Here is a 112836-nt window from a genome sequence, read left to right as displayed (position 1 = left end):
CCGGGAAGCGGAACTCCAGGACCTCCGGATCGGTGAGGCGCGAGTTGGTCATGTGCGTCTGGACGGCGTCGGCGCCGGGGAAGCCGTCTCCGGCGCCGGAGCCGCTGGCGATCGTCTCGTAGTACTGCACGTGGCTGTTGCCGAAGGTCAGGTTGTTCATCGTGCCCGAGCCCTCCGCCTGGACCCCCAGGGCACCGTAGAGCGCGCCGGTGACGGCCTGCGAGGTCTCCACGTTTCCCGCGACGGTGGCGGCGGGCGGGGACGGCGCGAGCATGCACCCGTCGGGGATGCGGATGTCCAGTGGTGTCAGGCAGCCGCTGTTCAGAGGGATGTCGTCGGCGATGAGTGTGCGGAAGACGTACAGCACTGCCGCCATCACGACGGAGCGGGGCGCGTTGGAGTTGTCACCGCGCTGCGGCGAGGTGCCGGTGAAGTCGACCACGGCGGAGCGGGTGCGGTGATCGACGGTCACGGCCACTCGGACGACCGCGCCGGCGTCGGTCTCGTAGCGGAACACGCCGTCGGGAAGGGTGGCGAGGATGCGGCGCACCGACTCCTCCGCGTTCGCCTGCACGTGCCGCATGTAGGCCTGCACCACCTCGAGGCCGAACTGATCGGTCATCGAGCGGAGTTCAGCGATGCCCTTCTCGTTCGCGGCGATCTGGGCACGGAGGTCGGCGAGGTTGGCCCGCGGGTTTCGGGAGGGATGGGGTGCGGAGGTGAGCAGGTCGAGGGTGTCCTCCTCCCGCAATCGGCCGTCCCGGACCAGGAGCCAGTTGTCGAAGAGCACGCCTTCCTCGTCCACCGTCCTGCTGAAGGCAGGCATGGAACCGGGCGTGATGCCCCCGATCTCCGCGTGGTGTCCCCGTGAGGCGACGAGGAAGAGCAGCCGGACGCCGGCGGTGTCGAACACGGGTGTGACGACGGTGACATCGGGGAGGTGGGTACCTCCGTGGTAGGGATCGTTGACGGCATAGACGTCGCCCGGCCGCATGGTGCTGCCCCGTCGTCGCACCACTTCCTTCAGCGACTCCCCCATCGACCCGAGGTGCACCGGGATGTGCGGCGCGTTGGCGACCAGTCCGCCGCCGCTGTCGAAGACGGCGCACGAGAAGTCGAGCCGCTCCTTGATGTTGACGGAGTGGGCGGTGTTCTCCAGCCGCAGACCCATCTGCTCGGCGATGGTCATGAAGAGGCTGTTGAACACCTCGAGTTTGACGGGATCCACCTCGGTCCCCACCGCCACCGGCCCCGGGCGCGGACGCGTCCGCGTCAGCAGCAGGTGTCCGCGGGGACCGACGGCCGCCTGCCATCCCGGGGCCACCACCGTCGTGGCGTCGGGTTCGACGACGAGGGCGGGACCGGGGACGGAGTCCGAGGGGCACAGATCCGCGCGCCGGTACAGCGGTGTCCGCCGCCGGCGCCCCTGCACATGCAGGGTGACCCGGTCGGCCGGCACGAGCGGACCGTCGCGCGGTTCGGCGCCGGGAAGGTGCGCGGCCTGGGCACCCGCGATGCCGGTTGCCTCCGCGGTGGCCGTCGCCACGACCAGGGGCTTGTCCATGAGAAAGCCGTAGCGCGCACGGTGGGCCCGCTCGAAGTCCGCCCGCAGCGTCTCGGCCGGAGCGAGCGGGACGGGCAGTGCGGCGTCCGTACCGGCGTAGCGCAGGTGCAGACGGAGCGCGGTGTGCACTGCGGCGTCGTCGATCCCGTCGGCATGGAGCTGCGCGCGGACGCGGTCGTCCAGGCGCGCGCACAGCTGTCGGGTGTCCTCCAGCACCTCGTCGGTGAGTTCGGCCTCCACGGACTGCTCGCGCAGCGCGGTGGCATCGGCGACGCCGATGCCGTAGGCGGACAGGACGCCGGCGAGCGGCGGCACCACCACGGTGGCGATGCCCAGGGCGTCGGCGACCGCGCAGGCGTGCTGTCCGCCCGCTCCGCCGAAGGCGGCGAGTGCGTAGCGGGTGACGTCGTGGCCGCGCTGCACCGAGATCTTCTTCACCGCGTTCGCCATGTTGAGCACCGCGATCTCCAGGAACCCCTCGGCGACCTCCTCGGGGGAGCGTGCATCGCCCGTGGCCTCCCGGATCTCCTCCGCCAGCCGCGCGAATCGCGCCGCGACCTCGGCGGCGTCGAGGGGCTGGTCACCGTTCGGGCCGAAGACGCGGGGAAAGTGGGCCGGTTGCACCCGTCCGAGCATCACGTTGGCGTCGGTGACGGTCAGCGGGCCGCCGCGGCGGTAGCACGCAGGACCGGGGTCGGCTCCCGCGGAGGCCGGACCGACACGGTAGCGGGAACCGTCGAAGCGGAGTACGGAGCCGCCTCCGGCGGCGACCGTGTGGATGTCCATCATCGGGGCGCGCATGCGGACGCCCGCGACCTGCGTGCCGAGGACGCGCTCCAGTTCTCCGGCGTAGTGGGAGACATCGGTGGAGGTGCCGCCCATGTCCAGGCCCACGACGCGCTCGTGGCCGGCCTCCGCGCAACTGCGCGCCATGCCCACGACGCCGCCGGCCGGTCCGGAGAGCACCGCGTCCTTGCCGCGGAAGTGGGAGGCCTCGCGCAGACCTCCGTTGGACTGCATGAACATCAGCCGGATGCCCGGGAGTTCCGCAGCGACCTGTTCGACGTAGCGGCGCAGCACGGGAGAGAGGTAGGCGTCGACGACCGTGGTGTCGCCGCGCGGCACCAGCTTGATCAGGGGGCTGACCTCGTGGGAGCAGCTGACCTGAACGAATCCTGCGCGACGCGCGAGCTCGGCGAGGCGCCGCTCGTGGGCCGGGTACCGGTAGGCGTGCAGGAGGACCACCGCGGCGCTCCGGTACCCCTGGGCGTGCGCGGCCTCCAGCGCCCGGGCGGCGGTGTCCTCGTCGAGCGGCAGCACCAACTCGCCTGCGGCGCCCATCCGCTCCGGCACCTCGATCACGTGGGCGTAGAGCGCTTCGGGCAGCACGATGCGACGGTCGAAGAGCCGGGGCCGGTTCTGGTAGGCGATGCGCAGGGCGTCGCGGAATCCGGCGGTGGTCACCAGCACGGTCGGTTCGCCGGTCCGTTCGAGCAGGGCGTTGGTCGCGACCGTGGTGCCCATCTTCACCACCGCGACGCTGTCGGCGGACACCGGCTCGCCCTCCGGGGTGCCCAGCAGCCGCCGGACCCCCGCGACGGCGGCGTCCCGGTAGCGCTCGGGAGCGTGGGAGAGCAGCTTCGCGGTGACGAGCGCGCCGTCCGGCCGACGGCCGACGACGTCCGTGAAGGTACCGCCCCGGTCGACCCAGAACTCCCAGCGACCGCTCATGCCGTCATCCTGCCAGCGCGGACGGCGCGGCGCTTCCGCTGCGGCCGTGGCGGGGATGCCGGTCAGGCCGTGCCGTCGGGCTCCAGCCTGACGCGTACGGCGTCCTGCACCCCGGCCTCCTCGGCCGGGTCGGCGGCCAGCCGCCGGAAGCGCTCGACCACCTGCGAGTCGCCGATGGCCGCGTACCGGGCGGCGAGTTCGCGGGTGGTCTCCTCGCAGTCCCAGAGGCACTCGACGGCGAAGCCTGCCGCGAAGGTGTCGTCGGTGGCCGCGAGGGCCCTGGCCGTGCGACCCCGCAGCCGCGAGGACGCCGTCTCGCGGTAGAGGTGGCGCAGCACGGGTGCGGCGCAGCGGATCGTGAGGCGTCCCGCTCCGTCGACGAGCGGCCACAGGTCGTCGCTGTCCGCGCCGTGGTCACGGACCGTGCGGCGCAGTGCCGTGAGGACGGTTCCGGCGTCCTGCGGGCCGCCGTCCCGGGCGAGCAGATGGGCGGCCGTCCGCCCGAGGGCGTCCTCGCGCCGGGCGGCCCAGCGGCGGGCGCGCCGGACGGCTTCGGAGCTGCGCATCCGGAAGAAGGAGGCCAGGGCGGATTCCAGGAGCGGCGGGGGGCTCGCCGATACGGCAGTCTCGTCGGCGACGTCCTGGAGGAGGTCGAGCACGGCCGGATCGGCGTGCTCGGCGAGGTGCCGCAGTGCCGCTCCCCGGGCCGCGTCCGGGCCGCCGCGGGCCACTGCGAGGAGTTCGGTGCGGTCGGCGGGGCCGGCCACCGCTGCCAGGCAGCGGGCGGCGGCGGCTTCCCGTCGCGGTGTCCACTCCTCCTGGGCCCAGGCGAGCACCTCGCGCACGCTCCACCCCGGACGGGGCGCGTTCGCGCGCAGCTGGCGCTGCCATCGGTCGAAGGAGACCGTTTCGCGAGCCTTTCGGAGCCGCTCTCCCTGCTCCGGGCGGGTGGCGTCCTCCTCCCACAGCCGCCAGGGGCGCGGCTCGAAGGCATCCTTCGCGGCGGCCGCCAGGCCGGCTTCGCCCTCGGCGCTCTGCGGGAAGCGGGCCAGCACCCGGGGGCCCAGCGGGACGAGCCCGGCGTCGTCGTCGCGGACGGCGAGTTCGTCGAGCGCCCACTGCCAGGCGGCGCCGGTGGTCGTGTAGCGGCGCAGCAGGTGGAGGGCGCGGGTGTCGCCGTAGGAGACGAGGTGTCCGAGAACCGAGAGTGCGAGACCTGTGCGTTCCTCGGGCACCTCGGCGAGGGTGTCCTCGGGGTGGAACAAGTGGGCCTCGACGGCGTCGAGGTCGGCACCGAGCTCGACGTGGAGGCGCGCGTAGTAGAGAGAGCGGTTCTCGATCCGCCAGTCGCGCCGGGGATCGCTGCACACGCACCGGGCGAGGGCCGCGAGCGCCTCGTTCCGCGGCGCGGCGAGGGCGTGCAGCGTCCCGTCACCACGGCCTCGCTGGAGGAGGCCGAGCAGCGTACCGCTGGGCGCTATGTCTGAATCGACGGGATCGACGTACATGGGAGTCAGCATCCGGTGCAGGGTCTTCGGCTGGCAACGGGATTTCCGCTGACCGGCAGTCTTGCCGGAACCGGCGGGTTCTACTCCCCCGCCGTGGCGGTCCCGTTCCCGGCGCCGCAGCCTACCGTCCGGCGATCGCGGCGGGCCGCTCGGGACGGCCGCCGCCGGAACCGAACCGGATCGCCGTCGACATATGCCGGAAGCACCACCGAAACGGGTAGGGCGAAACCTCTTACGCAGCGTCGCGGGTTGTGCGAAAGTCGTGACCGTTCCTCATTCGCATCGGAGTGCGCCATGCCGTCCTCTCATCCCGCGGAACCACCGGAAGCCGCCGAAGACGACTTCCTGGACGCGCTCATCACGCAGACCGACCGCCTACGGACCGGTATCGAGGCCGTGCGGCGCGAGGACCGTCCCGACGAGGCCGCCGTGACGCCGGAGGGCCGGTGGCAGCGGGCGCTGTGGGATCTGGCGGCGTTCCAGGCGGACGACCTGGGCGGCCGTCTGAGCCAGTTGCGCGAGCAGCTGACCGGGACCGGTGCGGGCGAACCGGCGACGGACACCGTGGAACTGCCAGGATCCCGGGCACCCGTGGCGTCGTCCGGTCCCTCGGCCACCGGCGCGTACGGGACGGCGGAGACCGTCGGCGCCGACAGGGCACGACGCGGATCGCTTCTGGGACGGGTGGGAAGCGCCGAGTGGAACCTCCTCACCGACGAGGTGACCTGGTCCCGTGAGCTGTACGGCATCTTCGGCCGCACGGCGGAGGACGGACCGTTGTCCCTCGACGAACTGCCGGCGTGGGTGTGGAGCGAGGACCAGACGGCGCTGACGACAGCGGTCACCGACTGCCTGGTGGACGGGTGTCCCGTCGACGGCGAGTTCCGGATCGTGCGGCCGGACGGCGCCGTGCGGACGCTCCATCTCATGGGCGAGCCGGTCCTGGACGTGGACGGCCGGACCGCGTCGATGTGGGCGGTGCTCCGGGACGTCAGCGAACTCCGGAGGACCGAGCAGGCCGTGCGGGAGAGTCGCGAGTCGGTGCAGCGGGAACGGCTGGCAGCCCGGACGGAGCGGCGGCTGGCGGTCGAGCTGCAGGAGTCCGCACTGCCGCCGTGGCGCGGCAGCCGCCGCCTTCCGCGGCGCGGCGACGGCCGCGCGGGCGCTCTGGAACTCGGCGCGCACTATCTGCCGTCCACCTCGGCCACCCTGATCGGTGGCGGCTGGCACGACGCTCTGGAGCTTCCGGGCGGAGACTGCCTCCTCACCGTCGGTGATCTCACCGGCCACGGGGCGCCGGCAACCTCCGGGATGGCGCTGCTGCTGGGTGCGGTCCGCGGCATGTCGGCCGCCGGGGTGGAGCCTGGCCCGCTGATGGGTCACCTCAACGGTCTGCTGGACGCGGCGGCGCAACCGGCGCTGGGCAGTGCGCTGTGCTGCCGCTTCGCCCCCGCCTCGCGCACCCTCACCTGGTCGCAGTCCGGCCACCCGTCGCCCGTGCTGTTCCGCGGGGGCGCGGGGACGGTCCTGACCGCTCCGACAGGGGTGCTGCTGGGGGCGACGTCCGGCGCGGAGTACGGGCAGCGGACCGAGCACCTGCGCCCCGGCGACACCCTGGTGCTCCACACCGGCGGCCCGGCGCCGCGGGGCTCCGGGGCGCCGGAGGAGCTGCCCGCGGCGGCCCGGCTGCTCGAACTGGCTCCCCGCCTCGCGCGGGCGCGGACGGCCCAGGAGTGCCTCCGGGCCGTGGTCGAGGCGTTCGACGGCGGAGAGCGGGAGGACGACGTCTGCGTGCTGGTGGCACGCGTGGAGTGACCCGCCCGGGTCACCGGTCACACGGCCCGGATGCCCTGGTCCCGGACCGCGCGAGGAGCCCGGGGCAGGGACTCGCGGACCTCGTCGCGGAGGTTCTGGATCGTCGCGTCGCCCGCGTACTGTCCGGTGAGCCGGTACATCTCCCGCAGCCGGTGCCAGGTGCGGTGCGAGGAAGTCTGGCCGATGGACAGGAGGGCGAGCCGGGCGTAGCGGTCCGCCTGGTCCGGGTCGTCCGCGATGAAGCAGGCAGAGGCCATCGTCAGATAGTCGAAGATCTTCGAGCGCTGACGGCCGTCGACACGCAGGGCGAGCGCCTTCTCCGCATAGTGCTGCGCCTGACCGACGACGGAGGGGTCGTGCTCCGCCAGCGTGCGGTAGGCCAGGGCCTGCATGCCGTAGAGGTCCTCCTCCTTGAAGGTCTGCATCCAGCTGGGTGGCGGCACGTCCTGGCGGTCGGAGGCGAAGAGGTCCTCGGCCTGTCCCAGGGTTCGGCGCATCTCCTGTCCGCGCCCCATGGACGCCTCGGCCCATGCCTCCACCGTGCACAGCATGGCCCGGGTGCGGGGAAGCGTCTCCTCGCCGGAACCGGACTTGGCGAGCTGCATGAGGTCCAGCGCATCGTCGGGCCGGCCGAGGTGCACCATCTGGCGGGCGGCGCGTGACAGAGCCTCACCGGCGCGGGGGCGGTCGCCTCCCTCTCTCGCGGCGTGGGCGGCGATGACGAAGTACTTCTGGGCAGTGGGTTCCAGACCGACGTCGTGCGACATCCAGCCGGCCAGGACGGCGAGGTTGGCCGCGACGCCCCACAGGCGCTGCTGCAGCTGCGGGGGGTGGCGGTACGCCAGCATGCCTCCCACTTCGTTGAGCTGGCCGACCACGGCCTTGCGTTGGAGTCCTCCCCCTCTCGCGGCGTCCCAGGCACGGAACACCTCGACGGAGTGTTCGAGTGCCTCGACCTCCTGCACGCCGGCAGGCGCGGCCTCGAAGCCGTCGAGAGCGATCGAGTCGGGGTCGAGAGGGTTGTGGAGCGGAGTGCCTGCAGCGGAAGCGGGATCCGTCCGGAGCCAGTTGTGGAGGGCACCGTTGAGTGCTGATCCTGCGGCGAGCGCGGCGCCCGCGCCCACCAAGCCGCGTCGGTTGAGCATGAGGTCCATTCCCGTGAATTCGGTGAGGACCGCGGCCATCCGCTCCGGTGCCCAGGGCAGGTCTTCCACGGACTGTCTGTTCGCTGCCTGTCCGGACTTGCGGAACCCGAGGTCCTCGATGGTCACGACACGGCCGAGTCGCTCGGTGAACAGGGCTGCCAGCACCTTCGGCACGGGATCGCGCGGGGTCTCCCCCAGGTCGATCCATCGCCTCACCCGCGAGGTGTCGGTCGCCAGCTGCGGATGGCCCATGACCGCCGCCTGCCGGTTGACCAGCCGCGCGAGTTCGCCCTTGGACCAGCCGGCCATGCCGAACAGGTCCGCGAGACGGGTGTTGGGTTCCTTGTGCACTTCAAGCCCCCAGGTTCTCGGCTGCGTCGACCCTAGCCCGGGGTCCGGTGCGGCTTCGAGCATTCGCCAGGGTCCGCCAGGGTCCGCCAGATGGTGTGCCACCCGCGCACGGGTGTCCTGTAGAACCGCGCCACCCGGTCCGGGTCCGGATGCGACGGGATCCGCATTCCCCAGGATGCTTCTCCCGCGGGTCCGACCGCGGGCCGGTGGCGCACATCCATCGTCGGCGCACGAAGGGAACGGCTCGTCCATGAATCCAGTAACGTCCCCCGTATCCGCGCCGCTCCGGCCACAACTCTCCCGGGCCGGCGCCGGCCGGCGCCGGCCGGTGTCCGACGGGGCCGCCGCCTTCGGCGGGAGGCTCGACCTCTCCGGCCCGCAGGGTGCTCAGCTGCGTACCGCCGTCGCTTCGGTGAACCGTTTCTGCCCGGACTTCCGCCCCATGCAACTGCTGCGCCGCAGCGGTCGCTCGGTGCTGCTCGCGGGTACCGTGGCGAACCGTCAGGTGGTGGCCAAGTGCCTGCTGGACCACTCCCCCGCCTGGGTGGAACGCTTCCAGCACGAGAGCAGCGTCTACCGCGCCTTCACCCGGCAACGGCCACCGGTACGGGTGCCACGGCTCGTCGCCGCGGACCCCGACGGAGGGGCCCTGGTCACCGAGCGGCTTCCGGGACGGCCGGCGGCCCTCCAGCGGCACCCGTTCGGGGCGCCGTCGGGGGGTGAGCTGCGGAACGTCCTCGGAGCCCTGTGCCGGCTCGGCCTCTGGCAGCCGCCGACCGGCGCGTTCGACCGTCCGCTGGACTACCCCGCGCGCCTGAACCGCTACCACGAACTCGGTCTGCTCACCGACCGTGACCTGGGCGATCTGCAGAAGCTGCTGCACGGCGCGACGCACCCGGGCGGACGGAGCCGGGTCACCTGGCAGTTCAACCACGGAGACGCACTGCTCTCGAACGTGCTGCTGTCTCCGAACGGTCCGGTACTGCTCGACTGGGAGCACGCGGGCTGGTACCTGCCCGGCTACGACCTGGCCACGCTGTGGTCGGTGCTCGGCGACGCCCCCCTGGCACGACGCCAGGTCAGCCAGCTGGCACAAGCGGCCGGTCCGGCGGCCCGGGACGCGTTCCTGGTGAACCTCATGCTCGTGCTGACCCGTGAGATCCGCACCTACGAGACCGCGGTGCAGCGCACCATGCGCGGGGCCGCCGCTCCCGAGGCCGGCCCCGACCGGTACGAAGGGAGCGGGGCGATGACCGTCGGGGAGAAGCAGCGTCTGCTGCTGCGCCGCCTGCACGACGACTGCGCCATGGCACGCCGCGCCGTACGCGCCGCCGTCGGCACCCGCTGAGTGCTCACTGCGGGGACGGCACCCGCTCAGCGGGCATTGCCCGGCCTCACTCCGGTCAATACCTCTCCGACGTGCGCCGTCGTCGCAGAGGAGCCCGAGGTGTCCCGTTCCGCCCTCCCGTACGCCCCCCGAGCGCGCCGCAACCGGCACGCGGCACGGGGCCTGCGACGGATCGCCGCGGTGTGCTGCGCCGTCGTCGTCGTGCCGCTCGGCCTCACCCAGGGCAGCGCAACCGCGGCCGGGTCAGCGGTGGACGGCGAGGACCCGCACACCCTCCAACGCGCCTTCACCCGTGCCGCCCAGCAGTACGACGTGCCGCAGAGCGTACTGCTCGGGGTGTCGTACCTGCAGTCGCGGTGGGACGGCCACACGGGCGCGGCCAGTGTGTCGGGCGGCTACGGGCCCATGCACCTGACCGACCTGCGCGCGGCACGTGCCGCGTCGGACCACGCCGGTGACGGACCGCCCGCTGCGCTGCGGGACGGAGGCGTGCACCGCCGCCCCGGGGGCACACCGGGGCGGCCGGAGGCAGCGGCTCCCGCGGGACGGCAGAAGGTTCCCGCGCGGCTGCGGACGCTGCGCCGCGCAGCGGCCCTCTCGGGCCTTCCCGCCGAGCGGCTGCGCAGCGATCCGGCGGCCAACATCGCCGGCGGAGCGGCCCTGCTGGCCCACGCCCAGCGCACCACGGGGAGGCCGCTGAGCGACGACCCGGCCGACTGGTACGGCGCCGTCGCCGCCTACCCGGCAGGTGCCCGCGGACGTGCCCCGGCCTTCGCGGACGAGGTGTTCCGCGTGCTGCGGACGGGAGAACGAAGGGTCACCGCGGAAGGGCAGCAGGTCGTGCTCCGGGCCGTGCCCGGGCTGCGCACACCGCACACCCGGGCCGGCGGCACGGGGTGGCGGGCAGCCCGCCGGCACCCGGACATCGAGTGCCCGCACACCGTGAGCTGCACCTGGCGCCCGGCGGCCCTGGACACCTGGCGCGCGGAGGACGGCTCTGCGGACCACGGCAACCACGACCGGGCGAACCGCCCGGTGGACGGCGACATCGACTACCTCGTGGTGCACGACGTGGAGGGCTACTGGGAGGGAGCGAACCACCTCGTCCGCGACCCGGAGTACGTGTCGTGGCACTACACGCTGCGGTCCTCGGACGGGCACGTGGCGCAGCACCTGCGGACGAAGGACGTGGGGTGGCACGCGGGGAACTGGTTCGTCAACGCCAAGTCGGTGGGGCTGGAGCACGAGGGCTTCCTGTCGGATCCGGACGCCTGGTACACCGAGGCGATGTACCGGTCCTCGGCGCGGCTGGTGCGGTACCTGGCGGGGAAGTACGACATTCCGCTGGACCGGCAGCACATTCTGGGCCACGACAACGTCCCCGGTGTGGTGCCGTCGTCGATTCCGGGTATGCACACCGATCCGGGGCCGTACTGGGACTGGGCGCACTACTTCCGCCTGCTGGGGGCGCCGTTCCACGCCGAGCCGTCGCGGGGCGGGCCGCACGCCGTCACGATTCTTCCCGAGTACGCCGAGCACCAGCCGCTCTACACGGGCTGCGACGACTCCGGCGACCCGTGCGCGCCGCACGGCTCCGGCGCGGTGCGGCTGCACACCGCGCCGGAGGCGGATGCCCCGCTGGTGCGTGACATCGGTCTGCGTCCGGACGGTGGGCCGTCCACCACGGACGTCAACGACACCGGTGCCCGGGCCTCCACCGGTCAGCGCTACGCCGTGGCCGGCCGGCAGGGCGAGTGGACCGCGATCTGGTACCTGGGGCAGAAGGCCTGGTTCCACAACCCGGCCGACCGGCCCACCGCCGTCCCGGCCCGCGGCCCGGTGGTCACGCCGAAGGAGGGCCGGGACTTCGTGCCCGTCTACGGCCGCGCCTACCCGGAGGCCTCGGCCTACCCCGAGGGCGTCCCCGTGCAGAAGTCCGTGCCGCTCGGCTACCGGCTGAAGGCGGGTCAGGAGTACGTGATGGGCACCACCGCTCGGGGCGAGTACCTCTGGGCGCAGGAGCCCGGCGAAGGCGGTGGGCCGCCCGTACTCGTACAGGGCGAAGAGCGGTACCACCAGATCCAGTTCGGACACCGGATCGCCTTCGTGAAGGCTGCCGACGTGCGGCTCATGCCTGCGTGAACATCTCCGGCGGGAGCGGCTTCAGCAGGGCGTACAGGTCGTCCGTGATCGGCCGGTCCCAGCTCGCGATGGTGACCAGCACGCCGTCGCTCCGGTCGAACTGCACGCAGGAGATGCGTTCCTCGGTGCACTTGACGCGGCGGACGATGAGGAGGTTGCCGTCGTGCATGACCGGATCCTCCTCGACGTCGGCCACCTCGACGTGCTCCTCGTTCTCCAACGCAGCAAGCAACTGGGCGACCTCCAGCGGCACCTGCCGGTCACCGAGGTCGCGAAACGGCGACCCCTCCGGCAGGTTGCCGATGATCATCGCAGGTCCGCGCCCCCCGAGCAGGTCGTAGCGCAGGAACACGCCCTGGCAGGTGCCGTCCGGGGCCGGCAGCAGACCCGCACCCAGATTGCCCGGCCAGTCGGACGGATCCATGGCGAGCACGTCGAAGTCGGGTCCTGCAGGGGCGGCGCTGCGGCGACGGAGGAAGGACATGGGGGCCATGGTACGTCGCCCCGTGAGCGGCCTCCTGCGCACGGCAGGGGGTGCTCGGTGCGATCCCTTGACGGCCCGCCCCACCGGCTGGTTGTTTGAGTCCACTGGCTACCGAATGATCGGTTGGGGCGATTCATGCAGGCCGAAAAGGCGATCGACGCGGCTCGCCGCATGACGGGTGACGAGTTGCGCGCACTGCAGCTGGAACGGCTGCGTGCCACCCTCCACCGGGCGTACGAGAACGTGGAGCACTACCGTCGCGCCTTCGACGAGGCCGGCGTGCGGCCCGAGGACTGCACGTCCCTGGAGGACCTGGCTCGGTTCCCGTTCACCGTCAAGGACGATCTGCGCGCGCAATACCCGTTCGGCATGTTCGCGGTCCCCCGGCGGGAGCTGCGCCGGGTGCACGCCTCCAGCGGGACCACCGGCCTGCCGACCGTGGTCGGGTACACGCAGGCCGACCTCGACGTCTGGTCGGATCTGGTGGCACGCAGCATTCACGCCGCGGGTGGCCGGGCCGGCGACATCGTGCACGTCGCGTACGGGTACGGACTGTTCACCGGTGGCCTCGGAGCGCACTACGGTGCGGAACGACTCGGCTGCACCGTGGTGCCGGCCTCCGGGGGGATGACCGCCCGCCAGGTGCGCCTGATCCAGGACTTCCGGCCGGAGATCATCATGGTCACGCCGTCCTACATGCTCACCCTGCTCGACGAGTTCGAGCGCCAGGGCATCGACCCCCGCACCAGCTCGCTGCGCGTCGGGATCTTCGGTGCCGAGCCGTGGACGGAACGGATGCGTCGCGAGATCGAGGAGCGCGCGGGTATCGACGCCGTCGACATCTACGGACTGTCGGAGGTCATGGGCCCCGGAGTGTCCCAGGAGTGCGTCGGCACCAAGGACGGACTGCACATCTGGGAGGACCACTTCCTGCCGGAGATCGTCGACCCTGTGACGGGAGAACCGGTCCCGGACGGCGGGACCGGTGAACTGGTCTTCACCTCCCTCACCAAGGAGGCGCTGCCGATGATCAGGTACCGCACACGGGACCTGACCCGGCTGCTTCCCGGTACCGCATGGCCCGCGTTCCGCCGGATGGAGAAGGTCACCGGCCGCTGCGACGACATGATCATTCTCCGGGGGGTGAACCTCTTCCCCTCGCAGATCGAGGAGATCGTGCTCCGAACCCCCGGAGTGGCGCCCCACTTCCAGCTGCACCTCGGCCGGGAGGGCCGGATGGATCGTCTGACGGTCCGCGCGGAGGCCCGTACGGAGGCGACATCCGAGCAGCGCACTGAGGCCGTCGCCTCGATCGTCCGCGCGGTCAAGGACGGCATCGGCGTCTCGGTCGCGGTGGAGATCGTCGAGCCGGAGACGCTGGAGCGCTCCGTCGGCAAGATCAAGCGCATCGTCGACGAACGGAACGGCTGACCTCGCACGGAGCTCCCCGGGGAGGGATCGAGCGGCTGCGCCCGCTCGGTCCCTCCCCGGGGGCGTCGGTGCCGGTGGGAGAGGCCTCAGCCGCGGGTGCCCGCCCGGGGGCCGGCGCGTTCGGCCTCGAGCACGGCCATGGCCGCGTTGTGCCCCGCCACACCGCTGACGCCGCCGCCACGGACGGCGCTCGCACCGCACAGCCAGACGTTGGGGTGCTGTGTCTCCACTCCCCACCGGCCGCCGTCGGGCTGCCGGTACGGGAAGGACAGGTCGCCGTGGAAGATGTGGCCGCCGGGCAGGCGCAGGTCCCCCTCCAGGTCGACCGGCGTCTTCGCCTCGATGCACGGCCTGCCGTCGGCGTCGACAGCGAGGCAGTCCGCGAGCGGCTCCTCGAGGTGTGCGTCGAGCTGTGCGATCGTCGCTTTCAGGGCCTCTTCCCGGCGCGCGTCGTTGTCACCGGTGAAGAGGTCCTCCGGCATCAGCAGGCCGAACAGCGTGAGCGTCTGGTAGCCCTCCCGGACGAGGTCGGGCCCGAGGATGGACGGATCGGTCAGCGAGTGGCAGTAGATCTCCGAGGGCGGCGCGGAGGGCATGCGGCCGCCCGATGCCTGCCGATACGCCTCGGCCAGCGCCCCGTACCCCTCGGCGATGTGGAAAGTCCCCGCGAACGCCTCGCGGGGGTCCACCGAGGTGTCCCGCAGCCGCGGCAGTCGCCGCAGCAGCATGTTCACCTTCAGCTGGGAACCCGACGCGCGCGGCGGCCCCACCTCGCCGAGCATCTCGGCGAGGGCCTGTGCGGACGCCCCCGACAGCACGTGCCGTGCCTCGACGGTGCCCTCGCCCTCGGCCGTGCGGTAGTGGACGGCGGCAGCGGCACCGTCCGTCTCGACGGTGTGCACGTGGCAGCCGGTGACCAGCTCCGCTCCGGCCGAACGGGCGGCGGAGGCGAGTGCGCCGCTGACGGCGCCCATCCCTCCGACCGGCACGTCCCAGTCCCCGGTGCCGCCACCGATGATGTGGTACAGGAAGCAGCGGTTCTGGAGCAGCGAGGGGTCGTGGGCCTCGGAGAAGGTGCCGATCAGCGCGTCCGTGAGCACCACTCCCCTGACGAGGTCGTCGGAGAACCGCGCCTCGACGGCCTCGCCGAGGGGCCGCTCGAACAGTTCCTCCCAGGCGGCGTCCTCGCCGACCGCCGTGCGCAGTTCGTCCCTGGTGGGAAGGGGGTCGGTCAGAGTGGGGAAGACGCGCTCGGCGACCCGCCCGGTCATCGCGTAGAACCGCTGCCATTCCTCGAACTCGCGGTCCGAGCCGGTGAGACGCCGGAAGGACTCCCGGGTGCTCGAGTCGTCGTCCGTGACCAGCAGGCCGCTCGGGGCCGCCGGGCCCGAGAACGGCGTGTAGGAGGAGACGGCGCGCTTGCGCAGCGGTATCGCGACCCCCAGGTCGGTGGCGATCCGCCGGGGCAGGAGACTGACGAGGTAGGAGTACGCGGACAGGCGGGCGTCCACACCGGTGAAGGGGGTGGTGGACACCGCCGCACCGCCGGTGTGGTCGTCGCGTTCGAGGAGGGCCACGGACAGGCCGGCCCGCGCGAGGTACGCGGCCGCGACCAGGCCGTTGTGGCCACCGCCGACGATGACGGCGTCGTATGAGGGCTGTTCGGGCATGATCCCTGTCTACACGGGTTGCGCATCGCGGACCAGCGTCGGGGCGTAACCGGGGCGTTCCGGGGGAACCCCGGTTGTCGCACCCTTCGGTGTACGCCGGCGGGTGGGCCGATTCGGTGACCGTGGTGGCCGGGAGGACGCGATGAGGCAATTGATCAATGTGCCGGAGACAGTGGTCGAGGATGCGCTGCGGGGCATGGCCGCGGCCCATCCGGAACTGACGGTGGACGTGGAGAACCGGGTCGTCCTGCGCGGCGACGCCCCGGTCGCCGACAAGGTGGCGCTGATCTCCGGGGGCGGCTCGGGGCACGAGCCCCTCCACGGGGGGTTCGTGGGCCCGGGGATGCTGGACGCAGCCTGCCCGGGAGAGGTCTTCACCTCGCCGGTTCCCGACCAGATGGTCCGGGCCGCCGCGGCGGTCGACGGCGGCAGCGGTGTGTTGTTCGTGGTGAAGAACTACACCGGGGACGTGCTGAACTTCCAGATGGCCGCGGAGATGGCGGAGGACGAGGGGATCCGGGCGGCCTCCGTGCTCGTGCACGACGATGTCGCGGTGGAGGACAGTGTCCACACGGCGGGCCGGCGAGGCACCGGAGGCACCCTGTTCGTCGAGAAGATCGCCGGTGCGGCGGCACAGGCAGGCCTGCCCCTGGAGAAGGTGGAGGCGCTCGCGAACCGGGTCGCCGAGGCCTCCCGCAGCTTCGGGGTGGCACTGAGCGCCTGCAGCACCCCGGCCCGCGGCGGACCCACGTTCGACCTGCCGGAGGGGGAGCTGGAGCTGGGCATCGGCATCCACGGCGAGCCGGGGCGCGAACGCCGGGCGATGATGACCTCGGGCGAGATCGCCGACGTGGCTCTCGACGCCGTCCTGGACGATCTGCGTCCGCAGGGCCCCGTCCTGGCACTGGTGAGCGGGCTGGGGGCGACTCCGCTGCTGGAGCTGTACGGCTTCGCGAACGAGGTCCACCGAGTCCTCGCGCAGCGCAGGGTGCCCGTGGCCCGCTCGCTCGTCGGCAACTACGTGACCTCGCTCGACATGTCGGGTGCGTCGGTGACCCTGTGCCGCGCCGACGAGGACATGGTGGAGTACTGGGACGCTCCGGTGCGCACGCCGGGGCTCCGGTGGGGTGCGTAGCGGGCATCCCGGCCGGAAGGCAACCGTTCGGATCCGACCCGTACCGGGAGGCTCACGTGCCCCGAACCGTGCTCGACACCGCGCGGGCCCTGCGCTGGATGGAAGCGGCGGCGGACGCCGTGGACCGCGAGGCGCAGCATCTGACCGACCTCGACTCCGCCATCGGCGACGCCGACCACGGCACCAACATGCGGCGGGGGTTCACCGCGGTACGGGAGGGGCTGGCAACCGATCCGCCCGGTACGCCCGGGGCCGTGCTTCTGCTGTCCGGGAGGCTGCTGGTGTCCAAGGTCGGCGGTGCCTCGGGGCCGCTGTACGGGACGATGCTGCGGCGGGTCGGGAAGGCTTTGGGCGACGAGGCCGAGGTCGACGGTGAACGCCTCGCCGCGGCACTGCGCACCGGCGTCGAGGCCGTGTCCCGGCTGGGAGGAGCCGCCGAGGGCGACAAGACCATGCTGGACGCCCTCTACCCCGCCGTGACCGCGATGGAGGACGCCGTGCGGGACGGGGACGATCCGGCTGCTGCCCTGGCCGCCGCACGGACAGCAGCGGGCGAGGGTTCCCGGGCGACGATCCCCCTGCAGGCGCGGAAGGGCCGCGCCAGCTACCTGGGAGAACGGAGCATCGGTCACGAGGATCCCGGAGCGGCCTCCTCCGCGCTGCTGGTGGCCGCCCTCGCCGAGGCGGTGGACAGCGGTGACTGAGGAGTCGGGGACGGTTGCGCAGGCTGCCGGCGCCCCGGTGGCGCAGCGGGGGCCGGAAGCCCCCGGCCCGCGGCGGGTGGGCCTGGTGCTCGTCTCGCACAGTGCGCAGGTCGCCTCCTCCGTGGCGCACCTGGCGACGGGTCTGGCCGGTGAGGGCGCGGCGCCGGTGGCGGCGGCGGGCGGCACCCCGGACGGCGGGTTCGGCACGGACGCCGATGCCATCCGGGAGGCGGCCCACGCGGTGGACGAGGGCGCCGGTGTGCTGTTGCTGGCGGACCTGGGGAGCGCGGTGCTCACCGTGCGCGCGCTCCTGGCGGAGGGGGACGAGCTTCCCGAGGGGAGCGAACTCCTGGATGCCCCGTTCGTGGAGGGAGCGATCGCCGCGGTCGTCAGCGCCGCGGCGGGGGCGGACCGTGCGAGCGTGGCGGCTGCGGCCGCGGAGGCGTACGAGTACCGGAAGAGCTGAAGGAGTTTCGGGCGCCTCCGGAGCGGAACTCGTCGCGGCGAAGCCTTTCGAAGAGAGGGAGACTCTCATGCCTGCGGGGTCGAACAGGAAGAGGGAACGGCAGTACCGGCACATCAAGGAGTCCCAGGAACAGCGTGGTGCCTCCGAACGGCGTGCACGGGAGATCGCCTCCCGGACCGTCAACAAGGAACGGGCGCAGGCCGGCGAGGCGAAAGAGGCCAGTCGCACATCCACACGTGACAAGCCCGCGCCGCAACGCGGCGGAGAGCGTTCGGGGAATCGGAAGGGACCGATCAGTCCCACCCGCGAACAGCTCTACGACGAGGCGAAGCGAAAGGGGATCGAGGGGCGTTCCCGAATGAACAAGGAGCAGCTGGCGAGGCGGCTCGGCCGGTGAGAACGCGGTCCCTCCCGAGCCGCCTGCGTCGGCACGGGGAGCGGCAGGCGGAAGGGAGCGCGCGGGGGCGGGACGTCAGCGGGCATGTTCCGGCGGGTACCGGAACCAGGCCGGCCCCTCTTCCGAAGCCATCCCGATCCGTTCGACGGCGAAGTCCTCCAGGGGTGGGAGTTCATGCCGACCGAACCAGGCGACGTCGAGGGACTCCTCGTCGTTGACACGCGCCTCGCCGCCCACCGCGCGGCAGCGGAAGCAGATGTCCATGAACTGGCACCGGTCGCCGTTCGGGTAGCGGATGGGCTCGAGGCCTTCCACCAGAATCACGCGCTCCGGGACGCACTCCACCGCGGTCTCCTCGCGGACCTCGCGGACGATGGTGTCCGCGGGCTGCTCCCCCGGTTCGGCGATTCCGCCGATGAGGGCCCATTTCCCGGTGTCGGCCCGCCGGGCGAGCAGGACCTGCTCCCGGTCGTCCAGCACGACGGCGCTCACTCCCGGCAGGAAGAGCAGTTGCTGACCCGCTGTGGCCCGGAGTGTACGGATGAAGTCGGGAGTGGCCATGGACCCGACTCTAGTGCCCGGGCACGAGGCGCCCGGACGGGTCGGTGGGGGCGGTGGTGAGGAGCCGGCCCTCGGCGAAGGTGCGGGCCGCGGCCGGCAGTGCGCTCGGCCTGCCCGCCGAGAGGACTCGCACGCTGCCGGTGGCGGCAGCCCCGGGCGCGGGCTCCGCACCGAGGCGTCGCAGTGTCTGGGCGGCGACCGCGGCAGCGGATCCGTGGAGTTCGGGAGCCGTGCCGCCGGAAGCGGCGGCGGCGCGGATGCGGACACCCACGAGTTCGTAGTGGGTGCACCCCAGGACGACCGCGCGCACTCCGGGGGGCGTGAGAGCCCCGGCGGCGGCGACGGCGGCGGTGATCGCCTCCTCGTCCCCGGTTTCGACGGCGTCGGCCAGGCCGTGGCAGGGGACCTCGGAGATGCGGGCCCCGTTGCCGAAGTCGCTGATGAGGCGGCGCTGGTAGGCGCTGCCGGTGGTCGCCGGGGTGGCCCAGACGGCGACCGGGCCGCCGCCGGCGGCGGCCGGCTTGACGGCCGGAACGGTGCCGATGACGGCCACAGCAGGTTCGAGTTCGGCGCGCAGTGCGTGCAGGGCGTGCACGGAGGCGGTGTTGCAGGCCACGATCAGGGCGTCGGGCTCGTACTCCGCGGCGGCGAGGGCGCACGCCAGGGCGCGGGCGGCGATGTCGTCGGGTTCACGCGGCCCCCACGGCATGCTGCCGGGGTCGCTGGACAGCACCAGGTCGGCGTCCGGCCTCAGGCGCCGTACCGCTGCGGCGGCGGGCAGCAGGCCGATACCGGAGTCCACGAGCGCGATCTTCACCGGGCACACTCTAGACGAGCGCGTCGGGGAGTTCTCCCGGGCCGGTACCGGAGAGGACCTGCCTCCTTCGGCCCCGGCCGTCGGCGTCACCCTTCCGGCCGATCCCTGCGGCTCGCTGCCCGGTCGGCCGGCCGGCCTGCGGCAGACTGCCGGAGTGAGCGTGGCGACCTGGACCTCCTTCCTCTCCCTGGCCGCGTGGCTGTGGCTGGCAGCGGCCCGCGGGCAGTACTGGCGCACCGACGTCCGCCTCCCTGCCGTGCGGGAGGTCCGCTCTCCCGGGCCCTGGCCCTCCGTCGCCGTCGTGGTGCCCGCGCGTGACGAAGCGGACGTCCTGCCCGGGACGCTGCCCACGCTGCTCGCCCAGCGCTATCCGGGCCGGGTCGAGGTCCTGGTCGTCGACGACGGCAGCGCGGACGGTACGGGCGATGTCGCACGCGCACTCGGCCGGGTGGCGCCGGGCCCGCACCGCTTGGCCGTGGTCACGGCCGGAGCGCCGCCGCGAGGGTGGACGGGCAAGTTGTGGGCGCTGAAGCGGGGCATCGGGGAGGCCCGCGCCCACGGTGCCCCGGAGTACCTGCTGCTGACGGATGCGGACATCGCGCACCGTCCCGATTCGCTGCGGAATCTGGTGGACGCGGCGCGCACCCACGGCCTGGACCTGCTGTCGCAGATGGCGAGGCTGCGGGTGACTACCGGGTGGGAACGTCTGCTGGTGCCGGCGTTCGTGTACTTCTTCTGCCAGCTCTATCCGTTCCGGTCGGTCAACCGGCCGGGAGCGCGCGCCGCTGCGGCTGCCGGCGGGTGCGTGCTGCTGAGCGCGCGTGCTGCCGAGCGGGCGGGAGTGCCCGACCGGATGCGCGGCGCGGTGATCGACGACGTGGCGCTGGGCCGGGCGGTGAAGGGCACGGGCGGGAAGGTGTGGCTGGGGCTGGCGGACGAGGTGGTGAGCGTGCGGCCGTACGAGGGGCTGGCGCCTCTGTGGGCGATGGTCGCGCGGAGCGCCTACGCGCAACTGCGACACAGTCCGTTGCTGCTGGCCGTCACGGTGCCGGGGCTGCTGCTGGTGTATCTGGTGCCGCCGGCGGCGGCACTGACGGGCTCGGCTGCCGGAGCAGCGGCGTGGGCGGTGATGACGGCGACCTACCTGCCGATGGTGCGCCACTACCGGCAACCGTGGTGGGTGGCACTCACGCTGCCCGTGACGGCGGCGCTGTACCTGGCGATGACGGTCGATTCGGCGGTGCGGCACCATGCCGGACGGGGCGCTGCGTGGAAGGGCCGCTTCTACGCGGGTTCGGAAAGTGGCTGAATGGTGCCCGTTGCACGAACACATCGTGCCCCTGCGACCGTTTTCTCCTCCGACGCTCCGATTGCGGGCGTGCGTTCACGCCAGTCGCGCAAAATGACCCGCTTATCGGACTCCCCAACCGGCACATCATGGGCTTAACTTATGGACCATGACCTCCCCCCGCAGCACCTATGGCGGCGGTTACTACGCTGCGCCCCCGTTCCCCGACACCCCGATCTACGACATGCTCGTCGCCGAGCGGGGAACGCCGCAGATCGCCCCCATCCGAGTGCCCGCAGAGTACGACGTGCCCAGCCAGCAGTCCGCGCTCCCCGCGCTGCCCGCACTGCCGTCCGGAGGGCAGGGCGCGTCGCAGGCGCCGCATCACGCCCCGCCTGCCCAGCAGCCCTCGCCGCTGCAGCAGACGCCGTCCCCGTACATCCCTCAGCAGGGCGCCCCCCGCGGCTACGCCGGACAGCCCGGGCAGGGCGGATACCCCGGGGCGGGCGGGCAGCAGCAGATGCGCCCCGTCGCTCCGAGGCCCGCTGCGCCCCGGCAGGCGCCCCAGGGGTACAACGACCCGTACGGGCGCCCCTACCAGGGCCGCGGCTACTGAGCACGTGATCGGGGCAGGGCTGCGACCCGCCGGCGGGAGGACGATGTGTCGGGAGGGGGAACCCCTGGTACCCCTCCTGCATGCAGAACCGCCCGGAGATCACCGCTGAGGAGACGGATCGGCTGGACGCCCACTGGCGTGCGCTGGTCTACCTCTCGGCCTGCCAGCTCTACCTGCGGGACAACCCGCTGCTGAGTCAGCCGCTGCGCCCGGCACACATCAAACCGCGGCTCCTGGGCCACTGGGGAACCTGTCCCGGACTGTGCCTGGTGTACACGCACCTGAACCGGATCATCCGGACGCGCCGCACCGAGGCCCTGTGCGTGTGGGGACCGGGACACGGCGCACCGGCGGTGCTGGCCGGGAGCTGGCTGGAGGGAACCTACGGGGAGTACACGCCGGACACGCCGCGGAACGCGGACGGCATGGGGAAGCTGTTCCGGTCCTTCTCGCAACCCGGCGGCCTGCCCAGCCACACCGGTCCCGAGGTACCGGGCTCCCTGCAGGAGGGGGGTGAACTCGGGTACGCGCTCGCGCACGCCTACGGAGCGGCCATGGACAATCCGGCGCTGCTGGTGTGCTGCGTCGTCGGGGACGGCGAGGCGGAGACCGGCGCGCTGGCCACCTCCTGGCACGCCGGCAAGTTCCTCGACCCGGTGCACGACGGTGCCGTGCTGCCCGTGCTCCACCTCAACGGGTACAAGATCGCCAATCCGACGGTCCTCGCCCGATTGTCGGAGGACGAACTGGACGCGCTGATGCGCGGGTACGGATACGAGCCGCTGCACGTCACCGCCGAGCCCGGGACGGACCGGGGACAGGTCCATCGCGCGATGGCAGCCGCTTTCGACACGGCGGTGGACCGCATCACGGCACTGCAGCGGGCGGCGCGGACCGAGACCGGCGCCCCCAGGCCGCGGTGGCCGATGCTCGTGCTGCGCACGCCCAAGGGGTGGAGCGGACCAGCCGTCGTGGACGGTGTGCCCGTGGAGGACACCTGGCGTGCGCACCAGATTCCGCTGAGCGGGGTGCGCGAGGACCCGGAACGCCTGCGGCAGTTGGAGGAGTGGCTGCGCTCGTACGGCCCCGAGGAGTTGTTCGACGACAGCGGGCAGCCGCTGCCCCACGTCCTCGACTGCGTACCGGAGGGGGACCTGCGGCTGGGGGCGGTGCCCCACGCGAACGGCGGCCGGCTGCTGCGGGAGCTGCCGCTGCCGGTCCTGGAACCCCATGCGGTGGAGGTCGAGCGGCCCGGAGCGACCCTGCACGAGCCCACCCGGGTGCTCGGAGGCTGGCTGGGCGAGCTGATGTCCGCGACCGGGGAGCAGCGCGACTTCCGGATGTTCGGGCCGGACGAGACGGCGTCCAACCGGCTCGACGACGTCTACGGCGCCACGTCCAAGGACTGGCAGGAGCCCCTCCGTTCCACCGACGAGCACCTCGGGCCGCACGGTCGTGTGCTGGAGGTGCTGTCGGAGCACCTGTGCCAGGGCTGGCTCGAAGGCTACGTGCTCACCGGCCGCCACGGCCTGTTCTCCACCTACGAGGCGTTCGCGCACATCGTGAGCAGTATGACGGGCCAGCACGTGAAGTGGGTGCACAGTGCCCGCCGGGTTCCCTGGCGCCGCCCGGTGTCGTCGCTCAACCACCTGCTCACCTCGCACGCCTGGCGGCAGGACCACAACGGCTTCTCGCACCAGGACCCCGGGTTCATCGACCACATCCTCAACAAGAGCCCGGAGGTGGTGCGGGTCTATCTGCCGCCGGACGCCAACACCCTGCTCTGCGTGACGGACCACGTGCTGCGCACGACGGACACGGTGAACGTGGTGGTGGCGGGGAAGCAGGAGTGCTTCGACTGGTTGTCCCTCGAGGAGGCACGGGTCCACTGCGCGCGCGGGCTGGGCATCTGGGAGTGGGCCGGGACGGAACGGCACGGCGAGGAGCCGGACGTGGTGCTCGCCTGCGCCGGTGACGTGCCGACGCAGGAGACGCTCGCGGCGGCGGCGCTGCTGCGGAACCACGTGCCCGGTCTCGCCGTGCGCGTGGTGAACGTGGTCGACCTGGCACGGCTGCTGCCGCACGACGAGCATCCGCACGGCATGCGGGACGCCGATTTCGACGCCCTCTTCACCCGGGACAGGCCGGTGGTGTTCGCCTACCACGGCTACCCGTGGCTCATCCACCGGCTCGCCTACCGCAGGACGGTCCACGCCGAGCTGCACGTCCGCGGGTACAAGGAGTCGGGGTCGACCACCACGCCCTTCGACATGGTCGTCCGCAACGACATGGACCGGTACCGCCTGGTGATGGACGTCCTGGACCGCGTCCCCGGGCTCTCGGCCCGGGCTGCCGGGGTGCGGCAGCGGATGGAGGACGTACGGCTCCGCCACCACGACTGGATCCGCGAACAGGGTGTCGACCTGCCGGAGGTGGCCGAGTGGCGGTGGACCCTCTGATCCGAGGGCCGGAACCCTCCCGGTGACCTGCCGACCGGTGACCGGGAACGGATCACGCACGCTACGGTGGACCCCCGCACCCGGCTCAACAGCGGCACCGTCAAGGCATCACGGCACGAAGTGAGGACGCAGCAGTCCATGCGACAGGCCTCGGTCCAGGTCACCCACACCGGCTCCTCCCGCTGGCGGCGCCGAACAGGCGAGTACGACTCGCTCGCCGCTGCTCTGCAAGCGGCCGCCGACGGGGACGTCCTGACGGTGGCTCCCGGTACCTACCGCGAGAACCTGGTGCTCGACCGGACGGTGACCCTCCGCGGTCCGGACCGGCCGGCCGACGGCTCGGTGCGGATCGCTCCTCCCGACGGCGTGGCCCTGACCGTGCGCTCCTCGGCGACCGTGCGGGACCTCCAGCTGGAGGGCCAGGACGCCTCGGTGCCCGCGCTGCTGGTGGAGGACTGCGCGCCGGAGATCACCGGCCTGCGGGTCATGACGCGGTCTGCCGCAGGCATCGAGGTGCGTGGCAACGCCCGCCCCACCGTGCGCCGTTGCACCGTGGACAACCCGGCCGGCCTGGGTATCGGCATCTCCGGGGCTGCGGGCGGCGTGTACGAGGAGTGCGAAGTGGTGGCCGCGGGCCAGGCCGGCATCTCGGTGACGGACGGCGCCCACCCCAGGCTGGAGAGGTGCCGGGTGCACCACGCCTCGGGGGCGGGCCTCTCCCTGCTGGGGGACGGGAGTGCCGCGGAGGCCGTGGGCTGCGAGGTGTACGAGATCAAGGGCACGGGCGTGCGCGCCACCGCGCGGGCCACCGGGCACCTGACGGACTGCCGGGTGCACCGGACCACGTCCGACGGGGTCACGCTCGACACCGAGGCGGTACTGACCCTCGCCGACTGCGAGATCCACGACATCCCGGAGAACGCGGTCGATCTCCGCTCCCGTTCGGTACTCACGCTCACCCGGTCGAAAGTGCGCCGGTTCGGCCGCAACGGGCTCTCGGTCTGGGACCCGGGGACCCGTGCCGACGCCAACGGCTGCGAGTTCCACGAGTCGACGGGCGACTACCCGGCCGTCTGGGTCAGCGACGGCGCGTCCGCGGTGCTGGACTCCTGCCGGGTGCACGGCGTTCCCGACGCGCTGTTCGTCCTGGACCGGGGATCCCGGGCGGACGTGCTGGACTGCGACGTCGCCCAGGTCCGGGGCACCGCGGTCTCGGTGAGCGACGGTGCCTCGGTGCGGATGGACGACTGCCGCATCCGGGAGGCGGGTACCGGCGCCTGGTTCCGTGACCACGGCAGCGGCGGCACGCTCGTCAACTGCGACGTCGACCGCGTCTCGACCGGGCTGATCGTCACCAAGGGGGCGGACCCGACGGCGGAGCGCTGCACGATCACCTCTCCGGAGGAGGCCGGGGTGTACGTCTCCGCGGGAGGTCTGGGCTCCTTCCACGGGTGCCGCGTGACGGGCTCGCGGGGCTACGGCTTCCACGTCATCGACGGATGCGGCGCCACGCTGCGCCGCTGCCGTACGGAGCGCTGCGCCCGCGGCGGGTACGAGTTCGCCGAGGAGGGCGCGGTCGTGGAGGACTGCACCAGCGACGAGAGCGCCGCTCCCTCCGCCGCGCCCGTTCCTCCGCCGGTTCCCGCCGTGGCCACGGCCTCGGTGACGGGCGCTGCCGGGCTGCTGACCTCCGCCAGGGCCGTGCCGTCCCCCCGTGACGCCGCACCGGCCCCCGACGAGTCCGAGAAGGACGGGGCCGAGGAGCGGCCCGCCGCGCGCCCGTCCGCCGAGGTCCTCGGCGAACTGGACGGGCTGGTGGGCCTGGAGAGCGTGAAGCGCGAGGTGCGCACCCTGACGAACATGATCGAGGTGGGGCGGCGTCGCGAGGAGGCGGGCCTCAAGGCCGCGTCGGCGCGGCGGCACCTGGTTTTCACCGGCTCTCCCGGCACCGGAAAGACCACCGTGGCCAGGTTGTACGGCGAGATCCTCCATGCCCTCGGCGTGCTCGGCTCGGGACACCTGGTCGAGGTGTCCCGCGTGGACCTGGTCGGGGAGCACATCGGTTCGACGGCGATACGGACGCAGGAGGCCTTCGACCGCGCCCGGGGCGGGGTGCTCTTCATCGACGAGGCCTACGCCCTCTCCCCGGAGGACTCCGGCCGGGACTTCGGGCGGGAGGCCATCGACACGCTCGTGAAGCTCATGGAGGACCACCGGGACGAAGTCGTCGTGATCGCCGCGGGCTACACGGCCGAGATGGAACGGTTCCTGGCCGTGAACCCGGGCGTCGCCTCCCGCTTCTCCCGGACCATCACCTTCGGCGACTATGCCCCCGAGGAACTGCTGCACATCGTCGAGCAGCAGGCGGCCGACCACGAGTACCACTTGGCCGACGGCACGGGGGAAGCACTGCTGCGGCACTTCGCGGCCCTGCCGAAGGGCCCCTCGTTCGGCAACGGGCGCACGGCTCGGCAGACCTTCGAGGCCATGGTGGAACGGCATGCCGGGCGCGTCGCCCAGCTCTCCAGCGCCAGCACCGAGGAGTTGACGCTCCTCCATCCGGAGGACCTGCCGGCACCGTCCTGACGAGCCGGGCCGGGCTGTCCGTCAGGGGACGGTCCCGGGCGGCTCGTTCCGGATCTGGGCCGGCATCGTCCCCGTCGTACCGGCGGCGGCTGTTCGCGCTTCCTGCGCGGACGCGCCGAGGCGCTCCAGCAGCCTTGCGCGCTCCTCGGCGAAGGCGGGGTCCGCCTGGTACTCGCTGTGCCCCAGCACGGGAGCGGGCAGCGGCGAGAGGGCGGAACGCCCGTAGAAGCGAGGGTCCGGCAGCGGCCCCCGATCGACCTCGGGCTCCTCTCCCGCCGGCAGGCGCACCGGACCTCCGATGGGATCGGTGGTGCGCCACAGGTTGCGCCAGCAGTCCAGTTCGGCGTGCAGGGCACGGAGCGGGCCGGGGCCGAAGTGGGCCGGGAACCAGCGTCCGTAGAGGCGGGCCAGGGGCGACCCGTAGGTGAGGAGCGCGACCTGGCGCCGTGTCGGAGGGTCGAGCTGCCACACGGCAGCCGCCGCGAGCACACTGCCCTGGGAGTGACCGGACAGCACCAGACGGCCTCCCCGGTGCGCTCGCGTCCAGGTGGCCATGCGCCAGACCAGATCGGGAACCGCGCGCTCGGCGTAGCACGGGGGTGCGAAGGGGTGTGCCGCACGGGGCCAGAAGGTGCCGACGTCCCAGAGAATTCCGAGGGTGCGCCGCGTCGCGGCATCCCGGTACGCGCGGCGGCCGAGGGCGAGGAGCAGGACGAAGCCCACCCCCATGAGCCAGGATCCGCCGGCCTGCAGACTGTCCGCCAGGCCGTCCAGGAGTGCGGGGGCGGTGTCGGCCGCCTCGGCGGGCGTCCTTCCGGTCAGCACACTGCCGCACAGCGCGGCCGCGCCGAGGAGGAGCGTGGCGAGGGCGACCGTACCGATCAGACGCGGGGCGGAGTCGGTGACACGGGCGGCCGCGATCGCCCGCCCGATGCGCCGCGAGCGGGCCGCGTCCGGCTCGGCCCCCGGGTAGTGGGCGGGGACGTCCCGCGCGATGTGCGCCCCGGCGCGGGCCACCCGCACCGCCTGGGCGCACAGCAGGGCCAGCAGGACGAGCAGCAGCAACGGCACCACCGATGCCTGCCAGGTCAGTACGGTCGGCGGCCCGGGAAGCGCAGGATGTCCGCCGACGGACGCGAGCGGTCCGTCGAGCCACGCCGCGACCCACTGCGCGACGCCGCCGGACATGACACCGCCGAGGGCGCAGGCGAGCATGGCGGTCGCTGCAGGGCCCAGGCCGGCCAGTGCAGTGCCCGGTACGCGGGTGGCCCGGTGGAGGCCGCGGCCGATGACCGCCAGGGCCGCCGCCAGCGCCCCCTGCGCGGCGGTGAGGACGCCGAAGGTCTCTTCCCCCAGCAGCCGTCCGGCGCTCTCCCATCCCGGCCGCCCCCATGCGGCGTGCACCACCGCGAGTGCCAGGACGCCCGCCGCGGCGGCGGGCAGGAAGCGGGCCGCCGTGCGCTCCCCGGGTGGTTCGGAGGCGTTCCCGCGCCAGTCGCACACGGCGGCCACGGACCACACTCCTCCGGCCGCCAGCAACAGTTGGATGCCCCATCCCGTCGCCTCCAGCACGCCACTGCCTCCGGACGTGCGGTCGTGCGGGGCGGCGGCAGCAGTGAGCACGCCGGCGACGGTGAGCAGGGCGGCCGCGGTGTGCGCCGCCCGCAGCCGCGCCACCAGCGGTCGGCCGTACCAGAAGTCGGGGGCGGCCAGTTCGGGCCGGTCGGGGGTACCGGGACCCGCCGCGGTGGTGGCGCGCCAGGGCGGCTGGGATTCGTACGCGCTCCAGGTGCGGTGCGACAGCCACCAGAGCAGGCCGGTGAGCGCGGTGGGGAGCAGTGCCGCGAGAGCCAGCCGACGGCCGGGGGCGGTCCACCAGCCGCCCTGTCCGTCTCCTCCCGGCGCGAGGAAGCCGAGCCAGGAGTGCGCCTCGGCGCACTGCGGGGAACCGGCGCACTGCCACGCCACTTGATCGAGGGCCACGTCGCAGGCGGCGGCGACGAGCAGTCCGGTAAGGCTCAGGGCCAGCAGTCTCACGACGGCTCCGTGGGCCCGTACGGCGAGCCGGTGCCCGCGGGAGGAGCGTGCGGTGGGGCGCATCCAGTGGGCCAGGTTGACGACCATGAACGGCAGCAGGAGCAGCCACAGGGCCCGGGCGCTGTTGCCGGAGGTCAGATGCGACCAGCAGTAGGCCTCCGGAACGACGCGCGGCCCGTCGGGGTGCGGGGGGCTGCCGGGATGGTTCTTGCGGGAGGAGGTACGGCCGGTCGGGCGGTCCTCGATGCCGAGGTCTCCGGCCCGCCGGTGCACTGCGGCGACGTGGTCGCCGGTGACCCGCTCGGTGCGGGCGTCGTCCAGCATCTCCTGGGGAGTGGCGCCTCCGACGCCGTGCACCAGTAGTTCCAGGGCGGGCCGGCTGCTGAGGGGAGCGGGGTGCTCCGGGGATCGGACGGGGCCGCTGGGCATGACTTCCCCCCGAGGACGGTTCTGCCTACCGGACCTCAGGATCGCGCAGCGGCGCGGGAGATGGGAGGGGAATGTCCGCGTGCGTCGGCCCGACCCGCGGAATCACGCCAGTCCGGCCACGATGTGGGCGTGCTGCGACGCCGCCGTGAAGGGCCGGCGGCCGGGGCGCGCGGGGAGACCCTCCTCCCGGGGTCCTCGCCCTTGGGCCGGAGGCGGCAGGGGTGGGGGGACGCGCGCAGGGGTAGTCGTGCGGTGAACGGACCGGAAGGCGGTGCGGCATGGCGCAACCGGACTACGTGGCAACGGGCGTACGCATCCGGCGCCGGTTTCGTTCCCTGACGCGCGCCGGTCAGGTACGGGTGTGCGCCGGGGAACTGGAGCTGCTGACGAGTTACGGTCGGGAGATCGACAGTGCGCCCCTGCACCGGGTGAGAGTCCGGGGCGGTCCGGGAGGGCAGCGCGTGCTGGCTGTCGTGGACGGAACCCGCTACCACCTGAGGACCGCGGGCGATCGGCGCGGGGAACTGCTGAACGGGGTGCGCACGGCGCAGGCGAAGGCAGCCGCGGAGCTCGGGATCCTGGAGGGCTGAGCCCACGGGCCGGCGCGGCCGTTCGGGTGATGCCCGATTTGCGGGCTGCGGTGCGGCGCCGCAGGCTGGCCGATGTGGCGCATGCCCCGTACGGGCTGCGGGCCGGCGGGAGGCGCGTCTCCGCTCCGTCGTCGCGGCCGCGTCCACCGCACTGGTTCTTCTCCGTTCGGGCGTTCCCCTCCTCCGTCAGGGAGCCGCAGTGGTGATGAGTCGAGACAGCAGGCCCGGCAGGCACTGTGCCGTCGAGTTCCAGGCGCTCCCGTCGCGGATCGGGCAGGTCCGCAGGATCGCCTCCGCGCAGTTGCGCTACTGGCACCTCGATCCGCTCATCGACCGCGTCGCGCTCGGGCTCTCCGAGCTGCTCGCGAACGTCCACCAGCACGCGGGGCCGGACAAGCACTGCACTGTCGAAATGGTGTTCCTCCGGGACCGTCTGACGGTCTCGGTGTGCGACCACGACCCGCACCTTCCCGACCTGCGGTGCCAGGATGCGCTGGCGACCCACGGGCGCGGCCTGGCCCTGGTCGCCGCCCTCAGCGACAGCTGGGGCATCCGCGAGCAGACCGACGGGTCGGGCAAGATCGTCTGGTTCACCCTGCCGGCCCCCTTCACCCATGCGCCGACTCCCGCGGCCGGTGGGGCCACCGAGCAGCGGCCGACCACCCGGCGGGAGACCGCTGTCCCCGGCACGGAGCCCGCCGTGCCGTCGGAGTCGGCACGGGCGGACCTGGGGTCGCGCGCCTGATCCCGCCCCGCCCGGAACAGTGTCCCGGGCGGGGCGGGACCAGGCGGTGACGACCGGACTACGCCGGACTCTCCCTGCTCTCGTTCAGCACGGCGAGCCGCAGCCAGTACTCGTCCTCGTCGATCTCGCCGGCGGCGAACCTGCGGGCCAGCAGGTCGGTGGCGCCCTCCTTCGCGCCGCCGGCTCCGGCGCGGCGGAGCCCGCCGGAGCGGAGTGTGCAGCCCCGCCGCACCGTGCGGCGGAGGAGGGCGACGCCGCCGATCACGACGAGCGCCCACAGCAGCGGGACGAGCAGGATCCAGGGCCCGGGGCCCGTACCGGCCCCATGCGCCAGAGCATGCATGGTCGATCAACTCCTCGGCAGTTCCGTTCGGCACTGTCGAGCCTCGTCGTCGAGCGGCACGGTCTCGTCGTCCACCGGGCGGCATGCGTGCTGCTCCCGGCGGAGCAGCACGCGCGGCTACGGCTGCGGGCCGTCCGCGGAGGGCTCCGGGCGGACCGCGATTCCCGTGTGCGGGCGCCTGCCGAGGCGGAGCACGGCACCGCCGGAATCCATCAGGCGGAACTTCCAGCCGTACTTGCGCGCCATCGCACGCCGCACACGTGTCAGTCCCGCGGAGTCCTCGAGGAGCCGAGCGGTGCCCGCGGCGGCGGGCGCGGCATCGGCGACGCGGCCGCGCACGTCGCACGGGGCGAGGGTGACCCGCGGGTCGTTGCGGAGACGCTTGACCTTCCCGCTGTCGCTGCGCGTCCATACGAGCAACTCGTCGCCGTCCCGGACGATCCACACGGGAGTGGGGACGGGGGCTCCGGTGCGACGGCGGGTCACCAGACTCACGTACTCGTGGTCGCCGAGAGACAGGAAGGACATGCTGCGAGCCTACTCCGGCGCGCCGTCAGGAGCGGTCAGCGGTCCAGGGGGCGGCGCATGCAGACCCGGGGCCAGCGGTCGAGTCCGGCCGCGGCCTCGCGGGCGCGGAGGGCCCGCAGTCCCGGTGTCGTCTCCGCCGCTCCCAACCGCCGGAAACCGCACCGCTCGTAGTAGGGGGCATTCCACGGCACCTCGGTGAAGGTGGTGAGCGTGAGCGCGGGCAGCCCACGGGCGGAGGCCCTGCGGGCGGCGTCGTCGAGGAGTGCACGGCCCACGCCGCGGCGGGCGTGGTCGGGGTGGACGGAGACCTGTTCGATGTGCAGGCAACCGTCGACCGGCTCCGTGAGGAGGTAGGCGATCGGACGGTCGCGGTCGTCCACGGCGACGTGGAGCCCGTCGCGATGGAGGTACGGCCGCAGTTCGCCGGGCGAGAACGGTTCGTCGTCCGCGACGGCATCCATGCCCAGTGCCCGGAACTGCTCGCCCGCGGCCCGTTCCAGATCCCCCAGGGCGACCAGGTCGTCCTCCCTCCCGGCACGGATGCGGCGGGTGTTCGACTCCGTCATGCCGCCCCCAGGGCGTTCAGCGGGTCGTCGAGCACGGGCTGCCAGGCAAGTTCGGCGGCACCGACGAGGCTGTTGTGGTCGAGCGAGCAGGCCAGCACCGGCACACCGCCGCTGCGCCCCCACAGGCTGCGGTCGGCGACGACGGACCGCAGCAGGTCACCGTCGGCCGCGACCAGTTCGCGGTGGAGGCCGGCGAGGACGATGCGGTCCGGGTTGAGGATGTTGACGAGCCCGGCCAGTCCGAGTCCGAGGCGTCCGATGAGGGTCTCCACGGCGGCACGGACCCGCGGATCGGTCGCGTACTCGTCGCGGATCAGGGCGCGTGCCTGGTCCAGCAGGGAGACTTCGGGGCCGGGTGTGCGGCCCGCGGCCTCGAGGAGGGCCAGAGGGTCGGTCTCCACGTCGAGACAGCCCCGGCTCCCGCAGTGGCAGGGGCGGCCGTCCGGATCGACCGTCAGGTGGCCGACCTCCAGGGCGAGTCCCGAACTGCCGGTGTGCAGGCGGCCGTCGAGCACCAGCGCGCCTCCGACACCACGGTGCCCCGTGCCGACCACCAGCAGGTGCTGCGCTCCGCGGCCGGCACCGTGGCGGTGCTCGGCGAGCGCGGCCAGGTTGACGTCGTTCGCCGCCCTACCGGCCGCGGCGGCGTCCGGGCGCGGGCCGGTGACGGCGGCCTCCGCGAGGCAGCGGGTGAAGATGTCGCGCACGGGAGCGCCCGCCTCCCACGAGACGTGCAGCGGGTTGAGGGCGGTCCCCTCCGGCTCGGCCACGGCAGAGGGCACGGCGAGGCCCGCACCCACGCAGCGGCGGCCGGTGTCGCGCAGCAGTCGTGCGCCCGCCCGCACCACCTCGCCCAGCACGTGGGCGGGGTCGGCGTCCACCGTCATGCAGCCCGGAGCCGTGGCGACGATCCGGCCCCCCAGGCCGACCAGAGCGGCGCGGAAGCCGTCGGCATGCACCTGGGCGGCGAGGACGACGGGGCCGTCGGGATTCACCGCCAGCCGGTGCGAGGGCCGGCCCTGGGCGCCCACCGCGGCACCCGGGCTGGAGTCGACGACGATCAGTCCGAGGGCCTCCAGCTCCGCGGCGACGGCCCCGGCCGTCGCACGGGTCACGCCGAGTTCCGCGGTGAGCACCGCTCGGGTGGGCGCCCGGCCGGTGTGCACGAGTCCGAGTGCCGGACCGAGGGCGTTGCGGCCCCTGTCCAGCCGTGTTGTACGCGTCTGGGTCACACCTCTATTCTCACTTTGTGCCGCTCATAAACAAATCGCGGTCCATCCCCGGACGGACGGGCGGAGACGCCGCCTCCTCCGCGCACGCCGGGTCGGGCCGCCTCCGCCTCGCCCTGACCGCCTTCTTCGCCCTCGACGGCTTCCTCTTCGCCGGATGGGTCGTCCGCATCCCGGCCGTCAAGAGCCTCACCCATGCCTCGAACGGTGAGCTCGGACTCGCTCTACTGGGCGTGTCGGCCGGCGCCGTGGCCACGATGATGCTCACGGGCCGGCTGTGCGGGCGCTTCGGGAACCACCCTGTCACCGTGGCGTCGGGAGCGCTGATCTCGGTCGGTGTCGCCCTGCCGCCGCTGACACGGTCGCCGCTCTCGCTGGGCCTGGTGCTTCTGGTGTTCGGCAGCGCCTACGGAGCGATCAACGTGGCGATGAACAGCGCCGCCGTCGATCTCGTCGCCGCGCTCCGCCGCCCCGTGATGCCCGGATTCCACGCCGCGTTCAGCCTGGGAGGCATGCTCGGAGCGGGGCTCGGCGGACTCGTGGCCGGAAGCCTGGGCGCCGCCGAGCACCTCGCCGCGCTGTCGGCGGTCGGCCTGCTGGTGACCGTCCTGGCGGGCCGCGCCCTGCTCTCCCACCCCGCTCCCCCATCGGCCCGCGATGCCGGACCGTCGGGTGCCGCAGCCGCCGGTCGGACCGCGCACCGGCGCGGCGTGGTTCTCGTGCTCGGAATGATCGCGTTGTGCACCGCCTACGGCGAAGGCGCGCTCGCCGACTGGAGCGCGCTGCACCTGACGGAGACCCTGAACGCTTCCCCGGGCGTCGCCGCCGCGGGGTACTCGGCGTTCGCCCTGGCCATGACCGCGGGCAGGCTCGGCGGGACAGCTCTGCTGGAACGATTCGGCCAGGCGCGCTCCCTCGTGGCCGGGGGCCTCGCGGCGGCGGCGGGAATGCTGCTGGGCTCGTTGGCACCCGACGCGGCGTGGGCACTGGCCGGATTCGCCCTGACCGGCCTCGGGCTCGCCAACATCTTCCCGGTGGCGATCGGACGGGCGGGCGCCCTGGCGGGCCCGCGCGGCGTGGCAGCCGCGTCCACGCTGGGCTACGGAGGCATGCTGGTCGGCCCCGTGGTCATCGGCTTCGTCGCCGAACGGACCTCCCTCCCGGGCGCCCTGAGCACGGTCGCCGCCCTCGCCGCTCTGGCCGCCGCCCTGGCAGGTGCGGCCCGGCGAACGCTGTGACGCTGCCACCGGTTCCCGCCGGAGGATGACACCGGGCGCGCCGACCGGCACACTCCGCACATGCACACCACCGGACACATCGAGGCGCTCACCCGCGAAGGTTCCGCACTGCTCACGGCGGCCGAGGAGGCCGGCTGGGACGCCGAGGTGCCGAGCTGCCCCGCCTGGCGGATCCGCGACCTGGTGCTGCACACCGGCTGTGTGCACCGCTGGGCGTCGGACTACGTGGCGGAGGGGCACGCCGAGGCGCGCCCGATCGGCTCCGCATCCATGCCGGACGGCGAGGTGGCCGGATGGTTCCGCTCCGGGTACCGGACCCTGGTCGAGCGCCTCGAGGCGGCCGACGACACCCTCGCCTGCTGGTCCTTCCTGGAAGGATCGCCGTCGCCCCGGGCCTTCTGGGCCCGTCGCCAGGCGCACGAAACGGCCGTCCACCGGGTCGACGCCGAACTCGCGGCGGGCCGGACTCCCGGGCCCGTCGCGCCGGAGTTCGCCACCGACGGGATCGACGAGCTGCTCACGGGCTTCCACACGCGCCCTTTCAGCCCGGTCCGCAGCGACACGCCACGCACGCTGCTGGTTTCCACCACCGACGCGCCCTCGGCCCACTGGACACTGCACCTCTCCTCCGCCGCGCCCCGGGTGGAGCGCCGGGAGACAGGAGCGTACGACTGCCGGATGCGGGGACCGGCAGCACACCTGTACCTGGCGCTGTGGAACAGGCTCCCGCTCGACGGCGTGGCCTCGGTCGACGGGGATACGTCCGTGGCCGCCCTCTGGCAGGAGGCGTCCGCGATCCGGCAGCGCACGAAGCGCCACGCACCTACCGGCTAGTAACTTCGTGGTATCGTCCCCGGCATGCGCTCGATCCTGTCCACTCCGCACGGCCTGCGCCGCGTCCTGGCCTGGTGGCCGCCGTACCGCGCGGCAGGCATCAAGGTGCTGCACATCGCCGACGACTGGAGCAGGGCCCGGGTCCGTCTGCGGCTGGGACGGCTCAACCGGAACTACTTCGGCACGCACTTCGGCGGCTCGCTGTACTCCATGAGCGACCCGTTCTACGCACTGCTGGCGGTGAACCGGCTGGGCCGCGACTACATCGTCTGGGACAAGGCCGGGGAGATCGAGTACGTCTCCCCGGGGCGGGGCGACGTCTTCGCCGAGTTCTCGCTTCCCGAGGAGCGGCTCGAGGAGATCCGGGCGGAGACAGCCGCCGGGGAGAAGGCTCTGCCCTGGTTCGCCACCGAGGTGCGGGCCGCCGACGGGACCGTCGTCGCGCGGGTGCGCAAACAGCTCTACGTGCGCCGCAAGCGGCCCCGTGCCGAGGCTCCGGGGCTCTGAGCCTCGGCACGGGATGAGGCACCGGTGGCACAATGCCCCCATGGACGCGCAGGAGGAGGCAGACGGCACCGGGCACACCCACGCCCACGGGCCGCGCACGCAGGCCGAGCGCGAGGCGGCGACAGTGGAGATCGCCTTCGCGCTGTTCAGCGCGGGAGTGCTGGCGGCCCTGGCCTTCCTCGCCGTCGCCTCCCCCACGCTCTTCGGCTCGGGTTCCGAGGCCTGGCTGCGCCACGCGCAATGGGTGGGCTCCTCGGTCTTCATCCTGCGGGTGGTCTGGGTCCTGCTGAAGTGGCGGCACCGCCGTCAGCCCAGCCAGCCCGGCCGGACGAGACCGGACTCGTAAGCCAGCACGACGAGTTGGGCCCGGTCCCGGGCTCCGAGCTTGACCATGGCCCTGCTGACGTGCGTCTTCGCCGTGAGCGGGGACACCACGAGCCGCCGGGCGATCTCCTCGTTGGACAGGCCCGTCCCGGCGAGGGCCATCACCTCGCGCTCCCGTTCGGTGAGTTCCGCGAGCGCGGCCTCGGCGGCTGGTTCCTTCGAGCGTGCCGCGAACTCCTCGATCAGCCGCCGGGTGACGCCCGGCGAGAGCAGTGCGTCCCCCGCCACCACCGCACGGACCGCGCGCACCAGCTCGTCCGGCTCGGTGTCCTTGACGAGGAAACCGGAGGCTCCGGAGCGGATCGCCTCGAAGACGTACTCGTCGAGTTCGAACGTCGTCAGCATGACCACCCTCACGGCCGGGTCGCGGCCAGGCCGTCGAGGACGGGCATCCGGATGTCCATCAGGACGAGGTCGGGTGCGAGCTCCCGCACCCGTTCCAGCGCCTCGCCGCCGTCGGCGGCCTGACCCACCACCTCCACGTCCGGCTGTGCGTCCAACAGCGCCCGGAAACCCGCCCTGACCAGTGACTGGTCGTCGGCCAGCAGCACTCGGATCACGCATCCTCCTCCTTCGCGGCCTGCGACTCCGCCTCGTACCCGACCGGCAGCACGGCCCGCACCCGGAACCCGCCGCCGGACCGCGGTCCCGCCTCGAGCGTTCCCCCGAGCACTGCTGCGCGCTCCCGCATTCCGGCGAGTCCGTTCCCGCTCCCTCCGGTGTCGCCTCCGGAGGCCGGACCGTCGTCCTCGACGAGGACCTCCAGGGTGTCCCCGCCCCGCTGGAGGGTCACCCGCGCCCGACGGGCCGCGGAGTGGCGCAGCACGTTCGTGAGTGCCTCCTGCACGATCCGGAAGGCCGCCAGGTCCGTTCCGGACGGCAGGGGCGCGGGGGTCCCGGTGGTGCGGGTGGTGACGCGCAGCCCCGCGCTCCCGGCGTGTTCCACGAGTTCGGGCAGCCGCTCCAGGCCGGGGGCCGGACTGCGCGACGCGGCGCCGTCCGGGGCGCGGAGGGTCTCCAGGACCTGACGCACCTCTCCCAGTGCCTGCCTTCCGGCGGTCCTGATCGTCGTGAGCGCGTCGCGGGCCTGTTCCGGGTCCGTGTCGAGCAGCGCCAGCCCCACCCCGGCCTGGACGTTGATCACGGAGATGCTGTGGGCGAGGACGTCGTGGAGTTCCCGGGCGATGCGGAGCCGCTCCCGCTCCGCACGGCGCTGCTCCTCCCGGGCGCGTTCCTCCCGGTCCCGGGCCCACTGCTCGTGCCGGACGCGGGCGAGTTCGGCGACCGGTACAACGACCACCAGCCAGGCTCCGACGACCAGTTCCTCCCACAGCGACACCCCGTCGTCCCCGACGGGAGGCAGCCAGTGGTACCACCACAGCCCCAGGAGCAGGTGGCCCGCCCCGAGCACGGCGAGCGCGCCCCAGGCGGCGAACCGGTGTCCCGCCACCACGGCGGAGAAGACCGCCACGACAACACTGAGGAAGACCGGGCCGTAGGGGTAGCCGGCGCCGAGGTAGAGCAGGCACACGACAGCAGTGGCGAACACCGTGGTACGCGGCAGCCGGTGCCGCAGCAGGAGCAGGGCCGGCCCGGCGAGCAGCAGGAATCGCCCGGCCACGTCCAGCGGCACCCGGTCACCGACCTGGTTCTGCGCCGCGACGTGCGATCCGGCCATCACCACCACCGCGATCAGCAGCGAGGAGCGCCAGGGCAGGCCGGTGCCCGCGGACGGCCCTGCCGGCAGGTGTCGCCACAGTGGGCCTCCGCCGGAGCGGCCGTGCCCGGGGAAGGCTCGGAACATGGCCGCCACGCTAGCTCCGCGCCCCTGGTGACGCCGTCAGCCGCACGGCGTGGCCCCGGTTGCTCCCACGGGAGTACGCCGTGCCGCCGGTTCGGGCCGTCGCGGACCCGGCCCCCGGTCAGTCGGCGAGGTCCGCTGCGGCCCGCTGCGGGGCGGGGCGGTCCACCGCGTCGAGGGCGCGCCTGGCCAGCGGGTGGGTACGGACGATCTCCGTGAGGGAAGTGCTGCCCCGCGTGATCCGGGCGAACGCGTTCCAGGCCGGACGGAATCCGGTGAGCGCGGCGTGCAGCAGGCCGGGACGCCGGCGGAAGACCTGGTACATGCGGTGGCCGATGCCCATCTCCACCCCGAGCCCCGCCTTGACGGCGAAGGTGTAGTTCAGCGCCTGCCGACGAGCCTCCACCGCGTCGTACGCCTCGGCGATGCGCACCGCCCACTCGCCCGCGAGGCGCCCGGAGCGCAGTGCGAAGGAGATACCCTCCCGGGTCCAGGGCTCGAGGAGTCCCGCTGCGTCGCCGCAGACCAGGACCCGGCCGCGGGAGAGCGGGGAGTCGTCGGCCCGGCAGCGGGTGAGGTGGCCGGAGGAGATACTGGGCTCGAAACCCGCGAGACCGAGCCGGGCGACGAAGTCGTCCAGGTACCGCCTGGTGGCGGCGCCCTCGCCCCGGCCGCAGATCACCCCGACGGTAAGGGTGTCGCCCTTGGGGAAGACCCAGCCGTAACTCCCGGGCATCGGGCCCCAGTCGATGAGGACCCGGCCCGCCCAGTCCTCCGCGACGCTCGCGGGGACCGGGATCTCCGCCTCGAGTCCGAGGTCGACCTGGTCCGTCTTCACGCCGACGTGCGTGCCTATCCGCCCCGCGCTGCCGTCCGCACCGACCACGGCCCGGGCGAGGACCGGCTCCTCCTCACCCGCGAGCACCACGGCGACGGTCCGGCGGTCGGGCACCGCGGGGCCGTGCTGCTCCACCCGCGCCACCGAGACACCGGTGCGCACATCGGCACCCGCGTCGACCGCGGCCTCCACCAGCGCGTGGTCGAACTCCGGGCGGTCGACGAGCCCGAACAGCATCCGGCGGGACCTGCGAGTCCGGGTCAGGCGCCCGTTCAGCGAGAACGTCACCGCGTGGACCCGGTCGCGGAGCGGGAGCGCGAACCCCGGAGGGAGGGCGTCCCGCGAGAGACCGATGATCCCGCCTCCGCAGGTCTTGTAGCGCGGAAGTTCGGCCTTCTCCAGGAGCAGCACGCGGCGTCCGGCGACGGCAGCGGCGTACGCGGCGGAGGCACCCGCAGGTCCGGCGCCGACGACCACCACGTCCCAGACTGTCCGCTCCGCCCCGTTCTCCCCGGCCGCGTTCTCGCTGCTCACGCTGCTCCAGCTCCCGATCGTCCGACGTCCGTGATGTAGCCGACCGCATCCTACGGCGCCCGGTGACGGCAGCCCGCTGTGGGAGGATCGCAGCCTGCCTTCCGGGCACCGTGCCCACCCTCGCACGGCCGTCCCGCCCTACCGCACCCACAAGGAGCGTTGTCATGCCGCAGAGTCCGCTCGCCGCCACCGTCGCCTCGTTGATGCCCCGCGCCAAGGAGGAACTGACGGAACTGGTGGCCTTCCGGTCCGTCGCCGACGAGACGCAGTTCCCGCGCAGCGAGTGCGAGGCAGCGGCGGGGTGGGTGGCCGAGGCGCTGCGCCGGGAGGGCTTCGAGGACGTGGCGCTGCTGGACACGCCGGACGGGACGCAGTCGGTGTACGGGCATCTGCCCGGCCCGGCCGGCGCGCCCACGGTGCTGCTGTACGCGCACTACGACGTGCAGCCGCCCCTCGACCCGGCAGGCTGGGACAGCCCTCCGTTCGAGCTGACGGAGCGGAACGGCCGCTGGTACGGGCGCGGCGCGGCCGACTGCAAGGGCGGCCTCCTCATGCACCTGCTGGCGCTGCGGGCGCTGAAGGCGGACGGCGGCGTCCCGGTCTCCGTGAAGATGATCGTGGAGGGCTCCGAGGAGCAGGGCACGGGCGGCCTGGAGCGGTACGCCGAAGCGCATCCGGAGCTGCTGGCCGCGGACACCATCGTGATCGGCGACGCCGGCAACTTCCGGGCGGGGCTGCCGACCGTGACCGCCTCCCTCCGGGGCATGGCCCTGGTCCGGGTCCAGGTGGACACCCTCGAAGGAAACCTGCACTCGGGGCAGTTCGGAGGCGCGGCACCGGACGCGCTGGCCGCGCTCGTCCGCCTGCTGGACTCGCTGCGCGACGAGGACGGTTCGACCACGGTCGACGGCCTGGTCCCCTCGGCCGGCTGGGACGGGCTCCAGTACCCGGAGGAGCAGTTCCGCCGGGACGCCCGCGTGCTGGACGGTGTCGACCTCATCGGCGAGGGGACGGTGGCCGAACGTATCTGGGCCCGTCCGGCGGTGACCGTGCTGGGCATCGACTGCCCACCCGTCGTCGGTGCGACGGCTTCGGTGCAGGCCGGGGCGCGGGCGCTGGTCAGCCTGCGTGTCCCGCCGGGTGCCGACGCCGCCGAGGCGGGGCGTCTGCTGGTGAAGCATCTCGAGGCCCACGCGCCGTGGGGGGCACGGGTGTCGGTCGAGCAGGTGGGGCAGGGCCAGCCGTTCCGCGCGGACACCGGCACCCCCGCGTACCGGGCGATGGCCGAGGCGATGCGTGAGGCCTACGACGGCGCCGAGATGGCGACCGCGGGCCAGGGCGGCTCGATCCCGCTGTGCAACACACTCGCGTCGCTGTACCCGGAGGCGGAGATCCTCCTCGTCGGCCTCAGCGAACCGGAGGCGCAGATCCACGCGGTGAACGAGAGCGTCTCCCCCGAGGAGCTGGAAAGGATGGCGGTGACCGAAGCCCTGTTCCTGGGCTTCCTGAGCAGGTACACGGCCGGGCAAGGAGCCTGACGGTGTGTCGGGGGCGGCCGCCGCGCGCGGCGGCTCAGCGGACATCGGTGAGCCGGGCGAAGACGACCACGTTGGCCTGGTAGCCCGTGTCCTCGGTGTAGCCGCCCCCGCAGGTCAGCATCCGCAGTTCGGCACGGGGGGTGTCGCGGTAGACGCGCTCGCCGGGGAAAGCGTCCTTCCGGTGCGACTCGACCGCGTAGACCGTGAACACCGCGCGGCGCCCGTCGGCCCGCACCACGGCGACCTCGGCACCGGGCCGCACGGCGCCGAGCCGGAAGAAGACGGCCGGTCCGCTCGCGTCGTCGACGTGGCCGACCAGGACGGCGGTACCGCGCTCGCCGGGCGTGACCGCGCCGCCGTACCACCCGGCCCGGTGGCTTCGGGCGGCCGGAGGTACGCCCAACTGCCCGTCGGGGCCGAGTCCGACGGTGACGAGCGCGGCGTCGATCCCGACGGAGGGCACACTGACGCGTCCGGGCCGCGACGGGGCCAGGGGCGGGTGCGCCCGGGGCAACGGGACCGCACCGGGCGAGGGGGGCGTTGGCCGCCCGGTCCGGTCCGTCCGGTCGGGGGCGGTGGCAGCGGCCGGGGCCGTCGCGGGCTGCGGTGGTCCCGACCGTCCCTCGGTGCCGGCCCGGATGAGCGCGAGCCCCAGGACGAGCGCGAACGCCGCCCCGCCCAGCAGGGCCCGGTTCCGCACACCGGGCTCCGGCATCCACCCGTGCGGCAGGGGCAGCCGGAAGGGGAACCGTCGGTCGTCGTCCATCGCCCGGGGCACCGTCCTCGCTCGCGGCGGCCGTCCCGATCACGCTAGGCCGGGCGGTGCCTCGGCGCGAGCGGCACGCGTCCCGACGGGTGGTGGTGCCGGTGAATGGGCCTGCCCTTCAGGCCCCGACGGGAACACCGCCCTCGAGGTTCAGCACCGTGCCGCGCTCCCGCGCACGCAGTGCCCAGCGGAGCCGCCGTTGACGGACCGGCGGCAGCAGCCCCGCGGCCTCCGACTCCGTGACGAACCGCCAGCCCCGCAGCTCGTCCGCGGGGAGCAGCAGCGCGGCGGCCCGGTCCGGCGGCAGCAGCCCGCCGTCGAAGAGCATTCTGAGCCCGCCGAATGCGGGCGGGTCCGGCTGCTCCCAGTCCACGACCAGCAGCCTGGGGACGGAGGCGAGGCCGATGCCGAGTTCCTCGGACACCTCCCGCATCCCCGCGCGGGCGGGGGCTTCGCCGCGTTCGACGACGCCGCCGGGGAACTCCCAGCCCGCCTTGTAGGTGGGGTCGACGAGCAGCACCCGGCCGTCCGCGTCGAACAGCAGCACGCCGGCGGCGACGGTCTCGGCGCTGGGCTCCGGGGTCTGGACGATGTCCAGGGCTCCCGCTCCGGCGTCGAGCACGGCCGCGACCCGTTCGGCGGCGCCGGAGGGGGTGAGCCCGGTGGTGTCCACGGTGTGCGCGTCCGCCGCCAGCCAGGAGAGGGCGTCCTCGTAGGCGGCGACGGGGCCCCCGGCTGCGGCGGACGCCGGGCTGCCGCCGCCCGTGCTGCGGTGGGCGATGCGGCGCCGCAGGTCCCCGGGCGCGGCGTGGAGGAGGATGTGGCAGACCGGTATGCGGCGGGCGGCGAGGGTCCCGAAGATCTCGTCCCGGTGGTCCTGCCGCAGAAGTGTCACGGGAGTGACGAGGGGGCCGGGGACCTCGCTGAGGAGCGCGGCGGCTCCGTCGGCGACCAGGCGTCGCCAGGCACGCAGCTCGCGGACGTCGGCGCCCGCGCGTGCACGGTCCGCCGGCAGCATCGCGCACAGACCGCCGGCCAACGCCTCCGGATCGTAGAGCGTGCTGCCGGGAAGCAGGTCGAGCAGTGCCTGTGCCGTGGTGGTCTTGCCCGCGCCGACGGCGCCGTTCAACCAGACGATCACGTGTCCCCCTCTACCTTCGACCTCCGTTCCGTGCCCACTCGGGTCGGCATCGGAAACGCGCGACGGCCCGGGCGCGCCGGCGACGGCGCACGTCCGGCCGTCCGGGAACCCGTGGAAGCGGCACCGCCCGGCCGTGCGGGTGGTCAGCGGGTGGAGTCCAGGAGTTCCCGGCAGGCCGCTGCCGCCCCCACCAGTCCGGCGTCACCGCCCCGGGCCGCGGCCACCACGGTGACCTCGCGCGTGAAGGAGAGCGTGGCGAACTCCGTCAGGCCGCGGCGCACCGGAGCGAACAGCACCTCGCCGGCACGGGCGACGCCGCCGCCGATCACGGCGGTCTCGATCTCGACCGTTGCCGCCGTGGCGGCGACGGCGGCGGCGATCGCACGCCCCGCCCGTTCGAAGGCCGCGGTGGCGATCGGGTGGCCGTCACGGGCGGCCGCGGCGACTCCGGCGGCGTCGCCGCTCGTCCCCGGGGCGGGGCGCCACCCCGCGGCGTGTGCGTGGCGGGCGATCGCGGGACCGGCGGCGAGCCGCTCCACACAGCCCCGACCGCCGCACGGGCAGGGTTCGCCGTCCAGGTCGACGCTCATGTGCCCGACGTGCCCGGCATTGCCCGTGGCGCCGGTGTGCAGTCTGCCGTCCAGGACCAGTCCGCCTCCGACTCCGGTCGAGACGACCATGCAGAGCGCGTTCCGCCGGCCGCGGGCCGCACCGAACAGGTGCTCGGCGGCCGTCATCGCCACGCCGTCGCCGACCAGGGTGACCGGCAGATCGCCGGTGGTGCGCCGCACCTCCTCGACCAGGGGGTAGTCGCGCCAGGCGGGGATGTTGACCGGACGGACCGTTCCGGTGGCGGCGTTCACGGGCCCGGCGCTCCCGATACCCACGGCGTCCGCCTGCTCCCACAACGGTGAGCGGGCCAGTTCCCGGAGCACCTCGGTGACCGCCGCCATGACCGTCCCCCCGTCGCCGTGCTGCGGGGTGGGGCGCAGCGCGCGCACCGCGACGCGGCCGGCGCCGTCCACGAGAGCTCCGGCGATCTTCGTCCCGCCGATGTCGAGTGCGGCCACGAGGTCCGGGGTGTGCATGAGGGTCGCTTCTCCTGCGGGTCGGGTATCGGTGGGCGCCGGCGGGACTTCCGGAGCAGTCGCACCACCCCTGACAACGTTGTCCGCCCACCGGTGGTAGCAGAGAGTATCCTGCTCGGGCCCGTGGAGCGCGGGCCGCAGCGGGGGACGCCCCGCGGAAGGACCGAGACGACGCGAACAGGACGACGTGACCGACATCGCCCGGCTCTCCGGCCGCTCCCGCTACGGCGGCCGCCCCACGATGAAGGATGTGGCCGCACGGGCGGGGGTCGGGCTCAAGACCGTCTCCCGCGTGGTCAACGGCGAGGACGGCGTGGCGGCGGACACGCAACTGCGTGTGCGACGGGCCATCGACGCCCTCGGCTTCCGCCGGAACGACAGCGCCCGGATCCTGCGCAAGGGCCGGACGGCCAGTGTCGGCCTGGTACTGGAGGACCTCGCCGACCCCTTCTACGCGCCGCTCAGCCGTGCGGTGGAGGAGGTGGCGCGGGACCACGACACTCTGCTGATCAGCGGTTCCAGTGCGGAGGACCCGACGAGGGAACGGGAACTGACGCTGGCTCTGTGCGCCCGCCGTGTGGACGGGCTGGTGATCGTACCGACCGGCGAGGACCACCGGTATCTGCAGCCGGAGCGGGACGCCGGCGTGCCAGCGGTGTTCGTGGACCGTTCTCCCGGGCTGCTCGACGCCGACGTGGTGCTGACGGACAACGCCGCGGGGGCCCGTGACGGCGTGCGGCACCTGATCGCGCACGGGCACCGGCGTATCGGGTTCCTGGGCGACCGGGGAGGCGTTCAGACGGCCGAGGAGCGGAGGATCGGCTACCTGGCGGCCATGTCCGGGGCGGGGCTGCACGTCGAACCGGGATGGGTCTCGCTCGGGCCGACGGCGTCGGCCCGTGTGCGGGCGGAGGCAGAGCGCATGCTGACGGGCCCCGCCCCGGTCACCGCGTTCTTCGCCGGCAACAACCGGGTCACCGTGACCCTGGTGCGGGTGATGGCGGACCGTCACCGGCCCGTCGCGCTGGTCGGCTTCGACGACTTCGAACTGGCCGACCTGCTCGCCCCGCCGGTGACCGTGGTGGCGCAGGACCCGGCGCTGCTGGGACGCACGGCGGCGGAACTGCTGTTCCGGCGTCTCGCGGGCGCCGACGATCCGCCGCAGCAGGTGCGACTGCCGACGCGGCTGGTGGCGCGGGGCTCGGGCGAGCTGCCGCCCGGCGACCGGCACGCCGATTGCGCCTCGTGACGCCGCCTCACCGCAACGCGCGCGTGAGCCATGCCACTTCGCCGCTCTCCTCCAGGGAGACGTGGTCCCGTTCGAACCCGAGCTTCTCCAGCACACGGAGCGACGCGGTGTTCCACGTCCCGACGGTCGCCCAGAGCCGTTTCCGTCCGGTCGCGGCGGCGGCGTCGAGCACCGCGCCGGCCGCCTCCGTGGCATAGCCATGCCCGTGCACACGCCGGAACAGCTCGTACGCGATTTCGGGCTCCTCCACGGTGGAGCGACCGATGGTCAACCCGCAGTAGCCGATGACGTCGCCCTCGTCGCGGCGCAGGACGGGCAGCAGGGCGATCCCCGTGGCCTCCGCCGAAGCGAGCTGCCGCGCGACGATCGCCCGAGTGTGCTCCACCGCGGGCGTTCCCTTGCCGCGTTCCCCGTGGAGGGCGCGCAGTTCCTCGGCGTCCGCCTCGGTCCACGGTCGCAGCAGCAACCGTTCGGTGCGGAGGTGGAACGACATGGTCTCGTAGCCGGGCATGCTGCTGCTTCTCCCTGAGCTTCATACCGAACCGGGTCGACGAAGCCGCCGCCCGGGGCCTGACATCACGGCCGTCAGGAGGTGCCCGTCGCCCCGGACTTCACCCGTCAACATCACAGCGGGTCGAGGCGTGCCCTGAGCAGGCAGAACTCGTTGCCTTCCGGATCGGCAAGGACGTGCCACGGCTCCTCCCCCGTCTGACCGATGTCGGCCGGGCGAGCACCGAGCTCGAGAAGGCGCTCCAGCTCCTCGCCCTGAGCGCGATCGGTGGCGTTGACATCGATGTGCAACCGGGGCTTGCCCTTCTCCGGCTCCTCCCTGCGGCTGAGGATGATCGTGGGCTGCGGACCGCCGAACCCTTCCCGCGGCCCGATCTCCAGGGTTCCGTCCTCCTCGCGGTCCAGCACCACGAAGTCCAGGACCTCGCACCAGAATCGCGCGAGCACTTCGGGATCACGGCATCCGAGGACGAGCTCACCGATACGACACGCCATGCACGCAACCCACTCCCGGTCGGAACTGCCGCGGACCGCGCACATCCCGTGGGCTCCCGCGGTGAAAAAGGTCCCCCGACCGTACCGGCCCGGGCGAGCAGTGGCGACAGGTTTTCGGTGCGCCCGGCCCGCCGGGCGGTGGGACACACCGCGCTGCCGCCGGGACCATCAGCAGGTGGGGAGACCGGGTACCGGGGCGTCGTTGCCACCGCCCTGGATGTAGACGACGCTCACCCAGACGCCGGTGTGTCCGGAGTCGTCGTCCGTCCTGGCCCACCAGGTGTTGGTCCACTGCCCGTAGGTCTCCCGGTGGGCGAGGTCCTGCTGGCAGTAGAAGTAGTTGGTGCCGCTGTACAGCTTTCCCACCGCCCTGTGCTGGGCGTCGTACGAATCCGCGGTGCGCCAGACCTGGCAGTTGTACGTGCCCCCGCCGATCGCCCGGCAGACGGGATCCGGTTCGGTGCTGCCGGAGCTGCCGCCGGACCCGCCGCCGGAGCCGTCTCCGGTTCCGCCGCCGGAGTCCCCGGAGCTGTCCCCGTCCGAGCCCGTCGCGCCTCCTGCGTCCTCTGCGGCCGCCCGCCCGGGGCCGGGGTCGTCGGGCGCCTTCTCCCCCGGGGCGACGGGAGCGTCGGACCGCTGCCCGGAGCCCGAGGAGGGGGAGGCGGGACCCTCCGGACGGGACCCGCCCTCACCGGCCTTCGCCCCTCCCTCCTCGCCGGCGGGCGCGTCCTGTCCACGCTGCTCCTGCACCTGCGAGGCGGCACTCGCCGGCACCGAGCCGCCCTCGCCGTCCATTCCCAGCGCACCGGATCCCCAGGCGATGCCCGCGCCGACGAGCAGCGCGGCGACGACGGCCGCCGCGACGGCCGGTCGCCGTCGGCCGCGCTCCTGCGGGCCTCCGGTGCTCACGGTGCCGCGGTCGGTGTCGTGCCCGGCGAGCCGGGCGCCCGGGCCCGGGCGGCTCGGGCGCGTCACCTGGTGGCCGGACTCGGCGGGGCGCGGGCCGACCAACCGGACGGTGTCCGGGGAACCGCCCGGAGCCGGGTCGGCCTCGGCGACCCGGCGGAGCAGGTCGGCTGCTGCCGCGGCGTCGGGGCGCCGGGCGGGGTCCTTCTCCAGCAGGGTCCGCAGTGCCGGCTCGAGAGCCCCGGCGTTGCGGGGGTCGGCGGGCTGCTCGGTCACGATGGCGTTGAGGGTGGACCAGGTGGATGTCCTCCGGAACGGCGAACTTCCCTCGACAGCCGCGTACAGCGTCGCGCCGAGCGACCAGACGTCCGAGGCGGGGCCCGGCTCCTCCCCCCGTGCGCGTTCCGGAGCGAGGTAGTCCAGGGAGCCGACGAGTTCCCCGCTGCGTGTCAGGTGCGTGGCAGCCCCGTCGCCCGGATCCTCGACGGCGGCGATCCCGAAGTCGGTCAGGACCGCGCGTCCGTCGTGTGCCAGCAGGATGTTGCCGGGCTTCACGTCCCGGTGGAGGACTCCGGCCCGGTGGGCGGCGGCGAGGGCGTCGAGCACTTTCGCCCCGACGGCCGCCGCCTCCGTGGGCCCGAGGGTGCCCCGTCGGCGGAGGACGTCGTCCATTGACGGGCCGTCGACGAGTTCCATCACGATGACGGGGCGGCCCTCGTGCTCGGTGATGTCGTGGACGGCCACGACGCCGGCGTGCCGGATGCGGGCGGCGGCGCGCGCCTCGCGCTGCATCCGCAGGCGGAAGTCGGCGAGGTCGCCGGGAGCGGCGTCGGGAAAGGTCCGCAGTTCCTTGACGGCGACGTCCCGTCCGAGGACTTCGTCGTGCGCGCGGCACACCACGCCCATGCCGCCACGACCGAGTCGCTGCGTCACCCGGTAGCGCCCGCACAGCAGCCGACCTGCGCCGTCCGGATGTTCCTCTTCCGGCGTGTGCACGTTCCGTCCCCCTCGCGCCCGTGGCCTCCGCGCGGACGTGCCGCGCGTGTCGAGGTGTCAGCCTACGGATCCGCCGGGCGCCGCCCTCTCCGGGGCGGGCCCCGGCCGACGGCCGGGTACGGGTCCGTCAGGCGTCGCGGACCTCATTCCGTCCGGCCGGTCGGCGGCCCGCGAGGTGTTCGAGGTCGGCGCGAGTGGTGCCGGCGCGTCGGGCGACTTCTCCGGCCTCCAGCGCCCCGCAGTCCAGGCCGCGCAACAGGTAGGCGCTGAGCGCGCGGGCGGTGGCGGGCTCGTCCAGCACGTCCCCGCCGGAACGGGCGACGTAGGCCGCGAGCCGCGAGGCTGCGCGGTCCATGCCTTCCCGGTAGAAGGAGTAGACGGCCGCATAGCGGGTCGGCAGGTGTCCCGGGTGCATGTCCCAGCCCTGGTGGTAGGCGCGGGCGAGTGAGCGGCGCACCAGTCGGTGGTGGAGCCGCCAGGCCTCGTGCACGCGCGGGGTGGAGCCGACCGGGAGGACGTTGGTGGAACCGTCGCTCAGCCGCACACCGGTGCCCGCAGCCGCCACCTGCATGACGGCCTTGGCGTGGTCGGCGGCCGGGTGGTCCAGCGCCTGGTGGGCCGCACTGACACCGCAGGCCGCGCTGTAGTCGAACGTGCCGTAGTGCAGGGAGGTGCAGCGGCCTTCGGCGGCGTCGATGAGACGTGCGACGGTGGCGCGTCCGTCGGGGCCGAGGATGGCCTGCGTGGTCTCGATCTGGATCTCGAACCCGATGCGTCCTGCGGGCAGGTCCCGGGCACGTTCGAACTCCTCGCACAGCCGCACCATCGCACGGACCTGTTCGGGGAAGGTCACCTTGGGAAGGGTCAGGGCCAGCCTGTCGGGCAGGGTTCCCGCAGTCTCCATGAGTCCGGTGAGGAAGAGGTCCAGCGTCCGGATTCCGCGCTCCCGGACCGCCGCTTCCATGCACTTCATCCGGATGCCCAGGTGCACCGGCGCAGTGCCGGCCCCGTCGGCGGAGCAGAGACCGGCGACCAGCCGGGCCGCGTGCACCGCCGCGGCGTCCTCCTCCGTGTCGGGACGGAGGCCGTACCCGTCCTCGAAATCGATGCGCAGGTCCTCGATCGGCTGGTGGGCCAGTTTGGCGCGCATCCGGCCGTAAACCGGCTCGGCCAGGTCCTCGGGGAGGCCGAGCACCGAGGCGAACGCCCCGGGGTCCGGGGCGTGTGCGTCGAGGAGCGCGAGCGCTTCGTCGCCCCAGGCGCGCACGGTGCCGGCGGTGACGACGTCGCCGGGGACGTAGACGGTGTGCACCGGCTGCCGGGTGCCCGGTTCTCCCGGGTAGCGGCGGGCCAGCTCGGCGTCGACACCGGCGAGGGAGGCGGCCGCTTCGTCGAACGCCGACCGGGGCAGAGTGGTCGCCGCTGCGTCCTGCGTCATCCGTGCCGCCCTTCTCCCGACCCTTCGAACTCAACAAAACGTTGAACTCTCGCGGGGACGCTAATCGGGCGCACTCCGGGGGTCAAGCACGCCGTCCCGCACACCCGGCGGGAGACGGGCGTGCGGGACGGAGAGATGCCGGACCTGCGGCGGCGTGGCCGCTGCGTTCAGCCCTTGCGCTCCTTGACCTGCTCGGTGAGCTGCGGGAGAACCTCGAAGAGGTCACCGACGACGCCGTAGTCGACGAGGTCGAAGATCGGAGCCTCGGCGTCCTTGTTGATCGCCACGATGGTCTTCGAGGTCTGCATGCCGGCCCGGTGCTGGATGGCGCCGGAGATACCGGCGGCCACGTACAGCTGCGGCGACACGGACTTGCCGGTCTGACCCACCTGGTTGGAGTGCGGGTACCAGCCGGCGTCGACCGCGGCCCGGGACGCACCGACGGCCGCGCCGAGGGAGTCGGCGAGCTCCTCGATCACGTGGAAGTTCTCGGCGCCGTTGACGCCGCGACCACCGGAGACGACGATCGCGGCCTCGGTCAGCTCCGGACGGCCGCTGGACTCGCGGGCCGCGCGCTGGACGACCTTGGCGGCCCGGGCCGGCTCACCGAACGACACGCTCAGCTCCTCGACGGCACCGGCGGCCTGCGCGGCCTCCGGAGCGGTGGAGTTGGGCTTGACGGTGATGACCGGCGTGCCGCGGGTGATGCGGGACTTGGTGGTGTAGGCGGCGGCGAACACCGACTGCGTCGCGACCGGCCCGTCGTCGCCGGCCTCCAGGTCGACGGCGTCGGTGATGATGCCGGAGCCGATGCGGACGGCCAGACGGGCGGCGACCTCCTTGCCGTCCGCGGACGAGGGCACCAGAACGGCGGCCGGGCTCACGGACTCGTAGGCGGCCTGCAGCGCGTCGACCTGCGGCACCACGAGGTAGTCGGCGAACTCGGGGGCGTCGGCGGCCAGAACCTTGGTCGCGCCGTACTCGCCGAGGGTCTTCGCGGCTTCCTCCGCGCCGGGGCCGAGGTGCACGGCAACGGGGTCGCCGATGCGGCGGGCGAGGGTCAGCAGCTCCAGCGTCGGCTTGCGGACGGCGCCGTCCACGTGGTCGACGTAGACAAGGACTTCAGCCATGGGTTTCGTCTCTCCTGCGGGAAGTTGTGCGGGGCGTAGCGGCGTCGGGGCGAATCAGACGAACTTCTGCTCCGCCAGGAAGTCGGCGAGCTGCTTGCCGCCCTCGCCCTCGTCCTTGACCACGGTGCCGGCGGTGCGGGCCGGGCGCTCCTTGGCCTCGTCGACCTTCGTCCAGGCGCCCTCGAGTCCGACCTCCTCGGCCTCGATGTCGAGGTCGTCCAGATCGAGGGACTCCACCGGCTTCTTCTTGGCCGCCATGATGCCCTTGAAGGACGGGTAGCGGGCCTCGCCGGACAGGTCGGTCACCGACACCACGGCGGGCAGGGTCGCCTCCAGGTGCTCGGTGGCGGCGTCGCCGTCGCGGCGACCGGTGGCCTTGCCGTCCTCGACGGAGACCTCCGACAGGAGGGTCATCTGCGGCACGCCCAGGCGCTCCGCGATCATCGCGGGGAGCACACCCATGGTTCCGTCGGTGGAGGCCATGCCGCACACGACAAGGTCGTAGCCGGTCTTCTCGATCGCCTTGGCCAGCACGACGGACGTGCCCAGGGCGTCGGTGCCGTGCAGGTCGTCGTCCTCGACGTGCACCGCCTTGTCGGCGCCCATCGACAACGCCTTGCGCAGGGCGTCGTTGGCGTCCTCCGGGCCGACCGTCAGCACCGTGACCTCGGCGTCGTCGGCATTGTCAGCAATCTGCAGGGCCTGTTCCACGGCGTACTCGTCGAGCTCCGAGAGCAGGCCGTCAACCGACTCGCGGTCGGTGGTCAGGTCCTCGGCGAAGTGCCGGTCGCCGGTGGCGTCGGGCACGTACTTCACACAGACAACGATCCTCAGGCTCACGCCGGCTCTCCTACTGCATCGTCTCTAGCGCATCTCCGGCCGGCCGCGCCGACCGCATCCAGCTTAGTACGGGGTTGACACACGTTATTACTCGCCAGTACATCGATCATGTACCCCTGGGGCAAGGACGTCGAACTGTGACGTTCCCAACGCACGGTGCACCGGCGATCCCGTGGCCACTCAATCACGCCGCCCGTGGAACCGCTCAGCCGACGGCACGGCCCAGCGCGGCGATCACATCCGCCTTGCGGGGCAGGCCGGCGGCGCGCTGCACGACCCGGCCCGTCGCGTCGAGAACCAGCACGGTCGGCGTACCGGCGACATCCAGCTCCCGCACCAGCTCCAGCCTCGCCTCGGCATCGACGTCCACGTGAACGACCCCGTCGACCATCTCCGCGATCTCGGCGAGAATCCGCCGCGTCGCGACGCAGGGTCGGCAGAAGGCACTGGAGAACTGGACAAGGGTGGCCCGCTCGCCGAGCCGGGCCACACCCAGCACGGCCGCGGTCAACGGCTCCGTCGTACTCACGCCCTCCAGCATGCACGGCCGCCACGTGACGAGCGTCTCCGGCCCTCCGAAGGTCCCGCCGGTAGCCCTGCGCACAGCTTTGGGGCACGATTCGCGCAGGCCGGAAGTTACGTGGACGTAGGTTCCGGTGCACAGAAGGACAACATCATCGCCCTCGCACGGCGAGAAGGGTTCCCGCATGCCAGAGCTCGTGTATCCGCCGGTGATCGGCGTGGCCCGCACCTTCTTCAAGGCGCTCGACCTGCGCTTCGACATCCGCGGCACCGAGCACGTACCGCGGCAGGGAGGTGCGGTCCTGGTCAGCAATCACATCGGATACCTGGACTTCGTCTTCACCGGCCTGACCGCCCTGCCCGCGAAGCGGCTGGTGCGTTTCATGGCCAAGGAGTCCGTGTTCCGGCACAAGGTGTCCGGTCCGTTGATGCGCGCGATGAAGCACATACCGGTCGACCGGGCACAGGGCGAGCACGCCTACCGGCACGCGCTCACCGCACTGCGGAACGGTGAAGTCGTCGGAGTCTTCCCGGAAGCGACGATCTCCCCGTCGTTCACCCTGAAGAACTTCAAGACCGGAGCCGCACGGCTGGCCCAGGACGCCGGCGTCCCTCTGGTGCCGATGGCCCTGTGGGGCACCCAGCGCCTGTGGACGAAGGGCCACAAGAGGGACTTCGGGCGCAACCACTTCCCGATCACCATCCGGGTCGGCGAGCCGCTGCTGCCACGCGCGGGCGAACTGGCGTCGGCGGTGACGGAACGGCTCCGCGAACGGGTCGACGGCCTGCTGGAGGCCGCGCAGCGCGCCTACCCCGGCACCCCCCGGAACGCGGACGACACCTGGTGGCTGCCCGCCCACCTCGGCGGTACGGCGCCTGCGGCGCCACCGGCGCGGGAGACCTGAGCAGCAAAACAGCGATCCGGCCCCGCTCCGTCGTGGGAGCGGGGCCGGCTGGTGGAGTCACCTCTGGGGCGGCTGCTGCGGCGGAGTCGCGGGATACCCCTGCGGCGGCGGGGTCCCGTAGGGCCCGTGCTGGGGCTGCGGCGGGGCCCCGTAGGGCCCGGCAGCGCCATAGGGCGGCGCCTGCGCCTGTCCGGGCATCGGGTACGGGTGAGCCGGACCACCCGTACCCCCGGGGCCGCCGCCCGGCCAACCGCTCCGGTTGCGCTTGCGCCTGCGACGTACCACCAGGAAGACGATCAGGGCAATCAGCAGCAGACCCATGACGCCGATCACCGACCAGGCGATGAACGCCTTTCTGTCGGCCTGCTTCTGCAGCCTGGCTCCCTCCGCGCGCTTCTCCTCCGCCCGCTGTTTGTCCTTGGTCGCCCGAGGCACGGACAGCGGCCCGTACTCCGACCCCTTCGGCACATCTGCACGCAGGGCTTCAAGGGGCCGGATCACGCCGTAGCCGTACTGCTCGTCCGGCACCTCGCCCCCTTCGGCCGACGCCGGCAACCGAGCCGTCTCCGTCAGCCGATTGACGATCTGCCCTGCAGTCAGATCCGGGAACTTCGCCTTGAGGAGAGCGACACTGGCGGAGACGTAGGCGGTAGAGGCCGACGTTCCGGTCCCGATCCCGTATCCGTTGAGATCTTCCGGGCTGGCCGCATTCACCACATCTACTGCAGGAGCACTCAGCAGTGTTTGCTCACCCCGATTGGAGCCAGACCAGAACGAACCCTGTTCGTTTGTGCCGCTGACGGCAACAACTCCATCATAAGCCGCAGGATAACCTACTTCCCCACCGTCATTTCCGGTTCCTGCAACAACTGGGATGCCGTGCTGAAGAGCATACGCAATGGCCTCGGACTCCTTGTGAGGAGCTAGGGCACGGTCCTGCTTCTGGGAAATGTTGATGACAGTCGCACCATGGTCGACGGCGTATCGAATCGATTCGGCGTAGCCGTCATTCCCGTAGCCCTGATCCCGGATGGGAAGGATCTTGGCTTCGGGTGCCAGCCCCATCACTCCGTCCGCACCATCAGGGCCATGTCCATGGCCAGCGATGACTGACGCAATACCAGTACCGTGCGAGTCTCCGGCTTCCGGGTCCGGATCGCCGCCATCGACGAAATCCTTACCCGTCAGGATGCTTCCCTTGAGGTCGGGATGGTCAGCCTTGACCCCATCATCGATCACAGCAACGACCTGGCCCGCACCCCTCGACTCACTCCAGAGTGACTCCGCCTTGAGCGTCCGCAGCGGCCACTGCGCGTCTCTGACATCGTCGGCAGCGCTTGGAGATGCTGGAATCAGGACCAGCGCTCCCACAAGCAGTGTGGTGCTTATGGCGCGCAAGTTTCGCCTGACGCCCATCAGTCGAGCCTCTTTCCTTGCCAGAAGGGTTCTTTATCGAACGCCGTGATCATATCTGTGGCCACTACCGCTCCCCCGGATTCGTCTCAGTCGACAGTTGGCGGAGTATCCTTCCTCCCCTTGGGCATCCAGGTCTCTTCGTCTTCGATTAGATAGTCGGGCCGCTGCTGATCGTCACTGCTCTCGGTGTTCTTCTTCCGCGCGTTCCCGGTCGGAGCGGCTCCCCCTCGGTGCAAGGGTGCCTTCCTGCCACGCTGACCCGCTTGAGTGCCTCCACGGCTCGAGTGAAGCCCCTGTCCACCTTGACGGCCCGCTACGCCTTTCGTTGCAGGGGTTCCGGACTTGCCACCACGTTGGCGTGCCAAGGGACCGCCTCCACTGCGACCGGAAGCTTCGCGGCCCGCTCCCGCACCGGAAGGCCCACTCCTGCCGGAGGCCGGTCCGCCCGCGCGTGTTGCTCCTCCGGCAGCACCTCGATTTCCTGAGGCACGCCCCACGAGGCCCGGGCCACCAGGCGTTTCGTTCACCGGCCCACCTCCGGGACCACCTCCCACAGGCGCGCCGCGACCTGTACCCACTGGGCCGTCCGTCGGTGCTATCAGCCCACTGCCTGGGAGACGATCCAGTCTGGTACGCGTCGCAGGAAGCGAATCACTCGGTGTTGTTGACCCATGACCGGGAGAGTCGGACGAGATGCCGCTCCCTCCAGGAGCCACGATCACCGGGACAGGAGCTATCCCTCCCGGTTCGCCTGGGTAGTCCTCGTCGCCCATGATTTGGGCCTTCCGCTTCTCCCACGACCCCATGGTCTTCGACTGCGAGCTGTAGGCGAGCGCCAGATCCTCCATCAGTGCGGCGGTTCTGAGCTGTTCCTCCCGTCCCGCCGAGAGGTCGTCGTGATGGTTCTCCAGGGCGTTCCGCGCGCCCTGGTTGTTCTGGATCTCGCCCCGCCACTTCGAGTCGTCCCGGGTGAGCCCGTCACCGAGGGAGTTCATGGCGCTGTCGAGGCTGTCGGGCTTCTCGATGGCATCGACCTGGGGCTTGATGTCCTGCAACCGCTTGCCTGCGTTGCGCATGGCGACAGAGGTGTGGCCCGCGTACGTGGCGCAGTCAGCGATCTGCTTGCTGATCTTGCGGGCCTTCTTGGCGAACTCGTCGGCGGATGCACCCTCCCAGTGCGCCAGGACGTGCTGGACCGCCTTGTCGAAGTCGCCCTTGATGCTGCCTCCGCCACTCACCAGGAGATCGTGAAGACTCTCCCAGGCGTCTGCGACGCCCAGGACCGCCTCCGGCTTGGCGCCGGCCATCATGGCTTTCATGGAGTCGATGGTGTGCGAGGTGGCGAACGGTGTGATCACCTCGCCGGGGAAGCACATGTTCGCTTCCTCGTACTGCTCGCTGAACTCCGCGTGGTCCCCGCCCTTGCCGCTCATGGCTCGCGTCGCCCCCCCTGTTTCTGCTTGTTCCTGACGCCGCACGCTCACGACTGGCCGCTGTCCATACCGTGCTTGGCCTCGAACTCTGCGTTCTGGTAGTTGCCGTGCACCTTCTTGGCGTTCGTCCCGAAGTCGGCGATGACGTCGTTGATGACCCGCACGATCTCCTCGATGTGCGATTTCATCTCCCCGTGCGCCGAGGCGAGTTCTTCCGCTTCGGCGAAGCCGCTGCCTCCCAGTGCCCCTTCGGGGAGGAAGGTGTTGTACTTGCTCTTCGACGTCGCTTCACCCATGGCCGTCGTCACTCGGCCCAACTTGCGTACTGTCTCCTCGAGTTCGCTGAGGTCGACCCGCATCTCACCCACTGCGGCGCTCTCCCCGTTCTCCGTCTTCTGCGCTTCAGTCCGGACGGCCGAACCCACGACCGCCCGTCCCCCATCATGATCGGACGCATCTCAGGATGCCACCGTCCTCCCCCTTTCACGCAGTGCCCCCGTCCTCTCGGGAGGGGACGGGGGCAGTGGCGGGACGGCGAACGTCGACGGTTCAGCGGGAGGCGGCCATCTCCTGGCGCAGTGCCTCGACGAAGGCGTCGACGTCGTCGGGCGCGGTGTCGAAGCTGCACATCCACCGCACGTCACCGGCTGCTTCGTCCCAGAAGTAGAACCGGAAGCGCTTCTGCAGGCGTTCGCTGACGTCGTGCGGCAGTCGGGCGAATACCGCGTTGGCCTGGACCGGGTAGAGGATCTCCACGCCGGGGACGGAGCGCACACCGGCGGCCAGTCGCTGGGCCATGGTGTTCGCGTGCCGGGCGCTGCGCAGCCACAGGTCGCGGGAGAGCAGCGCCTCCAACTGCACTGATACGAAACGCATCTTGGATGCCAGTTGCATCGAGAGCTTGCGCAGGTGCTTCATGGCGCGTACGGAGCCCGGGTCGAGCACGACGACGGCCTCGCCGAACAGCATCCCGTTCTTCGTGCCGCCGAAGGAGACGACGTCCACCCCTGCCGCGTAGGTGAAGGCACGCATCGGCACGTCGAGCGCCGCTGCGGCGTTCGCGATGCGGGCGCCGTCGAGGTGGACCTTCATGCCCCGCTCGTGGGCGTGATCGCAGATCGCCCGTATCTCCTCGGGCGTGTAGAGCGTGCCGAGTTCGGTGTTCTGCGTGATCGAGACCACCTGCGGCATGGCCCGGTGCTCGTCGTCCCAGCCGAAGGCTTCGCGGTCGATGAGTTCGGGTGTGAGCTTGCCGTCCTCGGTGGGAACCGTGAGCAGCTTCAGGCCGCCGACCCGTTCGGGCGCCCCGCACTCGTCGACGTTGATGTGTGCGGTCTCCGCACAGATCACCGCACCCCAGCGGTCGGTGAGTGCCTGGAGCGACACCACGTTGGCGCCCGTCCCGTTGAAGACCGGGAAGGTCTCGGCGTAGGGGCCGAAGTGCGAACGCATCACGTGCTGCAGGTGTGCCGTGTAGACGTCGCCCCCGTAGGCGGTCTGGTGCCCCTCGTTGGCGAGCGCGAGGGCGGCGAGGATCTCGGGGTGGGCGCCCGCGTAGTTGTCGCTGGCGAATCCGCGCACCTCGGGGTCGTGGTGCCGCTTGGCGTCCGTCGCCGCTCTCGCGGAGGGCGTCACGGCTGGGGTGTGAGCCACAGGCGCTGTCCGTTCACTTCCTCGGTCGACTTGTTCCAGGTCCCGGCGATCTCCTCGGCCAGGTCGCGGACATCGGTGAACGTCTTGAACTTGGCGTTCGGCCGTTCCTTGCGCATCTGGTCGTTCACCAGGGCCTTGACAACCAGGATCGCAGCCGCGGCGGGCGGCGGGGCGTCGCCCCCCGCCTTGCGGAAGGCGTCGGCCAGCGCCAGGGTCCAGGCTTCGGCGGCGGCCTTGGAAGCGGAGTAGGCCGCATTGCCCGCGGTCGGCCTGCTCGCGCCCGCTGCGCTGATCAGCAGGTAGCGGCCGTTGCGGCTGCGCTCCAGCGCTCCCTGGAAGGCCAGGGTCGTGTGCTGCACCGTGCGTATGAGCAGGTCGTGCAGGGTGTCCCAGTCACCGAGGTCGGTCTCGGCGAAGGTGGCGGAGCCGCGCCAGCCGCCCACGAGGTGCACCAGGCCGTCGATGCGGCCGAACTCCTTCTCGGTGCGTGCGGCCCACTCCCGTGTGGCGGCCAGGTCGAGCAGGTCGACCGTGTCACCGGTGACGGTGGCACCGCCGTGGGCGAAACGGGCGGCGTCCACGGCCTCGGCGAGGCGCTGCGGGTCGGCGTCCGCGGCCACCACGGTGGCTCCCGCCTCCGCGAGCCTCAGCAGTGCGGCCTGTCCGGCGGGTCCAGCCGCGCCGGCGACGGCGACGACCGCGCCGTCCAGTCGGTGGTCACCGCCCGGGGTGTTGCGTTCGGTCATGGTCGTCGCCTTTCCTGTGCTGCGCCGTCGTGGGCCGTGCGCCCGTCGTGTTCCCGCTCGTACCGGTCAGGCGGCGAGAGTCGTGGACTCGGCGGTGATGCCCTTGGTAGATGCGATCACACTGCGCAGCTTCTTGCGAAGTGCCTCGTAGAACATGCTGAGCGGAAACTCGTCGGGGAGCACGTCGTCGACGAGCTTCCTCGGCGGCAGCGACAGGTCGAGTGCGTCGGGGCCCTTCGCCCACGTGGAACCGGGGTGGGGAGCGAGGTAGGTGGAAACCAGCTCGTACGCCTTGAACCAGTGGACGATCTTCGGCCGGTCGATGCCGTCCCGGTAGAGCTTCTCTATCTCTCCGCGCAGTGCCACGGTGACCTCGCGCGCCCGGTCCCAGTCGACGGTGAGCTTGTTGTCCGTCCACCGCAGCGCGTCGTGCTTGTGCAGGTAGGAGAAGAGGAGCTGGCCGCCGAGGCCGTCGTAGTTGCGGTTGCGCTCACCGGTCACGGGGAAGCGGAACAGGCGGTCCAGCAGCATCGTGTACTGCACGTCGCGGCCCTGCGGGTAGCCGTCCGCCTCGAGCTTGACGCCCTCGCCGAAGGCGGTGAGGTCGCAGCGGAGCTCCTCCAGGCCGTACATCCAGAACGGCTGGCGCTGCTTGATCATGAAGGGGTCGAACGGCAGGTCGCCGTGGCTGTGGGTGCGGTCGTGGATCATGTCCCACAGCACGAACGCCTCCTGGCAGCGCTGCTGGTCGGTGACCAGTCCGCGGGCGTCCTCGGGGAGTTCCAGGCTGGTGACGTCGCAGGCGGCATCGACGACCCGCCGGAAGCGGGCAGCCTCGCGGTCGCAGAAGATGCCGCCCCAGCTGAACCGCTCGGGGGCTTCGCGCACGGCGATGGTCTCGGGGAAGAGCACCGCCGAATTGGTGTCGTAACCGGCGGTGAAGTCCTCGAAGGTGATGCCGCAGAACAGCGGGTTGTCGTAGCGGGTGCGCTCCAGTTCGGAGAGCCAGTCCGGCCAGACCATGCGCAGCACGACGGCCTCGAGGTTGCGGTCCGGGTTGCCGTTCTGCGTGTACATCGGGAAGACGACAAGGTGCTGCAGTCCGTCGGCGCGCTGCTGGGCGGGCTGGAAGGCCAGCAGCGAGTCCAGGAAGTCCGGCACGCCGTAGCCCTCGGCGGCCCAGCGGCGGAGGTCCTCGGTGAGGGCGCCGAGGTACGCGGCGTCGTGCGGCAGCAGCGGCGCGAGTTCCCCGACGGCGGTCACCAGACGGTCGAGCTCGGCGTCCACGTCGGCGCGGGCGGGGGCCTCCTCGGCGTCGAAGTCGATCGAGCCGTCGGCGGACTGGGCGGGGCGCAGGGCCTCCACCGCCTGCTTCACGGCGGGCCAGGCGGGGTGGTCCACCACCCGGCCCGCGGACGCACGGGGGCCATCCACGTCGCTGGGCGAAAGAATTTCCGTCATGACCGGACCTCCACGGGAGAAAATCGCGTATGAGTACGGTAGCGAGAGAAGGTCGCCCACTCAAGTGGCGATCATGAAAATTCTCTTGTCGTACCCCTTCTCGACCGGCGTTCTTCCGGCGGGCTTCACCCTTCCGGGGTGCAGTGGCATGGCCGGGTAACCCCAGCTCCGGCCGCTACTCTGGGCCGACAGACCGCGCCCGGCCACCGCAGGAAGCGAGAGCGTTCACGTGCCCATGCTCACAGTCGGACACCGGGGCCTGATGGCCGTCGAACCCGAGAACACGCTGCGGTCCTTCCGCCGGGCCGAGCAGGAGGGCGTCGACGTCGTCGAGCTCGATCTGCACCTGAGCAGCGACGGGGCCCTGGTGGTGATGCACGACGCCGAAGTGGATCGCACGACGGACGGCTCCGGACCCATCGCCTCGCACACGCTGGAGGCCCTGCGCGCCCTGGACGCGGGTGGAGGAGAACGGATCCCGGTGTTCGAGGAGGTCGTCGAGGCCGTCGCGTCACCGCTGCAGGCCGAGATCAAGGACGCCGCGGCGGCACGGGTGCTCGCGCGGGTGATCGCCGACCGGGACCTGCACGACAGGGTCACCGTGATCTCCTTCCACGACGACGCGCTGCGGGAGACGCGGGAACTGCTGCCGGAGACGCCACTGGCACTGGTGGCCGGGAAGTCCTCGCCCACTGCTCCGGAGCGGGCCCGGGACCTGGGTGCCGCGATGGTGTCGCTGGAGCTGTGCCACGCCGACGCGGACACCGTCAAGCGGTGCCATGCGGCCGGGATCCAGGTCATCAGCTGGACGGTGAACACGCCCGAGGACCTGGCACGCGCCCGGGAACTCGACCTCGACGGCGTGGTGACCGACACCCCCGCGGTGCTGACCAGGGTCAGGACAACTGTTTGACCAGCAACTCGAAGGCGAGGTCGTCCCGCCGCGGCACGCCGAAGCGTTCGTCGCCGTAGGGGAACGGGCTCAGCTCCCCGGTCCGGGTGTAGCCGCGGCGGGCGTACCAGGCGATGAGGTCCTCGCGCTGGACGATCACCGTCATCCGCATCTCGGGAAGCTCCCACTCGTCCCGCGCGACCCGCTCCGCCTCGGCAAGCACCCGCCGTCCGAGGCCCGCGCCCTGGAGGCCGGGCCGAACCGCGAACATGCCGAAGTAGGCGTGCCCCTCCCTGCGCTCCACCTGGCAGCAGGCGACGACCTCCCCGCCGTGTTCGGCGACGAGCATCCGGCCGTGCGGATCCGCTACGACCGCCGCCACACCCGCGGGATCGGTGCGCTGCCCGTCCAGCAGATCGGCCTCCGTGGTCCAGCCGTCACGACTGCTGTCCCCCCGGTACGCAGATTCGACGAGCGCCACGAGGGCCGGCACGTCCGCCTCACCGGCGCTGCGGAAGTCGAGGTCGGTGCTGATCCGGGCAGTCTCCATGGGCTGGAGCCTAGCCGTCCCCGGCTATCGTCGGGGTGCATGGTCCATGTTCTGAGCAGCCGGACCCTGCTCCGGCCCACCGACCCCGAGAGGTCCCGCGCCTTCTACGGCGGCACGCTCGGGCTCTCCGTCGCCCGCGAGTTCGGCACCGGCCCGGACCGCGGAACGGTGTACTTCCTCGGCGGCGGCTATCTGGAGGTGTCCGGCCGCGCCCCGCATCCCACGCGACCGGGACTGCGCCTGTGGCTGCAGGTGGCCGACGCGGAAGCCGCACACCGCGAACTGCGCGACGCGGGAGCGCCGGTACTGCGGCCGCCCGTCCGCGAGCCGTGGGGCCTGGTCGAGATGTGGCTCGCCGACCCGGACGGCGTCGAGATCTGCCTGGTGGAGGTTCCCGCCGACCACCCGATGCGCTACCGGCCGGGCATCGGACCGTAGACGCTCTCCCGCTCCTCCGCTCTCCTTCCGCGCTCCCGTGCGCCCCCGTGCCGGAGCGTCACCGCGGGCAGCCTCCGTCGGAGGGAGGGACCGAGGAGAGGGAGAGCGCCGTGCACGGACCGCCGCTGGTCGGCTGGCTGCTCGCGCTGGTCTGTGCGGGGACGGGCGCCTACTGTCTGGCCACTCGGGGACGGGCCACGGCCGAGGCGCGGGAGACCGCCCGGATGGAGGCGGCGATGGGTCTGGGGATGGCCCTGATGGCGCTGCCGGGCGCGGCCGGCGTGCTGCCCTCCGGCACCTTTCTGTTCCTCTTCGGGACTCTGACCGTGTGGGGTGTTGCCATGGTGGTCCGGGCGCTGCCCGCGGCGGGCGGCCGGGGGGCACACCTGCGTCACGGTCTGCACCACACGCTGGAGTCGCTCGCGATGGTCTACATGGCGGTGGTGATGCTCGGGTCCGGGTCCACGATGCCCCACACCCACCACGCCGCGGGCGGCATACCGGTGCTGACGGGTGTCCTGCTGGTGTACTTCGCCGTTTTCGCACTCCGGACCGGCGGCCGGCTGATCCCACTCGCTCCACCGGGTGTCCCCGGCACGGCCGCTGCGACCGGGGGTGACCTCCCGGTGCCCGCCGACGCCTGCCGCCTGACACTGGCACTGGGTTCGTTCACCATGCTGCTGGGCTTGTGAACCACCCCCGCACGCGGCGTGAGGTGTGCGTCACTTCGCGCGCCACGACGTACCCCCGCGGTCGGCTGCGCCATAGGCTGAGGCCATGTTGGTCCCGCTCGCGCTGCTGGTCCTGGGAGCGTCGGCCGCCGTCGCGGCCCCGCGCATCCTGACACGGTCCTCGTGGCCGGACCGGGAACCGGTGCTCGCCCTGTGGGTGTGGCAGTGCGCGATCGCGGGCGTCCTGCTCTCCTGCGTGCTCGCCATGGCCCTCTCCGCCGCCGCGGCCTGGCAGGCCGTACGGGACCACGTGTTCGCACCGGCGCCCGCCGGAGTGCGGGAGGCCTACGGCCTGGGGGCCTGGGACAGCTGGGCAGGTCTGCTCGCCGTGCTGCTGGCGTGCGGCGGTGCCTGGACGGGAGCGATGCTGCTCCGCGAGGTCCGCGACACACGCATCCGGCACCGGCGCCGCCGCCGGGAGCTGCGGGACCGGGCACCCCGGTTGCCCGGTGAGGAGTCGGGAGCGCAGGGCCCGCTCGTCGTCCTGGAGAACGACCGCCCCGACGCCTGGTGGCTGCCCGGAACGCCGCCCCGGCTGGTCATCACCAGCGGAGCCCTCCGACGGCTCGGGGGACGGCAGTTGGACGCGGTCCTGGCACACGAGCAGGGGCATGCCCGGGCCCGCCACGACTGGCTGGTGCATTGTTGCGACGCCCTCGCCGCAGGGTTCCCCCGCGTTCCCGTCTTCGCCGCGTTCCGCGACCAGGTCCACCGGCTCGTCGAACTCGCCGCCGACGATTGCGCGTCGCGTGCCCACGGACGCCTGACCACCGCCCTGGCGCTGGTGGAACTCAACGAGGACCGGGGCGTGTTCGGGCCGACCCCCACGCCGCGCGCCGTGCTTCCGGACCGGGTGCAGCGGCTGCTCGACCCGAGGCCCCGCCTGTCGGTGGCGCGCAGGGTCCGCACGGGTGCCGCGGCCTCTCTGGTGCCACTGGTTCCGCTGGTCGTCGCCTTCGTGCCGGGTCTCAGCGCGCTGCGCTGAGACCCGGCACGAAGGCCGCTGCACGGTCCGCCCCTGTCGGGCGGTGCGCTCCCGTGTGCGCGAGGATCGTCGGCATGCCCGACGCCTCCGGTACTCCCCCGTCCGCGCACGCCGGTGAACGGCGGCTGTCGAACGCCCCGTGGTGGTGGGCGTCGATCGCCGGACTGTCCGGCGTGCTGGTGATCGTGCTCGTAGTGGCCGGTGCGCCTTCGGTGCTGTCGTTGGACGGCCGGGTCGCGCGGGCCCTGCACCGTGCCGCGCTCGCCGATCCCGGCTGGACGTCGACGGCCCGCGTCCTGACCGACTGGGTGTGGTCCCCGACCACCATGCGGCTGCTCGCCGCCGCGGCCTGCGTGATCCTGTGGCGACGCGGAGGACGGGCACCGGCGTTCCTGGCGTTGCTGACCGTCCTGGTCGGGGCCTTGGTGCAGCAAGGGCTGAAGGCCGCCGTGGACCGGCCGCGCCCCGCGTGGGACCGCCCGCTCGACAGCGCCCACTACGCGGCCCTGCCCTCGGGCCACGCCATGACGGCGGCGCTCGTGTGCACGCTGCTCGCATGGATCGCGTGGAGCCGTCTCACGCGGGCATCCGCCCGCTGGGCCGTTACGGTCGCCGCACTCGTGTCGGTGGTGGGGGTGTCGTGGACGCGGGTCTGGCTGGGAGTCCACTGGCTGACGGACGTCGTCGCAGGCACCGCACTGGGCGTCGCTCTGGCGTCCGCCGCCGCCGGCTGGTGGTGGGGGCTCGCGGACCGCGGCCGGGCACGGGGCTGACGCTGCGCCCGGCGCAGCGGTGCGTCGGGAGAGGTTCGGCCGAGCTGTAGGGGCGCCAGGGCCCGGTACCGGGACGATCCCCCGCGTCGCCCCGGTACCGGGTGTTTGTCAGGGCCGCTCCACCTGCCGGGGCGGGGCCCGAGTCCGGAGTTCGCTGAGTATATTGGCTGCGAGCCAGTCAACGCAGGAGTTACAGGATGTCCCCTCGGAGCGCTTCGGTCAATGAAGAGTTGCGCCGACGCTCGCGTGAGCGGTTGCTGCAGGCAACGGTGGAGCTCGTCGGCGAGCGGGGTTACGAGGCGACGACCCTCGGCGACATCGCCGACCGCGCCGGGTCGGCCCGCGGGCTGATCTCGTACTACTTCCCGGGGAAACGGCAGCTGTTCCAGTCGGCGGTGCACCGATTGATGCACCTGACACTCTCCGAGGCACTCGAGCGACCGCCCGTACCGGAGGGCGTCGCCGCCGGGAGGGAGACCTTGGCACGGGCCATCGACGCCGTACTCGGGCTGGCCCGCGACAGACCGGTGCTCATGCGGGCCCACATGGCCGGGATCCTGCAGCAGGAGGGCTTCGTCAAGTGCGACGAGCAGCGGCAGCTCGCTGCCGTCCTGCGGTCGGCCGTCGCCCGCTACGGCTCTCCCGACCCGGACGCCGACTACCCGCTGCTCCGCGCCCTGCTGATGGGGGCGGTCGTGGCCGTACTGCTGCCGGGGGCGCCCATGCCGCTGTCGCGGCTCCGCGCCGAACTGTTCGACCGCTACGGACTCGACTGGGAGTTCGGCTTCCCGCCGGAGACGGTCGCGCACGCGGCCGGAGCCGCGGGCACCTCCGCGACCCGCTGACCGCTCGCGGCCGGGAGACCCTCCGGCGCGCCCTGTGGGGCGGGCAGTGCGGCGTTCCGGACGACTGTCGGTGCACGGGTGCAGACTGCTTCCGTGTGCGCGACCGCGCGCACTCGATCGCTCCGTGCTCCCAGGTGCGGGGCGCAGACCTCCGGAGGCGAAGGCCGGTATGACGGACGTACTGCTCGCGGTGGGTACGCGCAAAGGCCTGTTCCTGGCCCGCCGGAGCGCGGAGCGGCGCGCTCGGCCGGACTGGGAGTTCGACGGTCCGCACTTCAACGCCCAGGCGGTGTATTCGGTGGCCGTCGACACCCGTCCCGCAGCAGGGCCGAGGCTGCTGGTCGGCGGTGACAGCGCGCACTGGGGCCCGTCGGTGTTCCGTTCCGACGATCTGGGAGCCACCTGGTCCGAGCCCGAGCAGCCGGCCGTCCGGTTCCCGAAGGACACCGGCGCCTCGCTGGAACGCGTGTGGCAGCTCCGGCCGGCCGGCCCGGATCAGCCGGACGTGGTGTACGCGGGGACGGAACCGGGCGCCCTGTTCCGCTCGGCCGACGGCGGCCGGAGCTTCGAACTGGTCCGGGCACTGTGGGAGCACCCGACCCGGAAGAGCTGGGTACCCGGGGGCGGCGGCCTCGGTCTGCACACGGTGCTGCCCCACCCACGGGACCCTCGCGCACTGACGGTGGCCGTTTCGACGGGCGGCGCGTACCGGACGGCCGACGGCGGGCTCTCCTGGGAGCCCTGCAACAAGGGGGTCCAGGCGGTGTTCCTCCCGGAGTCCCAGCGGTACCCCGAGTTCGGCCAGTGCGTTCACAAGATCGCCCGGGACGCCGTCGACCCGGAGCGCCTGTACCTGCAGAACCACTGGGGCGTGTACCGCACCGACGACGGCGGGGGGAGCTGGAAGTCGATCGGCGCACCCCTGCCCTCGGACTTCGGCTTCCCCGTGGTGGCGCATCCGCGCAACGGCGGCGTGGCCTACGTGTTCCCGCTGAACGCCGACTCCGACCGGGTGCCGGCGGGCCGACGCTGCCGGGTGCACCGCACGCAGGACGCGGGCGAGTCGTGGGAGGCACTGGGCACCGGGTTGCCCGAGAGCGCCCACTACGGGCCGGTGCTGCGCGACGCCATGTGCACCGACGATGCCGACCCGGCCGGGGTGTATTTCGGCAACCGCAACGGTGAGGTGTTCGCCAGCGCGGACGAGGGGGAGAGCTGGCAGCAGGTGGCGCGCCATCTTCCGGACGTACTGTGCATCCGGGCCGCGGTGATCGGCTGAACCGTCCCGCCACCGCGCCCTGTCCATGGCGGATGACGGGGAGTCGGCGGCCGCGACGGCACAGCAGTAGAGTGACCGGCCGTGGCTGCACGACCGTTGAACGAAATCGTCGAACCGGGTTGGGCCGAGGCACTGGAGCCGGTGGCCGGGCGGATCGCCGCCATGGGCGACTTCCTGCGCGCGGAGATCGCCGCGGGGCGGACCTACCTGCCCGCGGGTGAGAACGTGCTGCGCGCGTTCCAGCAACCCTTCAAGGAGGTGCGGGTCCTCGTCGTGGGCCAGGACCCGTACCCGACACCGGGCCATGCGGTGGGGCTCAGCTTCGCCGTCGCCCCGGACGTCAGTCCGGTGCCACGGAGTCTGGAGAACATCTTCCGCGAGCTGTCGAGCGATCTGAACCTGCCCCGCCCCTCCAACGGCGACCTGACTCCGTGGACGCGGCAGGGCGTCCTGCTGCTGAACCGGGCGCTGACCACCGCGCCGGGGAAGACCGCCGCGCACCGCGGGAAGGGCTGGGAAGCGGTCACCGAACAGGCCATCCGTGCGCTGGCCGCGCGCGGCGGTCCGCTGGTGGCCGTCCTGTGGGGCCGCGACGCCCGCAACCTGCGCCCGTTGCTCGGCCAGGTTCCGGCCGTGGAGTCCGCTCATCCCTCTCCGATGTCCGCGGACCGGGGCTTCTTCGGCTCCCGGCCGTTCAGCAGGGTCAACGAGCTGCTCGCCCGTCAGAGCGCGCCGCCCGTCGACTGGCGGTTGCCGTGACCGGGACCGTTCCGGGCGACTGGGTGGTGGCCGTCGACTCGGGCGGTACGGGCCTCCGGGTCGCGGTGGCACGGGCGGGCGCCGAGGACGTCGGCGCGTTGTCGGGCACGGAGCGCGCCGCGTGCGCGGAGCCGGTGCGGATCGGCCCGGAGGGCATCGACCCGCAGCATCTCGCGGCGCAGGCGGTTCCGGTGGCGCGCGACCTGTTGCGGCGCGTCGGTGCCACCGGATGCGTCGCGGCGTGCGTGGGGGCGGCGGGCATGGCGACGCTCGGCTCCGCGCTGCGCGACCGGCTGCCGCGGGAGTTCGGCCGGGAGCTCGGCGCACGGCACCTGACGCTGGCCGCCGACGCGGTGACGGCCTACACGGGTGCGCTCGGCATCGCGCGGGGCGCGGTGGTCGCGGCCGGCACGGGGATGATCGCCCTCGGCACGGACCTGCGGTCCTGGCGCCGCGCCGACGGTTGGGGGCACCTGCTGGGAGACTGCGGCGGCGGCGCCTGGATCGGACGCGCGGGGCTGGAGGCGGCACTCCGCGCCCACGACGGGCGTGAGGGCGGCTCGGCCGCGCTGCTCCGCGAGGCGGAGGCGGCCTTCGGGCCGGCCGGGGAGCTGCCCGGGCTGGTGTACCCGCGTCCGGACCGCCCCGCCGCCCTGGCCTCGTTCGCGCCGCGTGTGGCTGCCTGTGCCGCGCCGCGGAACGGGGCGGCGGAGGGCGACCCGGTGGCCCGGGAGATCCTGCGCGGAGCGGCGCGGGAGATCGCCTGCTCGACGGCCGCCGTGTGCCCGGCAGGTGAGGAGCAGCCGCCGGTCGTGGCCCTCACCGGAGGGCTGTTCCGCATCGGCGACGCGCTCCTCGGACCGCTGGAGGAGGAGCTGACCGCTCGGCTGCCGCGCGCCCGCAGAGTGCCGGCGGCCGGGGACCCGCTGGACGGAGCGCTGCTCCTCGCGGCGCTGCCCGGGGCGGCGCCGCGGGTGCCGACGGATCCCGGGTTGCTGACCGTCCACTCCGGGTAACGGCACCGCGCCCGTGCGGCGTCGTGGGGGCGCCGTTCCGGGGCGTGCGACACGCGGTGGAAAAGGGGACATGTGTCACTGTTCACCCCCGGTCGAACAGGATGGGCCTTCGAGGGATTAACATGCGGGCGCATGAGCTCCCCCACTCCCGGGCCGGACAACGGCCTGCCTGTACGAATGCCGCGTCCCCGCAGGTCCGGACGACACCGTCGGCCGGAGCCCGTGGTCGCTCCGGAGAACGCACCGGCGCTGGTGCTGGCGGTTCCCGGTGAGCCGACCTCCGCATCCCGTGGCCTGGCCGAGGAGATCGCGAGCATCGCCCGTTCCGAGCTGCCGGGTCTGGACGCCCGGATCGGTTACGTGGAAGGCGACGACAGCACCGACTTCCCGGCGCTGGGGGCGGTCCTCTCCCGTGCCGCCGAGGATCGGGCCGTGCCGGGTGCCGAGGGGGTCGCGTCCGCGGACGCCCAGGTGTCCGACGGGCCGCCGGCCGTCGTCGTGCCCCTGCTGGCCGGGCCGGACGCCGCCCACATGCGGCACATACGGCAGGCGGTGCTGAACAGCGGTTCCGGGGCCGAACTGACCGACGTCCTGGGCCCCCACCCCCTGCTCGCGGAGGCGGTGCACGTCAAGCTGTCCGAGGCGGGCCTGGCCCGCGCCGACCGGGCGCGCCTGTTCACCGTGGCGACCGCGGCGGACGGCATCATCCTCGCCAGCCTCGGCGGCGAGGAGGCCGTGCAGGCCGCTGGCATCACCGGCATGCTGCTCGCTGCCCGGCTGGCGGTTCCCGTGCTGGCCGCCGGGCTGGACGAGGAGGGCGCGATCGCGCGGGCGGCCGGCCAGCTGCGTGAATCCGGTTCGCAGCAACTGGCCGTGGCACCCTGCCTGATCGGCCCCGAGATCCCGGCGGGTCTGCTGCAGGCGGCCGCGGAGGAGGCCGGCTCCTCAGCGGCCGAACCGCTGGGCCCGTACCCGGCGCTGGGAAAACTGGTGGCCTCCGCCTACGGCGCGAAGCTCGGCCTGCCGCAGCAGCCCCAGCAGGGCATGCCGGCACGCTGACGCCCGAGGGCGCCGCCGCTGCGAACGGCCGCGGCGGCGCCGCACGCCGGGACGCCGCACATCGGGACGGTGCCGAGCCGGCCCCGGGCCGCTCGCGCGCCCGTCAGGCCGCTGTTGTCAGCGGCGCCCGGGTCGGCGCGTGCACCGGCTCCGCGAGGTCGACCAGTGCTGCCTCCAGCTCGTGGAGGTGGCCCAGGGCCCGGTCGTGGCAGGCCGCCCGTGCAGGTCCGCGCGGTGTCCGCGGCGCAGGGGCAGTGGGGTCGCCGGAGGGCGCGTGCGGTTCCACGAGGCGGCCGACGGCCTCCTCGACACGGCGGCAGGCCTCCGTCAGGCGAGCGTCGTGCGAGGCGGCGGGGTCGTCGGCGACGTCGGCCAGGGCGCGGGCCCGCAGGGCGCAGTCGTCCAGCAGTGCCAGCACCTCACGGGCACGGGCCCTTCGTGCGACCAGTGGGTTCAGGGGGTGCACCAAGGGAGCCAGGGAGCTGCGCGCCCGCCCGAGCAGCAGTTCGAGCTCGACGATGCGGGTCCGGGGATCGGCGGCGAGATCGCCCGAGAGGCGACGGGCCGCGTCGCGGGCGCAGGCGTGCACGCAGTGCACCGTCCGCCGGATCCATGCGTTCGTGGCGGCGTGCGTGGTGACGGGCAGCACGAGGGCGACGGCGACGGCAGCGGCGAGGGCACCGATCGCCGTCTCCAGCAGGCGCAACTCCAGGAGACCAGGACGCAGGATGCCGAGGGCGCCGTACATCAGTCCGACCAGGACCGTCACGAAGAACATCATCCAGCTGTAGGACACCGCGGCGGTGTAGAAGATCCCGAACACGCAGCAGGCCAGCAGCGCCACGGTGGGCAGCGGGGCGCCGTCGACGGGGACGGCGATCCACATGCCGGCGACGATGCCGAGCAGCGTGCCGAGGACGCGGCGGAACCCCCGCACCAGCGTCTCGCCCCGGGACGCGGTGTTCACGAAGATCCACCAGGCCGCGCCGACGGCCCAGTACCAGCGCTGGGTGGAGACCGCCTGCCCGGCGGTCAGTGCCAGGGCGCAGGCGACGGTGACCTGGACCGCGAGGCGGGTGGTCGGTCGCTGCAGCCCCCGTCCTTCCGGCGGCGCGGGAGCGGCGGGCGGGGGTGTGCGGCGCTCGATGCACCACAGGCCGAATCGGACCGCCGACGCGGCCGCGAGGGATAGGACAAGAGCGGCGTTCAACCGCCAGGCTCCCTCGAATCCCGTGGTCAGGAACTGGGCGGCGAAGAACATCATGAATGCGAAGATGCCCAGTGCGTGCCCCCGCGGTCCCCAGCGGCGTGCGTAGGCACCGGCGAAGGTCACGGCGAGGAACGCGGCGTCCCTGGCGAGCGGAACGTCCCGCAGCGCGAGAGCGAGGGACAGGACGGGGATGCCTGCCGCGGGCAGCAGGGCGACGGTGGCGGCCTGGCCCCGCACCGTCCGGTCGGTCACGGTGAAGAGGGCCAGCAGCGCGGTCAGGCCGCCGACGACGGTGCACTCGAGCGGCAGCCCGACCGCGGCGGGCGCGGCGGCTGCCACGCCCACGCCGAGCACTGCGCGCGAGGCCTGACGCAGGCGCAACCTGCCCGGGTCCGGTGCGAGGACCCTGCGCCGGACGGCCCTGGTTCCGCTCCCTCGCCGGCGACGCCGATGGTTCGACGGCCGGCTCACCGTCACGTCGTCCGCTGCCACGACCCTCCGTCCACAGGATACGACTGTCCGCATAGTGATACGACAGCAGGAAAGCATCCTCTGCCTGGGTCAACCAAATTGCGGAAGCCGGTGGTGACGGACCTCACGGGCACGCGGCGGGCGCGTCAGCCCTCGAGGACGGAGGCGGTCAGTACGGCCCGCGGTCCATCGGCCGGTACACCGTCAGCGCCTCGTGGTGCTTGTCGATCAGCAGCTCCCGGGGGGCCTCCGCCACTTCGCCGTCGAAGGCCAGGTGGATGCCCGCAGGAATGTCGGTGATGCGCAGCCGCCGCAGCCGCGCGGTGCTGTGGACAGGGGAACGACCGACGACGCTGGTGAGCGCGGCCGTGAGGAGGCGGGACCGGGGCCAACGGCCACCGGGCACCACGCGGACGTCCAGCAGGCCGTCGGCCAGGTCGTGGCGCCGCACCGGTGTCAGGCCGATGCCACGGTAGGAGCAGTTGCCGACGAACAGCTGCCACATGGGCCGCTGCCGGCCTCCGAGTCCGGCCTGCACGGGGCCTGCCGTGCGCAGCACGCGCATCGCCGCGAGCACGCCTGCGGGCCAGGCACCGATGCGGGGAGCCCACCGCTCCCGCATGCGGACGAGTTCGGGGTACGAGCCGAGGCTGAAGGTGTTGAGGAAGTACCCGGCTCCGCGCGCCGAGCGGGAACCGGGGGTGAATCGGCCGAGGTCCACGGCGACCGCCTCACCCGCGGCCACGGCCCGGCAGGCGTCCTCCACCGTCTCGATACCAAGGTCGTAGGCGAAGTGGTTCCTGGTGCCGCCGGGCAGCACCGCCAGCGGAAGACGGTGCCGCAGTGCGGTGCGCGCCGCGGCGTTGATCGTGCCGTCGCCCCCTAGGACACCCAGGGCGCCGCCAGCGGCCTTGGCGCGGGCGGCGGCGTCCTCGAACAACGCGGTGAGGTCGTCGGAACGCGGATCGCACAGCACGACCTCGGCATCGGGCAGCGCCGCTCGGAGGGCTGCCGCACCGTCGGGTTCGGGCGCGGTCTCCCGGGCGCCCGGCGCGGGTTCGGCCGTCCGCTGGCCCGAAGCGGCGTTGGCCACCATGACCAGGCCCTTGCCGCCGCGCAGGGCCGGGGCGTCCGCGATGGGTCGCGCGGGGGCGGGAAGCTGGTCGCGGGTGGGGGCGAGACCGCGGACGGCGAAAGCGGCTCCCACGCCGAGGGCCGCTCCCGCCAGCACGTCGCCCGGATAGTGCACGCCCGTGTAGACCCGCGAGAAGGCGATCGCGGCGGCGAGCGGTGCCACGGCGGCACCCCAACGCCGCGACTCGAGCGCCACGCCGGTGGTGAAGGCCGCCGCGGAGGCCGCGTGCCCCGACGGGAACGAGGTGGTGACCGGCTGCGCGTGGAGCCGCCGCATCATCGGCACGCCGTCGAGGAGGGGGCGGGCCCTGCGGACGGCGCCCTTTCCGAGGGTGTTCACCGTGGCCGACGCGAGGGCGAGGGAGGCCACTCCGCGCAGCGCGGTGCGCCGCGCCGTCGGACGACGGGTCGCGGCGATCCCGGCCGCGACCGCGAACCACAGCGCACCGCGATCGGCGGCGCGGCTGAGGGTGGGCAGCACCCGGTCGCCACCCGGCCAGTGGCGCGCGGCCACCTGCCGGAAGAGACGGTGGTCCCAGTTCCTGACACGGTGCGAGTGCGGCACCCATCGTGCGGCGGTGGTTGCGGAGCCGTCGGCGCCGCGGAAGAGGGCCGGGAAGGCCTCTCGAGTCATCTCGTCCCCTCGTGGAGCGTGCGGCCCGACCTTGCCGTCGGGCCTCGTGGCGGTGACGGTACCCACGCGCCGCGCATCCACTACTGCACGGGGGAACGTCCCTCCACTTGGTGCCGTCGAGTACGCCCCGACCCGTCCGTTCAGCTCTGCACCGTTCCGCGCCCGCCGACATCGCCCGGCGCCGGCACGCCTCGCGCATCCGGATGCAGGTCCGCCCCGTACTGCCGTCCGGGGAGCGGCCTGTCGAGGTCGCCGGCACGGAGCCGGTAGACCTGCAGCCGCAGGTCGTAGTACTTCTCCGTCTCTCCCACCCACTCCATTCCGATGCGCCGGGCCGTGGCCGCGGCGCGGGTGTTGGCGGGGCGCACCACGGCGAACAGTTCCTCCACCCCGGGCTGCCGCAGGGCCCAGTGCGCTGCGGTGTGACCGGCCTCGGAGGCGTAGCCCCGGCCCCAGGCAGCCGGGGCCAGTTGCCAACCGATCTCCAGGTCCTCGCCGCGGGGCGGCAGATAGAGCAGGTGAATGCCACCGACGACCCGCCGCTCCCCCGCCAGTTCGACCGCCCACCTCCCGGTGGGCGGCGTCGCCCGGTGGTCCTCGGCGATCCACTGCTGCAGCACCAGACGCATCGCCTGCTCGTCGCTGACCGTGTCCATCGCGGGGCTGAGCCAGCGCGAGACCTCCGGGCGACCGTAGATCGCCAGCGCCGCGTCGACGTCGTCCAGGGTCCACGGCCTCAGGGTCAGCCGCGCCGAAGTGAGGCTGGGGGCCATCGCGTCCTCCTCGTCAACCACCGCCGACCGGGCGGGTGACCCGCTCGACGGCCGCGGACACCCCCGATCTCCGCGGCGGACGTCGGCCGCGCCCCTGCGCCGTCGCGGCACTGCGGACCTGCCGCACAGGCCGTACCGTGCTGAGAAGGGCCCGATCGGATGTTCACCCGCGCCAAGGAGGACCGATCGTGGAGCACACACACCCCACCGCGTCGCCGGGCTCGGAGCCCGACTTCGGCGGGCTGCGAGCCCTCTTCGTCAACGCGACACTGAAGAAGTCGCCGGACGTCAGCAACACCTCCGGTCTGATCGAGCGCAGCGCGGGCCTCATGCGCGGTCACGGTGTCGCCGTCGAGACCGTGCGTGCCGTCGACCACGACATCGCCACCGGTGTGTGGCCGGACATGACCGAACACGGCTGGGAGCGCGATGCCTGGCCGGAGCTCTACCGGCGGGTGCAGGACGCGCACATCCTCGTGCTGTGCGGGCCGATCTGGCTCGGCGACAACAGTTCGGTGATGAAGCGGGTGATCGAGCGGTTGTACGCCTGCTCGAGCCTGCTCAACGACGCCGGTCAGTACGCCTACTACGGCAGGGTCGGCGGATGCCTGATCACCGGGAACGAGGATGGCGTGAAGCACTGCGCCATGAACGTCCTCTACAGCCTGCAGCACCTCGGCTTCACCATCCCGCCGCAGGCGGACGCGGGCTGGATCGGAGAAGCCGGCCCCGGCCCTTCGTACCTCGATCCGGGGTCCGGCGGTCCCACCAACGACTTCACCAACCGCAACACCGCGTTCATGACCTACAACCTGCTCCACGTGGCGGCGCTGCTGCGCGCCGCCGGCGGCATTCCGGCCTACGGCAACCGGCGCACCGAGTGGGACGCCGGGTGCAGCCCCGACTCGGGCAACCCCGAACACCGCTAGGTGAGAACGATGGTCGCACCGCATCCCCGCACGACAGGTTCCCGGCTCGGCGCCACCTGGCCGTCGCTCCGGGTGGCGGACTGGACCGGCACCCGGGACACCCTGCACATGTGGACGCAGATCGTCGGAAAGCTGCGGCTCTCCCATGCACCGCTGCTGAACCACTGGTGGCAGGTGACGCTGTACGTGACTCCCCGGGGGCTGACGACCGGAGCGGTCCCGTTCGACGGCGGCGCCTTCGACGCTGAGTTCGACTTCGTCGACCACCGGCTGCGGCTCCGCAGCAGCGACGGCGCAGCCCGCGAGGTGGGTCTCGCCCCCAAGCCGGTGGCGACGTTCCACGCGGAGACGACCCGGGCGCTCGACGCGCTCGGTATCGGCGTGACGGCCCAGCAGCGCCCCAACGAAGTGGAACCGTCCATTCCGTTCGCCGAGGACGAGCAGCACGCCTCCTACGACGGCGCGGCGGCCCAGCTCTTCTGGCAGCAGCTGCTGCAGGCCCAGCGGGTGATGGAACGGTTCCGGGCGCACTTCACCGGCAAGGTCAGTCCGGTGCACTTCTTCTGGGGCGCGATGGACCTGGCCTGCACGCGCTTCTCGGGCCGGGCGGCGCCTCCGCACCCGGGTGGCGCGCCGCACTGCGGCGACTGGGTGATGGCCGAGGGCTACTCCCGTGAGCTCTCCAGCTGCGGCTTCTGGCCCGGTGGCGGGGAGGAGGGGGCCTTCTACTCGTACGCCTATCCCGAACCCGAGGGCTTCGCCGGCCGTGCCCCCGGTCCCGAGGGCGCCTACTACAGCGTGGAGAACGGACAGTTCCTGCTGCCGTACGAAGCAGTGCGCACCGCCCCCGACCCGGACCGGGCCCTGACGGAATTCCTGCACGCGACCTACGCCGCGGCGGCGGACCTCGGAGGCTGGGACCGTGCACGGCTCGAGGACGACCCCAGGCGCTGGGACGGGCGTGGCGACGCACCCTCCCGCTGAGCGAACGCGGGAGCAGCGGCCCCCGACTCAGCCGCCGGGGGCCGGCTCCGCCGCGGACTCCCCCGCCGCGGCATGCCCGATCGGCTTCATGGTGACCAGCACGGCGGCCAGTACCGCGCCGAGCACCATCACGCCGACCGCCACCCAGGTCGCGGAGGTGAAGCCGTGCACCACGCCCTCGCGGACCACCTCGCGCCGCATCCGCGGGTCGCGCAGGTGCTCCCGGACGTAGTCGGCGGTGATGCTGGTCGCGATGGTGTTGAGCAGTGCGGTGCCGATGGAGCCACCCACCTGCTGGGCGGTGTTGACGGTGGCCGAGGTGACTCCGGAGTCGTGGGGAGCCACTCCCTGCGTCGCGGTCGAGATGACCGGCATGAACGTGCAGCCGAGGCCCAGGCCGAGCAGCAATTCGGCGGGGAGCAGGTGGCTCACGTAGGAGGAGTCCACCGTCAGCCGCGTGAGGATGAACATGCCGCCCGCGGCCAGCAGCATGCCCGGGGCCATCAGCATCCGCGGCTGCACGTACGGGAGCAGGCGGCCGGAGATCTGGGTCGACCCCAGGATGATCGCTGCACTGATGGGCAGATAGGCCAGCCCGGTCTCCAGCGGTGAATATCCGAGGATGCCCTGCAGGTAGTAGGTCAGGAACAGGAACACCCCGAACATGCCGATGGTGGCCATGCCCATCGTGAGGAAGCTTCCGGCCCGGTTGCGGTCCTTCACGATGTGCAGCGGCAGCAGCGGAGTCGGGGCCCTGCGCTGCCACAGCACGAACAGGCACAGCAGCAGCACGCTTCCGCCCAGCAGACCGAGCACCAGAGGGCTGCTCCAGCCGCGCGGTTGAGCCTCGCTCACACCGTAGACCAGGGCGACCAAGCCGCCGCAACCGAGGACGACGCCGGGGATGTCGAGCCGGGCCTCCGCGTTCCCCGGCCGGTCGTGCAGCAGCGTCAGGGCGCCGACGACGGCAAGCACCGCGATGGGCACGTTGACGTAGAGGCACCAGCGCCAGTCGAGGAACTCGGTCAGGATGCCGCCGAGGAGCAGCCCGATCGCAGCACCGGAGCCGGCGATGGCGCCGAAAACGCCGAACGCCTTGCCGCGTTCCTTCGGATCGGTGAAGGTCGTGGAGAGCAGGGAGAGTGCGGAGGGGGCCATCAGCGCGCCGAAGGCCCCCTGGAACGCGCGGGCGACGAACAGCATCTCGGGGCTCACGGCGGCCCCTCCGACCGCGGAGGCGAAGCCGAATCCGATGAGGCCCAGGATGAAGGTGCGCTTGCGGCCGACCCAGTCGGCGACGCGGCCGCCCAGGAGCAGGAGTCCGCCGAAGGCGAGCGTGTAGGCGGTGATGACCCACTGGCGGTTGCTGTCGGACATGTCGAGGGCGCGCTGCGCGGAGGGCAGCGCGACGTTCACGATCGTCGCGTCGAGGACGACCATGAGCTGCGCAAGACCGATGACGACCAGACCCCACCAGCGGTGCGGGTCCTGCGCGCTGTCCGCCTGCTGCATCGTCCCGTCCGGCCGTGGGCCCCGCGAGGGCTCCCGTGCGTCCGCCATAGGCGTCAGAACATCACGGAACCGGGGTCTCGGCATCCGCACGCGGTGGCGGCCCCGCCGGCGCCGGGACGGGACGCCGGGGGCGCCTCCGACTCCACCGAACCTCACGCGTCGGGCGGTTCCGGGCACAGAACCGGGCGGCCGGCGCCGCGGTCCGGCCGTCCGTACACCTATCCGAGGAAACTCAGCCGTACGGTGCGGCGAGGATTGTCCCGGTTGGTGTCCACCAGGCACACCGACTGCCAGGTGCCCAGCTGGAGCCGCCCGTCGAGGACGGGCAACGTGGCGTGCGGGGCCACGAACGCCGGCAGGACGTGGTCGCGCCCGTGGCCGAGGCTGCCGTGGCGGTGCCGCCAGCGGTCGTCGGCCGGCAGCAGGTCGCCGAGCGCGGCGAGCAGGTCGGTGTCGCTGCCTGCGCCGGTCTCCAGCACGGCGACTCCGGCCGTGGCGTGCGGCACGAAGACGTTCAGCAGCCCGTCCGCGCCCCGGGCGTGGCGTTCCAGGAACGTTTCGCACTCCAGGGTCAGATCGGTGACGGACTCCCCCGAGCCGGTGGTGAGCTCGAGGACGTGGGTGCGCAGTCGGTCACTCATACGAGACATCGTCCCTCTTCTCACCGCCGGGAGAACACCCGCCGTGTCGTACAGGCGATCGACTTCTCACGCATGCGGGTGAGGCCTGCACAAAGGGCAGGCGCGCGCCGGGTGCGACGTCCGATGCTGACGGGGTGCGAGTGACGGGCTGCAGACCGTGACCGCGCCTCCCCCGACGGGGGAACGTCCCAGGGGGAGTTGTCCCATCGAAGACATGCATCAAGGAGAAGAACAACCATGGACCTGATCACCAGCCTCGTCGCCGGCATCGTCCACCTCGTGGGCTGGCTCGTCTGACGTCCGACCCCACTGCGCCGTCCTCCCCGTCCCAGGGAGGGCGGCGCTTCGGCGTTCCGGACACGCGGCGTCAGAGCTGTAGACCACTGGCGTGCTGCGTGCCCCCTTGTCCGCGTTTCACCGCCTGGATAGCTTCCGCTGCATGCCTACCCGACGTTCCCTTCTCGCCGGTGGCACCGCCGCCGCGCTCAGCCTCCCCCTCGCCGCCTCGGCCCCGCTCGCAGCCCAGGCCACCCCGCGCAGGGGCAACCGCACGCTCGTACCGGGCGCGGACGTGGCCGCCGAGCAGGAATGGTCCATGCTCCGCGGACGCAAGGTCGGAGTCATCAGCAACCCGACCGGCGTACTCAGCGACGCCCGCCACATCGTCGACTCCATGGCCGCCCGGGAGGAGCTGGACATCGTCGGGGTGTTCGGCCCGGAACACGGGTTCCGCGGCAGCGCCCAGGCCGGCGACTCGGAGGACACCTTCACCGACCCGCGGACCGGTCTGACCGTGTACGACGCCTACGGCGCCGGGACCGAGAAGATGCGGGAGCTGTTCACCACCGCGGGGGCGGACACCGTGGTGTTCGACATCCAGGACGTCGGCGTCCGCTTCTACACCTACATCTGGACCATGTACCGGGCCATGACCGCCGCCCGGGACATCGGTGCCCGCTTCGTCGTACTGGACCGGCCGAACCCGATCGGGCGGTGGGCGGACGGCCCCCTGATGACCGAGGCCTACACCTCCGGAGTGGGACTGAAGCCCATCGTGCAGCAGCACGGCATGACGGTCGGGGAACTCGCCCGCTACTTCAACGGCGAACTGCTGCCCCAGGAGGGCGACGGCGGATCCGTGGACCTGCAGGTCGTGGAATGCCGAGGCTGGGATCCGTACTCCACGCTCGCGGACAACCCGCTTCCGTTCGTTCCGCCGTCCCCCAACATGCCGACCGCCGACACCGCCGCCGTCTACGCCGGCACCGGCTACTTCGAGGGCACGAACCTCTCCGAGGGCCGTGGCACCACCAGGCCGTTCGAACTGGTCGGCGCACCCTTCCTCGACTACCGCTGGAGCGACCGGCTCAACGCCCTGGAGCTGCCGGGCGTGCGCTTCCGCGAGGCGTACTTCAAGCCGACGTTCAGCAAACACACCGGCGAGAACTGCGCGGGCGTGCAGGTGTTCGTGACCGACCCGTCCCGCTTCCGGCCGATCCCGACGGCGGTCGCCATGCTCGTCGAGGCCCACCGCTACTCCGACTTCGCCTGGCGCGAAGACTCCTGGGACCCGGAGCGCCCGTTCTGGATCGACAAGCTGTCCGGCTCCCAGCGGCTGCGCACGATGATCGACGACGGCGCGACGGCCCGGGAGTGCGTGCACGCCTGGCGAGCGGAGGTGAAGGACTTCGAGCGCACCCGCCGCCGGTACCTGCTCTACCGCTGAGGGGACGGCGTGCCCCGGGCACCCGACCCCGGGGCACGGGGAGGGCGGACACCCGCAGCCGCGGAACGGCCGGAGCGGGCGGGAGACGCTGCGGGGACGCTCACCCCTCGCCGCGGCGCAGCACGACGATAGCTGTACCGCGGTCGTCCCACTGCTCCGACTCTCCCCAGCCCTGCGACAGGCGGGCGATCTCGTCCGTGTCCAGCGCGATGTGCCTCTCGACGGACTCCCTGGCGCGGCATCCGGGGCGGCCGTGGCGGACCCGAGGGCGGGAGGGTGCCCCCTCATGTGGCGGAGCACTACGGTTCTCTCACGGTCGATCAGTTGATCGCCTCCGTCCTGGAGCACTACGAGCGCCTCGGCCCCCTCATCGCGGAACAGGTCCGTCACCACGCCGTGGGTGAGGCCGGAGAGGGCCTGGTGCTCGAGGGGTCGGCGCTCCTGCCCGACACCGTCGCCGGTCTGGGGCTTCCCGGCACGGCCGCCGTGTGGCTCACCGCAGACGCGTCGGTGCTCCGCTCCCGTATCCGGCTCTCGAGCGGCCGGGCCGGCGCGACGGACGCGGAGCGCACCCTGATCGACGCCTTCCTGTCCCGAACACTCCGCTACCAGGAACAGGTGCTCGGCACTCCGGCCGGTCCGGAGCGGCTCGACAGCGGGAGGCGTACGCGGGAGGAGTGTGCCGACGCGGTGGTCGCAGCAGCCCGGGCGCAGCTGGCGCAGGGGCCGCCTGCACCGGATCGGCGGCAGCGGCGCAGGGCCCGGACAGGTCCAGGGGCCCAGGACCGAGGTCCGATCGGGATACGCCTGCGGACGGTTCCGCGGAGGACTGCGCGCGGCCCAGCATCGCGACATGGAGAACAGCAGCGGAGCATTGGACGAGGCCCTGCAGAGGCTGCACGCCACCGGCCCGGAGTTCGAGGGATGGCTGTCGAACCACGCCCCCATGGCCGTGGAGGTGCTGTACTGGGCGGCCCGTCATGCGGTCCTCCCGGACCACAGGCACCATCCCGCGGACCGGTCGGCGGACGAGGCGCTGGCCTCCGTCCCCGCGGTGGAGCGGACCGGGGGGATCCGGCAGCGCTTCGCACGGATCGAGGACCTGCCCGCCTGGCCCGCTCGCGATGTCGCGGCGCCCGAGGAGGCCAGGGAACGGATGCGGGAACTCGTCGGGGCGGCGACCCGTCGCTACGCGTTCCGCGCTCACGGCGCCCCGGTGATGCTGGTGCATGCCGCGACGGCGCCGAACGCCGTCCTCCGCACACTTCCGGCGCTTCCCCGGTCGTTGTGGCGACCGAGCCTGCGAGCCGCCTGGGCGGCGAGCGCCGCCGTCACCGCCGCATATGCCTCCGGGGAAGCCGTGCAGGATGCCCCGGCCGGCGCATCGCGCACTCCGCAGGACGTCTTCGCGCGTGCTGCGGCCCACGGGGACGCACACGTCCTCAAGTTCGCCGACACCGCCCTCGACGTGGCCGACGGACCGGCACTCGCGTCGGTGCTGCGGGCGGTGGAACTGATCGGGCCCGACGCGTGACCGTCAGACCTCGGCGCGGAAGGCCTCCTCGGCCGCGGCGTCGAAGACGACGAACCGCACTTCGGTGAAGACGTCGGGCTCCTGACGTGTCACTTCCCGGACGGCGCCGACGGCGAGGCGTGCGGCGTCCCGGAGCGGCCACCGGTACACGCCGGTCGAGACCGCGGGGAAGGCGACCGTACCGGCGCCGAGGTCGCGGGCGACGTGGAGGGATGCGCGGTAGCAGGAGACCAGCAGCTCGGAGCGGTCCTCGGACGCCGCGAACACGGGACCGACGGTGTGAATCACCCACCGCGCGGGGAGCCGCCCCGCCGTGGTGGCGACGGCCCGGCCGGTGGGCAGTCCGCTTCCGTAGTGGGAGGCGCGCAGCGCACGGCAGGCCGCGAGGATGTCGGGGCCGCCCTTGCGGTGGATCGCGCCGTCCACACCACCGCCACCGAGCAACGAGGAGTTGGCGGCGTTGACCACCGCGTCGACCCGCTGTTCGGTGATGTCGCCGCGCACCAGTGTCAGGACGGTCATGCTTCCATCGTGCCACGGGGTGTCCGACGTCACGGAGGGCTGCGCCGGGGCAGGCGCTTGTGTCGGCACGGCCCTCCGGTGATCATCTGCTCATGCCGACCTCTCACCTCGTGCGCATGATCGACTTCCAGGCCGAGGCCTGCGGCGAACTGGGATCCGCACTGTACGAAGCCCTGTTGACCCGTGTCGCGCGGGACGTGCGGGAGGGCGGCGTGTGTGCGCGGGCGCTGGAGGGCTACGAGCAGGCGCCCGGCCCCGACGCGGTGGCACTGCGCCTCATGGGTGGTGTGCACGCGCTGGTGCTGTCCGGACGAGCCCCCGCGCTGGCGCGTCACTACCCCAGCGCCGGCGGTGTGTTCGACCCGGCCCGCGTGGAGGCAGTGTGGGCGGCGTTCCGGTCCGCGCTGGCCGCGGACATGGCCGAGGTCCGGGAGTGGATGACGCGTCCGCCGCAGACCAACGAGGTGGGCCGGGCGAACCTGCTGCTGGCCGGGACTCTGCATGCGGCAGCCCGGCGCCCGATGCCGGTGAGGCTCTTCGAGATCGGTTCCAGCGCGGGACTCAACCTGCGCGCCGACCGGTTCCGGCTGTCCGCGCCCGGACTGTCCTGGGGCGCGCCGGACGCGCCCGTGCACTTGGGGGACGGGTGGCGGGCGCCGGTCCCCGACTGGCTTCTGACCGCCGCCCGACGCACTCCGGATCTCCGCGTCGTGGAGCGGGCAGGCTGCGATCCCGATCCGATCGATCCCCGGTCGCCTGAAGGGGCTCTGGCGCTGCGGGCGTACGTCTGGCCCGATCAGGAGGCCCGCCGGGAACGTCTGGAAGGCGCGCTGCGCCTGGCCTGTCGAGTACCGGCGCCGGTGTCCCGGGCGGGCGCGGCGGACTTCCTTGCCGATGTCCGCCTGCTGCCGGGGACACTGACCGTGGTCTGGCACTCGGTCGTGCGGCAGTACGTGCCGGCCGCCGACTGGGCGCGTGTCGAGGAGGAGTTGACGCGTCTCGGGGAGGCCGCGGGTCCGGACGCCGGTTTCGCGCACGTCGCCTTCGAACCGCGCCGTGTGGCGGACACCCGCCCGTTCCGGTTGTCGGTGCGCGTGGACGGCGGCCACGAGGAGATGCTGGCCGAGGCGCACCCCCACGGTCTGCCCGCGCACGGCCTCCCGCACTGAGCACGCCGTGGTCCGGCGCGGGTGCGTGCCCGCGGGCGATCACCTCGCTACGCTGCGCGCATGCCCGCTCGTTTCAAGGCTCTGACGCTGGACGCCACGGACCATCAGGCACTGGCCGACTGGTGGTGCCGGGCGCTGGGGTACCTGCGGCGGGAAACCCCGGCGGGGCGGGAGAACCGGCCCGAGGAGTGGCCCGTTCCGCTCTACGACCCCACCGGCCACGGGCCTATGCTGTGGCTCATCCCGGTGCCGGAACCGAAGACCGTGAAGAACCGGTTGCACATCGACGTCTACGGCAGCACCGATGAACTGGTCGCACAGGGTGCCGTCGTGATCCGGCGCCGCTCCGGCGACGCGGAGTGGGACGTGCTGGCGGACCCGGAGGGCAACGAGTTCTGCGTGTTCTCGCCGAAACGCCGTGCCACCGGCTGACGGGGTGGCCGTGATCGGCATCGGCAACACCTTCCGCGGGGACGACGGCGTCGGGTGGGCCGTCGTCGCCCACCTCCGGGAGCGATCGGTCCGCTGGGAGGCGCCTCCCGTCCTCGCCCGGTCCGACGGGGACCCCGGTCGGCTGATCGCCCTGTGGGAGGACACCGCTCTCACGGTCGTCGTGGACGCCTGCTTCCCCCGTTCCGCCACGCCCGGGCGCGTGCACCGGTGGTGCGCCGTGTCGCTGACGGCTGCGCTGCATTCCGCGGCCGCTGGACGTCACAGCACGCACGGCTTCGGGCCGGCCGAGGCGCTGCGGCTCGGGGACGCGCTGGGCCGCCGCCCCGAGCGGCTCGTCGTCTACGGGGTCGAGGGCGCGGACCGTTCACTCGGTACCGGCCTCACCCGAGCGGTGGCGGCCCGGGTGCCGGAACTGGCACGCCGGATCGAGGCGGAGATCCGGCACCATCAGGCATCCGCCGCCGGGAGGGAGCGCCGCGGGGCCGCACGGGACGACACGCCGCGGCCGCTTGGGGACCCGGAGGACACGTAGCTGACAGGCTGTCGGTGACCCAGCGGGTGGTGTACGGACCGCGCTGCGGCGGACATCGTCCGCACCGCCCGGTGTTCGGGTCGCGATGCGCGGAGACGAGGGGCAGAGCATGACCAACCCCGCGGAGGCCCGGAACGGCCCGGTGGATCCGGCGGAGGCCGTACTCGACCGGGAGGGCCTGGCCCGGCTGGTCCAGGTCCTCGCGGACGACGGCCGCACCGTGGTGGGACCCACCGTGCGGGACGGCGCGATCGTCCTCGAGGAGATCGGGACCGCGGACGCCCTGCCCTGGGGCTGGGGTGTCGAGCTGGAGGCCGGACGGTACCGGGTCCGGCCCCGCGAGGACGGAGCCGCCTTCGCGCACAGTGCCGGGCCGCAGTCGTGGAAGTCCTTCCTCCACCCCGAGCATGTCCGGCAGTGGACCGCCGAGCGTGACCCGGGAGGCGGGCTGACCGTTCACGAGGACACGCCGGAGCGCGTCCGGTACGCCTTCCTCGGTGTCCGGCCCTGCGACCTGAGGGCGATTCGGATCCTGGACCGTGTGATGACCGGCGGTCGCCACCAGGACCCCACGTACCTGTCGCGACGGACCGGAACCTTCCTGGTCGCGGCCGAGTGCACCGAGCCGGGTGCCACCTGCTTCTGCGTGTCGATGGGCGCCGGCCCGGCCGCCGACGCCGGGTACGACCTGGCCCTCACCGAGGTCGTGGACGACCGGGGCCACCGCTTCCTGTGCCGCAGCGGCAGTGAGGAGGGCGCGGCGGTGCTCGCGCAGCTCCCCCGCCGCAGCGCGGATGGTTCCACCCGGACGGCGGCAGCGAGGGCGGTGGAGCAGGCGGCCGGCCGCATGGGCCGCTCCATGCCCTCGGTGGACCTCCGCACCCTCCTGCGGGACAACCTGGAGGCGGACCGGTGGGACGACGTCGCCTCCCGCTGCCTGAGCTGCGGCAACTGCACCATGGTCTGCCCGACCTGTTTCTGCACGACCACGGAGGACGTCACCGACCTGACCGGTGATCACGCCGAACGCTGGCGCCGCTGGGACTCGTGCTACGACCTCGACTTCTCCCTCCTCAACGGCGGTCCGGTCCGCGCCTCGCCGCACAGCCGCTACCGCCAGTGGCTCACGCACAAACTGGGAACCTGGCACGACCAGTTCGACAGCTCCGGCTGCGTCGGCTGCGGCCGGTGCATCGTGTGGTGCCCCACCGGCATCGATCTCACCGAGGAGGCCCACGCCCTGCAGCAGGAGGCGGACCGGAAGCAGGACGCCTCGTGACCCCCGGACCTGCGGAGCGGCCGGCCGCGGGGTTCCTCGCGGCGCTCCCCGAGGAGGATCGGGCCCGGCTGGTGTCCCTGGCTCGCGACGCCTCCTTCCCCGCCGCCGCACGGATCTTCGAGGAGGGCGATCCGGCCGAACGGTTCTGGATCCTCCGCTCCGGATCGGTCGCCCTCGACATCCAGGTGCCCGGACGAGGCAGGGCCGTCGTCGAGACGATCGGTCCGGGCGCGCTCCTGGGCTGGTCCTGGCTGTGCCCGCCCCGCGAGTGGCACCTGGGCGCGGAGGCACAGGATTCCGTACAGGCCTGGGAGTTCGAGGCCTCGGCGGTGGAAGCCCTGTGCGTGGAGCGTCCTGTGCTGGGTCTGGCCCTGGTGACCCTGGTCGCGCGGACCATCGGCGAGCGGCTGCGGGCGACGCGGACCCGCCTCCTCGATCTGTACGCGCCCGAGCGGCCCGGAACCTTGCGATGACGCTCGTTCCGCTCGCCCACCGGGTGGTGGAGCGTCACCCCGAGGCCCGCGGCACGGTCACCCTCGTCCTGGAGCCGGACGGCGGGGCCGCGCTGTCCCCCTTCGCGCCGGGGCAGTTCGCGATGCTGTACGCCTTCGGCGTGGGCGAGATCCCGGTGTCGGTGTCCCGGTCGTCCGACGGGCACCGGCTCACGCACACGGTCCGCGCGGCGGGCGCGGTCTCCCGGGCGCTGTGCGGCGTGGAGGTGGGGGCCTCCGTCGGGGTGCGCGGACCGTTCGGCACGGGATGGGATGTCGCGGCGGCGCGCGGCCGGGACGTGCTCGTCGTCGCGGGCGGTATCGGACTCGCTCCGCTGCGCCCCGTGATCGAGGCCGTGCTGGCCGCTCCGCGGGCTCACGGCAGACTCAACGTCCTCGTCGGGGCACGTACCCCCGAGGACGTGCTGTACCGCGAGGAGTTGCCCGTCTGGCGGCAGCCGTTCGCGGGCGTCACCGTCGACCGGCCCTCCGAGGGCTGGACGGGCCGCGTCGGCATCGTCACCACCCTGCTGGCCGAGGCCCGCTTCGATCCCGCCCGTGCCGCGGCGTTCGTGTGCGGCCCGGAGGTGATGATCCGGGCCACCGCACGCGCCCTGCTCCACGAGGGTCTGCACCCCGGCAGCGTCCACGTCTCGCTCGAACGCAACATGCGCTGCGCCACCGGCCACTGCGGGCACTGCCAACTCGGGCCGCTGCTGCTGTGCCGCGACGGCCCGGTCGTCAGCTACGACCGGGCGGAACCGCTGCTCGCCGTGAGGGAGTTGTGACATGAACGCCACCGGGACCGAACCGCCCGACCGGCCCTCGCTCGGGGTCTTCAAGTTCGCCTCCTGCGACGGCTGCCAACTCACCCTCCTCGACTGCGAGGACGAACTTCTCGACCTCGCCCGGCAGGTGAACGTGACGCACTTCCCGGAGGCTTCCAGCAGCGTCGGCACCGGCCCCTGGGACCTGTCGCTCGTCGAAGGGTCCGTCAGCACCCCCGAGCACCTGACGCGGATCCGGCGCATCCGTGCGGAATCGCGGCGTCTGGTGACCATCGGCGCCTGTGCCACGGCCGGCGGCGTCCAGGCGCTGCGCAATCACGCGGACAGCGACGCGTACCTCGCGACGGTCTACGCGCGCCCCGAGTACATCGCGACACTCGCCGAGTCGACGCCGATCTCGGCCCACGTGCCGGTCGACTTCGAACTGCGCGGCTGCCCCATCGACCGTCGCCAGCTCATCGAGGTCGTCACGGCCTTCGTCGCCGGGCGCAGGCCCGACATCCCCGACCACTCCGTCTGCTTCGCCTGCAAGCGACGCGGCAACGTCTGCGTCACCGTCGCCCACGGGACGCCCTGCCTCGGCCCCGTCACCCACGCGGGGTGCGGGGCGCTGTGTCCGACCTACGGACGCGGTTGCTACGGCTGCTTCGGACCTGCCGGCACCACGAACCTCCCCGCTCTCGTCCCCCTCATGCGCCGCGACGGCATGGACGAGGACGACGTCACCAGGTTCCTGCACACCTTCAACACCACCGCCTTCCGGGCCGTGGAGGAGGAGGGGCCGGCATGACCGAAGCCGCCTCGCGCTCCCGCGTACTGCGCCTTCCCGCGCTCGCCCGCGTCGAGGGGGAGACCGCTCTGCACGTGAGAATCCAGGACGGCACGGTGGCGCAGACCCGGCTCAGCATCTACGAACCACCCCGGTTCTTCGAGGCGTTCCTCCGCGGCCGCGCCCACACCGAACCCCCGGACCTCACCTCGCGGATCTGCGGAATCTGCCCCGTCGCCTACCAGGAGAGCGCCTGCCGCGCCGTCGAGGACGCCTGCGGCGTCGTCGTCGGCGGCCCGATCGGGGCGCTGCGCCGCCTGCTGTACTGCGGTGAGTGGATCGAGAGCCAGACGCTGCACATCCACATGCTGCATGCGCCGGACTTCCTCGGCCACGACGACGTGATCGGCCTGTCCCGCTCCCACCGGGAACACGTCGAACGCGGTCTGCGCCTGAAACAGGCCGGGAACGCGGTGATCGAACAACTCGGCGGACGGGCGATCCACCCGGTCAACGTCCGACTCGGCGGTTTCCACCGCACCCCGACCCGGGCCGAACTGCGGCCACTGGCGGAGCGCCTGCGCCGTGCCCTGGACGACGCCTGGGACACCGTCCGATGGGTCGCCGGCTTCGACTTCCCCGACGCGGAGTGCGCCGCCGACCTCCTCGCCCTCTCCGAACCGGACACCTACGCCATCGAGTCGGGCGTCCCCACGGTGCTCCGCCGCGACGGCCCCCTGCTGCCGCGCGGCTTCCCGATCGAGGAGTTCTCCGAGCACGTCGTCGAGGAACAGGTTCCGCACTCCACCGCTCTGCAGTCACGGCTCGACGGACGCCTGCACCTGACGGGTTGCCTGGCCCGCTACGCCCTGAACGGCCATCTACTCTCCCCGACGGCGCTGGAGGCGGCGCGGGAAGCGGGGCTCCCCGACCCGCCTTTCCTGAAGGGCCGGGGCGCGGACGCGGGCGAGGTGTGCGCGAACCCGTACCGGAGCATCCTCGTGCGCGCCGTGGAGGTCCTGTACGCCGTGGACGAGGCGCTCCGCCTCATCGCCGCGTACGAGCGCCCGGCGCGCCCGTACATCCCCGTGCCCGCGCGGCCGGGCACGGGGCACGGGGCCACGGAGGCACCGCGCGGGCTGCTGTACCACCGCTACACGCTCGACGGGAACGGCGCCGTCGCCGACGCCTGCCTGGTTCCGCCGACCGCCCAGAACCAGGGGGCCGTCGAGGAGGACCTGCGCGCAGTGCTCCAGGCCGCCCTCGAGCGCGGAACTCCTTCCGAGGCCGAGCTGACGCGGTTGTGCGAACGTGTCGTGCGCAACCACGACCCGTGCATCTCGTGCTCGGCCCACTTCCTCGACCTGGACGTCGAAGGGCTCCCCGGGGACGGCTGAGGAACGGCCTCCGGGCCCGGCGTCAGCGGCCGCCCGGGGGAACGCCGTCCGCAGGAGCCGGCGCCGGCGCCGAGGGTCGAGGCCCGGTGCTTCAGCGGACGGGAGCGCGGCTCCCGCCGGACGCTCCGGCGTCCCGGTGGACCAGGGCGGCGTATCGCCCGTCGCGTGCGAGGAGTTCGTCGTGGGTGCCGCGTTCTGCGATCCGTCCGGCGTCGAGCACCACGATCCGGTCCGCCCGGCGGACCGTGGACAGCCGATGGGCGATGGTGACCGTGGTGCGTTCTGCGGAGAGCGCCTCGATCGCCTCCTGCACCGCGTGTTCGGTCCGGGTGTCCAGGGCGCTGGTGGCTTCGTCGAGGATCAGGACGGGCGGGTCGCGGAGGATGGCACGGGCCAGCGCGAGGCGCTGCTTCTCTCCTCCGGAGAAGCGGTGTCCGCGCTCTCCGACCACCGTGTCGTAGCCGTCCGGGAGCGCGGCGAGCAGACGGTGGATCTGTGCCGCCTCGGTGGCGGCGACGAGTTCGGCATCGGTGGCCCCGGGACGGGCGAAGCGCAGGTTCTCGGCGACCGAGGCGTGCAGGAGGTAGGTCTCCTGGGAGACCACGGCGACAGCGCGGGCGAGCGTGTCGAAGTCGAGGTCCCGCACGTCGACTCCGTCGAGGAGGACGCGACCCCGGGTGACGTCGTACAGCCGTGGCAGGAGGTGGCCCAGCGTGCTCTTGCCGGAGCCGGTCGGCCCCACGACGGCGAGGCTGCTGCCGGCCGGTACGCGGAGGTCGATGCCGTCCAGCGTGGGCGGCGCGTCCGGCGTGTAGCAGAAGGACACGCCCTCGAAACGCACTTCGCCGCGCGGGGCGGGAAGACGGACGGGTCGCGCAGGTTCGGCGATGTCCACCGTCATGTCGAGGTATTCGAAGATGCGGTGGAACAGGGCGAGGGAGGCCTGCATGTCGACGCCCGTGGAGAGCAGCGAGACGGCGGGGCGCAGCAGGCCCTGCTGGAGCGTGGCGAAGGCGACCAGGGTGCCGAGCGAGAGGGGCGGGCCGCCGAGGTCGAGCAGGAGACCCGCCGCCCAGTAGAGGAGCGGGGGAAGTGCGCCCATGACCATGCCGAGGGTGGCGATGCGCCAGCGTCCGGCGGTGCTGGAGCGGATCTCCAGACGGGCGAGGCGTTCCGATTCGCGGGCGAAGCTCTCGGTGAGCTCGTCGGAGCGGCCCAGGGTGCGGCCGAGGAGGATGCCACTGACCGACAGGGATTCGGTCACCATGGCGGACATCGCCGCCATCTGACGTTGCCGGCGGGCGGCGTGGGCCTTGCGTTCGCGGCCGACGCGGCGGCTGATCCAGACGAAAGCGGGCAGCAGGAGCAGCGAGACGGCGGTGAGGCGCCAGTCGAGTGCGAGCATCGCGCAGACGGTGGCGAGGACGCTGGTGAGGTTCGAGACCAGGGAGGTGGCGGTGGAGGTGACGGTCGCCTGCATGCCGCCGATGTCGTCGGCGATGCGGGACTGGACCTCGCCGGTGCGTGTGCGGGTGAAGAACGCCAGCGACATCCGCTGGAGTTTGGCGTAGACCGCGGTCCGCAGGTCGTGCATCACCTGCTGCCCCACGGTCGTGGAGATCAGGGTCTGCAGGACGCCGAAGATGCTTGTGGTGACCGCGATGAGGATCATGCCGAGGGCCAGCAGGGCGAGCAGCCCGGTGCGCCGCTCGGGGATGGCCGTGTCCAGGATCTCGCGGAGCAGGAACGGGGAGGCGACGGAGACCAGGGAGGAGGCGGCGACCAACAACCCGACGAGCAGGAGCCGTCCGCGGCAGGGCCGGAAGAGGCGGAGGATGCGCCGTACCGGGACGGGCTGCTCGCGGGCCGCGGCGAGGGCGTCGGAGGACGGGGTCCGGTGCGGTGCGTCGCGGTGCAACGGGCTCCTCGGCGGTCGTGGGCGTGCGGCCGAAGGACACGGCGGGTCGGGTGTGCGCGGGCTCCGGCGGCCGTCAGCCTCGGAGGGTGCCGCGGTCGCCCATCACGATCACCGGGTGCCGGTCGGGGTCGAGGGTGCTCAGCAGGTGTTCCATCGCGTCGTCCGGCACGCTCACGCACCCGGAGGTGCCGGTGCCGTTGTCGACGTGCAGCCAGATGAATCCGCCCTTGTCCTGTCCGCGCGGGCGGGTGGGGTCCAGAGGGCTGGTGCCGGGGACACGGTTGTAGTCGATGGCGATGACGTGGTCGAAGTCGTGCTCGGTCCGGTCGTCCCAGTAGGCGGGGGGCGTGAAGGCCGGTGACTGGATGTACGGCAGCCGGGTGCCGTCGGGGGCGGCGCGGACTCCTCCGGCGTCGGTCAGGGTGAAGACGCCGGCGGGGCTGCGCTTGTCGCCCTCGTGGTGGTCCTCGGTCCAGCCGCCCCTGCCGTTGTGGCCCGACCAGCGCTCGTCGAGGTGCCAGGTACCGCCGTCGTTCCGGTTCCACAGCTCCACCCGGGATGCCGCGGCGTCCGGGCCGCGACCCCGGACGAGAACGACCTGGCCGGTGCGTTCCGGGATGCGGCTGCGGAAACGGTCGCCGACGCCGGGGAGGTCCTCCGGGTCGGCGGACGCGCCGTGGCCGGCGCGTTCCTGCGTTCCGTGGTGGCGCGCCGGTGCGTCGTCGCCGCCGCTTGCCGCGGCGCAGCCGGTGAGGAGGACGCCGAGGACGGCCGCGGCGGCGGCCGCGTACCGCACGGGGCCGCCGGGGACCGCGGTCTTCGCTGCTGTGGCCATGCGGACCATGGTCGCATCACCGGCGGCAACCGGCTCGCCCGAGGCGGGGCGGCTCAGAAGAGGTTGAGGGCGTACACGCCGCCGATCCCCCCGACGACCATGAAGGTCGGCATGAGCACCTTGACCTCGACGGGGGCTCCGGCGCGGAACCGCATGGGGCGCGGAGTGCCCAGCGGGTACCAGAAGCGCCCCTTTATCGGTATCGGCCACAGGATCGGGCAGCCGGAGATCGTCAGGGAGTCGCCGATGTCGTGGACGAGCGCGCCGAGCACGATGGGGAGGCCGATCCAGAGGTACTGCAGGCCGTCGCCGCCGAACAGCCACTCCGAGCCGTTGCCGGGCTTGGCCAGGATGTTCCCCAGGATCCATGCGCTGGTGGCACCGAGGAGCCACACCAGCACGTCGCTCGACACCCGGGCCATGCGCCACAGCAGGCCCTCGACGGCGAGCACGACGTGGATGAAGAGGATGACGAGCACCGCCCACCGTCCGCCGAACGCGGCGGCGGCGGCGAATCCCGCGCCGATCAGCAGGGCCCACAGCCAGGTGTGGGTGAGGGTCCGGTGGCCGCCCGAGCGGCGGCGCTCTCCCTTGCCCCGCGTGCTGTTGTAGACGGTTTCCGAGAGCTTGTCGATGATCCCGCACAGGCCGCGGGATATCGGGCCGAACGCGCGGGAGACGGTGGCGGAGCGCTGGTCGAGGTCGGGTGCGAGCGCCGCGCCTGCGCAGATCAGCGCGCCGGCGACGAGTACCGGCCAGGGCATCGGCCGGTCGAGTGCGGCGGCGGCCGCGCCTGCCCCCAGCCAGGCCATTGCTCCGGAGAGCGAGTGTGCCGGTCCCATCATGTTCGATCCCCACCCGGGTTGTGTCGCCTGCTGCACCGCCGTGACCGCGGTCACGCCGCTCGTTCGGCGACACAGCGTAGCGCCCGGTGATCAAGGACGATGCACCGGTTCCCGCGGGGCGGCGCCGGGCAGGCAAGATGGAGGGCGTGACAGCCACCCTTATCGATCAGTTGCCGACCGAAGCCGACCCCGACGCGCTCTTCGAGAGCTTCTCCGACTGGGCGCAGGGGCGGGGTATCAGTCTCTATCCCGCCCAGGAGGAGGCCCTGATCGAAGTGGTCTCGGGCGCGAACGTGGTGCTGTCCACGCCGACCGGTTCCGGCAAGTCGCTGGTGGCGGCGGGCGCGCACTTCGCGGCCCTGGCACGGGACGAGGTGACCTTCTACACGGCTCCGATCAAGGCGCTGGTGTCGGAGAAGTTCTTCGACCTGTGCAAGCTGTTCGGCACCGAGAACGTGGGCATGCTCACGGGGGACGCGTCGGTCAACGCGGATGCCCCGGTGATCTGCTGCACCGCGGAGGTCCTGGCTTCGATCGCCCTGCGGGACGGGAAGAACGCGGACATCGGCCAGGTGGTGATGGACGAGTTCCATTTCTACGCGGAGCCGGACCGCGGCTGGGCCTGGCAGATCCCCCTGCTGGAGCTGCCCCAGGCCCAGTTCGTGCTCATGTCGGCCACCCTGGGCGATGTCTCGCGTTTCGAGGAGGACCTCACCCGGCGCACGGGTCGGGAGACGGCCGTGGTGCGGTCCGCGACGCGCCCGGTTCCGTTGACCTACGAGTACCGTGCGACCGGCATGACGGAGACACTCACCGACCTGCTGGGGAAGCAGCAGGCGCCGGTGTACATCGTGCACTTCACGCAGGCGCAGGCGGTGGAGCGGGCGCAGGCGCTGATGAGCATCAACATGTGCACGCGGGCCGAGAAGGACGAGATCGCGAAGCTGATCGGCAACTTCCGCTTCACCACGAAGTTCGGCCGCAACCTGTCGCGGTACGTGCGGCACGGCATCGGCGTCCATCACGCCGGGATGCTCCCGAAGTACCGCAGGCTGGTGGAACGGCTGGCACAGGCCGGCCTGCTGAAGGTGATCTGCGGGACCGACACCCTGGGAGTGGGCGTCAACGTGCCCATCCGCACGGTGCTGTTCACGGCGCTGAGCAAGTACGACGGCACTCGGGTGCGGACACTCCGCGCCCGCGAGTTCCACCAGATCGCCGGGCGGGCCGGCCGGGCGGGCTTCGACACCTCGGGGTACGTGGTGGCGCAGGCGCCGGAGCATGTCATCGAGAACGAGAAGGCGCTGGCGAAAGCGGGCGACGACCCCAAGAAGCGGCGCAAGGTGGTGCGGAAGAAGGCACCCGAGGGGTTCGTGAACTGGAGCGAGAAGACCTTCGAGAAGCTCATCGGCTCCGACCCCGAGCCGTTGACCTCCCGATTCCGGGTCACTCACGCGATGCTGCTGGCGGTGATCGCCCGCCCGGGTGACGCCTTCACGGCGATGCGGAGCCTGCTCGAGGACAACCACGAGGACCGCCGTGCGCAGTTGCGGCACATCCGCCGTGCCATCGCGGTCTACCGTTCGCTCCTGGACGGCGGAGTGGTGGAGCAGCTGGACGAGCCGGATGCCGAGGGGCGTCGTATCCGCCTCACGGTGGACCTGCAGCAGGACTTCGCGCTCAATCAGCCGCTGTCCACCTTCGCGCTCGCCGCCTTCGAACTGCTGGACCCCGAATCGCCGTCGTACGCCCTGGACATGGTCTCGGTGGTGGAGTCCACGCTGGACGACCCGCGCCAGATCCTGGCCGCCCAGACCAACAAGGCCAAGGGCGAGGCCGTCGCGCAGATGAAGGCGGACGGCATCGAGTACGAGGAGCGCATGGAGCGGCTGATGGACATCACGCACCCGCAGCCCCTCGACGAGCTCCTCTTCCACGCCTACGGCCTGTACCGCAGGTCGCACCCCTGGGTGGGGGACCATCCGCTGTCGCCGAAGTCGGTGATCCGGGACATGTACGAGCGGGCGATGACCTTCACCGAGTTCGTGTCGTTCTACGAGCTGGCCCGCACCGAGGGCGTGGTCCTGCGCTACCTGGCCGGCGCGTTCAAGGCGCTGGAGCACACCGTTCCCGACGACCTGAAGTCGGAGGACTTCCAGGACATCGTGGCCTGGCTGGGCGAGATGGTGCGGCAGGTGGACTCCAGTCTGCTGGACGAGTGGGAGGCCCTGGCGAATCCGGAGGAGGAGTCCGCCGAGGACGCGCAGGAACGGGCGGACCAGGTGAAGCCGGTGACGGCCAATGCGCGGGCCTTCCGGGTGCTGGTGCGCAACGCGATGTTCCGTCGGGTGGAGCTGGCGGCGCTGGACAAGGTGGGCGAACTGGGCGAGCTCGACGCCGACGCGGGCTGGGACGAGGCCGCCTGGGACGAGGCGATGGGTGCCTACTGGGAGGAGCACGACGATCTGGGCACCGGCCCCGACGCCCGCGGTCCGAAGCTGCTGCGGATCGAGGAGGTTCCCGAGGACGCGCTGTGGCGGGTGCGGCAGACCTTCGACGATCCTGCCGGTGACCACGACTGGGGCATCTCGGCGGAGGTCGACCTCACGGCTTCCGACGCGGAGGGACGTGCCGTCGTCCGGGTCACCTCGGTGGACCGGCTGTGACGCGGCGGCGGTGGCATCGGCCGTCGGCGTCAGGGCGCCTTGCGGGCGTCCACGGCGAGGTGTTCCCCGACACGGTTGACCATCAGGGCCATTTCGTGGGCGACCTGGGCGATGTCCGTCTCGGCCGCGGTGAGCACGGACAGGCAGCTGCCGCTGCCTGCGGAGGCGATCAGCAGGTGCCCGGCGTCGAACTCGATCATCGTCTGGCGGACGCCCCCCGCCGCGAAGCGTCCTCCGGAGCCCTTGGCGAGGCTGTGCAGTCCGGACGACACGGCGGCCAGGTGCTCGGCGTCCGGTCGTTCCAGGTCCTGGCTGTGCGCCGTCACCATCCCGTCCTCGGAGAGCACCAGGGCGTGCCGGACGTGTGCGACGCGTCGGCAGAGATCGTCCAGCAGCCAGTCGAGTCCGGTCTTCGGCGCCATCCTCACGTCCCCCTCGGGTCGGCGTTCCGCCGTGCAACCCTTACCCACAACGCCACGACGGGCAACCACGCCCGAGGGGGCGTCAGGAAACGGGGCACGGTCGCGGGACGCACGGTTCCACGACGACGGTCCACCAGGGTCGCCGCTCCGAGTCTTCGGGCGTGAGGGCAGGGCCGAGGCCGGCCCTGTGAGGCCGTTGCCGGCCGATGGTGGAGGGTCGCTACGGAGGACCGCGGTCGGGCCATCACGGTGCGAGCCTGGCGCCGAGGGAAGCGGAAGATGCGCTACCGCCTCTGTCCCGGAGCGATACCGCCGGTTAGGGTGCCCGAACGATCCGAGAAAGGGGCTGCACGTGGCGGCTGAAGAAGAGGACGACGCGCTGTACGTGCTGACCGCGGTGCTGCTCACGCCCGCCCAGTTCCCGAGTGTGCTCGGGGACGACTATCCGGAGGCGTGCGGCGTCCTCGGCCTCGAGCCGTACGCGGAGGGCTACGGTCTCCTCCTGGGGCAGGACGGTACCGGTGCGCGCTGGACCGTAGCGACCGAGGACGTGACCCTGGTGGCGTGTGCGATCGCCGCGTGGGACTGCGGGATGGAGTACGACCTCTCCCCCGACGACCGGACGGTCGCCGCGGTGCTTCCCGGATGGCCGCTCGCGCTGGCCGTCGCCGCACCCGGTGTCCCCGCGCCGCACGATCCGGCTCCGGACCCGGGCGCCGAGGCGGACTGGACCGTCCTCACCCCTCCGGACACCGAGACCTGGGGCCCCGCTCAGCGACGGCTGGGGGCGGACGAGATCGCTCTGCAGTGGGCCGCGTGGCGGGAGCAGATCGACGACGCGTCGGTGACCGACCCCGGCGTCACCGGTCCGGACTCCGTTCCGGAGGGCGGCGTGGGCGACAGCACCGCGGGCGGGGGCACCGACGCGTCGCCGGGGCCGGTGCAGCGTGTGATGCGCGAGGCCCGTTCCTATCTCGAGAGCCCGCCACCTCCCGGCCGCGTCCGCTCGGCCTTCGCTCACGGTGACGCTCGCACCCTCAGGTGCGACGGCCCCGGGTGGAGCATGGTGGCCCGGACCGACGACATCGCCTTCCTGCTGCTGGACGACGAGCCGGGTGAAGTGGTGCCGGTGGGCCGTGGCCCGGCGCTGCCGGGACTCCTCGAGGCGCTCGACGCCATAGCGGTACGTCCCGCGGCCTGACCTCCCGACCGGCCCTGGCACCACGGGTGCACGACGGGGGCGGACCTACCGCCCGAGCTCCTTGCGGCTCACCCGCCGGAGCCTGCGGCGCTGCGACGGGTCGAGGGCCAGGTATGCCACGGCCGGCACTCCGACGATCACCAGCAGCGCGATCCAGAACGACGTCAGCCACCACAGGAGCAGGCCCACCGCCACGCCCCCGACAGCGATCTTGCCTCGGTTGGTCATCTCTCCGTGCCTCCTTCAGCGGCCGCGGCACCGCGGCTCGTCTGTGGGGAGAACGCTCCGACCCCGCCGCGTGTTCCTGGCCTCCGCCGCGGCGGAGCGCGAGCGCACGACCGCCCGCCTGCGGACGGACAGGAGGTGGACGCCCCCGACGCGCACGGGCGCGTCCCCTCCTCGCGGGGAGGGGACGCGCCCGTGGATCGCGGGACCGGCGGGGAGCCGGTTCCGCACTGGTCAGGCGAGGCTCTCCATGACGGGGTAGTAGGCCTGCGACTGCCCGTTCGCCGTGGGGTGGTAGGACTCCCAGACGGGCCAGGTGGTGCTGTGCAGCCAGCGGTCGCCGCTGCAGATCTCATGGCCCGTGAACGCCGGACGCATGTCGCCGTAGCTGAAGCCGTGGTTGGCGGCACGCTTGGAGGTCACGGTGTTGAGGTCGTCGGACGCGCTGTTGATGGCCGCGCGCGAGGTCTCGCTGATCCCGAAGGAGCACGTCCCGTTGATCTTGTACATCCGCGGGTATCCGAGAACGACGACCTGGGCGTTCGGGGCGCGGCTGCGGATGGCGTCGTAGACCGCGTCCAGCCGACCGGGCAGCGTGTTGTTGATGTAGTCCCGCGCGTCCTCGACGGCCGCCAGGCAGGCGCTCTCGCCCAGGGCGACGCACACGGTCATGGTGTCGGCGAACCCGGCGTCGTTGCCGCCGATGCTGATGCTGACCAGATCGGTGCCGGAGTTGAGGGGCCCGAGCTGGTTGGACGTCACGTCGGTCGTGATCGCGCCCGAGCAGGCGGTGAACGCGAAGGACGCCGGCGCGTTCGCTGCGTTCCACAGCTCGGGGTAGGCATTGGCGCTGCGACGGCAGTCGCTGCCGTCGTAGGAGCCGGCACCGACGCCGGAGGAGTACGAGTCGCCCAGCGCCACATAGTCGAGAGCCGCCGCATCGGCTGCGGCGGCGACGCCGGTGGAGAGTGTGGAGAGTCCGAGGAGAGCGGCTGCGAGGGTGACCGCGGCCTTCCATCTGCGCAGGATCATGAGGCCTCTCATGGTGGGGTGACATGGAGGGTGCTTCTGGCCAACTCAGTAGTAGCAGCGGGACGGGCATTCGAGAAGTGTCCATGCCAAAAATTCGAAGCAGTGCATAGTCCCACTGACAACGATCCGCCACTCGCGAGGTGACGGGGGATCAGGAGGAGTGCCATGTCAGCCAGGTCAGGTGTTCCGTACTACGAGGACGTCGCGCCGGGCAGGGGCTCGCTGCCGCCCCGCGCCTGGTGCGCGGCGTCGGACGCGCGGACTCTCAGTCTCAACGGCGAGTGGGCCTTCCGCCTCCACGAACGGATCCCCGAAACAACGGATTTCACCACCGACGAGGTCGACCCGCAGGGCGACCCGGCCTGGTCGGTGCTGCGCGTCCCGGGACACTGGGTGCTGCAGGGGTACGGCTCCCCCGCGTACACCAACACCCGCTACCCGCTGCCCGTCCATCCGCCGCTGGTACCCGACGAGAACCCCACCGGCGACCATCGGCTCACCTTCGACCTGCCCACCGACTGGCCCGCGGCGGGCACCTCCGTCCTCCGCTTCGACGGCGTCGAATCCTGTGCCCGGGTCTGGCTCAACGGCACCGAACTCGGAGACTTCCGCGGCAGCAGGCTGCCGCACGAGTTCGACACCGGTGCGCTGCTCCGCCGCCGGGGCAACGTGCTGGCCGTACGGGTCCACCAGTGGTCCTCCGGCACCTACCTGGAGGACCAGGACATGTGGTGGCTGCCCGGGATCTTCCGCGACGTCACGCTCTCCCACCGGCCGCCCGGTTCCGTCCTGGACCACTTCGTGCACGCGGACTACGACCATCACGACGGGACGGGCACACTGCGGGTGGAGAGCGACCCGGACGGCCGCGTCGTGGTTCCGGAACTGGGCATCGACGTGCCCACCGGCGCGAACGCCCGGGCGCCCGTCGAGCCGTGGACGGCCGAGACACCCCGGCTCTACGACGGTGTCCTGCACACCCCGGGCGAGCAGCTGCCGCTGCGCATCGGCTTCCGCACGGTCGCCGTCGAGGGCGGGGTGCTGCGGGTCAACGGACGGCGGATCCTGTTCCGCGGCGTCAACCGGCACGAGTTCCACCCGGTGACCGGACGGACGGTGGACGCCGAGACCATGCGCCAGGACCTGGTGCTGATGAAGCAGCACAACATCAACGCCGTGCGCACCAGCCACTACCCCCCGCACCCGGCCTTCCTGGGCCTCTGCGACGAACTGGGGATGTGGGTGATCGACGAGTGCGACCTGGAGACCCACGGCTTCAGCCACGTGGAGTGGCGGAACAACCCCGTGGCGGATCCGCGGTGGACGCCGGCACTGCTGGACAGGGCGCAGCGCATGGTGGAACGGGACAAGAACCACCCCAGCGTCGTGGTGTGGTCGCTGGGCAACGAGTGCGGCAGGGGATCCGGCCTGTCGGCAATGGCCGAGTGGATGCGGGACCGCGACCCGTCACGACTGCTGCACTACGAACACGACCACGACTACCCGGACTCCGACCTCCACAGCCGCATGTACGCCGACCACGAGGAGGTGGAGGAGGCAGGCCGGTCGCAGGAAGCCGGGGCGAAACCCTTCGTGCTGTGCGAGTACGCGCACGCGATGGGCAACGGGCCCGGAGGACTCGCCGACTACCAGCGGCTGTTCGAGACGTACGAGCGCTGCCAGGGCGGCTTCGTCTGGGAGTGGATCGACCACGGTCTGCTCGCCCGGCACTCCGACGGCCGCACGTACTTCGCCTACGGCGGGGATTTCGGCGAGGAACTGCACGACGGGAACTTCGTCTGCGACGGCCTGGTCCTCCCGGACCGCACGCCCTCCCCAGGCCTGAAGGAGTACAAGAAGGTGATCGAACCGGTCCGATTCACCGGCTCGGGCGGCGACGACCCCTCGGTTACCGTGACGAACCTTCACGACTTCGCTGACCTGTCGCACCTGGACTTCACCTGGTCGTACACGGTCGACGGACGGGAAGTGGCAGCCGGAAGGCTCACCGTGCCGCCCACCGCGGCCGGGGAGTCCGCACGCGCCGAACTCCCCGCCCCGCCCGCCACGGAACGGGAGGGCGAGGCGTGGTGGACCCTCCGTGCCGAACTCGCCGCTGACACCGTCTGGGGACCCCGCGGTCACCCGGTGGCCCGGGCACAGCTGCCGGGCCGCTCCCGGCCCGCGGCAGCACCGGCGGAGGCGGAGGCGGTGCCGCCGCGTGAGGAGGACGGACGCCTCCGCCTGGGGCCCGCTCTGCTCGACGCCCGGACCGGTGAGCTGCTCGCGGTGGGCGGAGTGCGCTTCACCGACGGTCTGCGGCTGGACGTGTGGCGCGCCCCGACCGACAACGACGAGGGAGCGCCCTGGCGTCCCCTCCTCCGCACCGCCCCGGCATGGCGGCGGCTCGGTCTGCACCGGATGCGGCACCGGACGGAGGCCGTCGCGAGCGACGGCGCCGCCGTGAGGGTCCGCACCCGCGTCGCCCCGGCGGCCACCGACCTGGCGCTACGGGTGGAGTACCACTGGACGGCGACCGCCGAGGACGTTCGGCTGCACGTCACGGTCGAGCCGGAGGGCGCCTGGTCCGGCACACTGCCCAGGTTGGGGGTACGTCTGGGGCTGCCCGCGCCCTACGGTGACGTCGAGTGGTTCGGCGGAGGTCCCGGCGAGGCGTACCCGGACTCGTGTGCCGCGTCCGTGCTGGAGCGTCACCGGTCCTCTGTCGACGCCCTCCAGACTCCGTACGTGCGCCCGCAGGAGAACGGCGCGCGGCAGGGCGTCCGCTGGGTCGAACTGCGGAACGACCGGGATCTTCCGGCGGGCACCGGTAGGGGTCCGGGACTGCGCGTCGAGGCCGTGGGCGAGCCGTTCTGGATGACGGCCCGGCGCTGGAACAGCACCGCGCTGGACGCCGCACGGCACACGACCGACCTGCTGCCGTCCTCGACGGTGTGGGTGAACCTGGACCACGCACTGCACGGGCTGGGGTCGGCGTCGTGCGGGCCGGGCGTGCTGCCGCAGTACCGCTTGGCCCCGGGGCCCGCCCAGTTCTCGCTGCGGTTCGCTGCCGTTGCGGCGACGGACGAGCCGGCGGGCGACTGAGCACTCCACCGCGGGGCGGGACTGCCCGCCCCGCGGTGGAGTGCGTCGCGCTGTGCACGTTTCCTTGCCATCCGCGGGGCGCGGCCGCATAGTGAACCGGTGGCTTCCCCGCACGAGGCACTCTCCCCGGAAGGTCGTGCGCACCCCGAGACGGGACCCCTCCGGGACGCCTTTCACCTACCGGCGCAGCCGACCGCCGTGGCCGACGCCCGCCGTGCGGTGCTGGACCGCCTCCGCTCCTGGGGAGTGGACGAGGAAGCGCGCGCGGACGCCGAGCTGCTGGTCTCCGAACTCTTCACCAACGCGGTGCGGCACACCGGCAGCGAAAAGGTCGGGTGCGAGGTGCGGATGCTGGGAGTGCGGCTGCGGTTGGAGGTCACCGACGAAGGCGGTCGGCCGGTGCCGGAAGAGCACTGTCAGGCCGATGCAGAGGGAGAGACCGGGCGCGGGCTGCTGCTGGTGAGTGTCCTGGCGGACGAGTGGGGCGTGCGCCCCGACGCCGACGCCGAGGGCCACGCGGTCTGGGCGGAGCTGCTCTGCGTACGGACGCTCGCCCGAGCGGCCCCAGCGCGTTCCGGCGACGACGTGTTCCCGTGACCCTGGGGCGATGCCACGGCACGGATCTGCGACGTTATCCGGTCGCAACCTGCGCGGCAGCGACAACGGGCCGCTCCGGTGGCAGGATGCCCGGCAACCTTGCCGATCTTGACGGTGGCTCCGACTCCGGCAGGAGGGGCAAGGCCTTCCGAGGCACCCACCCTTGACGGAGGTACCGTGTCAGCTCTCCCGACGTCCCGCCGGTCCGTGTCCCTGCTCGCGACAGCGGCGGCCTTCGGTCTGCTGGCGGCCACCACCGCCTGCAGCAGCACCAAGACGACAGCGAGCGACGGGTCGGAGATATCCCTGGTCGAGCCGGGGAGCCTCACGGTCTGTACGCACCTTCCGTACTCCCCCTTCGAGTTCAAGAAGGGGAACGAGATCGTCGGGTTCGACATCGACCTCGTCGACGCCGTGGCGAAGGACCTGAACGTCGAAACCCGCATGGTGGACACGCCGTTCGAGGGCATCCAGTCCGGGCAGGCTCTCAACGCCAACAAGTGCGACGTCGCTGCCGCAGGCATGACGATCACGGAGGTCCGGGAGAAGAACCTGGACTTCTCCGACCCGTACTTCGAGGCCACGCAGGCTCTGCTGGTGAAGAAGGGCGGCGATGAGCCCGCCTCCATGAAGGATCTCAAGGGCAAGAAACTGGGTGTGCAGCAGGCCACCACGGGCTCGCAGTACGCGCAGGAGAACGGCGACGGCGTGGAGATCGTCGAGTTCGAGGACATCGCGCTGCTCCTGACGGCGGTGAAGACCGGGCAGGTGCAGGCCGCGATCCACGACAACGGCGCGCTGTACGACTACGTCAAGGACAACCCGAACACCAAGGTCACCACCGAGTTCGACACCGGTGAGCAGTACGGCATCGGCGTGAAGACCGGAAATGACGCCATGCGCAAGCAGGTCAACAAGGTGATCAAGAAGGTCCAGTCGGACGGCACCTACGACGACATGTACAAGCAGTGGTTCGGCAAGGCCCCGGAGTCCGGCCAGTGACCGGACGTCTCACCCGCCGCCAGCGCACCGCTCTCGTCCGGGGCACGCAGTACGCCGTACTCGTGATCGCCGTCGTCGTCCTGGCTCTGGTCGCCGACTGGAACGAGATCCAACGGGCGTTCTTCGACGTCGAGGTCGCGCAGAAGCAGTTCCCGGAGATCGTCACCACCGCGTTGGTGAACACGATCCTCTACACCACGCTCGGCTTCGGCTTCGGTCTGGCACTGGGCCTGGTGCTGGCGCTCATGAAGCTGTCGCAGGTGCCGCCCTACCGCTGGCTGGCGACGGTGTACATCGAGTTTTTCCGCGGAGTGCCGGCACTGCTGGTGTTCATCGCGCTCGGCTTCGGTGTGCCCGTCGCCTTCCAGGTGTCGATCAACCTGTACGTCAAGGTGATGCTGTCCCTCGGCCTGGTCGGCGCGGCCTACATCGCGGAGACCATACGGGCGGGCATCCAGGCTGTGCCCAAGGGACAGACGGAGGCGGCACGTTCGCTGGGGATGTCGCAGTCCCGGGCCATGGTCTCCATCGTCATTCCGCAGGCCTTCCGAGTGGTGCTGCCGCCGATGACCAACGAGTTGATCATTCTCACGAAGGACTCCTCACTGGTCTATCTGTTGGGCCTCGCACTCTCGGAATACGAACTCACGAAGTTCGGCCGGGACGCACTCAACCAGAACCGGAGCCTCACGCCGATCCTGATCGCCGGACTGCTGTACCTCGTCATCACCCTTCCGCTCGGCCACCTGGTGCGCCGGCTGGAGGCCCGCACCGCGAAGGCCAGGTGAGCGTATGAACGACGACGCGATCACGAAGGACACCACCCCGTCCGGGGGAAGCGACTCCGCGATCCACGTGGCGGACCTGCACAAGTCCTTCGGGGACCTGAAGGTCCTGACGGGGATCGATCTGGAGGTGCGCCGCGGCGAGGTGGTGTGCGTCATCGGACCGTCCGGCTCGGGCAAGTCCACGCTGCTCCGCTGCGTGAACCTGCTGGAGGAGCCGACTTCCGGGACGATCACCGTGGCGGGCACCGAGGTCACCCACGAGGACGTGGACATCGACCGCGTCCGCCGCGGCATCGGCATGGTGTTCCAGTCCTTCAACCTGTTCCCGCACCTGACGGTGCTGGAGAACCTCACGATCGCCCAGCGGCGGGTTCTCGGCCGGGACAAGGACGAGGCGCGGAAGGTCGCCCGCCACAACCTGAAGCGGGTCGGACTCACCGACAAGGAGTCCTCCTACCCGGCGAAGCTGTCCGGCGGGCAGCAGCAGCGTGTCGCCATCGCACGGGCGCTGTCGATGGATCCGCAGCTGATGCTGTTCGACGAGCCGACCTCCGCGCTGGACCCCGAGCTCGTCGGCGATGTGCTGGCGGTGATGCGGGGGCTGGCCGGCGAGGGGATGACGATGCTCGTGGTCACCCACGAGATGAGTTTCGCCCGTGAGGTGGCCGATCGGGTGGTCTTCATGGACGGTGGAGTCATCGTCGAGGAAGGGCCGCCCGAGCAGGTCGTGGGCGACCCCCAGCACGCCCGCACCAGAGAGTTCCTCTCCCGTGTGCTCGACCCTGCAGCGGCCCAGTTGTCGGAATGATCCGGCGGCGGGAGCCGCACGTCCCGCACACGTCGGCGCCGGGCACCAGGGAAATCCTGGTACCCGGCGCCTCGCAGGTCAGCCCGTGCGGACTCCCAGCAGGTGGTCCATGGCCAACTGGTCCAGGTGCTCGAACGCCATGCCGCGCGCCACGGCCGCGTCGGGGTCGAAGTCCTCGTATGCAGCACGGTCCGCCAGCAGGTCGGCGGGGGTCTCCCCGGGCTCGAGCGTCGGGCGGGCCAGGTCGCCCAGGCCCGAGGCGCACAGCGCCTCCGCGACCTCCGGGTCCGCCCGGAAGGCGGCCGCCCGTTCCCGCAGCACCAGGTAGTTGCGCATACAGCCGGCCGCGGAGGCCCACACGCCCTGGAAGTCCTCGGTCCGCGGCGGTTTGAAGTCGAAGTGGCGCGGCCCGTCGTACCCCGCGTTCTCCAGCAGGTCGACGAGCCAGAACGCCGCACGCAGGTCACCGGCACCGAAGCGCAGGTCCTGGTCGTACTTGATGCCCGACTGCCCGTTGAGGTCGATGTGGAAGAGCTTGCCGGCCCACAGCGCCTGCGCGACTCCGTGCGGGAAGTTCAGTCCTGCCATCTGCTCGTGCCCCACCTCCGGGTTCACCCCGAACAGTTCCGGGCGCTCCAACCGTTCGACGAAGGCCAGGACGTGGCCGACGGTCGGCAGCAGGATGTCGCCCCGGGGTTCGTTGGGCTTGGGTTCGATCGCGAACCGCAGGTCGTACCCCTGGGAAGCGATGTACGCGCCGAGGAGGTCGAACGCCTCCTTCATCCGGTCCAGTGCACACCGGACGTCCTTGGCCGCTCCCGATTCGGCACCCTCCCGGCCGCCCCACGCCACGTAGGTGCGTGCGCCCAGTTCGGCGGCGAGGTCGATGTTGCGCATCACCTTGCGAAGGGCGAAGCGACGCACCGCGCGATCGTTCGCGGTGAACGCACCGTCCTTGAAGACCGGATGGGAGAAGAGGTTGGTGGTGGCCATCGGCACGGTCATTCCCGTGCCGTCGAGCGCCTTCCGGAACCGGGCGACGTGTGCCTCCCGCTCGGCCCGCGGAGCACCGAAGGGGATCAGGTCGTCGTCGTGGAAGGTGACGCCCCACGCCCCGAGCTCCGCCAGCCGGTGCACGGCCTCGACCGGGTCCAGAGCGGGCCGGGTGGCCTCCCCGAAGGGATCACGCCCCTGCCAGCCCACCGTCCACAGTCCGAAGCTGAACCTGTCGCCGGGGGTGGGCCGGTAGCTCATGGGTTGCCCCTTTCCGGACGTCGCCGCCCGGGGACGCCACTCGTCGGACCTATTCGTCATGCCTGTTGACAAACTAGTATGCGGGCAGCAGCCGCGGCGCAGGAAGGGGTGGAAGCGAGATGGCAGCCGCACCCGAGGGACCGCTCGTCGCCGGAATCGACAGCTCGACCCAGGCCACCAAGGCCCTTCTCGTGGACAGTGCCACGGGCGAGGTCGTCGCACACGGCCGGGCCGGCCATGCCGTGGACACCTCCGTCGGCAGCGAGACCGACCCCGAGGTCTGGTGGGAGGCGCTGCACACCGCACTCGCCCGGTGCGGCCCGCAGGTGCGGCGGGTGTCGGCGGTGTCGGTGGCCGGCCAGCAGCACGGCCTGGTGACGCTCGACCGGCAGGGCCGGCCGGTGCGCCCCGCCCTGCTGTGGAACGACGTGCGGTCCGCGCCGCAGCGTGACCGGCTCGTGGCGGAGCTCGGCGGGCCTGCCGCCTGGGCCCGGCGCACCGGCAGCGTCCCCGCACCGGCGTTCACCGTCACCAAGTGGGCCTGGCTGCGGGAGAACGAGCCGGAGTCGGCGGACGCAACGGCCGCGGTACGACTGCCCCACGACTTCCTCACAGAACGCCTGAGCGGCACGGCGGCGACCGACCGCGGCGACGCCTCGGGCACGGGCTGGTGGGACGGGGAGTCTTACCATTCCGGCACGCTCGACCACGTCGGGCTCTCCTCCGCGCTGCTGCCGCGGGTCCTCGGGCACGGCGAGGCGGCCGGGACGGTCCGCGAGGGTCTGCCCCTCCCGGCGGGCACCCTGGTGGCCACCGGCACGGGCGACAACATGGCGGCCGCCGTCGGACTCGGGCTGCGCCCCGGACAGGCCGTGCTCAGCCTCGGCACCTCGGGCACGGTCTACGCGGTCTCGGCCACCCGCCCCGCGGACACCTCGGGCACGGTGGCCGGCTTCGCCGACGCGGGCACGGCGTGGCTCCCGCTGGCCTGCACCCTCAACTGCACGCTGGCCGTCGACCGGTTGGCGGCACTGCTGGGCAGGAGTCGGGAGGACGTCGAGCCGGGAGGTACGGCAACACTGCTGCCCTACCTCGACGGCGAACGCACCCCCGACCTGCCGTACGCCTCAGGTCTGCTGCACGGCCTCCGCCACGACACCTCGGCCGGCCAGGTGCTCCAGGCGGCCTACGACGGCGCCGTGTTCACCCTGCTCGGAGCCCTGGACCGGGTGCTCGGCGCCGGAGGCACCGCTGCGGACGACACTCCCCTGCTGCTCATCGGGGGTGGGGCCCGCGGCCGTGCCTGGCAGGACACCGTGCGCCGGCTGTCGGGCCGTCCGGTGCAGGTGCCGCGTGCGGAGGAGCCGGTGGCGCTCGGGGCGGCGGCGCAGGCAGCGGGCCTGCTGCTGGGAGAGGATCCGTACGCCGTGGCCCGCCGCTGGTCCGCGGCCGACGGGCCGTCACACCCCGCCGTACCGCGTGACGACGACGCCCTGGACCGCCTCGCCCGCACGTTGGCCGCAGCGGATACGCTGCTGGGCCGCCCCGCCTGAGGCCCCGCACGCCGGAGCGGAACGTCCGCGCCCCGGCCCGACGGAGGACTCGCCATGTCAACTCCGAGACCCGCCTCGCAACGCGAGATACGGCGGCGCAACCTGTCCCGGGTGCTCCGGGCCGTAATCGACGGGGGACCGCTGTCCCGCGCCGACGTGGCCGCCCGTATCGGACTCACCCGGTCGGCGGTCTCGACACTCGTCGACGAACTCCACCGAGCGGGCCTTCTCGTCGAAGGAGGCCCCGGGCGCACCGGTGGGGTCGGCAGGCCGGGCACCGCGCTGGAGGTCACGGACCGTGGGCCGTGCGGGGTCGGCGCGGAGGTCGGCGTGGACAGGCTGCTGGTGTGCGCGACGGACCTGCGGGGCGGCGTGCGCGCACGGGAGGAGGAGGCCGCGGATCTGCGCGGCAGCGATCCGGCAACCGTGCTCGCCCGGCTCCGGGTCCTGCTCACCCGCGTGACAGCCCGGGCACGGCAGCAGGGCCTCACGCCCGCCGGACTCGCCGTCGCCGTCCCGGGCCTGGTGGCCCGCGACAGCACCACGGTGGTCCGGACGCCGAACCTCGGCTGGCCCGCAACCGATCTGCGCGAGCATCTGCCCGGGCCACTGCCGCTGACGGTGGGCAACGAGGCCGACTTCGGGGCGCAGGCGGAACGGTGGATGGGCGGCTGCGGGGGCCGGGACGACGTCGTGCACGTCTCGGCACGGATCGGCATCGGCGGCGCTGTCGTGCTCGGTGGCCAGCTGCTCCGCGGCGCACGGGGGTTCGCCGGGGAACTGGGGCACGTACCGGTACTCCCCGAGGGCAGGGCGTGCGGCTGCGGAGGGCGCGGCTGCCTGGAGCAGTACGCGGGCGAGGAGGCGCTGCTGCGCGCCGCGGGGCCGGCACCGGCGGGTCCCGCGGCGCACCGGGAGGACCGGACGTCGGCGCTCGCCGACCGCGCGGCCGCAGGCGAGGAAGCGGCCCTGCGGGCGCTGCGCGACGGCGGCAGGGCCCTGGGCATCGCCCTCGCGGGAGTCGTGAACCTGCTGGACCCGGAGGCCGTTGTCCTCGGCGGGGCACTGGCCCGGCTCGGGCCGTACCTGATTCCGCCGCTGTCGGCCGAGCTGCGGGCCCGGGCCGCGGCACCGGGGCCGGTGCCCGCGGTACTCGTCTCGGCACTCGGGGCCGACGGACCGCTGCTGGGCGCCGCCCACTCGGTGGTGCGCTCGGTGTACCGCGACCCGGCGGCGTACGCGACCGGTCGGGTCGCGGTGGGCGGAGCGGATTCCCGGAACGGGTGAAGGAGGGCGGCCGCGACCGCCGGCCCCGCCCGCAGCAAGGACGGTGTCCCCGCGCCCGTGGGCAGGTGCAGCGCACGACGTGCGGCGGCCGCGCATGGGATGCTGGATCCGCCCCGCCGCCGGACACCACTCAGCGAAGGAGCACGGGTGCCAGCCCTCTTCCCCGCACTGCGCGAGACGCCCTCCCGCACAGCCCTCCGGTTCGGGACGCGGAGCCTCACCTACGGCGAACTGGACGAGGCGTCGTCCGTGTTGGCCCAGCGCCTGCACGGGGCCGAGCGGGTCGCACTGTGGGCGACTCCCACGCTCCACACCGCGGTGGCGACGGTGGCGGCGCTCCGGGCGGGCGTACCCGTGGTGCCGCTCAACCCGGAGGCGGGCGTCCGGGAGCTGGAGCATGTCCTGCACGACAGCAGGCCCGTCACCGTTCTCGCCGCGCCCGGAGCGGACCTCCCGCCGGGGCCCGACGCGCTGCCGCGGACAACCGTGGCGCTGTCCGCTCCGCCGGGACGGGGCGAGGCGCCGACTCCCGAACACGCCCCGGGGCCCGAAGCTCCCGCGCTGATCGTCTACACCTCGGGCACCACCGGACCTCCCAAGGGCGCGGTCATCCCCCGTCGGGCGGTGACCCACACCCTGGACGCCCTGGCGACCGCCTGGCGCTGGACGGCCGAGGACGTGCTGGTTCACGCCCTGCCGCTGTTCCACGTCCACGGCCTGGTCCTGGGGATCCTCGGACCACTGCGGCGCGGCGGCACCGTGCACCACCTGGGCCGCTTCGACGTGTCGGCGGTCGGTCGCGAACTGGCCGGGGGCGCCACCATGTTCTTCGGGGTGCCGACGATGTACCACCGCCTGGCCGACGCGGTCGGCGGGGACCCGGAACTGGCCCGGTCGTTGGGTGGGGCCCGGCTGCTGGTCTCGGGCTCCGCGGCGCTGCCGCTCCGCGACCATCAGCGGATCCTCGAAGCCACCGGGCGGCGCGTCGTGGAGCGCTACGGCATGACGGAGACCCTGATGAACACCAGTGAACGTGTCGCGGTGGAGGAGGGCTCGGGGACCGCCGGCCCGTCCCGCCCCGGCACGGTGGGGGTGCCGCTCGACGGCGTGGAGCTCCGGCTGGTGGACGAGGAGGAGCAGCCGCTCGCGGGAGCGGACACCGGTTCGGTGGGGGAGGTGCAGGTCCGCAGCCCCTCCCTGTTCACCGAGTATCTGGGGCGCCCCGGGGCGACGGCTGCCGCGTTCACCTCCGACGGCTGGTTCCGCACGGGGGACATGGCGACCAGGGACGCCGAAGGCGCCGTCACCCTCGTGGGCCGCAGATCGACGGATCTCATCAAGAGCGGCGGCTACAAGATCGGCGCCGGTGAGATCGAGAACGCCCTGATGGAGCATCCGGGCGTGGCGGACGCGGCGGTGACGGGGGAGCCCGACCCGGACCTCGGCGAGCGAGTGGTGGCGTGGATCGTCCCGGTCGATCCGGGCTCTCCGCCGGGCGAGGCGGATCTGGCCGGGCATGTGGCCGGACTCCTCGCCCCCTACAAACGGCCCCGCCGGGTGCGTCACGTCCCGTCGCTGCCCCGCAACGCCATGGGGAAGATCCGGAAGCAGGCCCTCGGTGCCTGACGGCGGCAGATCTGCCGGAGGGCCGGGGGCCAGGAAGATGCTGGCCGGCCTCGTCGACGGGTTCGTCGAGCTCCCGGAGCCGCCGGATGTCGGTGACGGGGCGGCGGAGGACGGTCCGCTGGCCTGGCCGGGCTACGGTGCCGCGCGCGAGCGGGCCGTCGCGCGCACCGGAGAGCGGGAGTCCGTTCTCTGCGGCACGGGACGCGTCGACGGCACCGGGGCGGTACTGATCGTCTTCGAGTTCGCCTTCCTCGGGGGTTCGCTGGGGGAGCATGCCGGAGCGCGCATCGAGGCGGCCCATGCCTACGCCCGGGCGCGGCACCTGCCGCTGGTGTCCCTGGTGGCCAGCGGGGGCAGCCGCATGCAGGAAGGGATGCGGGCGCTGTCCCAGCTGCAGCGGGTGGCGCGGCAGACGGCCCTCACCGGGGCCGCGGGCGTGCCGCAGATTTCCGTGGCACGGCATCCGACGACGGGTGGCGGCTGGGCGGCCGTCGCGGCCGGCGCCGACGTGTGCCTGGCGCTCGGCGGCGCGGAGGTCGCTTTCGCCGGGTCCCGCATCCGTCCGGCGGGCACCGACCCGCGGGCGGCCTGCACCGCGGAGGCGCAGCTCGCCGCCGGACACGTCGACGGCGTCGTCCCCGCCGACGGTCTGCGCCGTGCCCTGGGGCGCTGGCTCTCCCTGCTCTCCGGCCCCGCCGCCGGACGTGTCGCCCCGCCGTACGCGCTGGGTGCGGCGGCGCCGCCGCAGTCGGGCTGGGCCGCGGTGGAGCGGGCCAGGGATGCCGGACGGCCGCGGGCGGACGCCTACCTGGACGCCTGTTTCAGCTTCCGCGAGGAGATCGGGGGCGACCGCTGCGGCGGCCGGGACGAACAGGGTGTGACCTGCGGTTTCGGTCGTCTGCCGGACGGTCGCACGGCGGCGTTCGCCGCACAGCGCGGTACGGCGGTCCGCCCGGCGGGGCTCCGTACGGCGGCCCGCCTGGTGCGGCTGGCGGATCGACTCGGGTTCCCCGTCCTCACGCTCGTCGACACACCAGGTGCCGCCGGGGACATCGATGCGGAGCGGGCGGGGACCGGTCCTGCCGTGGCCGACTGTTTCGCGGCCGTCGTCGCCTGCCGCACGCCGGTGACGACGCTGGTGGTGGGCGAGGGCGGCTCCGGCGGCGCATTGGCACTCGCGGCTCCGGGCCGCACCTGGATGACGCCGGACAGCTACTTCTCGGTACTCGCCCCCGAAGCGGCGACCGCCGTGCTCAAGCGGGACCCCTCCCTTGTGCGGGAGACCGCCGAGCAGCTGCGGCTCCGTCCGCAGGACGTGGTGGAGCTCGGTGTCGCACGCGGCATCGTGGGGCCGCCCCCGGGGCGAGCAGCGGTGCGCCGGCGGGGCGCGGGGCATCCGGACGGTACGCCCCGCGGCGGGTGAGGGGGCCGGCCCCTCGGGTACACCTCGGCCCATGGACTGGTTCGCGGAGCCCGATGCCTGGCTCGCCCGGCTGCTGGTGCAGCGGGGACTCGCCCTGCTGTACGTGGTCGCGTTCCTCTCGGCGGCGTTCCAGTTCCGCCCCCTGATCGGCGAACGCGGCATGCTGCCCGCGTGCCGCTACGTGCGGTCGGTGCGGTTCCGTTCGGCCCCGAGCATCTTCCACTGGCGCTGCTCCGACCGGTTCTTCGCCGGGACGGCTTGGACGGGGGCGCTGCTGGGGGCGGCTGTCGCCGCAGGTGCGGCGGATGCCGTGCCGCTCTGGGCCGCGACCGCGATGTGGGTGGTGCTGTGGGCGTTGTATCTGTCGATCGTCAACGTCGGGCAGGTCTGGTACGGCTTCGGCTGGGAGTCGCTGCTCCTGGAGGCGGGCTTCCTGGCGATTTTTCTGGGCAATGCCGACACGGCGCCGCCCGTACTGGTGCTGTGGCTGCTGCGCTGGCTGCTGTTCCGGGTGGAGTTCGGCGCCGGGCTGATCAAGTGGCGCGGGGATCCCTGCTGGCGCAACCTGACGTGTCTGGAGCACCACCACGAGACGCAGCCGATGCCGGGCCCGCTCAGCTGGTACTTCCACCGTCTGCCGCACCGGCTGCACCGGATGGAGGCGGCGGCGAACCACCTCACCCAGTTGGTGGTCCCGTTCGGCCTGCTGCTGCCGCAGCCGATCGCGGGCTTCGCAGCCCTCGTGATGATCATCACACAGCTGTGGCTCGTGGCCTCGGGGAACTTCGCCTGGCTGAACTGGCTGACCATCGTCCTGGCGCTGGCGGCGCTGGACACCGCCGCGGTCACCGCTCCCCGCAGCTATCCGTCGACCCCGTTGTGGTTCGCCGGCTCGGTGTGTGCCGCGACGCTGCTCGTGGTGGTGCTGAGCCGTCGGCCCGTGCGCAACATGCTGTCCCGCCGGCAGCGGATGAACCGGTCCTTCGACCCGCTCCACCTGGTCAACACCTACGGCGCTTTCGGCAGCGTCACCCGGGTGCGGCACGAGGTCGTGGTCGAGGGGGCGGCGGACCCGGCGCCGGGGAACGCCCCCCGGTGGCAGGAGTACGAGTTCCGCGGCAAGCCGGGCGAGCCCACCCGCCGACCGCGCCAGTTCGCGCCCTACCACCTGCGGCTGGACTGGATGATGTGGTTCGCCGCGCTCTCTCCCGTCCACGGAGGCGGCTGGTTCGACGCGTTCCTGCAGCACCTGCTCGACGGGGACCCGGCGACACTCCGGCTGCTGCGCGCCAACCCGTTCCCCGACGCACCACCGGACCGGGTCCGCGCCGTGCTGTACCGGTACCGCTTCACCACGCGGTCCGAGCGGAAGGAGACCGGAGCCTGGTGGGTCCGGAGCCCCGTGGGCGAGTACCGCGGCCCCGTGCGTGCGGCGCCCGCCGGTCCCGGGACACCCGGGAGGCCGGAGAGCTCCCCCGAGCGCGGCAGCTAGGACACGGAGGGACCGCGCACGGTTACCGCTCAGGATGCCGCTTCCCGGGCTGCGCGGAACCATCGAGGTTGTCGATGTTTAAACTCGAGGCCTCGGCTTGACCACGAATTTGCAACATGTCTAGCCTGCCGCAATGAGCCTTCGAAGCACACTCAACTCATCCCTCCGCAAAGCCACCGGCTTCGAGATCCGGCGCGCTTCCGCAGCAGGAGCCGCTCCGGCGAAGCCCGAGGCAGCCAAGAAGGCTCCGCGGCCCAAGTCGGTCGAGATTCGGGAGACGGCCGATCCCGAGCTGGACCGACTGCTGCGCAAGCCCGTCTTCATCATGTCGCCGGTGCGTTCCGGTTCCACGCTCCTGCGCATGCTCGTCGGCGGGCACTCCAAGCTCCACGCCCCCCACGAACTGCACATCCGGCGCCTCGCCGTGCAGTACTCCACGTCGTTCGTGAAGAAGTCCATGGACGAGCTCGGCCTGGATCTCGTGGATCTGGAGCACCTGCTCTGGGACCGCGTCATGCACCGCGAGGTGGTGAAGCACGACGCGGAGTTCATCGTGGAGAAGACACCGAGCAACGCGTTCGTCTACAAGCGGATCGCCGCCATCTGGCCGGACGCGCGGTACATCTTCCTGCTCCGCCACCCGCTCTCCATCGCCCGGTCCTGGCACGAGTCGGACCCGGAGAAGCGCTCCATGGAGACCGCCGTCACCGACGCCCTGCGCTACATGAAGGCTGTGGAGCGGGCTCGCGAGGCGCTCCCCGGCCACACCGTGCGCTACGAGGAGATCACGGCCGACCCGGAGCACGCGCTCAAGGACATCTGCTCCTTCCTGGACCTCGAGTTCGAGCCCGGGATGGTGGACTACGGCCAGCAGTCCAAGGCCGACATGAAGCGCGGTCTGGGCGACTGGCGGGAGAAGATCCTCTCCGGCAGTGTGCAGCCGGGGCGCGAGCTTCCCACCGAGGACGAGATCCCCGAAGCCCTGCGTCCGATGTGCGAGGCATGGGGCTACCTCAAGGGTTCCGAGGACAACGGCGCGGCATGAGCCGCCCGCCGTGCGGACACGGCACGGGTGCGGCCGCACGGCGGCACCCGTGCCGTCGGCAGGGGGCAGGCCCGGGCGGCCCGTTGCCCCTGCTGCCGGTGGAGTGGCATCGCCTCCGTCACCGGATCCGCCGCGCCGCCGTCCGGGACGACGGTCCGTCCGTCGAGCAGTGCCCGGCGACGTCGAGAGGCAGCGCTGTGCCGCCTGATGGACGACAGCGCACTTCGCGAGAAGATGGGTACCACCGGGCCGCGGACGGTCCGGCACTGCTCTCCCGGCGCGGTCACCCGCGGCGGGAGGCATTCTCCACCGACCTCCTCTCCGCCTCCGGGCGGAACTGATCAAGGACGACGCCGATGAACGTAGCCGGCAACGACCGGCGG

General features: G+C 72.5%; 100 protein-coding genes and 1 pseudogene (1 of these 101 only partly in view). 56 read left to right on the top strand and 45 right to left on the bottom strand.

Translation table 11 applies throughout. The annotated features are described in order from the left end of the window. Both ACL06G_RS14805 and ACL06G_RS14800 read right to left on the bottom strand, forming a co-directional pair. Positions 1-3295 carry the 5' portion of a hydantoinase B/oxoprolinase family protein gene (locus ACL06G_RS14805; protein ID WP_412836014.1) on the bottom strand. 320 nt of this gene lie to the left of the window's left edge, so the window shows 3295 of its 3615 coding nt (coding positions 1-3295); its start codon is at positions 3293-3295; its stop codon lies off the left edge, out of view. A gap of 62 nt (positions 3296-3357) precedes the next feature. After that, on the bottom strand, positions 3358-4803 hold the full coding sequence (locus ACL06G_RS14800) for a HEAT repeat domain-containing protein (protein WP_412836022.1): 1446 nt from the start codon (positions 4801-4803) through the stop codon (positions 3358-3360). 294 nt (positions 4804-5097) lie between these two features. On the opposite strand from ACL06G_RS14800, the gene ACL06G_RS14795 reads away from it, so the two are divergent. Next, positions 5098-6618: a PP2C family protein-serine/threonine phosphatase gene (locus ACL06G_RS14795; protein WP_412836013.1), complete on the top strand. Its 1521-nt coding sequence runs from the start codon at positions 5098-5100 to the stop codon at positions 6616-6618. Positions 6619-6635: 17 nt separating this feature from the next. On the opposite strand, the gene ACL06G_RS14790 is transcribed toward ACL06G_RS14795, so the two are convergent. Beyond that, positions 6636-8114 (bottom strand): DNA-binding protein NsdB, encoded by a 1479-nt coding sequence (locus tag ACL06G_RS14790; protein WP_412787985.1) that lies wholly within the window; start codon positions 8112-8114, stop codon positions 6636-6638. Between the two features lie 250 nt (positions 8115-8364). Here ACL06G_RS14790 and ACL06G_RS14785 point away from each other — a divergent pair, with 250 nt between their 5' ends. Both ACL06G_RS14785 and ACL06G_RS14780 read left to right on the top strand, forming a co-directional pair. After that, positions 8365-9462, top strand: coding sequence for an aminoglycoside phosphotransferase family protein (locus tag ACL06G_RS14785; RefSeq protein ID WP_412787984.1), 1098 nt, complete (start codon positions 8365-8367; stop codon positions 9460-9462). A 99-nt stretch (positions 9463-9561) separates the two neighbouring features. Further along, the gene (locus ACL06G_RS14780) at positions 9562-11604 is read left to right on the top strand and encodes an N-acetylmuramoyl-L-alanine amidase (protein ID WP_412836012.1); all 2043 of its coding nucleotides are present in this window, start codon (positions 9562-9564) and stop codon (positions 11602-11604) included. Here ACL06G_RS14780 and ACL06G_RS14775 read toward each other — a convergent pair. After that, positions 11591-12088, bottom strand: a complete 498-nt coding sequence (locus tag ACL06G_RS14775) for a hypothetical protein (RefSeq protein WP_412787118.1) — start codon at positions 12086-12088, stop codon at positions 11591-11593. The two genes, ACL06G_RS14780 and ACL06G_RS14775, sit on opposite strands and share 14 nt — an antisense overlap. A 135-nt stretch (positions 12089-12223) precedes the next feature. On the opposite strand from ACL06G_RS14775, the gene paaK reads away from it, so the two are divergent. After that, the gene (gene paaK / locus ACL06G_RS14770) at positions 12224-13519 is read left to right on the top strand and encodes a phenylacetate--CoA ligase PaaK (protein ID WP_412787117.1); all 1296 of its coding nucleotides are present in this window, start codon (positions 12224-12226) and stop codon (positions 13517-13519) included. Between the two features lie 86 nt (positions 13520-13605). Here paaK and ACL06G_RS14765 read toward each other — a convergent pair whose 3' ends face one another. After that, positions 13606-15189 (bottom strand): phytoene desaturase family protein, encoded by a 1584-nt coding sequence (locus ACL06G_RS14765; RefSeq protein ID WP_412836011.1) that lies wholly within the window; start codon positions 15187-15189, stop codon positions 13606-13608. 142 nt (positions 15190-15331) lie between these two features. Here ACL06G_RS14765 and dhaK point away from each other — a divergent pair, with 142 nt between their 5' ends. From dhaK to ACL06G_RS14745, 4 genes are all read left to right on the top strand, one after another. Further along, entirely contained in the window at positions 15332-16324 is a 993-nt protein-coding gene (gene dhaK, locus ACL06G_RS14760; protein WP_412836010.1) for a dihydroxyacetone kinase subunit DhaK, read from the top strand. Between the two features lie 98 nt (positions 16325-16422). After that, positions 16423-17028, top strand: a complete 606-nt coding sequence (gene dhaL, locus ACL06G_RS14755; RefSeq protein WP_412836021.1) for a dihydroxyacetone kinase subunit DhaL — start codon at positions 16423-16425, stop codon at positions 17026-17028. 37 nt (positions 17029-17065) lie between these two features. Beyond that, complete coding sequence (locus tag ACL06G_RS14750) at positions 17066-17494, top strand: PTS-dependent dihydroxyacetone kinase phosphotransferase subunit DhaM (RefSeq protein ID WP_412787121.1); 429 nt, start codon at positions 17066-17068, stop codon at positions 17492-17494. 67 nt (positions 17495-17561) lie between these two features. Beyond that, a complete protein-coding gene (locus ACL06G_RS14745; RefSeq protein ID WP_412787114.1) occupies positions 17562-17891 on the top strand; it encodes a plasmid stabilization protein in 330 nt (109 codons plus the stop codon). Positions 17892-17966: 75 nt separating this feature from the next. Here the strand turns inward: ACL06G_RS14745 and ACL06G_RS14740 are convergent, their stop codons facing one another. Both ACL06G_RS14740 and ACL06G_RS14735 read right to left on the bottom strand, forming a co-directional pair. Further along, on the bottom strand, positions 17967-18452 hold the full coding sequence (locus tag ACL06G_RS14740; protein WP_412787113.1) for an NUDIX hydrolase: 486 nt from the start codon (positions 18450-18452) through the stop codon (positions 17967-17969). Positions 18453-18462: 10 nt separating this feature from the next. After that, positions 18463-19269: a glutamate racemase gene (locus tag ACL06G_RS14735; RefSeq protein WP_412836009.1), complete on the bottom strand. Its 807-nt coding sequence runs from the start codon at positions 19267-19269 to the stop codon at positions 18463-18465. A gap of 136 nt (positions 19270-19405) precedes the next feature. Between ACL06G_RS14735 and ACL06G_RS14730 the strand changes: the two genes are divergently transcribed. The 4 genes from ACL06G_RS14730 to ACL06G_RS14715 all read left to right on the top strand — a co-directional run bounded on the left by ACL06G_RS14730 (position 19406) and on the right by ACL06G_RS14715 (position 26218). Continuing rightward, positions 19406-20578, top strand: a complete 1173-nt coding sequence (locus ACL06G_RS14730) for a glycosyltransferase (RefSeq protein ID WP_412836020.1) — start codon at positions 19406-19408, stop codon at positions 20576-20578. Between the two features lie 148 nt (positions 20579-20726). Then, positions 20727-21173 carry a DUF6643 family protein gene (locus tag ACL06G_RS14725; RefSeq protein WP_412787111.1) on the top strand — a complete coding sequence of 149 codons (447 nt, stop codon included), beginning with the start codon at positions 20727-20729 and terminating at the stop codon, positions 21171-21173. Positions 21174-21253: 80 nt separating this feature from the next. Further along, positions 21254-23632, top strand: a complete 2379-nt coding sequence (locus ACL06G_RS14720; protein WP_412836008.1) for a phosphoketolase family protein — start codon at positions 21254-21256, stop codon at positions 23630-23632. Positions 23633-23770: 138 nt separating this feature from the next. Further along, positions 23771-26218, top strand: coding sequence for a right-handed parallel beta-helix repeat-containing protein (locus ACL06G_RS14715; protein ID WP_412836007.1), 2448 nt, complete (start codon positions 23771-23773; stop codon positions 26216-26218). Between the two features lie 21 nt (positions 26219-26239). Here ACL06G_RS14715 and ACL06G_RS14710 read toward each other — a convergent pair whose 3' ends face one another. Continuing rightward, positions 26240-28684 carry a hypothetical protein gene (locus tag ACL06G_RS14710; protein WP_412836006.1) on the bottom strand — a complete coding sequence of 815 codons (2445 nt, stop codon included), beginning with the start codon at positions 28682-28684 and terminating at the stop codon, positions 26240-26242. A 278-nt stretch (positions 28685-28962) separates the two neighbouring features. Here ACL06G_RS14710 and ACL06G_RS14705 point away from each other — a divergent pair, with 278 nt between their 5' ends. Beyond that, positions 28963-29274: a hypothetical protein gene (locus ACL06G_RS14705; protein ID WP_412787107.1), complete on the top strand. Its 312-nt coding sequence runs from the start codon at positions 28963-28965 to the stop codon at positions 29272-29274. Positions 29275-29479: 205 nt separating this feature from the next. Then, on the top strand, positions 29480-30019 hold the full coding sequence (locus ACL06G_RS14700) for an ATP-binding protein (RefSeq protein WP_412836005.1): 540 nt from the start codon (positions 29480-29482) through the stop codon (positions 30017-30019). A 58-nt stretch (positions 30020-30077) separates the two neighbouring features. Here the strand turns inward: ACL06G_RS14700 and ACL06G_RS14695 are convergent, their stop codons facing one another. From ACL06G_RS14695 to ACL06G_RS14680, 4 genes are all read right to left on the bottom strand, one after another. Further along, positions 30078-30362, bottom strand: coding sequence for an SHOCT domain-containing protein (locus ACL06G_RS14695; RefSeq protein WP_412787105.1), 285 nt, complete (start codon positions 30360-30362; stop codon positions 30078-30080). A gap of 117 nt (positions 30363-30479) precedes the next feature. Next, on the bottom strand, positions 30480-30890 hold the full coding sequence (locus ACL06G_RS14690; RefSeq protein ID WP_412787104.1) for a PPOX class F420-dependent oxidoreductase: 411 nt from the start codon (positions 30888-30890) through the stop codon (positions 30480-30482). 35 nt (positions 30891-30925) lie between these two features. After that, positions 30926-31456 (bottom strand): GNAT family N-acetyltransferase, encoded by a 531-nt coding sequence (locus ACL06G_RS14685; RefSeq protein WP_412787103.1) that lies wholly within the window; start codon positions 31454-31456, stop codon positions 30926-30928. Beyond that, positions 31453-32688: an ROK family protein gene (locus ACL06G_RS14680; RefSeq protein ID WP_412787102.1), complete on the bottom strand. Its 1236-nt coding sequence runs from the start codon at positions 32686-32688 to the stop codon at positions 31453-31455. The genes ACL06G_RS14685 and ACL06G_RS14680 overlap by 4 nt, the downstream gene beginning before the upstream one ends. A 17-nt stretch (positions 32689-32705) precedes the next feature. Between ACL06G_RS14680 and ACL06G_RS14675 the strand changes: the two genes are divergently transcribed. Genes ACL06G_RS14675 through ACL06G_RS14660 form a run of 4 tightly spaced genes read left to right on the top strand, consistent with a single transcriptional unit; the run spans position 32706 to position 35610 of the window. Further along, positions 32706-33923: an MFS transporter gene (locus ACL06G_RS14675; RefSeq protein WP_412787101.1), complete on the top strand. Its 1218-nt coding sequence runs from the start codon at positions 32706-32708 to the stop codon at positions 33921-33923. A gap of 60 nt (positions 33924-33983) precedes the next feature. Beyond that, complete coding sequence (locus tag ACL06G_RS14670) at positions 33984-34757, top strand: maleylpyruvate isomerase family mycothiol-dependent enzyme (RefSeq protein ID WP_412836004.1); 774 nt, start codon at positions 33984-33986, stop codon at positions 34755-34757. A 24-nt stretch (positions 34758-34781) separates the two neighbouring features. Beyond that, the gene (locus ACL06G_RS14665) at positions 34782-35264 is read left to right on the top strand and encodes a DUF4442 domain-containing protein (protein WP_412787099.1); all 483 of its coding nucleotides are present in this window, start codon (positions 34782-34784) and stop codon (positions 35262-35264) included. Positions 35265-35304: 40 nt separating this feature from the next. After that, on the top strand, positions 35305-35610 hold the full coding sequence (locus ACL06G_RS14660; protein WP_412787098.1) for a DUF6332 family protein: 306 nt from the start codon (positions 35305-35307) through the stop codon (positions 35608-35610). Here ACL06G_RS14660 and ACL06G_RS14655 read toward each other — a convergent pair. The 3 genes and pseudogenes from ACL06G_RS14655 to ACL06G_RS14645 all read right to left on the bottom strand — a co-directional run bounded on the left by ACL06G_RS14655 (position 35571) and on the right by ACL06G_RS14645 (position 38821). Next, positions 35571-36208, bottom strand: a pseudogene (locus tag ACL06G_RS14655) (response regulator transcription factor). The gene ACL06G_RS14660 and the pseudogene ACL06G_RS14655 sit on opposite strands and share 40 nt — an antisense overlap. After that, positions 36205-37452 carry a sensor histidine kinase gene (locus ACL06G_RS14650; protein WP_412787097.1) on the bottom strand — a complete coding sequence of 416 codons (1248 nt, stop codon included), beginning with the start codon at positions 37450-37452 and terminating at the stop codon, positions 36205-36207. Before ACL06G_RS14650 ends, ACL06G_RS14655 begins: the two are co-directional and overlap by 4 nt. Positions 37453-37570: 118 nt before the next feature. Further along, on the bottom strand, positions 37571-38821 hold the full coding sequence (locus ACL06G_RS14645) for a geranylgeranyl reductase family protein (RefSeq protein ID WP_412787096.1): 1251 nt from the start codon (positions 38819-38821) through the stop codon (positions 37571-37573). A gap of 164 nt (positions 38822-38985) precedes the next feature. Here ACL06G_RS14645 and ACL06G_RS14640 point away from each other — a divergent pair, with 164 nt between their 5' ends. After that, positions 38986-40359 carry a dipeptidase gene (locus tag ACL06G_RS14640; RefSeq protein ID WP_412836003.1) on the top strand — a complete coding sequence of 458 codons (1374 nt, stop codon included), beginning with the start codon at positions 38986-38988 and terminating at the stop codon, positions 40357-40359. A gap of 34 nt (positions 40360-40393) precedes the next feature. Here the strand turns inward: ACL06G_RS14640 and ACL06G_RS14635 are convergent, their stop codons facing one another. The 3 genes from ACL06G_RS14635 to ACL06G_RS14625 form a co-directional block, all read right to left on the bottom strand. Beyond that, positions 40394-41074, bottom strand: a complete 681-nt coding sequence (locus tag ACL06G_RS14635; protein ID WP_503167849.1) for a class F sortase — start codon at positions 41072-41074, stop codon at positions 40394-40396. A gap of 169 nt (positions 41075-41243) precedes the next feature. Further along, complete coding sequence (locus ACL06G_RS14630; protein ID WP_412787093.1) at positions 41244-42266, bottom strand: NUDIX hydrolase; 1023 nt, start codon at positions 42264-42266, stop codon at positions 41244-41246. A gap of 143 nt (positions 42267-42409) precedes the next feature. Continuing rightward, on the bottom strand, positions 42410-43354 hold the full coding sequence (locus ACL06G_RS14625; protein ID WP_412787092.1) for an ROK family protein: 945 nt from the start codon (positions 43352-43354) through the stop codon (positions 42410-42412). Between the two features lie 187 nt (positions 43355-43541). On the opposite strand from ACL06G_RS14625, the gene ACL06G_RS14620 reads away from it, so the two are divergent. Next, on the top strand, positions 43542-44603 hold the full coding sequence (locus tag ACL06G_RS14620) for a LacI family DNA-binding transcriptional regulator (protein WP_412787091.1): 1062 nt from the start codon (positions 43542-43544) through the stop codon (positions 44601-44603). 7 nt (positions 44604-44610) lie between these two features. On the opposite strand, the gene ACL06G_RS14615 is transcribed toward ACL06G_RS14620, so the two are convergent. The 7 genes from ACL06G_RS14615 to ACL06G_RS14585 all read right to left on the bottom strand — a co-directional run bounded on the left by ACL06G_RS14615 (position 44611) and on the right by ACL06G_RS14585 (position 51447). Further along, the gene (locus ACL06G_RS14615) at positions 44611-45114 is read right to left on the bottom strand and encodes a GNAT family N-acetyltransferase (RefSeq protein WP_412787090.1); all 504 of its coding nucleotides are present in this window, start codon (positions 45112-45114) and stop codon (positions 44611-44613) included. A 113-nt stretch (positions 45115-45227) separates the two neighbouring features. Then, the gene (locus ACL06G_RS14610; RefSeq protein WP_412787089.1) at positions 45228-45608 is read right to left on the bottom strand and encodes a VOC family protein; all 381 of its coding nucleotides are present in this window, start codon (positions 45606-45608) and stop codon (positions 45228-45230) included. A gap of 168 nt (positions 45609-45776) precedes the next feature. Then, positions 45777-47510 carry a serine/threonine-protein kinase gene (locus ACL06G_RS14605; RefSeq protein ID WP_412836001.1) on the bottom strand — a complete coding sequence of 578 codons (1734 nt, stop codon included), beginning with the start codon at positions 47508-47510 and terminating at the stop codon, positions 45777-45779. A 127-nt stretch (positions 47511-47637) separates the two neighbouring features. Then, a complete protein-coding gene (locus ACL06G_RS14600; RefSeq protein WP_412787087.1) occupies positions 47638-48948 on the bottom strand; it encodes a DUF6986 family protein in 1311 nt (436 codons plus the stop codon). 167 nt (positions 48949-49115) lie between these two features. After that, positions 49116-50078: an electron transfer flavoprotein subunit alpha/FixB family protein gene (locus ACL06G_RS14595; protein ID WP_412836000.1), complete on the bottom strand. Its 963-nt coding sequence runs from the start codon at positions 50076-50078 to the stop codon at positions 49116-49118. A gap of 54 nt (positions 50079-50132) precedes the next feature. Beyond that, entirely contained in the window at positions 50133-50918 is a 786-nt protein-coding gene (locus tag ACL06G_RS14590) for an electron transfer flavoprotein subunit beta/FixA family protein (protein ID WP_412787085.1), read from the bottom strand. A gap of 205 nt (positions 50919-51123) precedes the next feature. Beyond that, complete coding sequence (locus ACL06G_RS14585; RefSeq protein ID WP_412787084.1) at positions 51124-51447, bottom strand: TlpA family protein disulfide reductase; 324 nt, start codon at positions 51445-51447, stop codon at positions 51124-51126. A gap of 178 nt (positions 51448-51625) precedes the next feature. On the opposite strand from ACL06G_RS14585, the gene ACL06G_RS14580 reads away from it, so the two are divergent. Continuing rightward, positions 51626-52345 (top strand): lysophospholipid acyltransferase family protein, encoded by a 720-nt coding sequence (locus tag ACL06G_RS14580; protein ID WP_412835999.1) that lies wholly within the window; start codon positions 51626-51628, stop codon positions 52343-52345. A 57-nt stretch (positions 52346-52402) separates the two neighbouring features. Here ACL06G_RS14580 and ACL06G_RS14575 read toward each other — a convergent pair whose 3' ends face one another. From ACL06G_RS14575 to ACL06G_RS14550, 6 genes are all read right to left on the bottom strand, one after another. Next, positions 52403-53761, bottom strand: coding sequence for a S8 family serine peptidase (locus ACL06G_RS14575; protein ID WP_412835998.1), 1359 nt, complete (start codon positions 53759-53761; stop codon positions 52403-52405). An 86-nt stretch (positions 53762-53847) separates the two neighbouring features. Next, positions 53848-55194, bottom strand: coding sequence for a hypothetical protein (locus ACL06G_RS14570; protein WP_412835997.1), 1347 nt, complete (start codon positions 55192-55194; stop codon positions 53848-53850). Between the two features lie 47 nt (positions 55195-55241). Beyond that, entirely contained in the window at positions 55242-55562 is a 321-nt protein-coding gene (locus ACL06G_RS14565) for a hypothetical protein (protein ID WP_412787080.1), read from the bottom strand. A gap of 181 nt (positions 55563-55743) precedes the next feature. Further along, a complete protein-coding gene (locus ACL06G_RS14560; RefSeq protein WP_412835996.1) occupies positions 55744-56829 on the bottom strand; it encodes a threonine aldolase family protein in 1086 nt (361 codons plus the stop codon). Continuing rightward, positions 56826-57593, bottom strand: a complete 768-nt coding sequence (locus ACL06G_RS14555) for an SDR family NAD(P)-dependent oxidoreductase (protein WP_412787078.1) — start codon at positions 57591-57593, stop codon at positions 56826-56828. Before ACL06G_RS14555 ends, ACL06G_RS14560 begins: the two co-directional genes overlap by 4 nt. A 66-nt stretch (positions 57594-57659) precedes the next feature. Further along, complete coding sequence (locus tag ACL06G_RS14550) at positions 57660-59054, bottom strand: DUF6421 family protein (protein WP_412787077.1); 1395 nt, start codon at positions 59052-59054, stop codon at positions 57660-57662. 229 nt (positions 59055-59283) lie between these two features. Between ACL06G_RS14550 and ACL06G_RS14545 the strand changes: the two genes are divergently transcribed. Then, on the top strand, positions 59284-59967 hold the full coding sequence (locus ACL06G_RS14545) for a glycerophosphodiester phosphodiesterase (protein ID WP_412787076.1): 684 nt from the start codon (positions 59284-59286) through the stop codon (positions 59965-59967). Here the strand turns inward: ACL06G_RS14545 and ACL06G_RS14540 are convergent. Beyond that, on the bottom strand, positions 59951-60496 hold the full coding sequence (locus ACL06G_RS14540) for a GNAT family N-acetyltransferase (protein WP_412835995.1): 546 nt from the start codon (positions 60494-60496) through the stop codon (positions 59951-59953). The genes ACL06G_RS14545 and ACL06G_RS14540 overlap by 17 nt on opposite strands. A gap of 39 nt (positions 60497-60535) precedes the next feature. Here ACL06G_RS14540 and ACL06G_RS14535 point away from each other — a divergent pair, with 39 nt between their 5' ends. The 9 genes from ACL06G_RS14535 (at position 60536) to ACL06G_RS14495 (ending at position 68381) form a co-directional block, all read left to right on the top strand. Then, entirely contained in the window at positions 60536-60934 is a 399-nt protein-coding gene (locus ACL06G_RS14535) for a VOC family protein (protein ID WP_412787074.1), read from the top strand. Between the two features lie 110 nt (positions 60935-61044). Next, on the top strand, positions 61045-61626 hold the full coding sequence (locus ACL06G_RS14530; RefSeq protein WP_412835994.1) for a DUF5134 domain-containing protein: 582 nt from the start codon (positions 61045-61047) through the stop codon (positions 61624-61626). Between the two features lie 85 nt (positions 61627-61711). Next, positions 61712-62650, top strand: a complete 939-nt coding sequence (locus ACL06G_RS14525) for a M56 family metallopeptidase (protein WP_412787072.1) — start codon at positions 61712-61714, stop codon at positions 62648-62650. 74 nt (positions 62651-62724) lie between these two features. Beyond that, positions 62725-63423 carry a phosphatase PAP2 family protein gene (locus tag ACL06G_RS14520; RefSeq protein ID WP_412787071.1) on the top strand — a complete coding sequence of 233 codons (699 nt, stop codon included), beginning with the start codon at positions 62725-62727 and terminating at the stop codon, positions 63421-63423. Between the two features lie 197 nt (positions 63424-63620). Next, positions 63621-64268 (top strand): TetR/AcrR family transcriptional regulator, encoded by a 648-nt coding sequence (locus ACL06G_RS14515; RefSeq protein WP_412787070.1) that lies wholly within the window; start codon positions 63621-63623, stop codon positions 64266-64268. A gap of 169 nt (positions 64269-64437) precedes the next feature. Then, positions 64438-65547 (top strand): WD40/YVTN/BNR-like repeat-containing protein, encoded by a 1110-nt coding sequence (locus ACL06G_RS14510; RefSeq protein ID WP_412835993.1) that lies wholly within the window; start codon positions 64438-64440, stop codon positions 65545-65547. 81 nt (positions 65548-65628) lie between these two features. After that, positions 65629-66306, top strand: coding sequence for a uracil-DNA glycosylase (locus ACL06G_RS14505; RefSeq protein ID WP_412787068.1), 678 nt, complete (start codon positions 65629-65631; stop codon positions 66304-66306). Further along, positions 66303-67322 (top strand): N-acetylglucosamine kinase, encoded by a 1020-nt coding sequence (locus tag ACL06G_RS14500; protein ID WP_412787067.1) that lies wholly within the window; start codon positions 66303-66305, stop codon positions 67320-67322. The genes ACL06G_RS14505 and ACL06G_RS14500 overlap by 4 nt, the downstream gene beginning before the upstream one ends. A gap of 132 nt (positions 67323-67454) precedes the next feature. Next, positions 67455-68381, top strand: a complete 927-nt coding sequence (locus ACL06G_RS14495; RefSeq protein ID WP_412787066.1) for a sirohydrochlorin chelatase — start codon at positions 67455-67457, stop codon at positions 68379-68381. A 103-nt stretch (positions 68382-68484) separates the two neighbouring features. Here the strand turns inward: ACL06G_RS14495 and ACL06G_RS14490 are convergent, their stop codons facing one another. The 3 genes from ACL06G_RS14490 to ACL06G_RS14480 form a co-directional block, all read right to left on the bottom strand. After that, positions 68485-70116 carry an FUSC family protein gene (locus tag ACL06G_RS14490; RefSeq protein ID WP_412787065.1) on the bottom strand — a complete coding sequence of 544 codons (1632 nt, stop codon included), beginning with the start codon at positions 70114-70116 and terminating at the stop codon, positions 68485-68487. A 115-nt stretch (positions 70117-70231) separates the two neighbouring features. Next, positions 70232-71830, bottom strand: coding sequence for a bifunctional phosphatase PAP2/diacylglycerol kinase family protein (locus ACL06G_RS14485; protein WP_412835992.1), 1599 nt, complete (start codon positions 71828-71830; stop codon positions 70232-70234). A gap of 140 nt (positions 71831-71970) precedes the next feature. Then, a complete protein-coding gene (locus ACL06G_RS14480) occupies positions 71971-72603 on the bottom strand; it encodes a GNAT family N-acetyltransferase (protein ID WP_412787063.1) in 633 nt (210 codons plus the stop codon). A 188-nt stretch (positions 72604-72791) separates the two neighbouring features. Between ACL06G_RS14480 and ACL06G_RS14475 the strand changes: the two genes are divergently transcribed. After that, complete coding sequence (locus tag ACL06G_RS14475) at positions 72792-73532, top strand: flavodoxin family protein (protein ID WP_412835991.1); 741 nt, start codon at positions 72792-72794, stop codon at positions 73530-73532. Between the two features lie 9 nt (positions 73533-73541). Continuing rightward, on the top strand, positions 73542-74516 hold the full coding sequence (locus ACL06G_RS14470) for a DUF5996 family protein (RefSeq protein ID WP_412835990.1): 975 nt from the start codon (positions 73542-73544) through the stop codon (positions 74514-74516). 27 nt (positions 74517-74543) lie between these two features. Here ACL06G_RS14470 and ACL06G_RS14465 read toward each other — a convergent pair whose 3' ends face one another. Next, positions 74544-76076 (bottom strand): MFS transporter, encoded by a 1533-nt coding sequence (locus ACL06G_RS14465; protein ID WP_412835989.1) that lies wholly within the window; start codon positions 76074-76076, stop codon positions 74544-74546. Positions 76077-76246: 170 nt separating this feature from the next. After that, positions 76247-76669 (bottom strand): YjbQ family protein, encoded by a 423-nt coding sequence (locus ACL06G_RS14460; RefSeq protein WP_412787059.1) that lies wholly within the window; start codon positions 76667-76669, stop codon positions 76247-76249. 439 nt (positions 76670-77108) lie between these two features. Between ACL06G_RS14460 and ACL06G_RS14455 the strand changes: the two genes are divergently transcribed. Then, positions 77109-78395, top strand: a complete 1287-nt coding sequence (locus ACL06G_RS14455; RefSeq protein WP_412787058.1) for an exo-beta-N-acetylmuramidase NamZ family protein — start codon at positions 77109-77111, stop codon at positions 78393-78395. A gap of 853 nt (positions 78396-79248) precedes the next feature. Continuing rightward, on the top strand, positions 79249-79929 hold the full coding sequence (locus ACL06G_RS14450; RefSeq protein ID WP_412835988.1) for a hypothetical protein: 681 nt from the start codon (positions 79249-79251) through the stop codon (positions 79927-79929). A 3-nt stretch (positions 79930-79932) separates the two neighbouring features. Here the strand turns inward: ACL06G_RS14450 and ACL06G_RS14445 are convergent, their stop codons facing one another. Then, entirely contained in the window at positions 79933-80451 is a 519-nt protein-coding gene (locus tag ACL06G_RS14445; protein WP_412787054.1) for an O-acetyl-ADP-ribose deacetylase, read from the bottom strand. 92 nt (positions 80452-80543) lie between these two features. Here ACL06G_RS14445 and ACL06G_RS14440 point away from each other — a divergent pair, with 92 nt between their 5' ends. From ACL06G_RS14440 to ACL06G_RS14405, 8 genes are all read left to right on the top strand, one after another. Then, positions 80544-81620: a DUF2332 domain-containing protein gene (locus tag ACL06G_RS14440; RefSeq protein ID WP_412787053.1), complete on the top strand. Its 1077-nt coding sequence runs from the start codon at positions 80544-80546 to the stop codon at positions 81618-81620. 60 nt (positions 81621-81680) lie between these two features. Then, on the top strand, positions 81681-82052 hold the full coding sequence (locus tag ACL06G_RS14435) for a VOC family protein (RefSeq protein WP_412787052.1): 372 nt from the start codon (positions 81681-81683) through the stop codon (positions 82050-82052). Then, positions 82039-82605: a hydrogenase maturation protease gene (locus ACL06G_RS14430; RefSeq protein ID WP_412835987.1), complete on the top strand. Its 567-nt coding sequence runs from the start codon at positions 82039-82041 to the stop codon at positions 82603-82605. The genes ACL06G_RS14435 and ACL06G_RS14430 overlap by 14 nt, the downstream gene beginning before the upstream one ends. Before the next feature lie 109 nt (positions 82606-82714). Beyond that, positions 82715-83884, top strand: a complete 1170-nt coding sequence (locus ACL06G_RS14425; protein WP_412787050.1) for a 4Fe-4S dicluster domain-containing protein — start codon at positions 82715-82717, stop codon at positions 83882-83884. Next, complete coding sequence (locus ACL06G_RS14420; RefSeq protein ID WP_412787049.1) at positions 83881-84357, top strand: cyclic nucleotide-binding domain-containing protein; 477 nt, start codon at positions 83881-83883, stop codon at positions 84355-84357. The genes ACL06G_RS14425 and ACL06G_RS14420 overlap by 4 nt, the downstream gene beginning before the upstream one ends. Further along, on the top strand, positions 84354-85163 hold the full coding sequence (locus ACL06G_RS14415) for an FAD/NAD(P)-binding protein (RefSeq protein WP_412835986.1): 810 nt from the start codon (positions 84354-84356) through the stop codon (positions 85161-85163). The genes ACL06G_RS14420 and ACL06G_RS14415 overlap by 4 nt, the downstream gene beginning before the upstream one ends. A gap of 1 nt (position 85164) precedes the next feature. Next, positions 85165-85953: an NADH-quinone oxidoreductase subunit B family protein gene (locus ACL06G_RS14410; RefSeq protein ID WP_412835985.1), complete on the top strand. Its 789-nt coding sequence runs from the start codon at positions 85165-85167 to the stop codon at positions 85951-85953. After that, positions 85950-87329 (top strand): Ni/Fe hydrogenase subunit alpha, encoded by a 1380-nt coding sequence (locus ACL06G_RS14405; protein WP_412787046.1) that lies wholly within the window; start codon positions 85950-85952, stop codon positions 87327-87329. The genes ACL06G_RS14410 and ACL06G_RS14405 overlap by 4 nt, the downstream gene beginning before the upstream one ends. 91 nt (positions 87330-87420) lie before the next feature. On the opposite strand, the gene ACL06G_RS14400 is transcribed toward ACL06G_RS14405, so the two are convergent. From ACL06G_RS14400 to ACL06G_RS14390, 3 genes are all read right to left on the bottom strand, one after another. Continuing rightward, positions 87421-89247 (bottom strand): ABC transporter ATP-binding protein, encoded by a 1827-nt coding sequence (locus ACL06G_RS14400; protein WP_412835984.1) that lies wholly within the window; start codon positions 89245-89247, stop codon positions 87421-87423. A 73-nt stretch (positions 89248-89320) separates the two neighbouring features. Further along, on the bottom strand, positions 89321-90082 hold the full coding sequence (locus ACL06G_RS14395) for a L,D-transpeptidase family protein (RefSeq protein ID WP_412787044.1): 762 nt from the start codon (positions 90080-90082) through the stop codon (positions 89321-89323). 53 nt (positions 90083-90135) lie between these two features. Continuing rightward, positions 90136-90927, bottom strand: a complete 792-nt coding sequence (locus ACL06G_RS14390; protein WP_412787043.1) for a metal-dependent hydrolase — start codon at positions 90925-90927, stop codon at positions 90136-90138. Positions 90928-91064: 137 nt separating this feature from the next. Here ACL06G_RS14390 and ACL06G_RS14385 point away from each other — a divergent pair, with 137 nt between their 5' ends. Next, a complete protein-coding gene (locus ACL06G_RS14385) occupies positions 91065-93593 on the top strand; it encodes a DEAD/DEAH box helicase (protein WP_412836019.1) in 2529 nt (842 codons plus the stop codon). A gap of 29 nt (positions 93594-93622) precedes the next feature. Here ACL06G_RS14385 and ACL06G_RS14380 read toward each other — a convergent pair whose 3' ends face one another. Continuing rightward, positions 93623-94015 carry a roadblock/LC7 domain-containing protein gene (locus tag ACL06G_RS14380; protein WP_412787042.1) on the bottom strand — a complete coding sequence of 131 codons (393 nt, stop codon included), beginning with the start codon at positions 94013-94015 and terminating at the stop codon, positions 93623-93625. Between the two features lie 352 nt (positions 94016-94367). Here ACL06G_RS14380 and ACL06G_RS14375 point away from each other — a divergent pair, with 352 nt between their 5' ends. Beyond that, positions 94368-95216, top strand: coding sequence for a hypothetical protein (locus tag ACL06G_RS14375; protein WP_412787041.1), 849 nt, complete (start codon positions 94368-94370; stop codon positions 95214-95216). A 45-nt stretch (positions 95217-95261) separates the two neighbouring features. On the opposite strand, the gene ACL06G_RS14370 is transcribed toward ACL06G_RS14375, so the two are convergent. Together ACL06G_RS14370 and ACL06G_RS14365 are read right to left on the bottom strand one after the other, a co-directional pair. Beyond that, on the bottom strand, positions 95262-95444 hold the full coding sequence (locus tag ACL06G_RS14370; RefSeq protein WP_412787040.1) for a tail-anchor membrane protein: 183 nt from the start codon (positions 95442-95444) through the stop codon (positions 95262-95264). A 231-nt stretch (positions 95445-95675) separates the two neighbouring features. Further along, complete coding sequence (locus ACL06G_RS14365) at positions 95676-96473, bottom strand: SGNH/GDSL hydrolase family protein (protein WP_412787039.1); 798 nt, start codon at positions 96471-96473, stop codon at positions 95676-95678. Between the two features lie 165 nt (positions 96474-96638). Between ACL06G_RS14365 and ACL06G_RS14360 the strand changes: the two genes are divergently transcribed. The 5 genes from ACL06G_RS14360 to ACL06G_RS14340 all read left to right on the top strand — a co-directional run bounded on the left by ACL06G_RS14360 (position 96639) and on the right by ACL06G_RS14340 (position 102773). Beyond that, positions 96639-99578: a glycoside hydrolase family 2 TIM barrel-domain containing protein gene (locus tag ACL06G_RS14360; protein ID WP_412835983.1), complete on the top strand. Its 2940-nt coding sequence runs from the start codon at positions 96639-96641 to the stop codon at positions 99576-99578. 99 nt (positions 99579-99677) lie between these two features. After that, positions 99678-100175 carry an ATP-binding protein gene (locus ACL06G_RS14355; RefSeq protein WP_412835982.1) on the top strand — a complete coding sequence of 166 codons (498 nt, stop codon included), beginning with the start codon at positions 99678-99680 and terminating at the stop codon, positions 100173-100175. 177 nt (positions 100176-100352) lie between these two features. Then, positions 100353-101177 carry a basic amino acid ABC transporter substrate-binding protein gene (locus ACL06G_RS14350; protein ID WP_412835981.1) on the top strand — a complete coding sequence of 275 codons (825 nt, stop codon included), beginning with the start codon at positions 100353-100355 and terminating at the stop codon, positions 101175-101177. Then, positions 101174-101965 (top strand): amino acid ABC transporter permease, encoded by a 792-nt coding sequence (locus ACL06G_RS14345; RefSeq protein WP_412835980.1) that lies wholly within the window; start codon positions 101174-101176, stop codon positions 101963-101965. The genes ACL06G_RS14350 and ACL06G_RS14345 overlap by 4 nt, the downstream gene beginning before the upstream one ends. Positions 101966-101969: 4 nt before the next feature. Then, complete coding sequence (locus ACL06G_RS14340; RefSeq protein ID WP_412787034.1) at positions 101970-102773, top strand: amino acid ABC transporter ATP-binding protein; 804 nt, start codon at positions 101970-101972, stop codon at positions 102771-102773. A gap of 78 nt (positions 102774-102851) precedes the next feature. Here ACL06G_RS14340 and xylA read toward each other — a convergent pair whose 3' ends face one another. Then, positions 102852-104027, bottom strand: a complete 1176-nt coding sequence (gene xylA / locus ACL06G_RS14335; RefSeq protein WP_412787033.1) for a xylose isomerase — start codon at positions 104025-104027, stop codon at positions 102852-102854. A gap of 119 nt (positions 104028-104146) precedes the next feature. Between xylA and xylB the strand changes: the two genes are divergently transcribed. The 6 genes from xylB (at position 104147) to ACL06G_RS14305 (ending at position 112453) form a co-directional block, all read left to right on the top strand. Further along, positions 104147-105580, top strand: a complete 1434-nt coding sequence (gene xylB, locus ACL06G_RS14330; protein WP_412787032.1) for a xylulokinase — start codon at positions 104147-104149, stop codon at positions 105578-105580. 54 nt (positions 105581-105634) lie between these two features. After that, positions 105635-106867 carry an ROK family transcriptional regulator gene (locus ACL06G_RS14325; RefSeq protein ID WP_412787031.1) on the top strand — a complete coding sequence of 411 codons (1233 nt, stop codon included), beginning with the start codon at positions 105635-105637 and terminating at the stop codon, positions 106865-106867. 147 nt (positions 106868-107014) lie between these two features. Then, positions 107015-108493: an acyl-CoA synthetase gene (locus tag ACL06G_RS14320; RefSeq protein WP_412787030.1), complete on the top strand. Its 1479-nt coding sequence runs from the start codon at positions 107015-107017 to the stop codon at positions 108491-108493. Positions 108494-108530: 37 nt separating this feature from the next. Beyond that, positions 108531-109916 (top strand): carboxyl transferase domain-containing protein, encoded by a 1386-nt coding sequence (locus ACL06G_RS14315; protein WP_412835979.1) that lies wholly within the window; start codon positions 108531-108533, stop codon positions 109914-109916. Between the two features lie 31 nt (positions 109917-109947). Further along, complete coding sequence (locus ACL06G_RS14310) at positions 109948-111408, top strand: lipase maturation factor family protein (RefSeq protein ID WP_412787028.1); 1461 nt, start codon at positions 109948-109950, stop codon at positions 111406-111408. 133 nt (positions 111409-111541) lie between these two features. Further along, complete coding sequence (locus ACL06G_RS14305) at positions 111542-112453, top strand: sulfotransferase family protein (RefSeq protein WP_412787027.1); 912 nt, start codon at positions 111542-111544, stop codon at positions 112451-112453. Positions 112454-112836: the final 383 nt, after the last annotated feature.

It is taken from the genome of Streptomyces callyspongiae (genome assembly GCF_047200695.1).
Taxonomy (GTDB): domain Bacteria; phylum Actinomycetota; class Actinomycetes; order Streptomycetales; family Streptomycetaceae; genus Streptomyces.
This window is presented reverse-complemented; position numbering and strand designations above follow the sequence as displayed.

What these genes read in the sequence shown, in the direction of transcription:
- ACL06G_RS14800 (WP_412836022.1), bottom strand. Translation starts at nt 4,803, where the DNA reads ATGTACGTCGATCCCGTCGATTCAGACATAGCGCCCAGCGGTACGCTG.
- ACL06G_RS14795 (WP_412836013.1), top strand. Translation starts at nt 5,098, where the DNA reads ATGCCGTCCTCTCATCCCGCGGAACCACCGGAAGCCGCCGAAGACGAC.
- ACL06G_RS14785 (WP_412787984.1), top strand. Translation starts at nt 8,365, where the DNA reads ATGAATCCAGTAACGTCCCCCGTATCCGCGCCGCTCCGGCCACAACTC.
- ACL06G_RS14775 (WP_412787118.1), bottom strand. Translation starts at nt 12,088, where the DNA reads ATGTCCTTCCTCCGTCGCCGCAGCGCCGCCCCTGCAGGACCCGACTTC.
- paaK (WP_412787117.1), top strand. Translation starts at nt 12,224, where the DNA reads ATGCAGGCCGAAAAGGCGATCGACGCGGCTCGCCGCATGACGGGTGAC.
- ACL06G_RS14765 (WP_412836011.1), bottom strand. Translation starts at nt 15,189, where the DNA reads ATGCCCGAACAGCCCTCATACGACGCCGTCATCGTCGGCGGTGGCCAC.
- dhaK (WP_412836010.1), top strand. Translation starts at nt 15,332, where the DNA reads ATGAGGCAATTGATCAATGTGCCGGAGACAGTGGTCGAGGATGCGCTG.
- dhaL (WP_412836021.1), top strand. Translation starts at nt 16,423, where the DNA reads ATGGAAGCGGCGGCGGACGCCGTGGACCGCGAGGCGCAGCATCTGACC.
- ACL06G_RS14745 (WP_412787114.1), top strand. Translation starts at nt 17,562, where the DNA reads ATGCCTGCGGGGTCGAACAGGAAGAGGGAACGGCAGTACCGGCACATC.
- ACL06G_RS14740 (WP_412787113.1), bottom strand. Translation starts at nt 18,452, where the DNA reads ATGGCCACTCCCGACTTCATCCGTACACTCCGGGCCACAGCGGGTCAG.
- ACL06G_RS14725 (WP_412787111.1), top strand. Translation starts at nt 20,727, where the DNA reads ATGACCTCCCCCCGCAGCACCTATGGCGGCGGTTACTACGCTGCGCCC.
- ACL06G_RS14720 (WP_412836008.1), top strand. Translation starts at nt 21,254, where the DNA reads ATGCAGAACCGCCCGGAGATCACCGCTGAGGAGACGGATCGGCTGGAC.
- ACL06G_RS14715 (WP_412836007.1), top strand. Translation starts at nt 23,771, where the DNA reads ATGCGACAGGCCTCGGTCCAGGTCACCCACACCGGCTCCTCCCGCTGG.
- ACL06G_RS14710 (WP_412836006.1), bottom strand. Translation starts at nt 28,684, where the DNA reads ATGCCCAGCGGCCCCGTCCGATCCCCGGAGCACCCCGCTCCCCTCAGC.
- ACL06G_RS14705 (WP_412787107.1), top strand. Translation starts at nt 28,963, where the DNA reads ATGGCGCAACCGGACTACGTGGCAACGGGCGTACGCATCCGGCGCCGG.
- ACL06G_RS14700 (WP_412836005.1), top strand. Translation starts at nt 29,480, where the DNA reads ATGAGTCGAGACAGCAGGCCCGGCAGGCACTGTGCCGTCGAGTTCCAG.
- ACL06G_RS14695 (WP_412787105.1), bottom strand. Translation starts at nt 30,362, where the DNA reads ATGCATGCTCTGGCGCATGGGGCCGGTACGGGCCCCGGGCCCTGGATC.
- ACL06G_RS14690 (WP_412787104.1), bottom strand. Translation starts at nt 30,890, where the DNA reads ATGTCCTTCCTGTCTCTCGGCGACCACGAGTACGTGAGTCTGGTGACC.
- ACL06G_RS14685 (WP_412787103.1), bottom strand. Translation starts at nt 31,456, where the DNA reads ATGACGGAGTCGAACACCCGCCGCATCCGTGCCGGGAGGGAGGACGAC.
- ACL06G_RS14670 (WP_412836004.1), top strand. Translation starts at nt 33,984, where the DNA reads ATGCACACCACCGGACACATCGAGGCGCTCACCCGCGAAGGTTCCGCA.
- ACL06G_RS14665 (WP_412787099.1), top strand. Translation starts at nt 34,782, where the DNA reads ATGCGCTCGATCCTGTCCACTCCGCACGGCCTGCGCCGCGTCCTGGCC.
- ACL06G_RS14660 (WP_412787098.1), top strand. Translation starts at nt 35,305, where the DNA reads ATGGACGCGCAGGAGGAGGCAGACGGCACCGGGCACACCCACGCCCAC.
- ACL06G_RS14650 (WP_412787097.1), bottom strand. Translation starts at nt 37,452, where the DNA reads ATGTTCCGAGCCTTCCCCGGGCACGGCCGCTCCGGCGGAGGCCCACTG.
- ACL06G_RS14640 (WP_412836003.1), top strand. Translation starts at nt 38,986, where the DNA reads ATGCCGCAGAGTCCGCTCGCCGCCACCGTCGCCTCGTTGATGCCCCGC.
- ACL06G_RS14635 (WP_503167849.1), bottom strand. Translation starts at nt 41,074, where the DNA reads ATGCCGGAGCCCGGTGTGCGGAACCGGGCCCTGCTGGGCGGGGCGGCG.
- ACL06G_RS14625 (WP_412787092.1), bottom strand. Translation starts at nt 43,354, where the DNA reads ATGCACACCCCGGACCTCGTGGCCGCACTCGACATCGGCGGGACGAAG.
- ACL06G_RS14615 (WP_412787090.1), bottom strand. Translation starts at nt 45,114, where the DNA reads ATGCCCGGCTACGAGACCATGTCGTTCCACCTCCGCACCGAACGGTTG.
- ACL06G_RS14610 (WP_412787089.1), bottom strand. Translation starts at nt 45,608, where the DNA reads ATGGCGTGTCGTATCGGTGAGCTCGTCCTCGGATGCCGTGATCCCGAA.
- ACL06G_RS14600 (WP_412787087.1), bottom strand. Translation starts at nt 48,948, where the DNA reads ATGACGCAGGACGCAGCGGCGACCACTCTGCCCCGGTCGGCGTTCGAC.
- ACL06G_RS14595 (WP_412836000.1), bottom strand. Translation starts at nt 50,078, where the DNA reads ATGGCTGAAGTCCTTGTCTACGTCGACCACGTGGACGGCGCCGTCCGC.
- ACL06G_RS14580 (WP_412835999.1), top strand. Translation starts at nt 51,626, where the DNA reads ATGCCAGAGCTCGTGTATCCGCCGGTGATCGGCGTGGCCCGCACCTTC.
- ACL06G_RS14575 (WP_412835998.1), bottom strand. Translation starts at nt 53,761, where the DNA reads ATGGGCGTCAGGCGAAACTTGCGCGCCATAAGCACCACACTGCTTGTG.
- ACL06G_RS14570 (WP_412835997.1), bottom strand. Translation starts at nt 55,194, where the DNA reads ATGAGCGGCAAGGGCGGGGACCACGCGGAGTTCAGCGAGCAGTACGAG.
- ACL06G_RS14555 (WP_412787078.1), bottom strand. Translation starts at nt 57,593, where the DNA reads ATGACCGAACGCAACACCCCGGGCGGTGACCACCGACTGGACGGCGCG.
- ACL06G_RS14550 (WP_412787077.1), bottom strand. Translation starts at nt 59,054, where the DNA reads ATGACGGAAATTCTTTCGCCCAGCGACGTGGATGGCCCCCGTGCGTCC.
- ACL06G_RS14540 (WP_412835995.1), bottom strand. Translation starts at nt 60,496, where the DNA reads ATGGAGACTGCCCGGATCAGCACCGACCTCGACTTCCGCAGCGCCGGT.
- ACL06G_RS14535 (WP_412787074.1), top strand. Translation starts at nt 60,536, where the DNA reads ATGGTCCATGTTCTGAGCAGCCGGACCCTGCTCCGGCCCACCGACCCC.
- ACL06G_RS14525 (WP_412787072.1), top strand. Translation starts at nt 61,712, where the DNA reads ATGTTGGTCCCGCTCGCGCTGCTGGTCCTGGGAGCGTCGGCCGCCGTC.
- ACL06G_RS14520 (WP_412787071.1), top strand. Translation starts at nt 62,725, where the DNA reads ATGCCCGACGCCTCCGGTACTCCCCCGTCCGCGCACGCCGGTGAACGG.
- ACL06G_RS14515 (WP_412787070.1), top strand. Translation starts at nt 63,621, where the DNA reads ATGTCCCCTCGGAGCGCTTCGGTCAATGAAGAGTTGCGCCGACGCTCG.
- ACL06G_RS14510 (WP_412835993.1), top strand. Translation starts at nt 64,438, where the DNA reads ATGACGGACGTACTGCTCGCGGTGGGTACGCGCAAAGGCCTGTTCCTG.
- ACL06G_RS14495 (WP_412787066.1), top strand. Translation starts at nt 67,455, where the DNA reads ATGAGCTCCCCCACTCCCGGGCCGGACAACGGCCTGCCTGTACGAATG.
- ACL06G_RS14490 (WP_412787065.1), bottom strand. Translation starts at nt 70,116, where the DNA reads ATGCGGACAGTCGTATCCTGTGGACGGAGGGTCGTGGCAGCGGACGAC.
- ACL06G_RS14485 (WP_412835992.1), bottom strand. Translation starts at nt 71,830, where the DNA reads ATGACTCGAGAGGCCTTCCCGGCCCTCTTCCGCGGCGCCGACGGCTCC.
- ACL06G_RS14480 (WP_412787063.1), bottom strand. Translation starts at nt 72,603, where the DNA reads ATGGCCCCCAGCCTCACTTCGGCGCGGCTGACCCTGAGGCCGTGGACC.
- ACL06G_RS14470 (WP_412835990.1), top strand. Translation starts at nt 73,542, where the DNA reads ATGGTCGCACCGCATCCCCGCACGACAGGTTCCCGGCTCGGCGCCACC.
- ACL06G_RS14465 (WP_412835989.1), bottom strand. Translation starts at nt 76,076, where the DNA reads ATGGCGGACGCACGGGAGCCCTCGCGGGGCCCACGGCCGGACGGGACG.
- ACL06G_RS14460 (WP_412787059.1), bottom strand. Translation starts at nt 76,669, where the DNA reads ATGAGTGACCGACTGCGCACCCACGTCCTCGAGCTCACCACCGGCTCG.
- ACL06G_RS14455 (WP_412787058.1), top strand. Translation starts at nt 77,109, where the DNA reads ATGCCTACCCGACGTTCCCTTCTCGCCGGTGGCACCGCCGCCGCGCTC.
- ACL06G_RS14450 (WP_412835988.1), top strand. Translation starts at nt 79,249, where the DNA reads ATGGAGAACAGCAGCGGAGCATTGGACGAGGCCCTGCAGAGGCTGCAC.
- ACL06G_RS14445 (WP_412787054.1), bottom strand. Translation starts at nt 80,451, where the DNA reads ATGACCGTCCTGACACTGGTGCGCGGCGACATCACCGAACAGCGGGTC.
- ACL06G_RS14440 (WP_412787053.1), top strand. Translation starts at nt 80,544, where the DNA reads ATGCCGACCTCTCACCTCGTGCGCATGATCGACTTCCAGGCCGAGGCC.
- ACL06G_RS14435 (WP_412787052.1), top strand. Translation starts at nt 81,681, where the DNA reads ATGCCCGCTCGTTTCAAGGCTCTGACGCTGGACGCCACGGACCATCAG.
- ACL06G_RS14425 (WP_412787050.1), top strand. Translation starts at nt 82,715, where the DNA reads ATGACCAACCCCGCGGAGGCCCGGAACGGCCCGGTGGATCCGGCGGAG.
- ACL06G_RS14415 (WP_412835986.1), top strand. Translation starts at nt 84,354, where the DNA reads ATGACGCTCGTTCCGCTCGCCCACCGGGTGGTGGAGCGTCACCCCGAG.
- ACL06G_RS14410 (WP_412835985.1), top strand. Translation starts at nt 85,165, where the DNA reads ATGAACGCCACCGGGACCGAACCGCCCGACCGGCCCTCGCTCGGGGTC.
- ACL06G_RS14405 (WP_412787046.1), top strand. Translation starts at nt 85,950, where the DNA reads ATGACCGAAGCCGCCTCGCGCTCCCGCGTACTGCGCCTTCCCGCGCTC.
- ACL06G_RS14395 (WP_412787044.1), bottom strand. Translation starts at nt 90,082, where the DNA reads ATGGCCACAGCAGCGAAGACCGCGGTCCCCGGCGGCCCCGTGCGGTAC.
- ACL06G_RS14390 (WP_412787043.1), bottom strand. Translation starts at nt 90,927, where the DNA reads ATGATGGGACCGGCACACTCGCTCTCCGGAGCAATGGCCTGGCTGGGG.
- ACL06G_RS14385 (WP_412836019.1), top strand. Translation starts at nt 91,065, where the DNA reads ATGGAGGGCGTGACAGCCACCCTTATCGATCAGTTGCCGACCGAAGCC.
- ACL06G_RS14380 (WP_412787042.1), bottom strand. Translation starts at nt 94,015, where the DNA reads ATGGCGCCGAAGACCGGACTCGACTGGCTGCTGGACGATCTCTGCCGA.
- ACL06G_RS14370 (WP_412787040.1), bottom strand. Translation starts at nt 95,444, where the DNA reads ATGACCAACCGAGGCAAGATCGCTGTCGGGGGCGTGGCGGTGGGCCTG.
- ACL06G_RS14365 (WP_412787039.1), bottom strand. Translation starts at nt 96,473, where the DNA reads ATGATCCTGCGCAGATGGAAGGCCGCGGTCACCCTCGCAGCCGCTCTC.
- ACL06G_RS14360 (WP_412835983.1), top strand. Translation starts at nt 96,639, where the DNA reads ATGTCAGCCAGGTCAGGTGTTCCGTACTACGAGGACGTCGCGCCGGGC.
- ACL06G_RS14340 (WP_412787034.1), top strand. Translation starts at nt 101,970, where the DNA reads ATGAACGACGACGCGATCACGAAGGACACCACCCCGTCCGGGGGAAGC.
- xylA (WP_412787033.1), bottom strand. Translation starts at nt 104,027, where the DNA reads ATGAGCTACCGGCCCACCCCCGGCGACAGGTTCAGCTTCGGACTGTGG.
- xylB (WP_412787032.1), top strand. Translation starts at nt 104,147, where the DNA reads ATGGCAGCCGCACCCGAGGGACCGCTCGTCGCCGGAATCGACAGCTCG.
- ACL06G_RS14325 (WP_412787031.1), top strand. Translation starts at nt 105,635, where the DNA reads ATGTCAACTCCGAGACCCGCCTCGCAACGCGAGATACGGCGGCGCAAC.
- ACL06G_RS14315 (WP_412835979.1), top strand. Translation starts at nt 108,531, where the DNA reads ATGCTGGCCGGCCTCGTCGACGGGTTCGTCGAGCTCCCGGAGCCGCCG.
- ACL06G_RS14310 (WP_412787028.1), top strand. Translation starts at nt 109,948, where the DNA reads ATGGACTGGTTCGCGGAGCCCGATGCCTGGCTCGCCCGGCTGCTGGTG.
- ACL06G_RS14305 (WP_412787027.1), top strand. Translation starts at nt 111,542, where the DNA reads ATGAGCCTTCGAAGCACACTCAACTCATCCCTCCGCAAAGCCACCGGC.